Consider the following 115,343-nt stretch of genomic DNA (forward strand, 5'->3'; position numbering starts at 1 on the left):
ATTAACTCATTTTTAGTTCGCCAGTTTCCCACGCCTTCCACATAGCAATCATCATGAAACTGTTGTTTACGGACTTCACGATGGTGTGCCCAATGCGACTCCATACTTTTTGGTACTGGGCTATAACGTGGTTTTCCAGCACGGTGTACACCATGCAAAATATATTTGTGTGCTACCCATTCAAATGCATTCGCAACCGCAATTCCGGCAATAAACCCTTTTAACATCACCTAACTCCTTTTTCTTTTTATTCAGCATATAAAATTCGTTATGCTAGGTATTGACCAGAATTTATGGTTTCATTGACAAATCACGACAAGAAGAGGTGGTTAGGGATGCCACAATTAAAAAATTATACAGGCTCAGTGTATGGAGGACTGGGGCATCTTTTAAAGGCTTACTGTGAAGCCAATCAATTAGCTATTCCTGAACAATTAGAACAAATTCAAAATCTGGAACGCTTTGACTATGTGGTTTGGCGTGATCTATTAGAAGTGATTTATAAACTAGACCCAAAGCCGGGTTTAGGACTCGAAATTGCCAAATATGTGCAACCCAAACACTTAGGGATTATTGCTTACCTCGCGCTCTCTTGCGACAACTTAGGTGAAGCCTTAATTCGCTATCATGATTTTCACCGTCTGATTTATGACGGTAGCCCATTAGTGGTTGAGCTACAAGGAAGATATGGTTCTATTCGCTGGGAAGCGACTGAGCTACACCCTACCCAGCTTACCGATGAAATCGCGATTGCGTTGGTGATTCAGTTCTTACGTCTTTTTATGTCTCATGAAGACGTGCATTTACATGAAGTACGTTTCTTAAATGCTGCCCCTAAAAATATCAGAGTCTATGAACAATACTTTCAATGTCCCGTTCGTTTTAGCCAGCCACGTACAGAGTTACTCATTCCAATTACAGAAATTAATAAGCCACTTAGCAGCGCTGACCACACATTGCAGCAACTATTGGCTCAGCAAGCACAAGCGCTGTTAGAGCAATTACCAAATTCGACCCAACTTGATCAGCGTTTACAGCATTCAATTTTGACTGGGCTACAAAGGAATCAATATCAAATTGAACATATTGCCGCTCAATTAGGCCTATCAGTTCGACAACTCCAACGACACTTACAACAACAAGACACCACCTTTCAGGAACGCGTTCAGCAAGTGCGCTTTATGCTCGCAACCGAGTATTTAAAAGATCCGCATTTAAGCTTACAAGAGATCGCACTTTTACTTTGTTATTCAGAACAAAGTGCCTTTCAAAGAGCATTTAAACATTGGACCAATCAAACACCCCAGCAATGGAGGGATCAATTTTTAGACAAAGAATAACCAACCAAAACTTACAAATCTTTTCTTGATTAAAACAACACTGAAAACAAAAATTTCATATAGTCACATGCTTAATTTTTTGTGACATATTTCACACTAATTAAAAAATACATCAATAGATGAGTAATCACAATGAATAAATATTTTGCTGAATTCCTAGGTACGTTTTGGCTAGTCTTTGGTGGTTGTGGTAGCGCAGTTTTAGCCGCAGCTTTCCCTGAACTTGGTATTGGCTTTGCAGGTGTAGCCCTTGCCTTTGGTTTAACCGTACTCACAGGTGCTTATGCTCTAGGGCATATCTCAGGTGGACATTTTAATCCCGCGGTAAGTGTTGGCCTTTGGGTCGGTGGCCGCTTCGATGTTAAAGATTTAATTCCCTATATCGTTGCTCAAGTGGTCGGTGCGACTGCTGCTGCATTTGTTCTCTATATTATTGCTCAAGGCCAAACAGGCTTTAGCGGTGTTGGTGGTTTTGCTACCAACGGTTTTGGTGACTTATCACCAAACAAGTTTGGCTTAGGTTCTGCTTTCATTATTGAAGTGGTTCTTACAGCTTTCTTCTTAATCATTATTTTAGGTGCAACTGATCGCCGTGCGCCTGCTGGCTTCGCTCCTATTGCAATTGGTTTGGGCTTAACGCTCATTCACTTAATCAGTATTCCAGTGACGAACACTTCGGTAAACCCTGCACGTAGTACAGGTGTTGCGTTCTTTGCTGAAACGGCTGCGCTAAGTCAATTGTGGTTGTTCTGGGTGGCACCAATTTTAGGGGCGGTAATTGGGGCAATTATTTATAAGGTGGTAGCTGGCGATAAAGATTAACTCTTCTTAGACTCAATCTACTATCGCGGAAGGTGACATGGATGTCATCTGTTGAGCAGGGGTACATGGATGTACCCTCTGATCAACAAAGCCTTTTGTTTACTTTTGGGCTTTCAAAAGTAAAAAATGTCTATACACATTCAATAAAGTCTAACGTGGTATTAAAGACTGTATGGCAGCATGACCATACTAAATATCACGCATAGCATGCATAAATTATAAAAACGGATTATTAATTTCTTGTTCAGCTGGACGTTCAATTTTCTCAGGCAATTCTTCTTTTTCCAAAGCCGCAACGACATCATTTACAAAGCTCTGCAATGCCTTTGCCTGTTCTAACCCGACTTTGTCTTTGGTAATTTGCAAGTTGCCGTAAATGCTGACGCAATCGACATCATTTTCTAATGTTAAATCTTCAATTACTGAAGACTCTGTACCCTTTTCAAATGGTTTAAACATAGGTCTTATCTCGTTGTTATATCTTCACAGTGTAATACGATCAATTTAAAAAAAATCGATCAAAATTAAAAGAGCCGATAAAATTAAAAAAGCGCCCATCAAGATATTAAAATATTTCAAACGGTTGCCCTGATTGAGCACCACTGAAAATTTATCACCACAGAACCCCCAAAAGAACAAACATGCGTAGCAAGTGAAAAAATAAATAACGATAAAGATCGGCAACGACTGCGGGTTTTCAATGCTAGTAAACATGGTAATGCCTGATACACAAGCCAACCATGCTTTGGGGTTCAGCCATTGTAATAAGAACCCATCTTTAAAATTGGGAATAATCATTTGCTCTACAGGAACACTGGAAATAGAAATATTTGCGGCAGAAAGAATAATTTTAATCCCGATATAACAAACAAATAGCGTTCCACAAACTGCAAGAATTTTTAATACAACAGGAAACTGAGTTAATAAACTCTGAAGACCAAATGCCATGAAAATTAAAAGCAGGGTAAAACCAATTGTGGCACCGGAGATATAGGGAAGCGATCTTTTTAAACCGTGATTTAAACTGGTCGATAAAATGACAGTATTTACTGGCCCTGGGGTTATAGACATTGCAAATGAAAAAAGAAACATCGAGGCAAACATTGTTATTGTCCTTATTAAAATAGAATCCATAGACAGATCTGTCTATGGATTCTATTTTAATCAATTACGGTGTTGCAATAACAATCAAAAAAAGCTGCTTATTTCATGATTTGCAAGAAATAGTTCACTAAGGCTTCTACCAGTTGTTTCACAATCGCCTTTCTCGTTTCTTCGTCAATTGTTGGAACTTTTGCTTCCATTGGCTCCGAAGAACCAGTTTTTTGCTTTTTAAATTGGTCTTGTAGCGCTTGAATTTGGTCAGCGTTTAAGTCTTGCTCACACTGACTTTCGCCATCCCAGTGTAAATAGTCTAGCTTTTGATTTGGCTTAACTTGGCTCGCTGTTAAAGGTAGACGATAGACATTACGCTTTTGTTGCTCGGTTAACTGCGGGAACAGGTTGACGCCTAAACGCTCCTCAAGGTAGCAAACACTCACAACCTTCACTTGTAGAGAATTATTGTTAGGTGCGTAATAAGCGCCGATCGCGCCAGTTTTTGGCATATATACCGCTTTATAAACTGCGGTAGGAACAATGACACCCTGCCCAATCGTCTTAAGACGTTTGCCTTCAAAAACAGGACCTGTTACCACATAAACATCTTGTTTTTGTTTAGTGGCAATAGCACGGGTCGCTTCTTCGAGCTTACGCCAGACTTCTTGGTTATTTTTAGGCGCTTGCGGCACCATGTTACTGAGCGAGAAACTATCAGATTGGGATTCTTTATTTGGCATATCACCATTTGGCGCCATATGCCCACGGTCATAGCCTGAACCACGATAATCACTTAACAGTGCCCGATGTTTTTGATCAACGCGGGTTTCTTCATGGAAGTTATCTTCACGCTTAATTTTGACACTTAAACGTTCTGCATTTAAATGCTCTGCCGACCATAACGGCGTTTTAGAAATACCTGAATACAAAACGTTAAAGCCATTAAAGCACAGTGGATAACTGTCCTTTTTTAGGCTGTCTTTATTTAAAGCAGGTGGAACTTCACGATAGAACTGATTAAGACAAGTCGAGTTAGTCGTTAAAGGCGAAAACCACTGCGAAATCTTTTCACTACCAAAAGCAATCGCAAAACTTCCAGCCGCAATACAAGCAAGAATAATCTTGCCAAAATGCTGACTTATAGAGAATGAGTTTGTACCTTTACTACGTTTTTTACTTGCCATGTTTCTATCAATACCACTGTCCACACGCAGCTTAACAATCCTGCTTTTTTAAGTATATCTCTTATCTTTCAAATGGTTAAAACATGGTCATCTTTTTTGTAACTCTATTACCCATTACGTAACAATCTGTTGGAATTATGAGAGCCTTTGGCTATTGAATTGCGCCAATTGCGTATCTTTCGTTGAAAAAGACTGATCGCTTATGACATGGTTAGCTCCACAAATTTGGATAAAAATATAATCGGAGTCCACTTAATGATCCATTCAAAGATTATTGGTATTGGCGTAATCACGGGATTATGTAGTATGGCCGCTTTGGCTGAGCCAGCAGTGCAGCCAGGAGATACTTTAGAAAGTTTGTCTAAAGTAAAAGTAACCACAACCGTTAATGGCCAACCAGGCTCTATTAGCGATTTAGTCAATAGCGGACAAGTACAGCAAGTTTCTGCTGCACCAACAAATGCAGCGCCTACAGGTGCTCCTATTCCTGCGGACGTTCCACCAGCACCTCCAGCAGGCGGTGAAATGGCACCTCCTGCAGCACCAACTGATGCAGTGCCACCTGCACCGAACCAAGCGCCTCCAGCGCCACAAGATCCGAACACTCCACCGCCTCCGGCAGATCCAAGTCAGTCGGCAGACCCGATGGCAAAAGATGGTGCTTTACCAGCAGATGCACCTATGCAACAAGCTCAATAATCAGAGCCATAAAAAAACCAAGACTTATGTCTTGGTTTTTTTATTACATCAATTTTTATATTTCGATTTGACTACCTAACTCAACCACACGGTTGGTTGGAATCTGGTAGAAGTCACTCACCGGACTGGTATTACGCTGCATAGAGATAAACAGTTTTTCTCTCCATGGAGACATACCATCGCCCACCGAATGAACAATACGATCACGGGAAATAAAGAAGCTGATGTGCATCAAGTCATATTCAAGACCGAGCTGCTCATAGGCTTGCATCAGTGCTTTTGGTACATTCATTTCATCTTTAAAACCGTAGAAGATTTTAATACGGAAGAAATGTTCAGCTAAAGTTTCTGTCGTAATACGCTCTTCTGGCGCAACAAATGGTACATCTTCAATCACTACAGTGACCAAGATATTACGCTGATGCAGTACCTTGTTGTGCTTGATGTTATGCAGCATGGCATGTGGCACAACGTTCGGTGTACCTGTCATAAAGACTGCATCACCCGGCACCCAGTGCACGCTATTACCAATACTTTTCACAAACAAATCTAGAGCCAAAGTGTCATGTTCAAGCTTAGCAAAAGTAAGCTCACGACCACGTTTCCATGTCATTAAGATGGTCACAGCAATCGCACCAATGAGTAACGGCACCCAACCGCCAGACAAGATTTTAAGTGAAGTTGCACCGACCAATACCGACTCTAAAACAAAGAACGGAATAATCAGGAGCAGCACTTTTGGCAAGCTCCACTTCCAAGCCGAATAAATAAATACCGCAACCAAAATCGTGTCACAAAGCATCGTCAAGGTCACAGCTAAACCATACGCACTTGCCAAGTTCGAACTGCTTTTGAAGATCAAGATTAGGATAATAATTGCGATTAAAAGTAACCAGTTTAAGAAAGGAATATAAATCTGGCCTTCTTCAGATTCAGACGTATGTTTAATACTTAAACGTGGTAAATAACCCAATTGAATCGCTTGGCGTGCAAGAGAAAACACCCCAGAAATTACAGCTTGAGAGGCAATTACCGTTGCCATGGTCGCCATAATAATCATTGGGTAAAGTGCCCACTGCGGAACTAATAAATAGAACGGATTTTCAATTGCCGCTGGGTCTCTGAGCAATAATGCACCCTGTCCTGCGTAGTTTAAAACTAGGCACGGCAAAACCACAAAGAACCATGCCATACGAATTGGCACTGGTCCAAAATGCCCCATATCAGCATAAAGTGCTTCACCACCAGTCACTGTTAACACTACAGCACCCATCACAAAGAATGTCATGATTGGATGGTGATAGATAAACTGAATGGCCCAATGTGGACTGAACATGCCTAACACCACAGGAGTCTGAATGACGCTGTGAAGACCTAATAATCCTAAAGATAAGAACCATACCATCGTGATCGGGCCAAAAAACTTACCAACAAAGGCCGTACCGTGTTTTTGCACCAAAAACAAAGAGATGATAATGGTAATCGCAATTGGCATGATGAATGGGTCAAATACATCGGTGGCAATAGACAAGCCTTCAACGGCTGACAATACCGAAATAGCTGGGGTAATAATACCGTCACCAAAAAACAGCGATGCACCGATAAAACCAATTGCAATCATGTAGATTTTTTTGTTGTCGGCAATCTTGGCTTTACGTAAGTTCAATGCGAGTAAGGCCATGATCCCGCCTTCGCCGTTGTTGTCTGCACGCATGACAATGGCGACATACTTGATGCTGATGATCAGCATTAAGCACCAAAAAATAATAGATAAAATTCCTAATACGTTTTCAGGCTGAATTCCCAACCCATGCGCTGCATGGAAGGACTCTTTCAAGGCATAGAGCGGACTTGTTCCGATGTCTCCAAAGACCACTCCAAGAGCTGCCAAAGCCGTGGCAGGCAAGGTCGCTTTTTTGGCCGTATTTTGCATTGTGTAATTAAACCAATATGATTTTTAGCGCAATCTTATCACCTCTATTATTTTTTTTCTGTAATGCTCGTCTTAAATCTTGGCAGGACTCGTTTTTTTAGTTACTATCGCACGCCTTGGTGAGGTGTCCGAGTGGCTGAAGGAGCACGCCTGGAAAGTGTGTATACGTTTGCGCGTATCGAGGGTTCGAATCCCTCTCTCACCGCCAGAATTCAAAAAAGACCTAAATCGTTTTGATTTAGGTCTTTTTTATTTAACTTAAGTAAAATCAATTTAATCAACAATAAGTAACTTCGCACCATTCAAGCTAAAAGATTGGTGTGGCTCTGAATTGTCTCCGACTTGATAACTCATTCCCGAAGTTAAAGTAAATTTTCGCCCGTCTTTCAATCTGCTTCCTAGCTCGCCTTCTAGGCAAAATAATATATGCCCTTTTTCACACCAATGGTCTGCTAAGTAGTTTGCTGAGTACTCGACAAGCCTTACTCTTATTTTGTTCCCTTCTTCACCAAAATATTGGGTTTTCCAATAAGCTTTTCCAGTTTCACCGCTATATTCGGTGACTTCAATTTCTTCCCAGTTTGTAATTTGAAATGGAAAAGGCGCGATATTCATAGTTTTTCCAAAGACGTATTATTGTGTTTTCAACTTATAGACAAAATTGGTTTTTGCAAACTGTTTATTAAGATAATCATGAAAGTTACATCCATTAACAGCCAAATTATTTAAATATAAAACAGCTAATTTCATTATAAAATACTATCAAACAATACTCTAAAATTCCTTTTCCATATATAAAACCATTAATTAAACTTATTATTAGAAAAAGATATTTAAATTATTTCTTGTAATTAATACATTTATTTTGAAAGCAGATCACAGATCCGCTCTTTCAAATAATTTATTTTATAAATTGCTATATGAAGTAAAACCTACTGCTTCTGCCCCACTATTTTTATTTTTTAAATTTAGCTCTTTACAAACAATAGCATAGATCTTTCTATTAAATCCCCCTTTAAAATCCCACTCATCTGCTTCTTGTTTCATATGAACAATTCCTGAAATATGAGGATAGATCTCACCTAAATTATTGTCTGTTATATACTGAGATAATTCACTGCTATATTTGAAATTTTGATTGCGAGCCTCTTGTAACAGAGCAAGAAGCTCTTCTGCTTCAATAGATTTCAATTGATATTCAATAGCTAATCGAGATACTTCATTCATTTCTAATTCCTCTTAAAACATTAATATATTTTCGATAAAAAACTTTAATTTTTCATTTTACTTCAATATATTAAATTATCATATTCCCAGTAAAAACACACTAAAATGACTTTTTAATGTGTTCTTATGCTCTATTTTTATTAAATACTTTTTAATTAATATTCCACCCCCTAACTTACTCAGACAACGCGAATAACTTCTGAACGTACTCAATCGCATTATTTGCTACGTCTTGATGAGTCGGAACATCGTCATCTTCTGAAGGGTTAGTGTCTAAACCATAAAATGCATGAAGCGGTTGATAGTCCGCTTCAATATATAAAGCTGTTAGCTTAAATGGAGTAAAAATCTGCTCTAAAGAAAGCTTGTATTCACCATACTCTGAATAAACCTTTTCTTTCACACCAGCAGAGACAGCCAACATAAATTTCTTATTTTTAAGCTTATCGCCTGTTGAACCATAGGCCCAACCATAGGTCAAAACTTCATCAAGCCATTGTTTCAGAAGCGGCGGGCAGTTAAACCAATACACTGGAAATTGAAAGACTAAATTTTCGTGTTCTTCTACCAATGCTTGCTCTTTGGCAACATCAATCACCCCGTCTGGGTAGGCTTGATAAATTTGGTGAACCGTAAATTGGTCTGGGTGTTTTTCTAATTCCTCTACCCATCTTTTATTTACAACAGACTGGTCTATGTGAGGATGGGTAACAATAACTAATGTCTTTTTCATTATGAAAACACTCTTATCGAAAAGTAGATAAATCGATTATAGAAGTGTGCTTTCCTAAATATAAGTACGGTAATTTGTGTTATATACTATACTAAAAGATAGCGTAGATTTTAAAAATGACTGAATGCGTTCCATCACATACGCCATTAGAAGAGACAGGTTTCGGCTACACCCTTTCTTTGATTAATGGCAAATATAAAATGATTATTATGTATTGGCTGTATGAAAAAAATGTCATGCGTTTTAATGAGATGCAACGCTGCATTGGCAATATTTCATTTAGAACACTCAGCAATACACTTAAAGAATTAGAAAGAGACGAGCTAATTACTCGCAAGGAATATCCTCAAATTCCGCCTAAGGTTGAGTACCGTCTTTCAGAAAGAGGACAGTCTTTAATTCCTTTGTTAGATATGATGTGCGATTGGGGCGAGCGGAATATGAATTCTTAGTTTTATAGACTGAAAGTGATACTAAATATGAGAAATGAATTAAGAGAAATTTTTGTTAAGGGATGCGACGATAAAATTGAAAAGAAGGGAGACAATGTCGGTCTATCTTTTTATGCTTTTTTTAAAAATAAGAATGATAACCCTGAGTTACTGATGGAAGCAGCGCATTGGTGGATTATGGAGCATAAGCTAGATCACTTTGAGAAAGCTGTGAAGATTAAAAAGTTGGTTTTGAGTGAGCGGTAATTAGAGTTATTCGAAAAGGCTTAAATTTAAGCCTTTTCATTATTTTAAACTTAAAATTAATTACTTAACATAAGGCCAAACATCAGGATCTATATATTCTTCATCGATATGATAACCCTCAGCCTTAGCTTTTCTTTCTTCCTTTTCCCGATATTTTTTATTTTCAATTAATCTCTTTTTAAACGCTTGCTCGAATTCACTAGGTGTCATTTTATCAGAGTCAGGAATTGAATCTCTTTCATTGTATCGAACACTCTGAAAGCTAAATCTAAGCATATATTGTTCTTCATTCCGCTCATTCTTAGCTGTTCTTTTTAAACTGATATCTAAAATAACCCCATTAGCATACAACCTATAACCCAATGATTTTGTCGGGCTGTTGTTTATTATATTTTTCCACTCCTCAAAGCTAAAAATATAACTCGGGTCAATGACATCACGACTTTTCGATAGATGTTTAATATTATCTTCTTTAGCGATACGCGGAGCATCTGTGAAGAAATAGTTTTTCCAACCAGCCCGATTAATACGTTTCATTAAAGCTACATAGCTTTGATAAAGCTGCTCTGGGGTAGCAAATTCTTCTTTTGTGAGGCCAGCATCAATATCTAAAACTTGGATCCCTTCATTTTTGTCATATTGAGTACCCAATACAGAGAAAACATGCTCAATTAACAAACTGTTTGAGCCATTCTCTATAGTTAATTTTCCTAAGTTAGGAGGAGAAAATTGAAGTTCTCTAAAGCTAACGCCAGCTGGATGATTATCGACATTTCCATCACTGTACTTTGAAAAATCTTGAATACCTTTTTCACCCATATGCAAAGTGTAGGGCGGTTGATTCAAAGTCAAATTTTCATCATGTTTTGCGGTTGGCTGACAAGCGGAAAGTAGTAATCCAAAAATAAAAATTAAGAAATATTGTCTAAATTTTACCGTCATTACTAACTTATCTACTTTGCTATTTCCCGTGTCTGCGATAATTTTTAATTCTTTTTCTAAGTTTTTTTACATTAAATTTAAATAATTTAGCTAACCCATAGATTAATTTTAATCTTGGACGATAAAGCTATATGTCTTGTCAATTTCAGCATCACCGCCTGCATAGAAATCAGCTCTTATATGGATGATATATTTTCCTTTATTCTTTGGAGTACCTTTGATTTGTATGACATTGTAGCCATCTAAATCATCAACAGGTTTAATAGTTACCCCTAAGCCCTCTGGAATGTTTGTTTCTAATTCAGCATATTTATCAATAACTTTTCCACCAGAAATCTTAATAATTTGTTGGTATTCTTGATTAATATGAGCAACAGGCAAGTCCTCGGGAGTAATGGTATATTTTTTCCCACAACCTGTAAGTATAAGAATAATTGAAAAAATAAATATTAACTTGTGTTTCATTACAAACTTTCCTTTCAAGGAGAAAGCAAAATACTTTTACTTCTGTTCCAAAGATAGAATATAACTTTTAGAAAACAATAAGCTTTGATTAGTTATCAAACATGATAGATAAACCAGAACAGTATATTATGTTAGTTTATAAAAATTGAAAGAATAAACATGTTTATAAATACTTTATCTAGTTTTCTTGAAAAATTAGCCTCAAAAGAAGAATTGGATGAATGGTATTTATCTACTTTCATTGATGAGAATATTTATTCGCTATTACCAGCAGAAGCTTTTGAATTTTCTTCATATGTTATAAAGCTTATTAAAAATGACGCTCAGCCAGACTATACCTATGAATTACTAATAATTTTATTAGCACTCCAACATCAGTCTGGCACAACTCAGGTGCCTGAAATTCTAAAAAATAGTCCTACTTTTTTTGATGAAATTATTAAAAAAAATCCTGAAATATATATTCTAAATTTAGCTCATGAGTTGGCTCAAAATTATCTAATAAAAATTAAGACAGTAAAATTTTGCTCTTAAAAATTCATAAATTAAAAAACGGGCTTGAACCCGTTTTATTTTAATCATCAAAGTTTGCCCAGACATCATAGATCATATGTTTATTATTAAATTCAAATAGTAAACAAACAAGCAGCCTATATTTATCAATTTTTAATGCTTCATTCACTGCATCTTCTACTGCATCATAGACCTTCGCTAGATCAGGAATTTTTACATACACTCTATTAATAACGGTTTCAGTCTCGTCAACTTTACCGACGAATTCATCCTTATCATACAAATGAATAACATAACCTAAAAATTCTGCTGTATTCGGCAACCCTAGACGAAGTTTGGCCTCGTCTATTGTAACCCTCTCCCCATCTAGTTTAGTTTGATACGCTTGTGCTATTCGCTCTTCTAAAGAACCTCTTTGTTTAGCCTGCCCCAATTTAAATTCCCCTATTAATGAATTGTAGATATAGCCCCTTCCACATATTTTGGAAAATGCTTTTGTAAATGCTCAACTCCATCCATAACTTTAGCTTTATACTGAAGTTTATCTTGAAAGAACTGTAGTTTAGCTTTGCACTCATCAAATACTTCAGCCCAAGTTTTAACTAAAATTTCATAATTATCTTTTTTTGAGACTATTCCATTTTCAATGTCTACATAACGAGAATCTAAGCTCATATTTCTATCTAAACTGATAGCAATAAAAGTCCATTTAGCTTTCGTCTTACTGAATCTTGAATCTAATCTTATAGCATCAGCATAATCTTGTATTTGAGCAATCTCATCACGTCCTATTTTGACATTAGGACGCTTTAGCTCAATAACTATATGGTGTGCAGTATTGGGCTTATTATTTCTTGTAGTCTTTGTAAGCATTAAATCTACTATTCCCCTTTCTTTAGTCGGATGTTCAACTGCTTCTAAAATATCAACATCTTCACTTAAAAACTTCGAATGTTGTTTTAGACATTCAGTAAGGGATTGGTCATCTACAGACAAAGAAAACTCTTCACCAAAAACCCAACAGTTTTCAGCAAGCATTCGATGTAATTGTGTTCTTTCTTTTAAATTTTTCTTCCCTTCCTTGGTATTAATAACAGTTTCTAATCCATTAATAAATTTCAATCTATCAGTTACAATTTTGGAGGCACTTATAATTGATGAAAGAGATATATCTTTTAATAACTCAGCTAAATCATTTTGCTCCTCTGCTCTAAGATTAAGTACTTCATTAATAATAATCTGTAAACTTCTAGGATTTGTTTCTAGAGCTTGCTTTAATAATTTAAATTGAAACTTGCGATTTTCTTTACTTGTTTTTTCAAATTTATCAATATTATGTGATACTGTTGAAGCTACAATATCAAATACCTGACGCTCAACTCTTTCAACAATATCTATTGCGTCAGAAACATATGGATAAATATCTTCTTTCTTCCACTGCTCAACTAATGTTGCAGCTTTTTCAGCTTCTTGAGTTCTAAAATAGTTTTTTATTACATCACGAGCTAAACTCAAATTCTTTTGAATTGATCCGTTTAATTGAGCTAAATCTAATCCATGATTATTTACCATTTCAGTAATAGCTTCACTTTCAAGATATGCTGTATATTTTTTATTTGGATAACTCCAACCCATATCTATTATTAAATAAGGAATACCATGATTACAACATAAGTAAGTAGATGGTTTTTGTTTAGAAGACACCCACTCTGTTAATCTCAACTTACATGGGTAATCTTTTAATTCATAATTTATTAAATCTAAATTAAAGGATGTAACAGATCCTATTATCTTATTCGGATCTAATTTCTCCCCATCAATTTCTAAACTAATATTCTTATAGTCATATAAATAGCTTGCAAAAGTTTCTAATATTTTAGTCTTTGAAGCTTCGTTTAACTTCTTTATCTGCTTGGGTATATCAAATGCTTCTAAAATAATTCCAGTTTTTCTACTAAATTCATTTCTTATCGGATCTGAAATTTTCACATCAGAAGGATTATTTAAATGCATTTCGACATTATAAGTAAAAAAATCCTGTGTATTTTCATCTTTATAAGTAATAGTCCAAGTTATGGTAGCACCTAATGAAAATGCTTTTAAGCGTCCCTTACCCTCTTTTCCATGTAAAAAACGGCCATATACATCACTTTTCAACTTATTCTTTTTTCTAGAACCTCCCAAATTTTTGAAGATATTCATAGCTTCAGAAAATGGAATTCCAACCCCATCATCAATGATTTTTATAGAATTTAATGAATCTAATTTATTATCTTCAAAAACTACTCTAACATTTAAAGCATCAGCATCCAAAGAGTTCCATATTAACTCAATTAGTGCATCTACAAGACTCGTTTTCCCAAGTTTACTAATAAGATCATTTTGTATTGTTAATTGTACTGAATGAGCATATTTCATAAAATTTCATAATTAAATATAGTTTGTATTTGATTATAATTTATTATCATTCAAGATGCTTCATTATAATCATAAAAAAGTTTGACACAGCACTTTAGTGAAAAAGAGATTGTAGATTTAACGGCGAGTATTTCTTTAATGGGGGCATTAAATAGACTAAGAATTACCTTAGGCGATTAAGCCCCATACAAATTTTTAAGTTTAAAAAAGGTCTAAAGCTAGGCCTTTCCCCCCTCAAACCCTCTCTAAAAAATACTCAAGCAAAGCATCTCTTTCCCTTTCTTCATCTGAACTTAACAGCCCAAGAATTGTGCCATCAATCATAAATACAAAAATCTCCGCTTCTGAATAGGAAACTGTTTTTTTGGTTTCCATGAGCAAACAGAAAATTTCATTTTTAAGCCAGCGCCTATATCTGAGTGCGGTTTGGTACGCATTTGGATAAAGCTTTTTAATTTCAAAAATCGCCTTAAACAACAGGTAATACGCGCTTTTTAAGTCAGCATGTAAAAGATAAATTTGCCTGAGTTGATCGGACAAATCTGCATTTTGGTAAAACTCACTCACCACACTCACTTTTGCTTGTAACTGCTCTTTTTGCGTGACCAAACACCTTTCAATAAATCTTTCTTTGGAGTGAAAGTAGTTGTAAAACGTACCTTTATTTATTTGAGATTCGGCAATAATTTGGTCTACCCCGACCTTATTAAAGCCATATTGTTTAAATAAATCTGTTGCCGTATCAATCACGTGTAATGCTCTACGTGAAGCGTCTAAATTTTTCATGTATACCGCTTAAAATAATTTTTTGTTGTAAATAAATGAGATAGAAGTGCCATCACTCTTAAATTGAGCACTAAATACAGGCGTGTAAAAGCAGCACAAAAATGGTGTGCTCGCCTATCTCGGGTTTTATTGTTGCTATGATTTTTTAGTCGTAATGACCTATGGCTTAAAACCTAGAGTCGGTTAAACCGTTTTAAAGACCAGTTAGGTATAGAGTCAAAGATTTTGGCGAAGGTTGCCAATGAGAGAGATGAAATAGTACGCATGAGCGAACTCCTTGGGTAATTAAGAAGCTTCGCCACATCACTGCTAAATGATTATGGTGGCGAAACGAAAAGGGGTTAGCAGACTGATTTACCCAAAAATCAGCACATCCGAAGATGTCCCCCTCCCGTTCCGCCGCAGAGAGGGACACGTAGGGATGCCCACAAAAAAGAGAGACTTTTTCGTGTGCTTTGGGTAAATACGGCCTGCTAAAACCGACTGGCAATGTGGCCAGCAGGCAAAGGATAATCCGCGAGTTTTGGAGTGTCAATGTAAGGTTGAATGGAAATTGGTTAAATAATTATTGTTGTTTATTCAATTAGATATTTAAGCTAAAAAGACCTTCAACTTAAATTTAACGATGTAATGATAATAAAAATGTAGGATAGTGAACTATGATTGAGTTCATCATCTGAATAGGTAATTAATAATGATAATAAAAGGACCTCCCACCAGTTCAGAAGAATATCAAATTATCTTTCAGTGGCTTGATGATCGGTCCAATTATTCTATTGGGGCGATGGCCTTTCTTGCTCAAACACAAGCTACCAATGCCGAGTGGCAACTCTTACGTTTGTATAACTCACAAAACGCCGAGCAACTACTAGGAGTCGCGGTCATCGTTGCTGGCGGTACCTGTTTTTGGGTTCCCTCAGAGGCATCATCTGGTTCATTACTCTGCAAATCTATTTTAGAGCTTCAACCGCGTCGGATTGTAACCACCGCCATCGGACAAGACTTATTACATGCGGAGATCAAACAAAAAGGGCGTATTTTACGAGAATATGATCAATGGATCATGGTTTGCTCACGCCAATTTTCTGAAGCTCAAGGCCGCTTAGCTGAACTTTCGGACATTGCGCGCCTTAATGAATATCAGCATCAATACAATAAAGAGCGCTCAGTAAATGAAACACCTGATTGGGCATCTCTAATTCAACAACAAAAAATTATTGTGCTTGAAGCAGATCAACAGATCATTTCGGTTGTGCGTTTAGGCATAGAAACAGATCGACTCGTTTCTATTGGCGGCACATATACCTTCCCTGCTTATCGCCGAAAAGGTTTTGCCGAACGCATCTTAAAATTTGCAGTGAATCGGATTGTTGCAACTGGACGAGTTGCCCACTTAATTGTCGACGTTGATAACACTCCAGCGGTTACCCTTTATCGGCAAATGGGCTTCGAATGTGTAGAGTCTTCTTACATTGCCTACCCAGAGTATTTATAAAAATCATTCATTTTCAAAACTGTTTAAATGACCCGATTGATCGAGCTATAAATAAAAGCTACAGTAAATAAAGTTTGAATTTTATAACTTTAATTAAATTGATAACGCATGCAGGCAAAGACATGGAAACCATACATGATTTTTATCGCCGCTTTTCTTTAACCAGAGATAGCGATTACTCGGTTCCATCAACCTCGTTTGGACATTTTAACGTGTTCCAACGCGATGCCTGCTCGTTTCTCACGCCTTATAGCCGCCGCGATTATTATAAAATTTCACTGGTTTTAGGCACAGGCGAACTTCACTACGCTAATCGCTGGATACGAGTAGACCGCCCTGCTTTACTGTTTTCAAACCCAATGGTTCCTTACGCATGGGAAATTAATTCGCCCGAACAAGCAGGCTGGTTTTGTCTATTTACCGAAGAGTTTGTAAATCAAGAATCTAGACAAAGCTTTTTAAAAGACTCACCGCTATTTAAAGCCGATGGCGACCCGCTGTATTTTTTAAATGACCAACAAGTTGAAGAAATTTCGTTTATTTTCAAAAAGATGATGAATGATATAAATTCAGACTATATTCATAAATACAACGTTTTAAGAAACTATTTGCACCTACTTGTGCATGAAGCCATGAAAATGCAACCGACCCAACAGTTTGAAAAACATAGTAATGCTGCGGTTCGGATTTGCCATTTATTCTTTGAATTATTAGAGCGCCAGTTCCCGATCGACTCGCCACATTTTCAGCTTAAACTCAAAACTGCAAATGACTATGCCTATGGTCTGTCGGTACATGTGAACCATTTAAACCGAGCTGTAAAAGAAGCTACAGGTAAAACCACCTCTGACCATATTAGCTCGCGCATTACGCAAGAAGCCAAAGCGCTGCTACAACATACCAGTTGGAATATTTCCGAAATTGCCTATAGCTTAGGTTTTGAATATTCAGCATATTTCACCAACTTCTTTAAGAAAAATACAGGATTTTCACCTAAAAAGTTCCGTGAAGATTGTGTGGCCTAAAAACATATTGTTTGAATTTTATAATTATTGGTTTGAATGTTATACGTCAGTTTGAGCCAAAGCATTTTATAGTTTTTCTACTCAAGTGATTTTGCAAAAAAGAGTGTGAAAAATGAAATATAGAACTTTAGGACAAACAGGCGAAAAAGTATCAGCACTTGGTTTAGGTTGCATGGGAATGAGCTTTGCCTATGGTGCCTCAGACGACACACAAAGCATTGCCACTCTAGAAAAGGCATTAGACCTCGGCATTAACTTTTGGGACACTGCCGACATGTACGGCAACGGCGCAAACGAAGTTTTGCTCTCAAAAGTTTTAGAGAAAAACCGCGACAAAGTGTTCTTGGCGACCAAATTTGGCTTCCGTTATAAAGAAGACAACCTTAACCCGCAAAACTCTTTAGAGTCTTATATCGACGGCTCACCTGAGTGGATTAAAGTTGCGGTCGAAAATAGCTTAAAACGCTTAAATACAGACGTAATTGATTTGTATTATGCGCATCGCATTGATCCAAACATTCCAGTTGAAGACACCATTGGTGCAATGGCTGACTTGGTGCAACAAGGTAAAGTTCGTTATCTAGGACTTAGTGAAGCGTCGGCGGAAACTATTCGTAAAGCGCATGCAATTCACCCAATTGCAGCAGTTCAACACGAATATTCATTGCTTACTCGTGAGCTGGAAGATACGCACTTTCAAACCATTCGTGAGTTAGGGATTAGCCTTGTGCCGTATTCACCGCTGTCGCGTGGTTTAATCACCAATACGCTTGATGTGGGTAGCCTAGATGAAAACGATTTCCGTCGTCAGTTGCCACGCTACCAAGGCGATAACTGGAAAAATAACCAAAGCTTGGCACAAGCATTTAGTGACTTTGCCCAAAGCAAAAATGCGACAGCGGCTCAACTGGCTTTGGCTTGGATTTTGGCGCAAGGTGACGACATTATTCCAATTCCGGGTACGCGTAAAATCGAACGCCTTGTAGAAAATGCGGGTGCAGTAGACCTTCATTTAACAGCAGCAGATTTGGCAGAAATTCAAGCGATTATCGCGAGATACCCAAACATGGGCGCGCGCTATAACGCTCAGCAACTTGCTGCGGTCAACCACTAATATATAAGCCATAAAAAAAGTCCGACTCAGTGTCGGACTTTTTTAGTTTAGTCTTTGCTATATGTGCCTTGTTGGCGTCCACCGTCCCAGATCGCGTCTAAAGATTTATCTGAAATCGTTAGGCTTTCAGGGAAAATACTTAAACCCTTTTTAAATTTAGCTTCTGGCTTTAAACCAATACAGTCACCGTTTTTCCACCATGAGCCTTCGGCATATTGGTCTAACGCACCCACAGCAAGCATCCATTTAAACTTGCCATCTGGTTGAAGTAAAAGTTCCGAACCGACTTCCATCACGCCATTTAAATAATAGTGCCCACTCCACACCTCATCGGCTTTTTGGAATTTTACTTCTTTGCATGTGCTAGTTGGCTCTGCATAAATGTGAGCAGAAAAAATAACCGTTGAAAGAAGTATTAGAGGTGCAAATATATTTTTCATTATTGTGTTCCTATCGTTTTTATTTTCCAGACTCAACTTTTAAATAAGTTCCGTCTGCATATACGTTATGCCCAAAGCCACAGCCCGAGTTGCCTTCATTTTGTTTGACCTGAATATAATTTCCTAATTTCGCGTTAGATTTAAAATCGAGCTGAATACGGCAGTCTTCATTTTTATAGACCGTTTGCTTTTTATTGCTCGGCATTTTGGTGTCAAACTCACCCATGTTTGGGCCATAAATTAAGCTTCTAAGTCCCATATATAAACCGGCATAGCTGATTGCATATTGGCCCTGCTTACGACTTACCGTGATGTGATCCCACTCACCAAAACCTGAGTAACGTACATATTCACCTGACAAATCATTTGATGCTTTAGGTTGGGGTAACTGTTTAAGATTAAATTGGCTCGATTTTGATTTTTCATCAAGCATAAACCATGATCTTGCCCAAAGTGGCTGACCCAATTTGGCGTAGGCTAAGCCCACGTTATTGTTGGCAACTTCAATATCACGGTCAGTAAATTTAACTGTGTTTTCATCTTCATTGGCTTTACAAAAAGCAGTCCAAGAGGCTTGGTTTTGGAAGTTTTCGAGCGCTTTTTTATATTGTTTTTGGTCGTAGAATTTCTTACCTAAACTCGCGTATTGCTTCACTTTATTACAGCTTTGTTGTAGCTCTTGTTCATAAGAAAACTCTGCATGCGTGACCGCCAAAGCTGAAAGTGTAAGAACCGCGCAGCCTGTAATAATTGATTTAATCATTTTTAAAATTCTTTAATAATTAACTAATTATATAATATGAGCTGGCGCTCTAAATCACAATTATTTGAAACAAAAGTCTATAGAATGCCTTTAGTCTTGAGTAAGAATTTATTAAATCAATTCAAAATAAATCATTGAAAATATTAAGCGTTAATTGGTTATTTTTGTTGAATATTCATCCAAAAAATATTGTAGACTGCATGCGTAAAACTTAGGAAGAATTATAAGAGTGAATAATCTAATTATTGGAAGCATATTTGCGCTTTGTGCAGCTGCACTCAATGCCTCTATTGGTGTAATTAGTAAATTACTCATGCACAGTGGTTTAAACCCGCAAGACATTGCCTTTTTAAAAACCATTATCGCCTTTTTCTTTTTAAGTGTTTTTTTATTTAAAGTGCCTGTTAGCCAAAAGATTGCTTTTATTAGTAGCACGCCAAGTAAACTCAGCGTTTTTACTCAAATTGCCATATGTGCTTTTTTAGGGATTTTCTCTTTATTCTTTTTTGAGACCATTGCCTATAACCATGGTGCTGCGGCTAATGTTGTGGTGGTACTCATGGCTTCGGCTGCCATCTCTGCCCTATTTTTTGGTCGATTCATTTTAAAAGAAAGCATCTACATTCATTCGCTTATTGGAACATTATTGGCTGTTGCGGGGATTAGTATCATTTCATGGAAAGGTGAAAATAGCCTTTTAATGCTGATCAATGCTTCTATTGCCGGTACAGGTTATGGCCTATTTTCGGTTTTAGTGAAAAAGTTCAAATTAAACGGCGGGCTGTTTCTGACTAAATATTTATTGCTGTTTGGTAGCGTTTATCTTGCGGTTCCGTTTTTAATTAATTTTCACAGCATTAATTTTAATAATGACATTGTTTTAGGTTTGATTGGTTTAGCTGTTCTGCCAACCATACTCGGCTTTTTCTGTACCACTAAAGCATTGTCTTATATGAGTGCAGCCAAAGTACAAGTGACTGAGCTTTCAGAACCGATTTTTGCAGCACTTATGGCTTGGGGTTTCATTCACGAACAGCCGACTTTATCGTTTTTATATGGCGCGATTTTTATTATTTCAGGCATTTTTTTAATGAACAGAGCGCCGAAATCAAACTAGCTGATTTCATTTATTTCGTTGGCGTGGTGACAAGCCACTTGCACCACACTGGCAAAATTAATTGCCATTTGCGAAGGGGCATGTTTCTTATAAGCAAGCCCTAAACCCACCGTAGGGACAGGCGCTTTCAAAGAGCGATAAGCCACGCCTTGTATTTGCAATTGTTTGGTCGACTCTGGCACCAAAGACACACCTAAGTTTGCAGACACCAACGATAAAATCGACACAATTTGCGGGGCATTTTGTCCAATTTTCGGTTCAAAGCCACGCTCATGGCAGGCTTGTTTAATCGCATCAAAAAGCCCTGCACTAATGGAAGGTGGCGAGACAATAAAATCAAGCTCTCGCAGTGCCGTTAAATCAATTTCTGGTGATGCATCGTCGAGTTGAAAAGACTCTGAAGGTAAAGCCGCAATGAGTGGTTCTGCTAATAATTCTTGAAGAATGAGGCTGTCCGGCATATTACGTGGCGAACGAATAATCGCGACATCTAAACGGTCTTCAAGCAATAAATCGATGAGAAGTAAGGTGTTGGCTTCTTCAAGCTTTAAATCCACTTTAGGATATTGCTGCTGAAAATAGCGAACGCATTTAGGAATGAGAGGGTTCAACATTGAAGTGCCTGTAAAGCCTAATCGCAATTGGCCCACTTCGCCATTTGCCACTTGTTTAACTAAGCTTGCTGCATCTTCTACACGCTGCTGTACGGGCTGAATGGCATTTAAAAAGGCAAGCCCTGCTTCGGTCAGTTCTACCCCATGAGGTGATCGAATAAATAAATCTGCACCCAGCTCTTCTTCTAAGTCTCGTATTTGCATGCTTAAAGGCGGCTGGCTCATGTTTAAGCGTTGCGCAGCTTTGGTAAAGTTTTTTTCTTCTGCTACCGCTAAAAAGTAGCGTATATGTCTTAGTTCCATCGCTATATATAAAACATATCATGACCCATTGTTAAATATATTAGAAAAATACCATTCAAATTGCTAATTTTAATTTATCGAATTTTCTCGATGCAGCACGCCTTCAAGCACTGCACTTTCTTTCTGTCATGGTCATGATATGAGTTCTTCATCTACACCCAGTACTTTAAGTACTGAGGCAACTTCTGTTCTTTCCCGTGAGTGGATTCACAAAGGGACTAAAGCCTATAAACACGCAGGATTTGCTTTATTCCTCGTAGGTTTTGCCAGTTTCTCTCTGATTTATTGTGTACAGCCACTCTTACCTGCATTTAGCCAAAGCTTCCAGATTAGCCCTGCGAGTAGCTCTTTGGCACTGTCATTAACGACTGCTTTTTTAGCGATTTCGATTGTGCTATCAAGCGCGTTTTCACAAGCGATTGGCCGTCGTGGTGTAATCTTTACGTCCATGCTGTGTGCAGCAGTTCTTAATATTGTCTCAATGTTTACCCCAAACTGGCACAGTTTACTGATGGCACGCGCGTTAGAAGGTTTATTGCTTGGTGGTGTTCCCGCAGTGACAATGGCTTGGATTGCCGAAGAAATTGCACCTGAGCACCTAGGTAAAACTATGGGTTTATATATTGCAGGTACGGCTTTTGGTGGCATGATGGGCCGTGTCGGCATGGGTATTTTGGTTGAATATTTTTCTTGGCGAACTGCTTTAGGCTTACTTGGAGCAATCTGTTTTATTTGCTCGATTGCCTTTTTAAAACTACTGCCTGCTTCGCGTAATTTTGTGCAGAAAAAAGGGCTAAATTTAGATTTTCACATGCAAATGTGGCGTGCTCATTTAAGCAATACAAAATTATTACGCCTGTTTGCCATTGGGTTCTTGCTCACCAGTGTGTTTGTGACCCTGTTTAACTATGCCACTTTCCGTTTAAGTGGAGCGCCTTATTCACTCAGTCAGACACAAATTAGCCTTATTTTCTTGTCGTATAGCTTTGGCATGGTGTCTTCATCGTTGGCAGGAACGCTAGCCGAGCGTTTCGGTAAAAAAACCATGATGATGAGTGGCTTTGCGCTCATGATTGTGGGTAGCCTCATGACTCTACTCAGCTCTCTTTTCGGCATTATTATTGGTATTGCATTTATTACCACGGGTTTCTTTATTACCCACTCGCTTACGAGTAGTTCTGTAGGTGCTGAAAGTAAACAAGCTAAAGCCCACGCCAGTTCACTCTACTTACTTTTTTACTATATGGGTTCAAGTATTGTCGGCTCGGCGGGCGGTTGGTTTTGGCTACACGGCGGATGGAATGCGATTGTAGTTTTAACCGTCGTACTTTCATTGTTTGGAATATTTTTAGTAATTTATACAAAACACGCGAAAGCGCATTAATGTGTTGAAACCCTAACTTTTTCAGGCTAAACCCAATAAGAATTTAAAAATGATATGAAAAAATTTAAATGCTCATTTTTTGGCTTGTAATTTTTTTAAGAAACTGTAAAATTCTCACCAAATCGCCGGCATAGCTCAGTTGGTAGAGCAACTGACTTGTAATCAGTAGGTCCACAGTTCGAATCCGTGTGCCGGCACCATCATTAAACCTCATGAATATTTGATTTATGGGGTTTTTTGTTGTCTGTGGTTTTAGGCATAGTATATTCATACTGTTTTGAATAAAGGTATTTACCTAAAATTTTATTATAAACTCGAGCTTCAAAAATTTTTTTCTAAAACCAATTTATTCTTTTAATAGAAAAATATGCGTTCTTAATTTATTAAAAAATATAATTTTAAAACAAGAAATATGAAAAAGATAAGATTATAATGCGCCACCAAATAAGGTCATATAAATAAGACCTATTTTATAAATTTTAATTCATTAAGATACCAATACGGAAAAGTATGAAACTTCGTTTTATTTTACCTGCTTTATTTCTAGCATTCCCTTTAACAACATATGCTCAAGAAACTGCATCTCAACCTCAAATTCAAACCACTACAAATCCACCTATTTGCTTAATTGAAGGTACTCCTTCAGCAGAGCACTATAAATCTATTAAACGTATTAAAGCCGCAAAAGGAACCTATGGTGGCTTTGAAGAAGTAAAACCTAAATTAGCTAACGTTGCCCGTAAGTATGGTGCAGATGTGGTAATTAATTATCACCAAAGCCAAAGATTTGGTTTCTGGCCTTGGCGTATTGTTCGCCCAGTACTCACAGGTACTGCTGTGAAATGGAATACACCATTTAACTGTGCAGCCTTAGGCGGTAAAGAAATTCGTTAATAAGAAATGAAAAAAGCCCAACATCCTGTTGGGCTTTTTTCGTATTTCGTTACTAGGTACACTTCCTGTAATACCTCACGTCCTGATGCTTAAACTTATTATTGTTGTTTTACGTTTCGGAACTTCCTGTTCCTGATGAGTTCATCATAGGCAATTTATCACGTCATAAAAAGACGCCAATTTCCCGAATATATGTACGAAAAAGCGTACATGATTCTTTTAAATTTAAAACTTGATTTATCTATCATGGAAATAAAAATATGAATTTATAAACAAGTTCTGTTCGTCAATTAAATAAGAAAACGATATAATGAGTTTATTACTTTATTTCTAAAATAAATTTAAAAATAACAAGGAACGAGATGTTTACTTTGCCATCAAATCTTTTTCAACCTTTAGTGACCATACTTGCATGCCTTATTTTCATTGTAAGTAAAATGCCTCAGCTAAAATTTAGAAAAACCATATTATTTTTCGCCATTGTCAGCTTTACTTTAATCTGTACTTTGGCAATATTTGGCTTCTTTAATTAAGCCTTATTTCTTGCTCTTCTCTATCATTTTTTCAAAATGTTTAAGGTTTGGGTTCAACGTATCCCATGCATAGGCTTGGATCACAAACACCTCTGCTCTAGGCTGATAGAGACTCGGGTCATCCAAAGTACCTGCACGTATTGAAATCATTTCAGGCGCAATTTCAGGTAAGCCAAAAAGCTGAGAACCACATGTCGGGCAAAACGCTCTTTTAATAGCTCGGCCAGAAGATCCCAAAGTCTCAAAATATTTCAGCTCACCACTTACTTTCAATTCAGATTGGTGAAAAAAAGCAATTGGTGCATATGCTGAACCTGTGGCCTTTTGACAATCTCGACAGTGGCAATTAAAGCTATAACGTGGCTCTGCTTCACTTTGGTAGCTCACAGCTCCACATAAACACGATCCTTGATATTTGGCTGACATGGCTCATCCTATTTTTTTATTGCTGTGATTTGAATATAACGTACATATCCATTTTGGTAGAGTTGTTGGCATAACTTTGCAGTCATTTGAATTTTAAAATTTGCCAATCCTCGGCTTTGCTTTTGTCCTTGTTGATTTTGAATATATTGCGAAAAACCAAGTAATACTTGCTCAGATAAATCTTCAATTTGAATATCGACAAAACCTTGTTGTTCCAAGGTAGCTCTGAGCATTTTTTCATTTGGCACATTATCCCAAGCGACATTTGCTGCTTTGAGTAAATAACGATGCTTTTGTTCTTGTAGAGCGGTCATATTTTGACATGAGTCGGCACACATTAAGTAGTGAAAACCTAATCGGCCTTTTGAATTTAAAACTGGAGCGATGGAATCTAGAAATGAATTTAAATTGCTGTGATAAGCGGCATCAATACACATCACCACATCGAAGTATTGTTTAAATTCAAATTGTTTTAAATTTAAAAATGAACCGCAAAAAATCTGGCTTATTTCGGGAATAAGCTTTTGAATTTTATGGACACATTGGGCTTGTAAGTCAACTGCACTGAGGCTTTTAGGCTGATAATGCTGTAACCAGTGCAACAAACTTGCACCCTGTCCGCAGCCTAAATCTAAGAGATGATCTTTTGAATTTAAATTGACAGCTTGTGCCAAATGATCTGCCAATTGGCAACAAGCTTCACGGTAGTTTTGAGTGTTTTTCCAAAAACCCAAATTTGTCCAAGCAAGCTCTTGATCATCCCCTAAGCTTGATGCATCAATTGCATATTTATGAGGAATGAATCGCGAAAGAGCTGCTCGAACTTTGGTTTTCACAATTTTAATAGCCGAGTTCTGGGGCAACTTCCACCTTAGGTTTTAAACCTACAAATGGTAAAGGCGCACCTAAAATTTCAGCAATATGCATGGCAGAAGTAACTGCTGACTCTAAAATTGGCAAGCCATCGCACGACCATGAACCACAGTAAAATACTTTACGGCTTGGGTCTAAATGGCGTTGTTGCAATTCTTTGTTTAAAGCAACCGTTTGTGAATCTACAACCGCACGCGTTAAAGTCACTTTTGAAATAACTTTTTTAGGGTCAATATCGACCACTGGACGCCAAGTTTGGAATACAGGATTTTTACCTACGAGTGTTGGCTCAACCGCATTCATCCAAACTGTAAATTGCTGACGCGTAAACTTACGGTCCATCATGTAGCTCAACACTGACCAGTCTTTACGGCGTGGCGGCATGACTGTCGCATCGGTATGAATCACAAGATCGCCTTGTTCAAAGCGGAATTGCTTAAGCAAGTTCATATCTTCTGCAAACTGTTCAGGATTTAAAAACTCATCGATTTTAGACGTTGGCGTTGCAACAATCACTCGATCAAATAAGTTTTGTTCACCTTGGCTGTTTTCAACCAGTACTTTTTCGCCTTGTTGCTCAACTTTCTTAATTGCCGATCCGCTATGAATATCGATGCCTTTAATCAAGCTATCTACAAATGCTGGTGTGCCACCTTTCATGCGCAACAACATGTCGCCATCAGTTAAGTGACGTAAAAACTCAAGTAAGTTTTTTGCAGGCCAATCGCCAATTGTTTTTGGATTACACGTACAAATTGTATAAAGCACCGGCATGACCACACCATGCCAGAATACTTCCTCAATATCGTTCTGATTAATAAATTCAGCGAGGGTAATATCTTGATTTTTAGATTTGAAAAACTGGTGAATCGCAGTTTTTAATTGCAACATCCCTTTCACAAGGCGCCAGCCATATTGCTGGATGCCTTTACGGTTATTGATAATCGGGAAATTACCAATACGGCTACGAGAAGTCGTTAACCATGTTTCCGTACGATCTTCGAATAACCAGCTACATGACATATAAGTACGAACCGGGAAGGTTTTAATGCCTAAATGAGCAGCAAGGCTGAGTGTATTTTTCCACAAGTGAGGATTCATCACACGTAGCGGTGCATCAATAATTCCACCATCGAACTCAATGCTATGGCTATCCATTCCCCGGCCAGGAAGTGCTTCAAATATCGTGATCGTATGCCCTGCATCTTTCAGAATCCTTGCTGCCGCAAGACCTGCCATTCCACTGCCAATAATTGCGATATTCAAAATGATGTCCCATTTTTCGAGAATTTTTTTGATTATCACTCATACCCCAAAAAAACACCGTATTAAAAACTACCAGATTTTTATTTTTTGCATCAATTTATATAGAAAATATTTAGCTGCTAAGCAGATCAAGTTTTTATATTTTTTTACAAAATCAGAGAAGTCGATAAAACCTTATATTTTTTGAAAATTTAAAAAAAATCTTTTAAATAAAATAAGATAATTTAACTATTTTTATATCATTTGTTTTACAAGAATCTTTTTTTAATATATTATTAACTCATAATAATGAGAAGCAAATCACATAAAACAATGCCGCAACAACAATGAAAACCATCATAAAAACAGAATCTTTACAGCGAAAAAGCCCGCTATTCACACTTGATAGCGGGCTTTTTATTACTTTGTTTTTAGAGGTTATTCAAATGCAATTCGGCAATTTATGCTTCTTGCATGATTGAACCGAATTTTCCACGATTAAAATCATTAATCGCTTCCATAATCTCAGCTTTGGTATTCATTACGAATGGACCATAACCTTCGATTGGTTCATTGAGTGGTTGTCCAGTCAACACTAAGAATTTAGTGTCTTCTTCTGCATTTAAACTAAACTCAACACCCTCACGAGATAAAATCGCAACGGTTTTACCTTCCAGACGATTTGCATCATTAACCACAACCGCGCCATCTAATATCACAACAAGCGTGGTGTGACCTTCAGGTACATAGAGGGTATGTTTTTGGCCTTTAACCAATTTACCGTCCCATACATTTAATGGACTAAATGTAGTTGCAGCACCTTTTGCATCTGCATATTCACCTGCAATCACACGTAAATGACTACCGTGCTCGTCTAGTGCAATGTCTGGAATATCTTTCGCTTCAATCGCTTGGTATTTTCCAGACGTCATTTTTGAATGAGCAGGTAAATTTACCCACAATTGCACCATTTCAAAAAGACCACCATGCTCTGCAAATTCAGGAGAATGGAACTCTTCATGCAACACGCCTGCACCCGCAGTCATCCATTGCACATCACCAGTTTTAATGGTTCCGCCGCCGCCGCTTGAATCTTTATGAGTTACTTCACCTTGGTAGGCGATGGTCACTGTTTCAAAGCCACGGTGAGGATGCGAACCTACACCTTGCTGTTCAGTTGTTGGCGAGAATGTATAAGGCGCTGCATAATCGAGTAGCAAAAATGGGCTTAGGGTTTGGCCTAAACGGTCATAAGAGAATAGGTTATATACAGGGAAACCATCACCCACCCAATGCATGTGGTTATTTTGATATGCACCAAGAAATTTCTTCATCTGATCTCTCCTATATATGTAGGATTTTCTTGAACTGGTATTGATTTTACGCCTCAATAATTGCAGTTTATAGATCTGGATTAGCAACACATTATTTCATCTATGAGACAATCATAGAATTTAATGTGCTCTTTTTAAGATCGTCCTATTTTTAAAATTCTTAATCCTATTTTTTAGACTTAATCACGACATAAAACTCAACTAGCATAATTTTAGGCAATAACGACCTACTCAATAATTTTTGATTATTTATTTTGATAACACGAGGACATAAAAAATGGCTCAAGATTACGTGCGTTTAGACAAGGATAATGCTGCGGTTCTTTTAGTTGACCATCAAGCAGGTTTACTTTCTTTAGTTCGAGATATCGACCCAGATAAATTTAAAAACAACGTATTAGCGCTTGCAGATGCAGCAAAATATTTTAATTTACCCACTATTCTTACGACTAGTTTTGAAAATGGTCCAAACGGTCCTTTAGTTCCAGAACTAAAAGAACTTTTCCCAGATGCACCATTTATTCCACGTCCTGGTCAAATCAACGCTTGGGACAATGAAGACTTCGTAAAAGCAGTTAAAGCGACAGGTAAAAAACAACTGATTATTGCAGGTGTGGTGACTGAAGTTTGTGTGGCATTCCCTGCACTATCTGCACTCGCAGAAGGCTTTGAAGTGTTTGTGATTACTGATGCTTCTGGTACTTTCAACGAATTAACACGTGATGCTGCTTGGGATCGTATGTCAAAAGCAGGTGCTCAGCTGATGACTTGGTTTGGCATGGCTTGTGAATTACACCGCGACTGGCGTAATGATGTGGAAGGTTTAGGTGCGTTGTTCTCAAATCATATTCCTGATTACCGCAACCTGATGACAAGCTATAGCTTCAATACCTCACAAAAATAAGTTCTATTGACAAGATTAGAGTGCTTAAGCGCTCTAATCTTAAATTTAAATGGATTGATCGGACATTGATAAGCTCTTTTGATGATTTTTATTATTTCTATTTGGTCGTAAAACACGGCGGCTTTAGTGCGGCCAGTGATGCTGAAAATATTAGTAAATCTAAGCTCAGCCGACGCATTATTGACCTTGAAAATAAATTTAATGTCAGCCTGATTCAAAGAACAACACGCCATTTTAAAGTGACCGATTTAGGCCAAGAGTTTTATGAGGAATGCTGCAAAGTTATTACTCAAGTTGAATGTGCAGAAAACGTGTTATTAAAGCAAAAAAGTGAGCCTCAAGGTCTAGTAAAAGTAAGTTGCCCCCCTTTAATGATGCATTTTCAAATTAGAAAAATTTTAAATCAGTTTTTAAAAACCTACCCCAAAGTTGAAATCGCACTCGAGCTAACCAGCCGTCGAGTAGATATCTTGCATGATGACATCGACCTCGCGATTCGTACCAATTTTGAACCCAATGAAGATTCGAATTTAATTGTTCGTGATGTGATTAAAACCGATCATTGTCTGGTGGCTTCGCCTGAATTATTACAAGGCCGCACTATTGAGCATTATTCTGAATTACAGGACTTTCCGAGTATTAGCTTAGGTACTCAAAAACAAAATCCTATTTGGCATTTATGCAATATTCGTAATGGTGAATCGGTTGATGTACCTTATCAACCACGAATAAAAAGTAATGATTTGGCAGGCGTTTACTATGCTGTGATGGATGGTTTAGGCATTGCCGACCTTCCTTTTTTAACCGTCGAATCTGAAATTCGTAAAGGTACGCTTATCCATATTCTTCCTGACTGGAAGTCGAATATTGGTACGCTGCAATTGGTATATGTTTCAAGAAAAGGTCAGCGTCTGGTGGTTGAAAAACTCATTGAAACGCTGATTGATGAACTCAGGCGTTTGCCTGAAAGTCGTGATGGTTATCTATCGACTTAAAATAAAAAACCGGTCATGAATGGGCATGACCGGTTTTTTGTGAAACATCACATACAGCATAACTGTATGTTTTCGTTCAGAACAAAGCAAACTCGCTTTATTCCTTACTCAGATAAGTCTACGCAGAGGTATTTCATTTCGACATATTCTTCGATGCCGAATTTTGAACCTTCACGGCCTAGACCTGATTGTTTTACGCCACCAAACGGAGCAACTTCGTTTGAAATCGCGCCCGTGTTAATGCCGACCATACCGTATTCGAGTGCTTCACCTACTCGCCATTGACGAGCTGTGCTTTGCGTAAATAAATAAGCAGCTAAACCGAACTCAGTATCGTTCGCCATTGCCACTGCTTCATCTTCAGTTTTAAAGCGGAACAGTGGGGCAAGCGGACCAAAAGTTTCTTCTTTAGACACTTTCATGTCTTGCGTTACGCCTGTTAACACAGTCGGTTCAAAGAATGTACCGCCCAGTGCCGAGCGCTGACCACCAATACGAACTGTTGCCCCTTTCTCAGTTGCATCTGCAATATGAGACTGAACTTTTGCAATCGCGTCTTCATCAATTAAAGGCCCTTGAGTTGAACCTTCTTGACGGCCATCGCCAACTTTAAGCTTAGACACAGCTTCAACCAAACGCTCTGCCAATGCATCGTAAATACCGTCTTGAACATAAATACGGTTAGCACATACACAAGTTTGACCGCTGTTACGATATTTACTTGCCATGATGCCCTGAACTGCTTGCTCAAGGTTAGCATCGTCAAATACCACAACTGGTGCATTACCACCGAGTTCAAGTGAAAGCTTTTTAATGGTTGGCGCACATTGTTGCATCAAGATACGGCCAACTTGAGTTGAACCTGTGAAGCTTAACTTACGAACAATATCGCTTTCACATAGGGTTTTACCCACTTCAACCGCATCACCACTAATGTTAATTAAAACATCAGCTGGTAAACCTGCCTGTAAAGCCAATACCTCAAGTGCATAGGCGGTTAACGGCGTTTGTTCTGCTGGTTTAACCAACATTGAACAACCCGCAGCAATGGCTGGACCTGCTTTACGCGTAATCATGGCAGCAGGGAAGTTCCACGGCGTAATGGCAGCAGTAACTCCAATCGCTTGTTTAATCACGAGCAGACGTTGGTTTGGCAAGGTTGGCGTCAACACTTCACCATCAATACGGCGAGCTTGCTCGGCAAACCATCGTATAAAAGATGCTGCATAACCAATTTCACCACGTGCTTCTGCTAATGGCTTACCTTGCTCAGCTGTTAAGATTTGAGCCAGATTTTCTTTGTGCTCAAGCATGAGGTTGTACCATGCCAATAGCACATCAGCACGAGCCAAGGCAGTTTGCTTTTTCCAAGCAGCCTGCGCTTTTGCTGAACGGTTAATTGCGGCTTCAACTCCTGCACGGTCATAGGTTTTTACCCATGCCAAAGTTTCACCTGTAGCAGCATCATTAACTTCGATATAGTCATTTGATGCAGGTGCTTCTAATGAAATATCAGGATGTTTTAATAAATACTGCAAATTATTTTGAATCATGCAGATTGCTCCATTGCTTTTGCACTACCTGCTTTTAGAGTTGCAAAACCTTGTTTCAAGATATCAAGGCCTTGACGGAATTGTTCAGCAGGAATGGTTAATGGATATAAGAAACGAATTACATTACCGTATTTACCACAAGTAAGAAGTAACAACCCGTTTTCCATTGCATAGTTTTGTACAACTTTTGCTTGTTCAGCTGTTTCAAGCTCTACTGCAACCATTGAACCTAATGCACGAATATCAGTTACGACGTCGCCTGTTGCTTGCTGAATATCTTTAAGTGCGACAACTAACTCTGCACCTAATTCATTTGCACGGTCGCATAGGTTTTCTTCTTCAATCGCATCAATAACCGCGTGCGCAGCAGCAACCGCAATCGGACTACCTGCGTATGTACCGCCTAATCCACCTGGGTTTGGTGCATCCATCACTTCTGCACGGCCAACAACACCTGAAATAGGGAAACCACCGCCCAAGCTTTTCGCCATCGTAATGAGGTCTGCTTTAGTCTCGTAATAGTTCATTGCGAACAATTTACCAGTACGGGCAAAACCTGATTGCACTTCGTCAGCAACCAATAAAATACCGTGCTTGTCGCAAATTGAACGTAAACGTTTTAGGAACTCAGCTGGCACAACATTGAAACCGCCTTCACCTTGTACTGGCTCAAGTACGATTGCCGCAACATCATGTGGTGCAATATCTTCACTGAAAATATCTTCAACGCTTTCAATTGCCGCGTCTACTGAAATACCTTTAGCAGGCACTGGGTAACGCGCGTGGAACACACCCGCTGGCATTACACCGAAATCACGTTTGTAAGGAGCCGTTTTACCTGTCATTGCCATCGTCATAAATGAACGACCGTGGAAACCGTTACCAAAAGTGATAATGCCGTGACGACCTGTATAAGAACGAGCAATCTTCACCGCATTTTCAACTGCTTCTGCACCAGTTGTGAAAAAAGCTGACTTCGCAGGACCAGCAATTGGCGCGCGTTCATTAATACGCTCAGCTAAAGCGACATAGCTTTCATATGGTGTTACTTGATAGGCAGTATGCGTAAATTTAGTGAGTTGCTCAGTCACCGCTGCAATCACTTTAGGGTGGCGATGGCCTGTATTTAAAACCGCGATACCACCAGCAAAGTCGATAAATTGGTTGCCTTCCTTGTCCCAAAGCGTGGCATTTTCAGCTTTTTCCGCATACCACTGACACATCACGCCTACACCACGTGGAGTTGCTTGCTGTTTACGTGCGTTAAGTGCAGAATGTTGATTATCCATTTGATTCCCTCATATTTTCATCATCAGTTGCAGCTTTGGTTTTTTGCATCCTGTGCTTAATTTTCAGGGTGCTTTACAACGACTGCCTATGCATGTAATTTCGCTCGTCTGATGCCAACTGACGAGAGCCACTTTTTAACTGTAGGAGAGAGCCAATTGCGTAGTTTACTTGGAGATCATTTGCTGCAACGACTCCAACAGGACACTGAAGGGAAACTACATCAACGCCTTTTCCGTTGCCTGCGTGGTGCGATTATTGATGGAGTCATCCAGCCCAAGACTCGTCTACCTGCGTCACGCGACTTAGCCAGTGAAATTCATGTTTCAAGAAATACGGTGCTTAGTGCCTATGAACAGCTACAAGCTGAAGGCTACTTAGAAGCACGGACAGGACATGGCACATGGGTTGCCGAAAAATTACCAGAGAGTTTTTTAAATACACAAAACAAGAAAAAAGTGGTTTCTAGCCCGAAAGCTCAAAGCTCCTATGCACTATCGCAGCGTGGTTCCAACTTATTAGGCTATGCAGCAGCGTCGCCACACCAATGGGGCGCTTTTGTGCCGGGAGCACCGGATGTGACTGAGTTCCCACATCATATTTTTAGTCGTATTCAAGCACGCTTAAGCCGCGAACCCGATATTAATCGCCTGATTTATAGCAATGCAGGTGGATGTATTGAGCTTCGAAGTGCATTGGCAGATTACTTGCGTGTTGCGCGTTCAGTCCAGTGCGATGCAGACCAGATTATTATTACCGAAGGCATTCACCAAGCTATTGATTTAGTCTCACGTGCGCTCAGTGATATGGGAGATAAAATCTGGATTGAAGATCCAGCTTATTGGGGAATGCGTAATACGTTACGAATTAATGGCCTTGATATTCAACCAATGCCTGTCGATGCTGAAGGCATTATTCCCGAAGAAAATCCGGCCAAGCCGCCTAAACTCATTTTTGTTACACCTTCACACCAATATCCACTTGGCTCTCATTTAAGTCTAAACCGCCGACGTAAACTGATTGAGATTGCCCGTCAGCACAATAGCTGGATTGTAGAAGATGACTATGACAGTGAGTTCCGTTTCTCGGGGCAGCCTTACCCCTCTTTACAAGGTTTAGAAAATGATGCGCCTGTGCTGTACATGGGCACGTTTAGTAAAACCATTTATCCATCCTTAAGAATTGGCTATCTAGTGGTGCCTAAGCCGTTATTTTCCCCATTACGCATTGTGGCAGCCGAGCTTTATCGTGGTGGACACTTGCTTGAGCAAAAAGCTCTCGCTGAATTTATTCGTGAAGGCCATTATGAAGCGCATATTCGCCGTATGCGCCTGCTCTATGGTAAACGCCGTGACTACTTGGTGAGCTTAATTCAACGCTACCTTGGTCCCGAATTTATTCATGAATATGATGAAGCGGCAGGATTACATCTGGTTTTAAAACTACCGAACTCTTGCGATGATGTCGCCATTGCAGCCACAGCACTTGAACGTGGTGTTAAAGTTCGTCCTCTTTCGCAGTATTACATGCAGTCGCATGCACATGCCGAACGTGGACTGCTCATGGGCTTTGCCTGTGTAAATGAAAAAGATATGGTGATGGCTTTTGGCGTCTTGCTTCAATGCTTACGTGAAGCAGGCGTACCTACGCTAAATTAACTATTCTCTCGTATCAAAACAAACAAAAAGAGCCTCACAGTGAGGCTCTTTTCTATTTAAAAATTTAAACTAACTTTTCTTCATGACTATGAGTTAAATGGGTCGCTCTACGATCTTTACCCCAACCCAGTTTTTCAGACAACAATCCGAAGAACACAATAATGCCGAACAGAGCTGTGGTGTAAATCACTTCTTTAAAATAGGTGCCTTCAATCAACATGGTAAGAATTGCACCAATAATTGCAAAAATCACCACGTAAGTTAGATAAGGGAACATCCACATTTTAAAGTCAATTTTCACGCCTTCAGCTTCTAACTTTTTACGCATACGAAGCTGAGAATAAGCAATAGTCAGGTAAACATACAGTGTTGCCGCGCCTGTTGTTAACATGAAAAAGTCATAAACATTCATACTCTCGGTTGCAGTTAAAACTACCGCAATTACAGAGAAGAAGCATGACACAATCACGCCTACCCAAGGACTGCTTTTACTGTTTACAGAACCAAAACTTTTCGGTGCATCACCACGTTTAGCTAAAGAGAACAACATACGTGAACACGTATAAAGAGCTGAGTTAAAGCAACTACATACTGAGGTTAGAACCACAAAGTTTACGATATGGCGCGCCCCTGGAATGCCCAGTGCAGACAACGTTACGCTATAGGTTCCCCAAGTTGAATCTTTCAAAAGTTCATTGTTGTGAGGAATCAAACATACCGCAACGAACATAGAGCCTACGTAGAATAAAATAATTCGCCAAACCACCGAGTTTGATGCTTTACGAATTTCTTTCGATGGATTTGCCGACTCTGCTGCCGCTACCGTAACAATTTCAGCACCAATGTAGGCAAACATCACCCCAAGCAAAGCTGTGATAACAGATGAACCTCCATTTGGCATAAAGCCTTGAGAGGTTAAATTACTAATACCAGAAGCAGCCGGATTACCCCAAGGCCACAAATGCATGATGGCTAAACTACCAATCACAAGGAAAATAACAATCGCAATGACTTTGATGAGGGCGAACCAAAACTCAAATTCACCATAGTTTTTCACGTTTTGTAAATTAACAACAACCAGTGCGCCAATCACCACGACCATATAGACCCAGATCGGTATAAAGGGGAACCAATTGTTTAGAATTTTTCCTGCCACATAGGCTTCCCACCCCATGAGCATGGCCAGAGTACACCAGTACAACCAGCCAATTGAGAAACCTGCCCAACGGCCAATCGCACGGTCAGCATAAGTTGAAAAAGAGCCACTATCAGGGTTTAAAACGGCCATCTCGCCTAACATACGCATGATGAACCAAACGAGTAGACCACCTAAAGCGTAAGTTAAGAAAACTACAGGTCCGGTATTGTAAATAATACTGCCTGAGCCCACGAATAGAGAACCACCAATAACCCCTGCAATCGAGATCATAGTCAGGTGGCGTGATTTGAGTCCATGTTTTAAACTTTGGGAGTGATTGGCTTCAGAACCATTTTGATGAGCTGCCATATCATTTTCCTTAATATATGGAGGATATCGGCTAGTCTCGGAAATCCTCCGAAGCCAAAAAATATCCCCTAAAAATTTAGCCGTTCTGCCCAATTCCTAAAACAGAAAATTCACTGAGCTTATCCGGCGCTTCCGTATGCATACTTCCAATAGCTTTAATTTGTCGTTTCGGCACTCAAGAAACGAGAGCCATTTTTGTAATAAAAGAGAGAGCCAATTGCAAAATTTATACGCAAAATTGGCCCTTTTTGTAGGGGATGCTGATAAATGGCTTTTAGTTTTTATTTTAATCAGCTTCAAATTCTTTAATTTTGTTCAGAAATTAATAATGCTTTTGTACCAGTTTCTAATGCTCTAAATATATGTTTTTGATCAGCTGGATAACAAATATAGTCGCCAACACCAAGCTCAACAGCTTCATCAATTAAGCCCACCAAAGCTTTACCTTCAACCACAATAATATGCTCCACAGAACCAACTGGATGCGGTTCTGAAAGACGATCTTCGCCTGGTTCAACAATTAGTAAATAAACATCTCGGCGCGCATGTGGCGGACAAGTCGCTAACAAAATTGCTTTGTAATTGGCAATCTCAGAACTCACTGTTGGCCCATCGCCACAGCGAATGACTTGTACTTGATTACTTGGTTCTTCCATCAACCGTGCAAATGGAATATTGAGCGCAACACAAAGTGCCCATAAGGTTTCAATGCTAGGGTTACCTTGCCCTGCCTCTAATTGTGACAATGTAGATTTAGCAACACCTGCACGACGAGCAACCTCTGCCAATGAAAGCCCTGCTCTTTGACGTTCACGCGTTAAACCTTTGGCAATAATTTCAATTGGCTGAGACATTCACCACATCCGTTCTATAAAAAAAACGATCGTTCGTTTTGACAAAACGATCAGACTTATTCATTATAATGGAAAATCGTTCGTTATATCATGCTATGTCCACATACTCTCTGATTAAAAAACTAAGTAAAGACACTACCCGCTCGATTTTCTTTGTGTGCTTAGCGACGAGTGTCGTTGGTATGTCTTTAGGTTCACTTACTGCAAGTTATGGCTTAGCGCTCTGGATCCCGCTTTGCCTATCCGTGTTTGTGCTCGCAGGAACTGCCGAATTTATCTTTATTGGTTTCTTGGCTGTAGGTGGTAGCCCAATTGCAGCGGCCATTGCAGGACTACTCGTCAATTTAAGACATCTACCTTTTGGTATTGCAGTCAATGAACTAATCCGAGGCAAATTCTCTCGATATTTTGGGGCACATATCATGAACGATGAAAGCGTTTTGTTTGGTATGGCACAGCCCGATTTTGAGACGAAAAAAGCTGCTTACTGGTTATGTGGTATAGGCATTATGCTCAGTTGGCCACTTGGTGTAACGGCGGGGTATTTCATTGGAAGTGCTATTCCAGACCCAAAAACATTTGGCTTAGATGCCATTTTCCCAGCGATTTTAATTGCACTTACTTTTAATGCTTTAAAGAATAAATCTACTCGAAAAGCTGCATTTGCCGGATCAACTTTAGCGCTGATCACCACACCTTTTTTGGCCTCAGGACTTCCAATTCTGATTTCACTTTTTGGCTTGATATTTGGTAGAAAGAAATGAGTCAACAATTACTAATTATTTTAGGTATCGGCTTACTAGCACTTGGAACGTATGGGATTCGTTTCGCTGGTTTTCATTTGGGTGCCAAGTTCTCATTTTCTGAAAAATACCAAGTTTTACTCTCAAACGGTGCGACTGTTTTGCTCTGTGCGATTGCAGTGACGACAACATTTTTTGAAGGTCAACATTTTGCGGGGTTCGCGCGTATATTTGGTGTTGGCTTAGCACTGTTCTTGGTTTGGAAAAAAGTACCGCTGTTATTGGTGATTTGCTTGGCAGCTGCTGGCACGGCACTGATACGTTTGCTTGGCATTGAATAATAAAAAAGGCGAGATAAACTCGCCTTTTTTGCAACTTTGATTAGAACGGTAAATCGTCGTCTAAGTCAGCTGGTGCAGAAGCCGGTTGTTGTGGCGCTTTAGGAGCAAAACCACCCGCTTGAGGGTTGCTTCCACCATTACCGAAACCACCTTGGTTACCATAACCACCGCTGTTTTGGCCATAGCCGCCACCTTGGTTGTTATTATTTTGATAACCATTACCACCTTGTTGAGGTGCGTTAAAACGTGGTTGATTAAAATCATTACCGCCAGCGAAACCTTGTTCACCTTGTTGACGAGCATCTAACATTTGCATCTGGTCGCCACGAATTTCTGTAGTGTAACGCTCTTGGCCATTTTGGTCTGTCCACTGACGCGTACGTAGTGAACCTTCAATATAAACCTTAGAACCTTTACGCAAGAACTGCTGAGCAATTTCCCCTAAACGGTTATGCAAAACAATACGGTGCCATTCTGTTTGTTCTTTACGTTCACCGGTATTTTTATCAGTCCAAGCTTCACTTGTCGCGATTGAAAATTGGGTCAACGAGCCCCCATTTGGAAAAGTTTTTGTTTCAGGATCACGACCCAAAGTACCAACCAAAATAACCTTATTTACACCACGCATTAGCTGTCTTCATCCTATACATTTCTATGTTTTACTTTATAAGAGTTATGCTTAAATGGCTACCTCTTTACCGAACAACTGCGTTAAATCACGTCGCGCAGCATCATCTAGAGACTGTTTATCGACTTTAATATAAGCAACTTGCTGGTCAGGCATCACCACAACTTCTTCGATACCACGAATTGCCAATAGCTGTGTGGTCCACTCATTCACCTGTTGCACTTGCGGCAATGGCAACACAATTGATGACAAATACCGCGGCTGAGCTAAACCAAAACTAATTAGCAACCATATTATAGCAATCCCTGCTAAGACACTCCATCCAATCGCAGTATTATGTAACATCAATAATTGACCACCTAGTGTGCCACCAAAAAAAGCGCCTAAAAACTGACTACTGGCATTTACGCCCATAGCCGTTGCTTTTGACTGAATTGGAGCAGACTTCGACAGCCAAGAAGGCAATAAAGCCTCCATCACATTAAATGCAATAAAGAAAATACCTAGACCTGCAAGTAATACATATTTGGATTGATAACCAAATATGAGCAGCAGCAAACCTGCAATAATGCCTGTAATTGCTGTTAAGAAAATCCCGCGCATTTTACGATATTTTTCAGCAATGATGATGCTTGGAAATGCAAAGAACAGGCTAATGACTAACAGCGGCAAATACACCAAACCATGGCTCGCCAAAGGAATATGCGCAAACTCGATGAGCTGTGAAGGCACATAAATAAACATGGCTGTCAGCAATAAATGCAATGCAAAAACCGAAACGTGTAAACGGTTTAAATCACCCATTTGAATGACTTGCTTAAGCTGCGCCATGTAGCCTTGCTGATAATTACGATGATGACGAGTGACTTTAGGTACAAGCAATAACATCGCAATCGCAATCAAGCCCATAATGGTTGTCACAAAGAACAAACCAGAAATGCCCACAAGGCTTGTGAGCCAAGGCCCAAGGCTAAAAGCGACCACGAAAGACAGACCAATACTCATGCCCATCGCGGCCATGGCTTTAGTACGCTGCTCTTCACGTGTCACATCGGCTAAAAGCGCCATCACGACTGCTGAAACTGCACCAGCACCAGCGATGGCACGACCAATAATTACGCCATAAATCGTGTCAGATAAACCCGCAATTGCACCACCAATCGCAAACAGTAATAGACCAAAGACCACAAGTGGTTTACGGCTAAAACGGTCAGCCAGTAAGCTAAATGGAATTTGCAAAATCGCCTGACTTAAGCCGTAAACCCCTACAGCCAAACCAATGAGTGCTGGAGTCGCATATTGATATGACTGCCCAACTACAGAAAAGACAGGAATAATCATGAACAAGCCCAACATGCGTAGCGCAAAAATACTACTTAAGGCAAAAGTTGAGCGACGTTCCAAAGCATTCATCATATCAATACACGTTATCAAACTAGGTAAATTATAAGCCGATTCGTTTCTAAAAATACGGAACACCTTATTTAAAATAACGATTTGGGCTTAAAAAAATAAAGAGGCATTTAGCCTCTTCATTCTATCGAACTTTACTGAAAATTAGCTTAAGGCGATTGTTGCTCGCGCTTTGAATATTGAATTGAAGCAATAACCGCCCAAACAATAAACGCTACACCAATTAAACCAGTAACAACTTCAGGTACATGTACGCCTGTACCACTTGCAATCATAATGAATGCTAAAGCACCGATCGCATAATGCGCACCATGTTCTAAGAACACATAGGCATCTAGTGTGCCTTTTTCAACAAGGTAAACTGTCATTGAACGGACAAAAATAGCGCCGATCGCAAGGCCCAGCATAATCACGACAACATCGCTAGTAATTGCAAAAGCACCAATCACGCCATCAAAACTGAATGATGCATCTAATACTTCAAGATATAAGAAACCACCTATACCCGCTTTAACTACGCCAGAAGCCGCGCCCGATCCATCTTTCATAATAGCATTGCCATCTTCGTCAATTTCAGGCTCACCACCTAACATATGACTTAATACTTCAACGCCAATATAAACCACAATGCCCCAAATACCAGCCATAGTCACCACAAGGCGCTGCGACTCATCAACATTTGCTGCCATAATTAACATCGCAATTAGAGCAATAAAGACAGACATTGCCGGTACGCTTGCTAAACTAGAAAGTTTAGCTTCAAGCCATCTGAACCAATGGGTTTCTTTTTCTTCATCAAAGAAGAAGTTTAAGAACACCAGTAATAGGAATGTTCCACCAAAAGCCGAAATTTCAGCGTGATGTGCCATTAAACGTTCAGAATAGGTTTTCGGATCATTGAGTGCCAATTTAGCTACTTCAATCATTCCCATATCCGCAGTCACCGCAACAATCGCCACCGGGAAAATTAAACGCATACCAAAAACGGCGATTAAAATACCTACCGTTAAAAAGAGCATTTTCCAGAACGGATCCCAATTACGTAGAACCGATGCATTTACGACAGCATTGTCAAAAGATAAAGAGACCTCCATTACAGCTAAAATGGCTGTAATTGTTAAAGCTTTAAGCATGGTAGACACGCCCGCTTCAGGTCCATGGGTAAAACCCCAATACGCGGATAGTGCTAAACACACCACCGTAAAAAATATCGAAAATCGGAAATGCTTCATGGATCAGACCTATACCAAGAATAAATTTAATCTTTCTTAAAAACCGCCGCTATTATATCGATAATTAACCACAAAACGATGTTGTTTTGTGCCGTTATTCCCTTTACTTTATCTCTCTGTTTAATAAAGAAATTTATAATATTTAATTAACTCATTAATCGTATTAAATATTTTCTTTCGATATATCTATCATTATTATTTTTGTATTTTAAAATTGATTTAAAATCTGGTTCAGCTGTCTTAATTTAAATGGAATGTTTTTATGCTTTTTTCTCAAGAACTTTGGCAACGCAATTTAAATTTATATCAAAAAATTCTCGACCTGCCTTTTAATCAGGAACTTGCTAACGGTACTTTAGATAAAGAAGCTTTTTGTCATTATGTTATTCAAGATGCTCAATATTTAGTGGCCTATGGTCGTGTGCTTGCTGTTGCAGCAGCAAAGGCCTTTGAGGCTGACGATATTATGCAATTTTCAGATGCAGCTAAAATTGCGATTGTGGTGGAGCGTAGTTTGCATGATGACTTCATGAAAAACTTTGGAGTAACCAAAGAAGAATTTAAAAATACACCATTAACTTTGGCAGGCCACCACTACACTTCATTTTTAACAGCAACTGCTTGGTCTGAAAGCTACCCCGTTGTACTTGCTGCGCTTTTACCTTGCTTCTGGATTTATGCCGAAGTTGGCAAAGATATTGTAAATAAATCAATTCCGAATAACCCTTACCAAGCATGGATTGATACCTATGCAGGTGAAGAGTTCCATACAGCTGTTCGTAATGTGATTGCGACAGTAGATAAAGTTGCAGCACGTTGTGATGCAGATACTTTAGAAAAAATGCATGCAGCCTATACGATGGGTGCAAAACTTGAGTGGTTATTTTGGGATAGTGCCTATCACCAAAGACAGTGGTTAGGTTTAGACCATATTTAAAACTTCAAAAGAATCGGTCAGTGCACTTAATAGCCTGATCGATTTTCAATAAAATGCGAGACAGATATGTATATCGGCGAATTAGCGGCTTTGACTGGAGCCACTCCTAAGGCCATTCGGCATTATGAGAAATTAGGCTTACTGCCAGTCGCAAAAAGAAAAGGCAATTATCGTATTTATGAAGAGATTGATGTTCAATCGGTTAAGATGATTCGCCTTGCACAAGCTGTTGGATTTAGCCTTTCCGAGCTTTATGACCTGTCAGCTTTAAAATATAAAAATAATCGTTTTCCTGTAGAAATTGCACAACAGCTTATTCAAAAAAAGAACCAACAAATTATTGAGCAAAAAGAAGCTTTAAGCCGTTTGCAAAAAGATTTAAAACAACTAGAAGATGAGATTATTCAAACTTATATTACCAATAAGATTTCTGCTTAAAACAGTTTATTAAAATCTAAAAATAGCTTTCAAAATGAGTGCTTGACTCTGCCCTTAGGGACAAGGTTTATGGTAATAGCTTCTTTTATTACGGATAAATAAAATGAGCACTCACCTTTCTACATTTAAAAATTCAACAGCATTAATTACAGGCGCATCTTCAGGAATAGGCAAAGCCTATGCTCAAGAACTTGCGTCTTTAGGAATTCATCTCATTTTAACGGCACGCTCCGAACAGAAGCTGAATGATTTAGCCGATGGACTTAAAAAAAAATATAACGTGAATGTTGAGGTGATCGTCTTAGATTTAGCTCAACCCAATTCAGCTCAAAACTTATTTGATGAAGTGCAAGCTAGAAAATTATCGGTAGAGATTTTAATTAATAACGCAGGATTTGGTAAATGGACTAAATTTCTAGATCAATCTGTATCTATTTATCAAGAAATGATTACGCTAAATATCAGCAGTGTAACGTCTTTATGTTATTTATTTTTGCCCCACATGCTTGCGAACAAAAAAGGCATCATGATTAATATTTCATCTACAGGTGCGTTTCAACCTCTGCCTTATATTGCTGTGTATGGGGCAACTAAATCTTATGTATTGCAATTTACTGAGGCTCTTGCAGGAGAATACGGCTCTTCAGGAGTTAAATTTCTGACGGTTTGTCCGGGCAATACCGAAACCAATTTTACTCAGGTCGCAAATGCCCATACGAGTGGTATGAAAAGCTCTACAGTTGAGGACGTTGTGTCTGCAACGGTTAAAGCATTAGATAAGAATAAAGCAACAGTTGTGGTGGGATGTAGCAACTATTTGACGTCTCAATTGCCCCGAATTCTTTCTCGCCAAAAGATGATTAATTTAGTTGAAGGTATGCTCAAAACCCGTGTTGTTGAGCATTCATAAAAATAGTTCAATTTAAAAGATTAAGGGATTTCTCTTAATCTTTTAATGTTGAAATAGCTGCCAGCCATAAATTAAACCTGCCGCAGCTACGACCCAACATAGAGTTGCTAATCCTAGACACGACCACATCGACATGCGTGTTGCCAGTACATAAACGGCAACTAAATAAATAGCATAAGGAATAAGTGACCATAGACCAAACAGAGCCGTTTTTTGTAATGCCTCGGCTCCTTTTTGCTGATAAACAATCACGTGAGCAATCAAAGCAAAGGTAGGAAAAAGTGGGACTAAACCTGCAATATAAAATGCCTTACTTTTCGATAAAATCGAAATAATGAGGACAACCCCAGCCCCCAACATACATTTTAAAAATAACGCCCACATGCGCTGATCCTATCTGGTTATTTCCATTTCAAAACGCTGTATTTTGCGCTTTTTAAAGAAAATTAACAGCGACCAAAGCAATTAAAGCAGGAACTGCTTGAATATAAATAATCTTTTTGCTGGCAGTCAGACCGCCATAAATACCTGCAATCAGTACACAGCCTAAAAAGAAATTAGCAATTGATGTTGCAAATGGTGCATCAGCCAATAAAGCCCAAAATAACCCCGCCGCTAAAAAGCCATTATAAAGACCTTGGTTCTGTGCCATGACTTTGGTGAGTTTTGCTTTTTCGGCATTATTTCCAAAGGCTTTCATGCCATAGGGTTTGTCCCACAAAAACATCTCTAACACTAAAATATAGACATGTAATATTGCGATAAGTGCAATTAAAATTTGTCCGATCATACGATTTTCCTTTTTATTTTAAAGATATGAAAAAAGATCAGTCTCTCGACTGATCTTTTAGTGTTTTACGGCTTTAGTAATACTTTGCCTTGACGAGCGCCTTGCGTTGCTCTTTGAGCAGCAGTTTTAATCTCATCAAAACTAAATACACCTTCTACAGGCAGAATTAATTTTTTCTGAGTCGCTAGTGTTAGCAGCTCAACGATCAGTTCCTTTTTACGAGCTGCTGGCATTTCTTTATTGACCACACTCGCCCAGAAACCTTTTACTGTCGCTTGTTTGAAAATCAAATCACCCGATGAAATCTGCATGGTTTCGCCAGTCATACTGCCAAACGAAACGAGTAGGCTATTTTCACTGAGTAAATTCAGCATTTCGCCACTTGCTGTTCCTCCAATCGAGTCCACACCAGCAATAAGAGGTTGGTCGCCGTGAATCTGTTTAACTTGCTCTTTCCAGTTAGGCTGATCAGTCGCAACAACATGCTGAATACCTAATGCTTGCATCTCTGCAATCGCATCAGTACGACGAACTAAATTAATTACAGGTAAGCCACGTGCCTGAGCAATCATCGCAACTGTTTTACCGACTGCACCATTTGCCGTGTTTTGAATGAGCCATTGACCCAGTTGAACATTTACAAAGTCGAGTAGCATGAGAGCACTGATTGGCATACCAATCAGCTGTGCTGCAGTTTCATCATCAATTTCATTATTGAGTGGAATAAGTCCTTGCGCTGGTGCAATAAAGTATTCAGCCCAACTGCCATGCACAGCCGCAACTGCAATACGTTGCCCTACCTGTACATGAGTAACGCCTTCGCCCAACGCATCAACAATACCAACTGCCTCACTGCCACCAATCGCAGGTAAGGTTGGTTTATAACCATAACTTCCGCGTACTGTCCATACATCATGATTATGAATTGGAGACATGATAGTTTTAATACGCACTTCGCCTGCTTTTGGTTCTGGCTTAGGCATATCCGCCTGCTCTAAAACGTCTACAGGCTCGCCAAAATTACCATGGATAATACTTCGCATTCTTTACTCCTCTATCGGTTTTATGAGTTGTTGGGTCGTTTCTAAAGCTAGATGTAGATGTGCTTTGTCTTGCGACAATTTTGTGAGTAAAGCAGCACCTAACCATAACTGATACATGACTTGCGCAGTTTTTAAAGGCTCAATATGTTTTGGAATTGATCCTTCTTGTTGCCCTTCTTTGAGTAGCAAAGCCAAACGTTGCGTTAGTTTGTGCACGCCATCATTGAGAATTTGACGCATGTCTTCTGACAAGTCAGAAACCTCTGCCGCCAACTTCACAATCAGACAGTTTTCAGCCCAACTACCGTTTACGGGATCATCAATCCATGCCTGCCATAGGGCCATTAAACGGGCATGGGCACTTCGCTCACTGTGCTGCCAGAGTTGTTCCATACGAACTTTATAATCAGCCATATATTGCTCGAGCAACGCACAGCCGAACGCCTCTTTCGAAGCAAAGTAGTGATAGAACGAACCTTTGGGTACGTCACAAGCCTTTAAGATTTCTTGCAAACCAACACCGACAAAACCTTTACGTAGTACCAGCTCAAAACTGGTATCTAGAATGTGTTGTCGTGTGGTTTCACTTTTATTTAATCGTTTCATGCAAACATCATAAACAACTATTAGACCAGTCGTCTAGTAAAGTTATGTTGCTGGTTAAAATTTGCTTAGAGTAGAAATCTGAAGTAAGGAATGTTAAAAATACAACCTGCTTAATTAAACAAATTTTGTCGATTGTCGTTTAACCGTCACAATTTGTCGCTTTAAATCATTTTGTACCACTTGAACAATTTTAAATCGTTATCATATATAGGGTCTGTTGTTTATAACCAGTCACACCTCTCTGTGACTGAGCAATCAACACCTAAATTTTCATCAATACATAATTGAGATGTTTTATGAGCCAAAGTCATATCCGTATTCGAGGCGCACGTACCCATAATTTAAAAAATGTGTCTCTCGATATTCCACGCGACAAATTTGTGGTAATTACGGGGTTATCAGGTTCAGGAAAATCTTCTCTTGCCTTCGATACCTTGTACGCCGAAGGACAGCGCCGTTACGTCGAATCACTTTCGGCCTATGCCCGTCAGTTTTTATCGCAAATGGAAAAACCTGAAGTTGACTCGATTGAAGGTTTATCACCAGCGATTGCCATTGAGCAAAAATCTACCAGTCATAACCCACGTTCAACCGTTGGTACGATTACCGAAATTTATGACTATTTGCGTTTGCTTTATGCACGTGTCGGTACACCTTATTGTCCTGAACATGACTTACCAATGGTTGCGCAAACTGTTTCTGAAATGGTCGATGCGGTAAAAACGCTTGAGGAAGGCACAGCACTCATGTTGCTTGCTCCTGTCGTTCGTGAGCGTAAAGGTGAGTACAGCAACCTGTTCGAACAACTACAAGGTCAAGGTTTTGTTCGTGCTCGTGTGGATGGTGAAATCATTGATATTGATACACCACCAGAACTCGACAAAAAGAAAAAACATACCATCGAAGTTGTAGTCGACCGCTTCAAAGTACGTGAAGACTTAGGTAACCGTATTGCCGAATCATTTGAAACCGCACTACGTTTAGGTGGCGATATTGCTGTTTTATCGTGGATGAATGGTGAACATCCTGATCGTGTTTTTTCTGCAAAGCACTCGTGTCCTGAATGTGATCGCGCTGTCGCAGAGCTTGAGCCACGTTTGTTTTCATTTAACAACCCATTTGGTGCCTGCCCTGTTTGTGATGGTTTAGGTACACGCAGTCATTTTAGTTCTGAAAAGCTCATTCCAAATCCTGACCTTGCGATTAGTGAAGGTGCAATCCGTGGTTGGGATCGTCAGCGTCCATATTATTATTCGATGCTGCAAAAAGTTGCCGATCATTTTGGTTTTCAACTTGATACGCCTTGGAATCAGCTAGATAAAGATACTCAAAAGAAATTCTTACAAGGTACGGGCAAAGAAAAAGTTGATTTAAGCTATATCGACGAACGTGGCCGCAAACACACTCGCGTGCAACCATTTGAAGGAATTTTGCCGCACCTTGAACGTCGTTACCGTGAAACTGAAAGTAACTATGTACGTGATGATTTAGCTCAGTACCTTTCTAATGCAGCGTGTGATGCATGTGATGGTTCACGTCTTAATGAAATTTCACGTCATGTTCGTGTGAAAGACAAAACCATTGCTGACATTACCCGCATGTCGATTGGTGATGCTGAAAGCTACTATCAAGGCTTAAACCTTGAAGGTGCTAAAGGCGAAATCGCAGATAAAATCTTTAAAGAGATTCGAGAGCGTTTACATTTCTTGGTGAGTGTTGGACTGAATTATTTAAGTCTGGCTCGCTCTGCAGAAACCTTATCTGGTGGTGAAGCGCAGCGTATCCGTCTAGCTTCGCAGATTGGTGCAGGTTTAATGGGCGTCATGTATGTGCTCGATGAACCTTCAATTGGTCTACATCAACGCGATAATGATCGTTTATTGCAAACGCTCATTCGCTTACGTGATTTAGGTAACACGGTATTAGTCGTTGAACACGATGAAGATGCAATCCGTGCTGCTGACCATATTATTGATATCGGTCCAGGTGCCGGTGTACACGGCGGTGTAATTATTGCTGAAGGTACTTATGATGAGTTGGCTAAACATGCCGACTCACTTACAGGACAATATCTTTCTGGCAAACTCAAAATTGAAGTGCCAAAAAAACGTACTGAATCACCACGTCCAGATGAAGTCATCAAACTTTCAGGTGCAGCAGGTCATAACTTAAAAAATGTCGATTTAACCATCCCACTCGGAATTATGACTTGTGTCACGGGTGTTTCAGGTTCAGGTAAGTCAACCCTGATTAACCGTACTTTGCTTCCATTAGCAGCTACACAGCTCAATGGTGCAACAACCTTAACCGCTGAAAAGTTTGACTCGATTGATGGGCTTCAACATCTAGATAAAGTTGTTGATATTGACCAAAGCCCAATTGGACGTACACCACGCTCTAATCCCGCAACGTACACAGGTCTATTTACACCAATCCGTGAGTTATTTGCACAAACACCAGAGGCAAAAGCCCGCGGTTATAGTGCTGGTCGTTTCTCTTTTAACGTAAAAGGCGGACGCTGTGAAGCCTGTGAAGGCGACGGCATGATTAAAGTCGCAATGCACTTCTTACCAGATATGTACGTGCCATGCGATGCGTGTCATGGTAAACGTTATAACCGTGAAACGCTTGAAGTTGGCTATAAAGGCAAAAATATTTCTGATGTTTTAGAAATGACTGTTGAAGATGCTGCTGAGTTCTTTAGTGCCATTCCAGTCATCCACCGCCGCTTAGAAACCTTAACTCAGGTGGGCTTAGGCTATATTCGTTTAGGTCAAGCTGCTACCACTCTCTCTGGTGGTGAGGCACAACGTGTAAAACTCGCACGTGAGTTAGCAAAACGAGATACGGGTAAAACTTTATATATCTTGGATGAACCAACAACAGGTCTACATTTCCATGATATTGCCAAGTTACTCGATATTTTGCATGAGCTACGTAACAAGGGTAATACCATTGTGGTAATTGAACATAACCTTGATGTGATTAAAACAGCCGACTGGGTTGTGGACTTAGGCCCTGAAGGTGGCTCAGGCGGTGGTATGATCATTGCCGAAGGTACACCTGAACAAGTAGCTGAGGTTGAGATTTCCCACACAGGTCGTTTCTTAAAACCGATGTTGAAGTGATTCATTAAATAAAAAGCCGGAATTTATTTCCGGCTTTTTTATCCCTCAACTGCATTTCGTCCTCGGGCTTTTGCTCTTAATAGCGAACGGTCAGCTTTCTCTAAAAGATCTATCCAATTCGCCGCTCCGATGGCAAAGCCAATACTGACAGAGACATGCAATTTTTCATCTGAACCAGATAAATCAATCTCTTCTAAAGAAATTGCAATACGAATTTTCTCTGCTAAAAGGCGAGCATCTATAAATTGTACCTGTTCTAATAATATTAAAAACTCATCTCCCCCATAACGAACAATTAAATCCGAACTACGAATATTTTGCTTTAATTGCTCGGCAATACTGACAATGACGCGATCACCTACAATATGGCCGTATTGGTCGTTCACCTGTTTAAAACGATCAATATCAATAATCATTAAACAGGTTTGCGTAAATTTTTGAGGGTAACTTTCAACAATTTTTAAATATTCAGATAAAGCTAAACGATTGGAGACTCCGGTGAGTGGATCAGTATTGGCAATATTCTTTAACTGAAATTCAAAAGCGTCCCGTTGTTGCAACATACGTTGTAATCGGTCAATTGCTTCGAATAAGGAAAAAAATTCACCTTTGGTGGCGACATTCATCTCATCTTTACAATGATCAGAACTATGCGATAAATCTAAAATTAAAGTTCTCGCTTTAATTAAAGGCGAAAATACTCGTCTTTGCGCATATATCAGAGTAAGTAATGCAGTGGCCAAAGAAATTAGAGAAATAAATAAAGTTAAAAAGAAACCATTTCGAGCAATTGCATTTTCCTGAGTGGCAATGACTACACTCTCATTAAGAATATAACTCTGCAAATCAACCACAGTGGTAAATTTACCTACAATTGCTTCGGTTAACTGTGTACCACTTAAAAAATATGGTTCGCTCTTTTGGCTTTCTTCTAATAGCCTTTCTACAATCGGAATACCCTGATCTATAAACTCCGTTTTCACTCTAGAATATAACCGACGGTATTCTGGAGTTTTTGCCTGTTCAGGCTGTAAGGTATCGACCAAAATCCATAAATATCTAGCTTGATGTTGAGTTTGTAATGAACGTGCACGATTATTACTTGGAATCTCTTCATTAAAACTGACGGGAGCAATAATGTTAGATGCCATACGTCCAGCCTGATCGCGCATATCAGTCAGCACAATAATAAGCGTAAAATAATTAGAGATACGGCTATCTTTACTTTTTAACTGCAACATTAGTTTTTGCAGTATTTCCCTACAATTATCCCATGCGCCAAACATCCCTAAAATGGCATTATCCAGTTGAACAGAAGTTCTTGCTGTATATGGAGTTTCACCGTAATAATCAACCACATGTCGGGCTTGTCTAAGATTTTCTTTAAAATTAGTTTGCAGCTCATTGGCTAAGGAAACATAACCAGCTTGTTTTAAAATTAAAATGCTTGTATCAATTTGCGCATCAACGATTAAACGAAACTTTTTTAGTTCTTGCTGATTTTTTACTAAATCATGAGGACCACTCGACATCATTTTATTGGCAGGAGCACGTTCCTTAGAAACTTTATAGGCAATATCGGCTACTGCTCTTAAACTTTTTATTTCAGCTAGGGCTTGTCTAGTTTTTATATAATCCTGATAGCTTCCTACAATAAGAGGTACTGCCATGAATAATAAGGATAAAATAATAACCAGCATAAAAAGGAACAGTCGATTACTAATATGCTCTGAACGTAATCCTGACATTTCTAGCTGGTACTCCGTAAATGTCCTGCCATTTTTAATACGATATAAATTAGGCTTAAATCCATCCTAGCATTCTAATAACTAAAATTTCATTATTAACCCCTTCATTTCTTTTTTAATAATTATACGATCTCTAAATTTTGTCAGCTTAAATAACAAAATGAATCGAAAAATTGAATGCTTTTTATAAAAAAACTCTATTTTACAGATTAAAGATTTTTAATCATGATAGTAAAAACAGTATTTACTTGTCCTCTTGGATGCCTCTCCCAGCATCCACTGCCCAGCTTTAAGCTGGGCTCTTTTTGGCCTCTTATTTTTTCAACAAAATTCACATAACTCTTATTATAATTTTTAGATTTTCTTACAGATAAAAAAAAGCTCAACCTTGGGGAAAGCTGAGCTCGTAAAATCTGATGTGTTCTACACATCGTATCTGGGCAAGCACTTTAAATCCTAAAAACGTTAGGCAGTGAACTTTGCAATCGAATTATGTGATTTACTTCTACCTTTGTAAAGTTGATTAAATTAATCAGGATTAAAATTTTAATCGTTTTTTCAACTTAAAATAGAGATTTCTTTTATTTTATTCACTTATATAATAATTAAGAATAGTTAAATTTTTTAGTTAAACTAATCCAAATATTGTTAACTATTCCTCAAAATAAAACGAATTTGACAATAAAATGGCGATTTTTTACACGCATTGTAAACATAGCTATATTTTTGTTAATGTTAAAACCGATTAACACAATCTATTTTTCCAATCACAATTGTAATATCTTTTTAACATTTACTTCTTAATTCCTGATGAAATATAATTATTAGCTTATTGTAAATGTTCATTTTTTTATCAGGTTGACAAATTACTTTTCATTTGACTAGTTTTTCACCAATTTTAACATAAGTGTCAAATATCTTTAACATTACCTTTTCTAGATTATTGACTTCATAAATTGTTACAATACAATGACCCCAGCTTTATCTCTTGTTAATGCTGGAAATGATTATGAAAAAACTTGGTTTAGCCACTGCTGTATTATTAGCCATGACCGGTGCTCATGCTTATCAATTTGAAGTTCAAGGTCAATCTGAATATGTTGACACAACTGCAAACGATAAAAACTTCACTGGTGACGTTGCTGGTACATTCTATTTAAAAAATGTTGATACCGCTAAGGGTCCTTTAGCTGAAGCAGCTTTCTTGAACCAAGCTTCTAGCGTATCTTTAGGTTATAGCTACCAACAGTATGACCAAAATAACGGTTTAAACTACCACGTTGGTACATACGGCGTTAAAGGTGAGGCTTACGTTCCTACTCCTTACCTTCCTGTATACGCTAGCGCAACTTATAACCACACTGATGTTGATGGTAAAAACGCTATCTCTCGTGATGACAACGGTGACCGTTATGCATTAGAAGTTGGTGCTATGTTGTTACCTAACTTCTTAATGACTGTTGGTTATACAAGCGTTGCAAACCAATTCGCTTTAGATAACTTCGGTATCATCAGCAACGGTATCTACACTGCTGCGAACCAAACTGCTGCGATTCAAGACGACCAAGATGCTGTTACAGCTCGTGCTAAATATGTAGGTCCAATCGATGGAACTAACATGGCAATTGGTTTTGAAGCTGCTGGTGCTTTCGGTCAAGAAAACCAATACGGTTTGAAAACTGACCTTTACTTAACTCCTAAGTTAAGCGTTGGCGCTTCTTTCGTTGGTAACGATGGTTCAGCTGACATCAAAGGCAATGACCTTGGTGAATTCCGTCAAGCTTGGGGTGGTAACGTAAACTACTTCATTACTCCATCTGTAGCAGTTGGTGCATCGTACATGAAAGCTGACGTTAAAAAGTCTAGCTACGATACACAAACTATCGGCTTAAATGCTAAATTCCGTTTCTAATTTAATTTAGAAATCGAATTAAAAAAGGACTCAAATGAGTCCTTTTTTTACAACTAAATTTAGCTTCGTACAATATTTAAGAAATATAGATGACGTTCATACTGATCGATAATGTCTTGAATTAAATCTTCTTGAGTCCAATCCATTACATCATAGTTCTGTCCACCTTCTCTTAAAAACACTTCAGCTTGGAAATATTGCCCATCTTCGGCTTCAGTACGTCCAATTAAAAAACTTGGTGGCACTGTTTCACGTGAAACAACTTTATAAATAAAATTAATTTCATTGTGATGATCGACTCGAAGTTGCATCCCATCCTCAAGTTGAGTAATTGAAACTTCTAAATGACGGCGTCTAAATTCATGTTTGATATTTTCAAACGCACGATCCACTTGTTTTTCGATATATTCTCTAACCTCTTCTTCACTATGAGGATAGTGCATGATTAAACCTAGCCGCTGTTGCCAGCTTCTTGGATTATGAATGGCACGTGGGGTAATTCGAGCTTCCTGAATTGCTTGCATTTTCGTGACATCAAGATGCAATGCTTTTATTAATCCCCAACTCATGAACAGCATAACCACAGTAAACGGCAATGCGCTCATAATGATGGAAGATTGAAGCGCAGCCAAACCACCGACTAACAATAAAATAATGGCGAGTACAGCCATCAGTACTGTCCAGAACAAACGCTGCCAAGTTGGTGAATTTTCAGTTTTTGCAGTTAAGTAGTCTGTTACCAATGCTCCCGAGTCAGCAGAGGTCACAAAGAATAAAACAACTAAAACGGTAGCCAAAATATTCATGACACCTGACCACGGTAAGTGTCCTAAAAACTCAAATAGAGCTACTGATGAGTCTTGCTGAACAGCCTGAATAAGAGTGTTTTGATGTTCATGAATAATGCTAAATAATGCAGCGTTTCCTAAAAAGCCCATCCAGATAATGGTAAAGCCTGTCGGGATGAGGAGAACCCCTACAATAAATTCTCGAATGGTACGACCACGTGAAACCCTTGCGATAAACATACCCACAAATGGCGACCAAGAAATCCACCAAGCCCAATATAAAATTGTCCAACCACCAATCCATCCATTCGGCTGATAAGCGTATAAATTGAATGTCATGGTAAAAAGGTTAGAGATATATTGCCCAGTGTTTTGAATAGTAGTCTGGAGTAAATAAATACTAGGACCAGCGATAAAAACAAAAACTAATAATATTAAGGCTAAGACTAAGTTTAGCTCTGATAAGCGTTTAACCCCTTTATCTAGACCTAAGAACACAGACAAGGAAGCTAAAATGCTCACAAAAATAATCAGTAATACTTGAATATGGGTGCTTTGCTCGACACCGAACAAATAATGTAAACCCGAGTTAATCTGGGTAACGCCAAACCCTAGAGAAGTTGCTACACCAAATACCGTACCAATGGTCGCGAATATATCGATGCTGTCGCCCCAAGGCCCATAAATCTTCTTACCAATGAGAGGATAAAGGGCTGAACGGGTCTTTAACGGTAAATTATGTCGATAAGCAAAATAAGCCAATGCCAATCCGACCACTGCGTAAATAGCCCACGCATGCAAGCCCCAGTGGAAGAAGGTCACCCTTAATGCTTGCTGTGCTGCCTCAATAGTCTGAGCATCTCCACTTGGTGGATTAACATAATGCATGACAGGTTCGGCAACCCCGAAGAACATGAGACCGATACCCATCCCTGCTGTAAACAGCATGGCAAACCAAGACCCATTATTATATTCAGGCTGACTATGGTCAGGTCCTAATTTAATTCGACCTATTGATGAACAGGCGATATAAATCAATAAAATGAGAAAGAAGGCTACAGATAAAACATAAAACCAGCTAAATGAATCGGTGATCCATTGTTTTAATTGCTGCGTTAGAAGTTCAAAAGAACTCGGGGCGATCACCACAACTGCCAAGAACAAAGCAATGATAATGACCGTACCAAAAAATACGTTAGGATTAACGTTTGCGAACCAACCTGGTTGTTTGGAAGGCATAACTCCTCCATGTTATTTTAATGAAAAGTGACAGGCATAAAGCCAATAAAGACATTCACAGAATGAACAAAGTTAAATCTTTCAATAGAGAAAGCCGATAATACTTTAAATAAACTTAAATAATATTGCAGTTACAAAGGTGTAAAAAATTAAAACACCTTCTCCTTTATTTGTCAGAATCCTTTTTTGTTGGATGGGCAATGTACTGTAGAGCAATTAAACGTGTGACAATCAAAGCGAGATACATCACGCCACAAAACATTTGTAGCATGGCTAAAACGCGTGCTGGTGGACTAAGCGGCATTAAATCAGATAAACCTGTTGCTGACTGTAAGCTAAAGCTCAGGAACAGTAGATCTAACCAAGTCTGCAAATGATGAACATTGTTTGGATTTTGGAAGCTAGCAGGAATCAATAGCTGACAAATGTTGTAGAGGAATGCAAAGCCCCAAGCAAGCAAAGTAAAAACCGCGGCGGCTGCAAATAATTCATCTCTTGTTAAATATCGATCAGCAAACATATAACGAAATAAACCGTAAGCAGCCGAAAAGTAAGCCAGCGCTTCACAACTATGGGCAAAAATCTGAATCGTTAAATTGTTATAGCCTAATAAAATAAAGACGGAGGATATAATCGCTCCACTGACAAAAGTTAATCCCAGAAAAGTAAACATTGGGGTTTGACGAATGACCTTAGCAATAATAAGTAGGGCAAGCACTCCTAAAGCCCACGTTAGGGTCCGGTAAAATACATCATGAAAAGTGAGCATGGCCAAAATGAGTAGGATAAATTGCACAAGCAGCAACCATGCAGAAGGTAGCAGTCGAAAGCTCGCCCAGAAGTCCATGATAGATCGCATTTAATTATTTTCCTTTTTCATTATGTTTTGAATTATAGGAAATCATACTGTACAAAAAATAGGACAAACAAGTTGTTCTTTATTAAAGAGCTTCTTTCACTTTAATGTCTCCGATCAACAAAAAAAGCCCCGCAAGGCTTTTAATGAGATAGATATTTAATCCATTTTGATTTTAGTGATCTGATGCACCAGAAGCACCAATACCTGTCATTGAACGAACATATTGGGCATCGAATGCAGCACGCTCTTTTTTAGCACGTGCAGAGTTGTCAGTCACCGAGAAGAACCAACAGCAAAGGAATGACAATGGCATAGCAAATAATGCAGGACCATTGAATGGGTTAACTGGTGTATCAGAGATTTTTAAAGTATCTACCCAAACCGCTTTAGACAGAACAATAAGGACTACCGCTGTTACAAGACCAACCACACCACCGATAACTGCACCACGAGTAGTTAAACCTTTCCAGAACATTGAAAGAACAAGAATTGGGAAGTTTGCACAACATGCCACAGAGAACGCTAAGCCCACCATGAATGCTACGTTTTGCTTTTCAAACAAGATACCCAAAATCATGGCAAAGATTGCTAAACCAAGTGTCGCAATTTTTGACATACGAAGTTCTGAAGCTGGAGTCGTTTGACCTTTCTTGAATACGTTAGCGTATAAGTCATGTGAGATTGCAGATGCACCTGAAAGTGTTAAACCAGCAACAACAGCAAGAATCGTTGCGAACGCTACTGCTGAAATGAAGCCCATGAATAAGTCACCGCCTAAAGCATCACTTAAATGCACGGCTGCCATGTTGTTACCACCAACAAGTTCAAGCTTGCCTGATACTGCCATTTTTGCAACATCAAGGAATTGAGGGTTGTTTGATACGAAAAGGATCGCACCGAAACCAATAATGAAAGTTAGAAGATAGAAGTAACCAATGAAACCTGTCGCAACCACAACTGATTTACGCGCTTCTTTTGCATCTTTTACAGTGAAGAAACGCATAAGAATGTGTGGAAGACCCGCTGTACCAAACATGAGTGCCAAGCCAAGAGACAATGCATCAATCGGGTTTGCGGCAAGTTTACCCGGACCCATAATTTTTGCAGCTTCTTCAAAGCTTACGCTGTGAACTTTACTGAATACTTCAATTGATTGAGTGAACATGTTGCTGAAGCTGAAACCAACCGCTTTCATCACCATGAATGCCATGAAAGTCGCACCACTAAGCAACATAACCGCTTTAATGATCTGTACCCATGTCGTTGCCAACATGCCACCAAAAATTACGTATGCCATCATTAATAGACCAACGATGACAACAGCGATGTTATAGTTCAAACCAAATAGTAATTTGATGAGCTGGCCCGCGCCTACCATTTGAGCGATCAAGTAGAATGCCACAACCACAAGCGAGCTTAAGGCAGCTAAAGTACGGACCGGTTTTTCTTCGAGACGGAATGACACTACATCTGAAAGGTTGTATTTACCGAGGTTACGTAAACGCTCTGCAACCAAGAATAAAACGATTGGCCAACCTACCATAAACCCAAGAGAATAAAGTAAGCCATCAAAACCCGAACTAAACACCATCGCGGAAATACCAAGGAAAGATGCTGCTGACATATAGTCACCGGCAATTGCCAATCCGTTTTGAAAACCGCTGATTCCGCCCCCTGCGGTATAGAAATCTTGTGCTGATTGAGTTTGTTTTGCAGCCCACTTAGTAATAAACAAAGTGAAACCAACAAAGATGACAAACATGATGATAGCGTGCCAGTTAGTGGCTTGCTGTTCGGCTTCACCCAAATCTGGACCAGCCATAGCAACAGTTGAATATAGCGATGCTGCTGCCAATAAGGCTTTCGCTTTTAATGAATTCCATTTCATATTAGTGTAATCCTTTCTCATGCGTGATGGCTTCAACTTCCTTCAACGCTTCTTCACTCAACTGGTCAAGGGTATTGTTTGCGATATAGGAATACACGCCACACAGTAGGAAAGATAAAACAATAATTCCTAAGCCTAGTGGAATACCCCATGTCGTTACACCACCACTAAATGAACTCATTAAAAATTCTTTGTTGTAGCCAACAAGTAGCATAAAGCCCACATAAAGCACTAACATAATGATTGTGAGCGTCCAGCTTAATGCACTTTTTTTCTTGACCATCTTTTGAAACTTTGGATTGCGTAGAATCTGTTCTACTTGGCTCTGATCCATAACCAAACTCCTTGCCTGTGCCCAACCTTGGTCACTTTTTTAATAGTAGTTTCTCATTATTAAAATTAGCAAAATAACGTGTAATTCGTAACTTAGACTTTGGTCGTTAAAATTTAATCAATTTATAGCTTTGTTTCTGCTTGCGGTATGATAGGCGCAAGGTTTTAATCATGTAGGTCATATGAACAGCTGGCTGATTATTGGGGTACTCACTCTTTATATAGCACTCTTATTTATTTGTGCTTTTTTTGGCGAGAAGCATGCTAGCCGCCTGAGTACACGTGGCCGGATGTTCTTGTTTAGTTTGACCTTAGGTGTTTACTGTTCATCTTGGACATTCTATGGTGCAACCGGAGCTGCCGTCCGAGAAGGCGTCATTTTCTTACCTATTTATTTAGGTCCACTCCTATTTGTCTGGTTTGGTTATGACATCTGGCGACGTTTAGGCCGAGTACGTCAGCATCATGCAATTTCTTCAATTGCCGATTTTGTTGCTGCACGTTATGGCAAAAGCGGTGTATTGGCATCGCTGGTTACGATCTTGGCAGTCATTGCGATTATTCCCTACCTGGCCCTACAGTTACGTGCAATTGCCTTAAGTACATCAGTCATATTGGAGCAAAATGCTCATATTCATACGACTACCAATAGCGTTTTGCTTTTAACTAGTGTCCTTGCGATCTTGGCCATGATTTTTGGTACAAGGCAGATCGCGAATACCGAACAGCATGGTGGCCTCATGTTAGCGGTGGCATTTGAATCTTTTGTAAAATTATTCGCCCTAATCTGTGTCGCTTTATTTTTTATTTTTGAAGCACCCGCGAACTTAGTACAAGTCTCAGCCGACGTAAACCAAACCTTTCAAGAAGTTCAGTTATTTGGGGTGCCTGAAACTTTCTGGATTCAGACATTATTGGCAGGGCTGGCAATTATCTGTTTACCCCGTCAGTTTCATGTGGCTGTTGTCGAATTACGCGATGAAAAGCACATTCGCGGTGCACGTAAATGGTTTGCGGCTTATCTCATTTTAACGATTTTAGCTATTATCCCGATTGCAAGCTGGGCTTTGCATGCAGCGCCAAAATTCCTAACTGTGCCTGATGTGGCAGTACTCTCATTACCATTGAGTTATAACCAAGAATGGTTAGCCCTACTGGCCTTTTTAGGTGGGTTCTCTGCCTCAACAGGCATGTTACTGGTGTCATCAGTTGCATTATCTATCATGCTCAGTAACGACTTGATTATGCCCGCACTATGGCGTTTTAAGCTGCTATCACGTCACGATAAACATTTACCTAAAGTTCTTAAATTCAGCCGTCGTATTAGTATTGTCGCGGTGATGTTACTTGGCTTTTTATTCTTCCATTTCTTTAATGATATTAACCAGCTTTCAGTATTTGGTTTATTGGCATTTAGTGCGGTTGCTCAATTCGCTCCTGCACTAATTGGAGGATTGTATTGGCGAGGTGGAAGTCGCCAAGGCGTTTATGCAGGTCTTATTGTTGGCTTTTTAATGTGGAGTTACACATTACTATTTCCAACCATCTTACGTAGTTTGCCGGAAGCCTATCAAGAAACAGCCCAGAGTATTTTGCTTTTTGGCCCTTTTGGAATTAATGCATTACGTCCAGAATCACTTTTTGGCTTTGAATCATTTGCTCCACTTACACACGGCGTTATTTGGTCACTCGGTTTAAATATTGTTTTATATATTTGGATTTCTAAACTTTACCGCCCAAGTGTGGCAGAACAAATTCAGGCAGAAAGCTTTTTCTACTATGAAACTAAGCCCCTGCCATCACCGCACACTTCTACCGACTTAACTTATTTACCGCACGATGCTGCACGTTTAAAAGTAGGCGATTTGTTCGCTCTTGCTAAAAGAATTACAGGTGAGCAACCCACAACACAAGCGTTCGAGAACTTTTGTGAACAAAATCATCTCACGCTCAACCCAAATAGTATCGCCAATGGCATGTGGTGGCGGTTCACTGAACAATATCTAGCTGGAATTATCGGCGCAGCCTCTGCACGTACGTTGCTCACTACAGCAATGATTAACAATGGTTTGGCATTAGGCCAAGTCGCCAATATTTTAGACCAAGCCTCGCAATGGCAACGTTTCAATCAAAACTTGCTGATGACCATGATTGACCACATGACCCAAGGGGTAAGTGTGGTTGATAAAAACATGTGTTTGGTGGCTTGGAATAACCAATATTTAAAACTATTTGGCTACCCTAAAGATTTAGTTTATGTGGGTTGTCCAATTGCCGATCTGATTCGTTATAACGCTGAACGCGGCGAATGTGGCCCCGGTTCAGTCGAAGAACATGTTCGTAAACGCTTACACTGGATGAAAGTCGGAAGTGCGCATGAATTTGAACGAATTCGTAAAGACGGACGCGTTATTCAAATGCGTGGTAATCCTATTTCAGGTGGAGGCTTTGTGACTACGTTCGCTGACATTACTGCTTTCCGTGCGAATGAGGCAATACTCGAAGCCCGCGTAAAAGACCGAACCCAACAACTTGCCGATGCTTTAACTGAGCAACAGCTTGCACGCGAACAAGCCGATATGGCCAATATGTCAAAAAGCCGATTTATTGCAGCGGCCAGTCATGACTTATTACAACCTATGCATGCTGCCCGTCTGTTTAGTACAGTTCTTGAACAAAGCATTGCGACCGAAGAAGACCGTCAAACTCTACAACAACTTGACCGCGCTCTGTATGGCGCAGAAAGTATGCTCTCTGCTCTACTCGATATTGCGCGTTTGGAAGGTGGCACCATACAACCCAAAAGACAGCCTTATCCTCTGCACGATTTATTAAGCGATCTTGAACTCCAGTTTAAATCGATTGCTGCTCAGCGAAATATTTCACTCAAAGTTCACGATGTATCGTTCTGGATTGACACAGATCCACAGTGGATACGACGTATTATCCAAAACTTTGTAAGTAATGCACTGCGTTATACCGCCAAAGGCAGAGTGATTGTCGGTGTATTACGTTCGGCTCAAAAACCTGGTCATATTCGAATTGGTGTTTGGGATACAGGTCCCGGAATTGCCGAAGAGCAACGTATTAAACTATTTCAAGAATTCGAACGCTGTGGGCATTTATCACCTTGGGGTGAGCAAGGTTTAGGTTTGGGTCTTGCTATTGTGCAGCGTATGACTGGTTTGTTGAATTATCCAGTCCATGTCTATTCGCAACTCGATAAAGGCTCCTGCTTTATGATTGAGGTTCCGGTGGTAGAAGCTCCAAAACTGATAGCCCCAACCGTACAAGCAGTGCCTTTAAAAACTAAGGCTTACCGAATTTTATGTTTAGACAATGATGAAACAATTCTTGAGGGCATGAGTAGCTTATTAGGTCGATGGGGCTACGAAGTTTTTAAAGCCACTGAACCAGAACAAGCATTTGAGATTATTCAAAAAGAGAATATTCAAGTCTGGCTTATCGATCAGCATTTAAACAATAACCAACTCGGTGTCGATTTTATTTTGCAAAATCGTCAACATGATGTTCCGGTTGCTCTGATTACAGCCGACTCTCATCCTGAGTTACCTCAACAATTGAAAGAACTGAATATTGTTTTACTCAAAAAACCGCTTAAACCAGCTTCTCTAAGAGCATGGCTATCGGGTCTTAAAATTGCCAGTGAGACAGATTAATTTTTTTCTCTCCCAAACCTTTTAATAAGTTTGGGAGAGATTTTTGGCAAAAATTATTGGTCTAATTTAAGCCAATAGGCAGAACTGCTCAAAAAGTCTACTTTTGTTGATTAAATAATTGGCCAAACTTTCCATTAGGCCTTTTTCTATGGCAAAGCTCACCTTTTTTGTAAGTGAACACTTGTACACTTAGTTACAATTTCATAAGCTCCTGTTTTTTAAAATTATAATTAGACAAAAACAACCATATACGACTTTAGTCGTATTCTACTTGCATTCTTCATGACACATAAATATTCAAAACCAATTTATTCTATGTACAGCTATTTTTATAACCCATTTCCATATTAAGCACCCCTGCTCACGAATTAATGCAAAGGACAATTGCCATGAATATTTCTGATAACAGCCCACAAGGCCAACTTTCGTCTCAACAGTTTTATCGTCAATACAGTGCCAATGCTTTACTTCCTGAATTAGATTGGCAAAGTATTTTCCCTCACAGCAAGCTCAATGAAGCAAACATTAAAGCGTTAAATACAATTTATCAGTGCGCCGTCCCCCTCGCACTTAATGTATTTCATGATCTAAATTTTGATGTATTTGCACCTGCGGCTTATCATCCGCAAGGTTTAGGTTTATTTGATAAATTGGCACAACAAGAAGAAAATTTCTTAAAAGTTCTTAGCGCTGAAAGTGAAAATCTTGACCATGACACACGTCATCAAATCTGGAGCATGCTACTCCGTGGCGGTGCTGTACTCGTTTTCAAAGCTTGGCTTGGTCATGTCAAACTCGGCGAGAATCAGTTAGATATGACTCAGTTTGATGAATTATCGGATTTACTCTTTATTAAAACGCATCCAGATCAACTTGCTGAACGACTCCATGTTGATGAAAAAGCAAAACTCGACCATATCTTCTTGATGTATGGCAATGATATTTTCCTTGATCGATTCAACAGCCTAGAAACAGCTGCACTTTTTGTTGATTTAGGCGTTTATGATGCAGCCTTCTTAAGCCTACGCGATGACCGCGTAGCTGAATATTTAAAAATGAAAGGCTATGTGACTCAAGATCAAATTGATGATTTGCAATGTGCACTCAATCCTTTGTACTGCGACAGCCTAACACCTAAGCAAGATTGCCTTGCTTAAGTGACATCTATAAAAAAAGACCTCAATCGAGGTCTTTTTTCTTTTTAAATTTTCTTATCTTCAATATTGAGTGCGCTAATGGCCAATACGGCTTGTGTACGGGTTTGCACACCTAATTTTCTAAATATAGCCGTTACGTGAGCTTTAATCGTTGCTTCTGAAACATCAAGCTCATATGCGATTTGTTTATTTAACAAACCTTCCGCAACCATCATCAAAACACGGAATTGCTGAGGTGTTAGAGATTGAATACGTTCAGCTAAAGCAGTTTCATCTGCTGCTCTTGGGTCAAGGTTAAGATTAGATGGCAAATTAGGTGGCAACCAGATATCACCTTCTAAGACTTGACGAATCGCTTCGCCAATATGGCTTGGATGAGCCGACTTAGGAATATAACCCATCGCACCATGTGCAATTGCACGCTGAATAATTGAAGTTTCTTCATGTGCAGAAACCACAATAATCGGAATAGATGGATACTGTGCTCTTACATAAACCAGAGCCGAAAAGCCTGAAGCACCCGGTAAATTTAAATCGAGTAATACCAGATCAGGTTCTGCCCCATTTTCCAAACGCTCATAAAACTCATCAACCGAGGCTGTTTCATGAATTTGTGCCTGTGGCAGGCTATAACGTACTGCTTGAATTAAAGCATGACGAAACAAAGGATGATCATCAACGATTAAAATATTCATAAGCGATTAAAGTAATCTTGAGCATAAGTATGGCCTATTGTAACCCTACTATTTAGATGAAAGATACGTTCATCTTATCCATTTTTATGCAAAATGTTGATAAATGCAGAACTTAGCCAAGATTTTGAGATGTTTTTTAACTTTTAATCAAAATTAATCTGTTTTTTATATAAGCTTCCTTTTTATTATAAAAAATATATCACCTATAATTATATAAAATAAAAACAGCAACTTAATAGAAAAACAAAGTATAAAAATCCACTATTTATCTTTTATATTTAAAACTGATAAGGTTGACCAATTTCGTTATTTTACAGTTTACCGTCGTTGTTGATTAATAAGTCCAATCTCTTGTTTTAGGCTTAGGAACCAAATTATGACTGGTATCACATCACCAAAACCTTTAAATATTGTTGCTGTTTCTGGTGGCTTAAATACCCCATCTAAAACGGAAAGTCTGGTTCAAGCCATTCTTGATGAATTATCAGAAGCAATCGATATTAAAGTTCACTTCATTAAATTAAGCGAAATCGGGCCTCTATTAGGCGGCGCATTTTATCGCAATCAACTTCCACAGCGCGTACAAGATGACCTTGCCGCAGTTGAAGCAGCAGATGCTTTAATTGTAGGTACACCCGTTTACCGTGCTTCTTTTACAGGTCTTTTCAAACATTTCTTCGATTTTGTTGAACAGACTGCTTTAGTCGATGTGCCTGTACTTTTAGCAGCATCGGGCGGTAGTGATCGTCATGCACTCGTACTTGAACATCAACTTCGTCCATTATTTAGCTTCTTCCAAGCACAAACTTTACCAATTGGCGTATATGCGACCGATCGTGACTTTACTCCTGAATATACGGTCAAAAGCGAGCAATTATCAGATCGTATTACGTTAGCAGTGGCACGCGCATTACCAATTTTAGAATGGGCGCCAGCGAAAGGTAAACGTGCTGAAGTGGTTAAATCTAAATCACAGCAAGCAAATCAAGAGCTTGGTATTAACAAGCAAATTGAACAAGAAGAAGTATTACCTTCAGCGGCTGTACCAGACCTTGATGCGGCAGAATCTCGTTTGCATCACAAGTCTGGCAAATCATTAACGCATGTTGCCTAAGCGCAATATCGCTAAATAAAAAGAACGAATGGGGAGAGCGAACCATGACGCAATTACAACAACCAATTAAATTTGCTTATTGGGTACCAAACGTAAGCGGTGGCCTTGTAGTGAGTAACATCGAACAGCGTACAGACTGGAGTTATGACTACAATGTTCGACTTGCACAGGCTGCCGAAAACAATGGTTTTGAATATGCGCTCACCCAAATTCGTTTTACGGCGGGGGACGGGGCAGAAAACCAACATGAATCGGTAAGTTTCAGTCATGCATTACTAGCAAAAACTGAAAAATTAAAGGTCATTGCGGCTATTCTGCCCGGCCCTTGGAAACCGGCACTTGCCGCTAAACAACTTGCAACGATTGATTATTTAACTCAAGGCCGTATTGCTATTAATGTTGTTAGTGGCTGGTTCAGAGGCGAGTTTGATGCCATTGGTGAAGAGTGGCCTGAGCATGATGAACGTTATGTTCGCTCTGAAGAATTTATTCGCACTCTAAAAGGAATCTGGACCACCGACAACTATAGTTTCAATGGTAAATACTACCAGTTCCAAAACTACACGCTTAAACCAAAACCTTTGCAAAAGCCTTATATCGAAGTTTTCCAAGGCGGTAGCTCACGTGCTGCACGTGACATGGCTTCTCGCGTGTCCGACTGGTATTTCACTAACGGTAATACAGTAGAAGAAATTCAAAAACAAGTTGAAGATATTCGTACTAAAGCAAAAGCCAATAACCATCATGTCAAAATTGGGGTAAATGCATTCATCATTGCCAGAGATACCGAAGAAGAAGCAAAAGCAGTACTTCAAGAAATTATTGATCAAGCCAATATTGAAGCGGTAAATGCATTTGGAGATGCTACACGTGAAGCAGGTGCTGCTTCACCAGAGCAACAAGGTAACTGGGCAAAATCAAGTTTTGAAGACTTAGTGCAATACAACGATGGCTTTAAAACCAATTTAATTGGTACGCCGCAGCAAATTGCAGAGCGTATTGTGGCACTCAAAAATGTAGGTGTTGATTTGATTCTTTCCGGATTTTTACACTTTATTGAAGAGGTGGAATATTTCGGAGAAAAAGTTCTGCCGCTCGTTCGTCAGTTAGAACTTCAACAGGAAAAGGAGGTAGAAATCCAAGCTAAATCAGCCTAAAAAACCCCAGTTAAAACAGCGCAAGATAATAAAAACAATAAATTAAAAATAAAGAATTTATTGGCTCCAAGACTCGGCTTGGAGCCTTTGTTTTTTAAGATTTTTCGACTTCTCGAATCACAGTTTCAACTGAGTAACGGCACCATTTTGAAAGTTTTTCGATAAATTCATTTAAGGCAGCGGGTTCAAAATGGCTGACAATCATATAGCAAGCATTGCCCATGACTTTAAAGCATTCATCGATTTGTTCATATTGCTTAACCAAATTTTCAATTTCTTCAAATGCGCGTTGTTCATTTAAATGCAAATGAATAAATTGCTTATGCGAATATTGCACGGCAATGGTGTAGTTTTTGATAACACCTGCATCCATTAACTGAGCAATTCGAGCACCCACCGCCTGTCCTGTTCGATGGACGCGCTGCCCAATGTCTTTATTTGTCAGACGAGAATCTTGTTTGAGTAATGCAATAATTTTTAGATCAATCGGGTCTAATTCAATATTCATTTTTCATGGTGAAAGAAAACTGGCGGTAATGCTTTCATCTGACTATAGCCGATTTTTCAAGCAGAGAATAATCTTGTTTTATCTCATATCAACAAGAGTAATCTCATGAAACAAGCATTATTAGTTATCGATGTACAAAATGATTATTTTAAAAATGGCAAAATGGAATTGGTTGGACCAGATCAAGCACTAGAAAAAATAAAGCAGCTCGAACAATATTTTAACGAGAAAAACTTGCCCATCATTTATGTGCAGCATATTAACCCGCCACAAGCGAGTTTCTTCCAAGAAAATACAGATGGGGTTTTACTTCATCCTGAACTCAGTGCTGGCAGTGATTCATTAATCGTAACAAAGCATTATCCAAACAGTTTTTTAGAAACTAATTTAGACGAGCTTTTAAAAGCACATCAAATTGAGCAACTCGTGATTACAGGCATGATGACGCATATGTGTATTGATTCAGGTACACGTGCAGCCAAAGAACTTGACTATCAACCCATCTTAATTGCAGATGCAACCGCAACTCGCGATTTAAGCCATGACGGAAAAACTGTAAAAGCTGAAGACGTACAAACTGCTTTTTTAACTGCGCTAAGTATGTTTGCAAATGTACAAAATACTGCTGACTTTTTAGCAAGCTCTTAGTAGAAAGCAATAAAAAAGCCCCAGATGGGGCTTTTTTAAAATTAGTTCTGCTTATCAGGATAAACCGTTGTAATTAACTGATCTACCACTGCAGGCTCAGCCAAGGTTGAGGTATCACCTAAACTATCTAGCTCATTCGCTGCAATTTTTCTTAAAATACGGCGCATGATTTTACCGGAACGCGTTTTAGGTAACGCTGGTGCCCAATGTAGTGCATCAGGTGAAGCCACAGGTCCAAGCACTTTACGTACCCAGTTGATTAACTCTTTACGCAGCTCTTCCGATTCTGCAACACCTGCCTGTAAGGTCACGAAAGTACAAATACCTTGTCCTTTAATATCATGAGGCATGCCCACCACTGCTGCTTCTGCGACTGATTCATGCGAAACAAGAGCACTTTCAATTTCAGCTGTGCCCAGACGATGACCTGAAACGTTTAAGACATCGTCAACACGACCTGTGATCCAGTAATAGCCATCTTCATCACGGCGAGCACCATCACCCGTAAAATAAGTATTTTTAAAGGTCGAGAAGTAAGCCTCAATAAAGCGGTCTGGGTCACCCCAAATGGTACGCATCTGGCCTGGCCATGAATCTTTAATCACAAGGTTACCTTCAACCGCACCTTCTAGCTCATTACCCTCACCATCCACAATGGCGGGGTGAATCCCAAATAATGGGCGTGTTGCTGAACCTGGTTTTAAAGCTGTTGCACCCGGCAATGGAGCAATCAAAATACCGCCTGTTTCGGTTTGCCACCATGTATCAACAATCGGGCAGCGGCCTTCACCAACAACATTGTAGTACCAATTCCAAGCCTCAGGGTTAATTGGTTCACCAACCGAACCAAGTAAACGCAGGCTGCTACGGTTACTTTCACGTACAAACGAATCACCCTCTCGCATCATGGCGCGAATTGCGGTTGGTGCTGTATATAAAATAGAAACTTTATGTTTATCGACCACATGACCAAGACGTGCCCATGTTGGATATTGAGGTACACCTTCAAACATTAAGGTGGTCGTACCATTTGCCAGCGGCCCATAAATTAGATAACTATGCCCTGTAATCCAACCGATATCGGCTGTACACCAATACACATCATCTTGTTTTAAATCGAAGACCTCTTTAAAGGTACTGGTTACATAAACTAAGTAACCGCCTGTCGTATGCAACACACCTTTCGGTTTACCTGTCGAGCCCGATGTATAAAGAATAAATAAAGGGTCTTCTGCCTTCATCGGCTCTGGAGGGCAGTTTGCATCAACCTCCATAATAATGAGGTGATACCACAAATCACGACCAGGCTTCATTTCAATCGGGTTTGCATTACGGTAAACCACAATCACATTTTCAACACACTCAGTACCCGGCAATGCTAAAGCCAAATCAACATTTTCTTTGAGTGGTAATAGTTTTCCGGCACGTAGACTTGAGTCTGCGGTAATCACCAGTTTCGCTTGGCTATCTTCAATACGACTTGCTAAAGAATCTGGCGAGAACCCACCAAATACCACACAGTGAACAGCACCAATACGGGCACAAGCTAACATGGCAATTGCAGCTTCTGTCACCATTGGCATATACAGTACAACGCGGTCACCTTTACCAATGCCATATTTCTTTAAAACGTTGGCAAAACGGCAGACTTCGTCGTGTAATTCTTTATAAGAGACAATCTTATGACGAGAAGGATGGTCACCTTCCCAAATAATTGCAGGTTTATGTGGATGTTCTTTAAGATGCCTGTCTAGGCAGTTTGCTGACACGTTCAACTCACCATCAGCAAACCATTCAATTTTGAAATTGTCTTTGTCAAAACTGGTATTTTTAACTTGGGTAAATGGCTTTATCCAATCGACAATTTTAGCTTGCTCTGCCCAGAATTCATCTGGGTTCTCGATAGAGTGTTGATAACGTTTAAAGTAGTCTGCTTCAACAGTACGAGCTGTTTTTTTAAATTCCTCTGGTACTGGATAGATCTCATTCATACGCAACTTCCTTGATCTTGTGCATCCCATCTCGAGACTGTGGCTATTATTTTACTGGATCTTATTTGCATGCCTTTGCAGTATGATGACTCTTTCAAAGCCTAGACAATGCGACTTTGGTCATATATTAACCACTTACTCAAGCATACGAAATTATGAACATTTTTATAAAATTAAGTTGATTTAAAACATTTGTCTATAGCTTTTACTTTTATAATTTTTTCAATATTTGATGGTTTTGATCATCAACAAAGATTATTTTGTCTCTCATATGCAACCTAGGAATAAAATAATATGTTTGCCCAAACAACTTCCTCACGCCCACCACAGCTGCCTTTAAAAGATAGCCCTTTTTCAATTCATGGCCGTTTTAACCGTATGAGTTATTTAGGTGGATATGGACTGATTTATTTAGTCACAATCGTGGGTTATTTTATTCTGGCCTCCTTTCTTGGGAGTTTTCAGCTTTCAAGTAATTTATTTAATTTTGAGTTTTATAGCTCTCTTTCTGGCCTCAGTGCTTTGGTAGTCTGGGCTTTTTGGCTATTCCTGATTTATTTAAATGTTGTTCTCGTCGTGCGACGTTTGCATGATCTAAATAAAAGTGGTTGGATGGGATTACTACTATTCATTCCAGTTGTTCAGTTCTTTTTTATGATTTATTTACTGCTTGCCTCAGGTACAGCAGGTCCAAATCAATATGGTCCAGCTCGACCATCAACGTTTATAGAAAAGTTAATGGCTTGGTTTATTTTATTGGCTATTTTAATTAGCCTTATTTCTACCGCAGGCTTTTTTTACTACTTCTCTGGCACCGATACTATTCAAACCCCGTCACAAATCTTACAAAAAGGAACGGAATACTTTTAATTAAAAAACACTTTATTATTCAGATGAACTCATTATAGTAGGCGCACATTTTATCTCCTACTATAATGAAGGCCGATCATCGCTTTCATAACTTTTTAAAATAGAGACTTGTCGTGGCTGATGAACAAAAATCCTTAACGGATGTTGCAAAAAATACAGGCGAACTTTTGCAAGAAGCAGGTACTAAAACCACTCAAACGGTTTTAGCCCATACCGAAAAGTATCATGATGCCTATACCACTATTGATAAAATCGTGGATAGCTTCTGGGAACGTGTGCCTTATATTTGTATTGCGATTATCGTTTTTATTATTTTTTGGCTACTCACCAAATTATTTAAGTTCTTTGTTCGTAAAACCTTAGAAAATCGTTCTTATACGCGCCAAAACCTAGTGTTGGTTCTAAACCGTGTAGGAAGTACGACAATTTTATTTTTTGGATTCTTAATTGCACTTGTCATCATGATCCCAGGTTTTACACCAGGACAACTCATGAGTGCGTTAGGAATCGGTTCGGTTGCCATTGGTTTCGCATTTAAAGATATTTTTCAGAACCTGCTGTCAGGTATTTTGATTTTATTGAGCGAACCGTTCCGTATTGGCGATTCCATCGTGGTCAATTCACTTGAAGGAACTGTTGAAGATATTCAAATTCGTGCAACATTCTTACGTTCACCAGATGGCCGTCGCATTGTTATTCCAAATGCTACTGTTTATACGAGTGCTTTAACTGTAAATACGGCTTATCAGCAACGACGTTGTGAGTTTGTAGTCGGAATTGGATATGACGACGATGAACAAAAAGCTAAACAGATTATTTTAGATATTCTTAATAATGACCGAAATGTACTCAGTCAGCCAGCTTTCTCGGTTAATGTTACAGCTTTGGCAGATTTCTCGGTTAACCTGACTGTACGTTGGTGGGTTGATACTACTGAAACTGATATGTCCTCATCTACAAGCACAATCCAAGCTCAAGTAAAACAAGCTTTCAATGAGAACGGAATTAATATTCCTTACCCAATTCAGGAATTAAAAATGGCTTCAAATCAGCCACTTTTAAACCCAGAAGCATCAACTAAAGAGACGACCTAAAATATAAGAAATAGACGTTTCAGTTCTTAAAATACGGTTGCCTAAGCTCACAGCTTGGCAGCCGTTTTTTGTGAGCAAATCAATTTCATAGGGAATAAAGCCGCCTTCGGGTCCAACGACTACACTGCACGCATGCGGAATATTAACTGGCATGCTCTGCTCGGCATACGGATGAGCCACATAGGCGGGACTTTCCTTTAAAATTAAGTTTGGTAGAATATCTTCAACAAAAGGTTTAAAGCGTTTATATAATTGAATTTCAGGAGCAATGGTGTCGCCTGCTTGCTCAAGCCCTAAAGTCACATAGTTATCAAGTTGTTGCAAAAATGGAGTTTGCCAATAGCTTTTATCTACGCGGTAACTATGAATCAAACTAATTCTTTCAACACCTAGAGTCACACTATCCATAATTAAACGGCGTAAAACTTTGGGCCTTGGTAACGCTACGATTAAATGTACTGGAAGTTTTGCAGGTACAACTTCTTCAGTGATAGGCCGTATACAAACTTCTTGCTCATTCATCGAAACAATTTCAGTGGTATAGCGTGCGCCATTACGAACACCAACTTTTAGATTTTGGCCCACCGTAATATCAAGATGTTCACGTAAATGCTGTAATTGGCGCTTTGAGCGAATTAACCATAACTCTGACTGAACATCATCAGATTCTAACAAAACGATATTCATGGTTTTTCGGCCAAATACCGATTAATTACGCCAATATGTTTTTGTAATGAACCTTGGTTACGCTGCAAAACTTTATGCGCCTGCTCAACCACCTGCTTTGCTTCTTCAGGCTCGGCTAAACATGCCATCCAGATTGCTACAACTTGCTCAGCGTCTTGAGCAATGAGCACACCATTTTCATCAATAAATTCATCAACAATGGTTTGGAAATTAAAGTAACGAGGTCCAATTACGGTCGGTACATTTAAAACCATAGGCTCTAAAATATTATGCCCACCACCTGGTTCATTAAGTGATCCCCCCACAAAACACACCTGACTTAAGGCATACCATAGCCAAAGCTCACCCATACTATCCGCCAGATAAACCTGTGTACTGGCGTGAATACTATGATTCATACTTCTACGATGAGTAATTAAATCTAGGTTTTGGCAAATTTCAAATACTTCATCAAAACGTTCAGGATGTCGAGGCACGACAATACAAACTAAATCTGGATCTGTCTTTAGATAAGGTGCAAGTGCCTGCAAAATTTGTTGTTCTTCTGGCGCATGTGTACTGGCAATTGTTAGGACTTTACGCTGCCCCAAATACCATTGTTGTTGTAATTGCTCAGCCTGATTTATAAAAGCCTCAGGTGCATGGATATCAAACTTAATATTTCCAACTACCTGACTTTTTTGTTGATCTAAACCAAGTTCTACATAACGTTGTCGAGTCGCATTATCTTGTGCCAGCACCCAGTCAATTTGTTTCAGCATTCCTGCTGTTAGCCCTGAAACGCGGCTATAACCTTTTGCTGATTTTTCTGATAATCGCGCATTTAATAATAAACAAGGAACCTGCTGTAGCTTGGCTTGATCAATTAAATTTGGCCAAAGCTCAGTCTCAACCAATGCTAAAAGCTTTGGCTGATATAACTCAAAAAATTGTTTTAAAAGATGCTTTTGATCAACAGGCAAATAAACTGCTTGAAATAGATCTAAATAAGGTGCTTTTAAAAATAATGATTTGGCACGCGCCTGCCCCGTCTTTGTTGTATTCGTAACTAATACAGGTTGACCGAGTTTAAGATAATGCTCGATTAAAGGCTGCGCAGCATTGGTTTCTCCAACCGAAACAGCGTGGAACCAAATTGCTCTTACATTTTTCGGAGACTCAAACGGCCCAAATCTTTCAAGACATTCCTGATTATATAATTCCTGGCTTTCTGCACGTCTTTTTATCCGCCATTGGTAAAAAGGTTTTAATAAATGGAGTGCGGTGTTGTACCAAAAAGGGGTCGCCAAGCGGTTTGCCTCAAATAGTCAAAGTTTAAAACTGGGGAAAATATAACATAGATAGAAAAAATGGCAGAGTTTCGATACCTAAACTCTACCATTACAAGAAAAGCGATTTATTGAGCCCATAAATTAAAGAGGTCAGTAAATCATCTGTTCAAAAAATTACGAAGCTTCTAGTGCTGGATAGTCTGTATAACCTTCAGCACCTTTAGCATATAAAGTTGTTGGTTGAAGTTCATTTAATGGCAAGTCTTTTTCTAAACGCTGTAAAAGATCTGGGTTAGCAATATATGCTTTACCAAAAGATACAGCATCTGCCTGACCTTCACGCAAGATACGTTTTGCTGATTCTGGTGTTAGATTCTCATTGGCAATCCATACACCATTAAATTTTTCGCGAAGTTTAGGACTAATACTATCAGCAGCTTCATATTCACGAGAGAAAATGAAAGCAACATTACGTTGGTTAAGTTGTTCAACTACATAACCAAAAGTTGCTAATGGGTTTTCATCTCCCATATCGTGTGAATCACCACGCGGTGCAATATGTACACCTACTCGGCCTGCGCCCCACACTTCAATAAATGCATCAACGACTTCTAATAATAAGCGTGCACGGTTTTCAACAGGACCACCGTATTCGTCATCACGTTGATTGGTATTACTTTGAAGGAACTGGTCAATTAAATAACCATTCGCTGCGTGTAATTCAACACCATCAAAACCTGCTGCTTTAGCCAGTTCTGCTGAATGTTTGTATTGAGCAATAACTTCTTGAATCTCTTCAACTGAAAGTGCACGCGGTGTTACATAAGGACGTTTAGGACGTAATAAACTCACTTCACCCGCAGGTTGAATTGCACTTGGTGCAACAGGAATATCGCCATCTAAAAGTTCAGGATGCGAAATACGACCTACATGCCAAAGTTGAGCTACAATTTTTGAACCTTGAGCATGGACTGCCTCAATAATTTTATTCCAAGCTTGTGCCTGCTCTTGTGACCATAACCCTGGGGTGTCTGCATAACCCACAGTTTTTGAACCAATCACTGTTGCTTCAGTCAAAATTAGACCAGCATTTGCACGTTGTTGATAGTATTCAACCATTAAATCATTAGGCACTCGGCTTTCACCACTACGCGCACGCGTTAATGGAGCCATGACCAATCGATTTTTGATTTCAAAATCACCAACCGTTAAAGGAGTATTGAGTTCAGCCATAATCGCCTCGACTTACACTTTTAATAATTTAAAGTGTTTGTTTTAAATGTTCGATATATTGCTGAATCAAAGCTTCGTTACGTGAAAAATAAGACCATTGACCATATTTTTGGACCTGAATAAGCCCCGCCTGTTGTAACACAGACAAATGATTAGACATCGTAGACTGAGCTACTTTACCCAAACGTTCAATATGACCTGCACAAACACCCTTCTCAAAACTACCACCACATTCTTCCACCGGTAAATAATGTGCAGGTTCTTTTAACCATTGCAAAATTTGCCGACGTAGAGGGTTGGAAAGGGCTTTGCTAATTGCATCAATATCCATAGGCTCAACACGTCTTTTAAACGAACAAAGCTTTGTTCAGCATTTCGAAAACATAATATCGCATTTTTTCGATATTCATATCTATTTTTTTCGATATTAATATCGCATTTTTTCGATTAACATTCGAAGGCTGAACTGCTTTGCCGTTTTAATCGCTAAAAATCCAAGAGTTCTACATATTCATAGATGAACTGTATTTAAACTAAAAGTTCAGCAGACTCTTATAAACCTTGTTTTAAACTCGCTTCGATAAAACGATCAAGGTCACCATCAAGAACAGCACCTGTATTAGAGTTTTCAACACCCGTACGTAAATCTTTAATACGAGAATCATCTAATACATATGAACGAATTTGGCTTCCCCAACCAATATCAGACTTCGAGTCTTCTAGAGCTTGAGCTGCTTCATTACGTTTTTGCATTTCTAATTCATATAAACGCGCACGTAACTGTTTCCATGCGTGGTCACGGTTAGCATGTTGCGAACGCTGGTTCTGACATGCCACCACAATACCTGTTGGGATGTGAGTCAAACGTACAGCCGAGTCAGTTTTGTTAATATGCTGACCACCTGCACCAGATGCACGGTACGTATCGGTACGAACATCAGAAGGATTGATATCAATTTCAATATTGTCATCAACTTCTGGGGAAATAAATACCGCAGAGAATGAAGTGTGACGACGGTTGCCACTGTCAAATGGTGATTTACGAACTAAACGGTGTACACCTGACTCTGTGCGTAACCAACCGTAGGCATATTCACCTTCCACACGTATAGTTGCTGATTTAATACCGGCTACGTCACCGTCAGACACTTCCATAAGTTCTGCTTTAAAACCATGACGTTCAATCCAGCGCATATACATACGTAAAAGCATAGACGCCCAATCTTGTGCTTCTGTACCACCTGAACCTGATTGAATCTCAACATAGCAAGGATTCGGGTCCATCGGGTTGCTAAACATACGACGGAATTCAAGTTTAGCCAGTTCGTCTTCGGCAGCACCAAGCTCAGACTGAACATCTTCAAGCAGGCTTTCATCGTCGGCTTCTACAGCCAAATCTAACATCGCTTTTGCATCTTCAAGCTGTGTAGATAAGCCATCCAATACATTAATAACGTTTTCTAGTTCGCCCTTTTCTTTCGCCATCGCCTGAGCGCGGCTTTGATCATTCCAGATCGCCGGGTCTTCTAACTCACGTAAAACTTCTTCTAAACGTTCTTTTTTCAGATCGTAGTCAAAGATACCCCCGTAGTGTTTGGCTACGATCAGTTAAGTCTTTCAATTGGTTTAGATAAGGATTAATTTCCACGCGAGTGTTCCCATAAGAGCAGATAAACAGTCAATTATTTTAGCATAGCTGCGGTTATCTACGAACCCGCTTTGTATTTCTCATCATATTTCATCAATTTAATTTATAAATTTTCTTCAGTTCAAATTAAGATTAATTGGTAACATCCTCATACAAAATTGGGTACTTTTACAGCATTTTTTATGATCTACACAAAATCTCCTCAATTTTAATAAAATAAAACATTATGTTTTTATATTTTAAAATCAATATCTTAAATTAAATTACTTTACATAAATATCACACGGTTACAGTACGGTTACTTGCGCAAGATTGACGACAAAGCTTTTTCGTCTAGACTAAAAGTTGTAACAAAACATTTATAAAATCGCTTTTTAGAGGGGAGAGATTCCATGAAAAAACTAGCAATTGCATCAGCTCTTTTATCTGCACTCGCAGTGAGTGGCGCAGCAAACGCTTACCAAGCTGAAGTTGGTGGTTCTTACAATTATCTTGATCCAGACAACGGTAGCAGCGTAAGTAAATTCGGTGTTGACGGGACTTATTACTTTAATCCTGTTCAAACTCGTAACGCTCCACTTGCTGAAGCAGCTTTCTTAAGCCGTGCAAGTAACGTTAACGCCCTTATCAACTATGGCGATAACAGCGGTACAAAAGATACTCAATATGGCGTAGGTGTTGAATATTACGTTCCTAACTCAGATTTCTACCTTAGCGGTGATGTAGGTCGAAATGAGCGTGAAGTCGACAACACCAATATTGACAGCAAAGTAACTACTTATGCAGCTGAAGTAGGTTATTTACCAGCTCCAGGTTTATTACTTGCTTTAGGTGTTAAAGGCTACGACGAAAAAGACGGTAAAGACGGCGCTGATCCAACAGTTCGTGCTAAATACGTAACTCAAGTAGGCCAACATGACGTAAACCTTGAAGCGTTCGGTGCGTTTGGTGACCTAGACGAATATAAAGTTCGTGGTGACTACTACATCGACAAAACTTTAAGTGTTGGTGCTGATTACTACAACAACGACTTAACTGATAAAGATGAATTTGGTATCAATGCTAAAAAATTCTTAAATCAGCAAGTAAGTGTTGAAGGCCGTGTTGGATTTGGTGATAACGACAACACTTATGGTGTTCGTGCAGCATACCGCTTCTAATCAAGCCTAAAGTCATAAAAAATCCGCTCAATTGAGCGGATTTTTTTATTGGTTTAAATGTACGATGCGTAATTGTAAATTCACATTGCCATTAAATGCATTACGATCTATTTCATAGACCAAATGTACATGATCACGCATTGGGTCAAACTCAAAACGGCCCACTGCATTAAAAGCAATTGCATCAAAACTGTATTGGTCTAATGCTAATTTAAGCTTCAAATGCGTTTCTTTAAGCCAGCGATAATCAACAACTTTAAAATGTCCCTCAAACTGAGGAAAAGGGAATTTTTGTCCCCACGGTCCTAACTGTTCTATCCAGTCTAAAGTGTCGAGTTGTAAGGCAGAAGCAGGGAGTTCTCCATCTGTCCATAACGTTGCTTGAAACAGAGATTCGTCCATGGTTGCAATACAGCCAACAAAAACAGTTTTAAAAGCTTCAAAGTTTTCTTTACGTATAGTTAAACCCGCTGCTGCTGCATGACCACCAAAATGGCTCACCAATTCTGGATGTTGTTCAGCAACCTGTTCAATCGTATCTCGAATATGCACCCCATCAATTGAACGTGCAGATCCTTTTATATGAATACCATCTTCATCAGGTGCAAATACAATAGTGGGACGATGAAACTGCTCTTTTAAACGCCCCGCTACAATTCCAATCACACCTTGATGCCAGTTTTCTTCGAAGAGTATAAGAGCTGGAGGAACGTCTTCCTTTGAGAGCTGCAAGCTATCTAAAGCAGACAAGGCTTGTTGCTTCATCTCCCCTTCGATTTGACGGCGCTCTATATTTAATTGATTTAACTGTCTCGCGATCGGATAGGCAGATTCCATAGTGTCAGCTAATAAACATTCAATGCCTATACGCATGCTCTCCATGCGTCCAGCAGCGTTAATACGCGGACCTAAAACAAAACCTAAATCTTGTGCACGCAAAGATGAAGCCTCACGGCCAGCAATATCTAGCAACGCCAATATTCCGACTCGGCATTGATGTTGTTGAATACGTTTTACACCTGCATCAACCAAAATACGGTTGTTATAATCTAGAACAGCAACATCCGCATACGTTCCCAAAGCAACCAAGTCTAGATATTGAGTGACTTTACTTGTACTTTTGTTTTGCTTGTTACGTAAACTTGCTAAATTGGCCAGCACATAAAATGCAACTCCAACACCTGCAAGCGCCTTACTTGGGAACTCACAACCTAACTGATTTGGGTTTACAACTGCTTCTGCAAGCGGTGTTTCTTTAGTCGTTAAATGGTGATCTGTAATAACCACTTGCATGCCCAGCGCGTGTGCTGCATCAACTCCAGCATGGCTGGAAATTCCATTATCGACTGTAATTAATAAATCGGGTTGATAAGTTTGATGTGCAAGCTCTGCAATTGCGGGGGTAAGCCCATAACCGTATTTAAATCGGTCTGGAACCAAATAGTCGACTTGTGCCCCCATATCGCGAAGCACCAATACCATTAAAGCTGTGCTAGTTGCACCATCGGCATCATAATCACCGACAATAACAATTTTTTTCTGCTCATCAATAGCTTGATCTATTAATGCCACAGCAGTTTCTAATCCCTTGAGCTGTGGAGCTAATAAATTCTTAAGCTTTAATTCTAATTCCTGTTCAGATTGTACCCCACGCCTTGCCAAAATTTCGGCAATAAACGGAGGCACGCCCTGAAACTGTTCAGGGCGTGTCAATAAAGGTCTTTGTTTGATTTGTATTTTTGTCATTTAAGGCATCAATCGGTGCAACGTCCATTGACCGTCGATTTTTTCATAACTCAAGCGGTCATGTAAACGATTTGGTCGTCCTTGCCAGAATTCATAATAATCTGGCTGCAAACGATAGCCTCCCCAGAACTCTGGCTTATCAAGCACTTCACGACTTGTAACTTGCTGTTGTAAGTCTTGAAAACGTTGCTGTAACAGCTCTCGGCTTTCAATCTTACCACTTTGCGGAGTACTGATATGCGCTGCAATCTGGCTATCACGTGGTCGTTTACGATAGTAATCTGTAGACTCTTGCTCAGCAATTTTGACTACATGACCACCAACTCGCACCTGACGCTCTAGACTTGGCCAGTAAAATAATAATTCGGCATATGGATTTTCTGCCAAATCGATACCTTTTTGACTATCGTAATTAGTATAAAAATCATACCCAGCTTCTGTAGCCCCACGTAACAAAACTGTTCGAACATGAGGTCTGCCATTCGCACTTGCTGTCGCTAATGACATTGCATAGGGTTCATGCAAATTGGCTGCTAGAGCATGGTTAAACCAACCAAGAAACTGCTGATGAGGACTAGATTCAACTTGCCCCTCATGCAATTCTCCTTGCTCGTAGCTTAAGCGTAATTCACTTAAATCTTTAATGACATCACTCATGTCATGCACCTTATGCGACTTGTGCTTGTGAACGAACTGAATCGGCTAAATGCTGAGCTAAAGCATTCACTTCTTGCTCATCATCACCTTCGACCATAACTCGGATCACAGGCTCTGTACCTGACTTACGAATCAAGATTCGTCCACGTCCTTTGAGCTGTGCTTCTGCTTTATCAAACTCGGCAACCAATGCAGGGATAGAATACGGATCAAGCATTTGTTCTAAACGTACATTCACAAGAATTTGTGGGAATAGTTTAAAGTCTTGAACCAGTTCATGAAGAGCCTTATTTTGCTCGACCATCACGGTTAAAACTTGAAGTGCTGCAATAATCGCATCACCTGTCGTACTCTTGTCTAAAGTTAGAATATGGCCAGATGGTTCCCCACCAGTAACCCAACCATTTTCTTCTAGGGCTTGTAATACATAACGGTCACCAACCTTAGCACGAACAAAACCAACATTCGCTTTTTCAAGTGCGACTTCGAGTGCCATGTTACTCATGACAGTACCCACTACGCCTGCTGGCTTATTTTGAGCCTGAGTCGCTAAAATATATAAGATATGGTCGCCATCAATTAAGTTACCAAACTTATCTACCATCACGACACGGTCAGCATCACCATCAAAGGCAATCCCTAAATCTGCTTCGTGCTCAACTACAGCTTTTTGTAGTTTTTCAGGATGTGTTGAACCACAACCTTCATTAATATTTAAACCATCTGGCTCATTATATAAAGCAACTACTTTTGCACCTAACTCACGGAAAACCGAAGGACCAACGCTATACGCCGCACCATGAGCACAGTCCAACACAATCTTTAAATTATTTAAGTCAAAGTGGTATGGGAAAGTAGATTTACAAAATTCGATATAGCGACCATTCGCATCATTTACACGAACACTTTTACCTAAGTTTGCCGTGTCCTCAATAAACAAATCTTTTTCTAATTCGAGGTTAATTTCTTCTTGTAGAGCATCTGGTAATTTTTTACCTTCGCTTGAGAAAAATTTAATACCATTATCAAAATATGGGTTATGTGATGCAGAAATCACGATACCTGCATGCGCATGTAAAGCACGAGTAAGGTGCGCAATTGCCGGGGTTGGTAATGGGCCAAGTAAATGAACATATACGCCAGCAGCGTTCAAACCTGCCTGCAAAGCAGACTCTAAAATATAACCAGATAAACGAGTGTCTTTTCCTAATACAACAAGTGGCTTATTTTTTGGACTCGTTCGTTTTAATACCTTCCCTGCAGCAAAACCGAGTTTTAAAGCAAACTCTGGAGTAATAGGCATTTGCCCAAATTTTCCACGAATACCATCCGTTCCAAAATAACTCATAGCTTATCTCATTTTTACGCCACTTCAGCCGTGGCTTACTTCATATATGGCAATTCCGCCATATCTCTTTTCGTCAGATTTACTTTACACCAAAAACAAAAAGCCGTCAGTGTAATGACGGCTTTCTTCATTGTTTTGGTTACGAAAATCTAACCAACACGATAGTTTGGAGCTTCTTTAGTAATCGTTACATCATGAACATGTGACTCAGACATGCCTGCTGAAGTAATTTTCACAAATTTCGCATTTTGGCGAAGATCTTCAATCACAGCTGAACCTGTATAACCCATCGATGAACGTAAACCACCCATCATTTGATGAACGATATTACCCATTGGGCCTTTATAAGGAACACGGCCTTCGATTCCTTCTGGTACTAATTTCTCAGCACCCGCTTTTGAATCTTGGAAATAACGGTCAGCAGAACCAGTTGCTCCCGCCATTGCACCTAATGACCCCATACCACGATATGCTTTGTAGTAACGACCTTGGAAAAACTCAACTTCGCCCGGCGCTTCTTCAGTACCTGCAAGTAATGAACCAACCATGATCGTACTTGCACCCGCACCGATCGCTTTTGCCATATCGCCAGAGAAGCGGATACCGCCATCTGCAATTAAAGGAATTTGATCTTTTAGTGCACTAGCAACGCTGTCAATCGCAGAAATTTGTGGCATACCGATACCAGCCACAATACGTGTTGTACAGATAGAACCAGGGCCAATACCTACTTTTACAGCATCTGCACCTGCATCTAATAATGCTAATGCAGCATCACCAGTTGCAATGTTGCCACCAATCACTTGTACTTGAGGGAAGTTTTGTTTCACCCAACGTACACGTTCAATTACACCAGCAGAGTGGCCATGTGCTGTATCAACAACAATTACGTCAACACCAGCTTCAACCAATGCTTCCACACGACTTGGTGTATCAGCACCTGTACCTACCGCAGCACCAACACGTAAACGACCAAGATCATCTTTACAACTGTTTGGATAGCTCTCAGCTTTGCGGAAGTCAGTTACTGTAATTAAGCCTTTAAGTTCGTTGCTCTCACCAACGACCAAGACTTTTTCAATACGGTGTTTTTGCAATAATGCTTGAATATTTTCTTTAGACTCGCCTTCACGTACAGTGACTAAACGATCTTGGCCTGTCATGATGTTGCTAACAGGTTGTTCTAAATTGGTTTCAAAACGCGTATCACGGCCTGTCACAATACCAACAACCTTGCCGTCTTTAACAACAGGTACACCACTAATGTTATTAGCGCTGGTGATTGCGATGAGTTCACGTACTGTAGTTTCAGGCGTTACAGTGATAGGATCTTTCACCATACCCGCTTCGAATTTTTTCACACGGCGTACTTCTGCAGCTTGAGCAGCAATATCCATGTTTTTGTGCAAAATCCCGATACCACCATTTTGTGACATAGCAATCGCCATACGTGACTCAGTCACTGTATCCATTGCAGCTGAAACTAATGGGATATTTAAATGAATGCCGCGAGTTAAACGTGTCTTTAAAGAGACATCTTTTGGGAGAACAGTAGAGTAGGCAGGAAGTAATAAGACATCATCGAAGGTTAGCGCTTCTTGAACGATGGTCAGCATAACAATCTCACTGGTAAATTCCGTGAGCTATTATAAACAAATTTCAATGCAATTTTCATATTATCTTTGCCTTTTTCAGCAATAGATATAGAGCTTCTCCAAATAATTCCCACTTATTATAGTTTTAACGTTATTTTTTAATCGAGGTTTTTGCAACCCAGAATTTTATCTGGGTTGATCATTAGGCATAATATTTAGCTAGGGCAGCTAAATATTTGCTCAGTCATTAAATCTACGCCGCATGGCAAGGTCTCAATCCAGTCCAAAAACTGATTGACCATTTCTTTACCAATAAATGGACTACCATGCTGAGGCACAATCATTTCAATATCCATCTGGCGCACCATATTGACCCACAAACGGATAACTTTATTGGAACACATATAGCGTTGGTGAAAAGCCTTCATTTTCATGACGTGCGTATCGAAATCTTTTAAAGGCTGATTAGCATCTTCAACAATCGAGGCACCCATATCGCCAGAAAACAGAATCTTAGCAACTGGATCATAAAACTGAAAATTACCCACCGAATGTAAGAAGTGAGCGGGAACTACCACAAGCTTGGATTCTCCTAGAGTAATCACTTGGCCGCGGTCAGGTAATTCAATAAGACGATCTTCCCAATTCCCTTTCATACGCTCACTCATAAATGAGGAATTTAGGTGCGGTAAAAAACGTGCCCATAATTTTGATGCAACGACTTTAGCATCGGTATAAACCAGCCAGCGTGGCATTGAAGTAATAATGTCCGGATCTTGATGCGAGGCCATCACATAGTCTAGATTTTTCAAACGTGTATATTTATTTAATTCCATCGTTAATGGAACATAGGTCAAATCGCCACCCGGATCGATTACAGCAGCGCGTTCATGGTCAATAATTAAAAATTGATTGGCTTGGATGCCTTCCCCTTTAACCAAACTGGTAAAACTAATACATTTATGTACGCCATTATCAAATAATATCTGCGATGTTGTTTTTTCAAACCCCATACAATTCCCCAAAAAAACTTTAAATATTAGATATTTTTATATCCATACTAAAATAAAGGGATTCAGTAACTCTTGCAATAAACTACTTTATTTTTCTAATAATATTTTAAAATTGATTTTGCTTTTCTTATTTTATAAATGAATCATAATGTTATTTAAAATTAACCCACAATAAATTAAAATAATTCTCATTATCAAATTTACTTTTTGTGCTGCTTAGGCCTCCCATGAATCAACCCTTCCGTTTTTCAACATCAAAAACATTGTTAGCAGTTGCTATTTTTACTTCGATGACAGCAAGTCACGCTGAAGAAATAACAGAACAACAAAATTCGACCAGTGTTCTCCCCACGATTTCTGTTAAAGCGCAAAAAGAAAGCACTTCACCTTATGTCGCAACGAAAGCAAACTCTGCCTTAAAATCAGATGCACCCTTATTTAAAACTGCTCAGTCGGTTTCGGTAGTAACCCGCGAGCAACTTGACCAAAAACAAGCAAAGACACTTACAGATGCACTTGAAGGTGTTGCTGGTGTTGGAGCTGGGAAACTTGGTCGTCGTGGTTGGGATGATTTCATTATTCGAGGACAAACTTCTTCTGATTCAGTTTATGTCGATGGTTTAAGAATTGGTCAAAGCTCTCCAACCCCATCTGTAGCAGCTGAAATATCAGGTATGGATCAGGTACAAGTTTTAAAAGGGCCTGCATCTATTAATTTTGGTTTGGTTGCTCCAGGAGGTATGGTCAACTTAGTGACTAAACGCCCTCAAGCTGAAAGCTTTGCTCGGGCCACTATGACTTATGGCAGCTACAACCTTAAAGAAGGTACGTTCGATTTAAACTATAGTCCTAATAATAGTGAAAAAGGTGCTTTCCGTTTAAATGGCCGTATCTCTGACCAAGACGATCCAACAGATTATGTATATTTTAAAAATTACTACATCTCCCCCTCTTATAACTTTGACTTAGGGGATAACACTGATCTATCTGTCATCGCAAGCTATCAGCATCGCGAATACATTCGTCAACAAGGTTTACCTGTCATTGGTACATTAAAAGATAACCCTAACGGCGCTATAGACCGAAGTTTATATATTGGCGATCCTAATTTTGGTAAATATGAAGCAGATGTTTACCGCACAGGTTATACCTTTAAACACGCTTTTGATAATGGTTGGAACTTTAATCAGAACTTTGCCGTACAAAAAACTGAAATGGATGGCACTGCTGTCTTTGCTCGCACAGGTAACAACTTTTGGGTAAAAAACAAACAAGGTGAAATCGACTACACAACCATTAGCCGTAAAACTAATAGCCGCCATCAAATTATTGATAATTTAAGCTTTGCCATTGATAACCGTCTAAATAAACAGTTTGATTTATATGGCATGCAACACGACCTTAATATTGGGGTAGATGCTTTTCAGGAAAAAAGTGATTACACCAATGATAAATACGATATTGGCGATTTAAATATCTATGACCCCGTTTACGGTCAAAATGTAAAATTGACTCAAAATGTTCGTGATATCAACCGTCTCAAATATTTAGGGCTTTATTTACGTGACCGCATTCAGCTTAATGACCAATTACTTTTAAGCTTATCTGGTCGCCAAGACTGGGCACAAACTCAAACTACAAGTTTGGTTAATAGCAATACGAGTAAACAATCAGATAATGCATTTACGGGCAGCGCCTCTGTCATGTATACCCTTAATGATATTGTGGCTCCTTATGTCAGCTATGCCACTTCATTTACCCCAAATAGCGGTACTGATGTAAATAACAATCCATTCAAACCTGAAGAAGGGAAACAGGTTGAAGTCGGAATGAAATTACAAAGCCCAGATCAACGAGTTCAAGGTGCTATCGCCTGGTATGATTTAAAACGTCAGAATGTTGTAGTTAATGATCCAATCAATACAAGTGAGAAAGTTCAGCGTGGCGAACAATTAACTCGTGGTATCGAGACTGAGCTCAGCGCAGAAATTTTAGAAGGTTTAAAATTAACAGCTGCCTATACCTACAAAATTGATGCTGAAATTAGTAAAGATGCAAACACAAGCAATGTAGGAAAAGCACTCGACAATATTCCTGAGCATGCTTATAGCTTATCAGCTCGTTATAAATTTGACCCTGCCTCAAAACTTGGTTGGTATATTGGCGGTGGATTCCGTGGTGAAACCTATAAAACTATGGATAAGCTAGATGTCCATATTCCAGGCTATACCGTATTTGATACAGAAGCTGGCTATGATGCAGGACATTGGGGTGCTCAACTTGCGATCCGTAATCTATTTGATAAAGATTACTATGCAGGCGCCTTAAATGAAAATTTGGTGACTTTGGGTAATCCACGTCAAATTAACTTTACTGTGAAATTTAACTATTAAAATTACCTATAAAAAACGCACTCGAATTGAGTGCGTTTTTTGGTAGCTTTAAATGCGTTAGAAGAAGTAATACTGTACTAAAGTAGAGATACCTACAATTAAGAAAATAGCAGCACCAATTTTATGAATGAGCGAGATAGATAAACGTTCAGCCAATTTATTACCAATAAATACAGCAGGTGCATTAGCAATCATCATTCCTAAGGTTGTACCTAACATCACCCAAAAAATGCTGTCATAACGTGCAGCTAAAGCGACTGTTGCTATTTGGGTTTTGTCACCAATTTCTGCTAAGAAAAACAGGATAAAGGTTGCACCAAAAACACCAAATTTTTGCCATCTGTTAATACTATCCGTTTCATCATCGAGCTTATCTGGAATAAGCATCCAGAATGCCATACCAATGAAGCCAGCGGCAAGGACCCAGACTAAAATTTCGGGGCTCAGCACGGTTGTAATCCACTGTCCAAGTACAGCAGAAATACCATGATTAATTAGAGTCGCTAAAAGAATAGCAATAAGAATAGGGATTGGCTTACGAAAACGTGCAGACAGTAAAAGGGCCAATAATTGGGTTTTATCGCCCATTTCAGCGAGGGCAACAATTGAAGTAGAAATCAGAAATTCTTGCATGTCGTTTCTCTGGCTAGCATAAATGCCCATGACCTACCCCTCCTGCTAGCCAAATATCTGCAGAGTGGTAAATCAAAGGTCTTGCCAACTCGGAAACGATGAGACGTTTAAGCTATGATGACCATGTTCTGTTGAACAATTATGTTGATCATCACCTATTCATTTAGAAATGAATAGCGGCTACTCCCCAATGAAGTATGCGTTTATTATATTCGAGTAGTTCTATTTTTCAAACATTCAGGCGAAAAATTTTATCCACGCCCAAACTAACAATCGTCCTAGACCCAATAATAAAGCTAAACAAATACTTAAGTTAATAAATCCAAAATGATTAATGCCAGTTACGTGCTGAGATTGAAATTCAAATGGCAAAATAAGCATTGCTACAAATACTTCCAAGCCCATTGCAACGTAAGTCATCCATTCCCAAGGAAAGTGTAAAACACTCACCCACAACCCCATTAATAAAAATACAATTAATAGAATCGGCACCACGATTTTTAAAAATCCTACCATTTATTCTTTCTCCTTTACCGACTAACGAGAAATTTCTCCTCTCTCGACACTTCATTTTTCGTCTTTAGATTAACTTAAAACCAATTAAATTAAATATCAAAATAAAACCCCGCCGAAGCGAGGTTTTAATGATTCATTTAAAAATATTAGATTAATAAAGTACGAATATCTTTAAGAAGTTTCGTAAGTTTATTTGTAAAGCGAGCTGCATCTGCACCATTAATTACACGGTGGTCATAAGACAATGACAACGGCAACATTAAACGCGGATCAAAGTCTTTACCATTCCATACTGGCTGCATTGTTGCAGGTGAAATACCTAAAATTGCAACTTGTGGCCAGTTCACAAGAGGTGTAAATGCTGTACCACCAATTGCGCCTAAACTTGAAATGGTGAAATTCGCACCTTGCAAATCTTTCGGTGTTAATTTCTTATCACGCGCTTTTTGACCTAACACACCCAATTCAACTGCAATTTGCTTAATTGATTTTTGGTCTGGGTTACGAAGTACTGGCACAGTTAAACCATCAGGTGTTGCTACCGCAATTCCCATATGGATTTCATTGCGCAAGAGCACTGATTTACCGTCATCAGATAGATGACCTGCAAACTCACGCTCTTCTTTTAACAAGTACGCAACCGCTTTGATAATGAATGCCATAATTGTCAGGCTGATACCTTCTTTTTTGAAGTTGCCTTTCAGTTCATTACGCCAATCTTCTAACTCAGTAATATCAGCCAAATCAAACTGGGTGACTTGCGGAATAAAGTTGTTCAACGACAATTGCGGAATTGATACTTGCTGCAAACGCGTCAGTACTTTTTCTTCCACACCACCAAACGCAGTAAAGTCAGGAAGCTTTGGCAAACCCGAAACCGCTGGTGCAGCCGCAGCAACTGGCGCCGCTTGCGGTGCAGTTAAACGACTCTTCACATAAGCAAAGATATCTTCTTTAACAACACGGCCATGCTCACCAGAAGTTTTAACTTGTGACAAAATCACGCCAAGTTCACGAGCAAGCTTACGAACGGCAGGGCCTGCATATACTTTAGCATTTTCAGCTTCTTGCTCTTTCGTTAACTTATCAGCACCAGATGTTGACGCTACAGGCGCAGACTGAGTCGCAGCAGGAGCTGCTGCTTTAGGCGCTGCTGCCTGCGGAGCTGGAGCTGATTCTGCTTTCGCCGCTGGTGCAGCAGCAGATGCTTGGCCTTCAGCTTCAATTGTTGCCAGCAATACACCTTGTGAAACTTGTTGGCCTGCTTGCAAGTGAATTGCTTTCACAACACCAGCAACAGTACTTGGAACTTCCACAGTTGCTTTATCTGACTCAACAACAACAAGGCTTTGGTCTACATCAACTTTGTCACCAACCTGAACCAAGATTTCAGCAACAACTGCTTTATCTACACCCAAATCAGGAACGTTAATATCAACCGGTCCAGATTGAGTAGCAGTCGATGCTACAGTTTGAGCTGGTGCAGGTGCTGCCGCTGGAGCTGCTGTTGTAGAAGCAGGTGCCTCAGCTGGTGCACTAGATGCAGACGTTGTTTTTACTTTAATGAGCACAACACCTTCTTTAACTGTATCGCCTTCTTTAACTTGAATGCTTTCTACAGTACCTGCAACACTGCTTGGTACTTCTACAGTTGCTTTGTCAGACTCAACCACAACGATGCTTTGTTCAACATCGATCTGCTCGCCAACTTTTACTAAAATTTCACCAACTAGTGCTTTTTCAACACCAATATCGGGAACTTGAACTTCAACCACTTGGCTAGTTGTTGCCGTTGCTGGTTGAGCAGCAGTTGAAGGCTGTTGAGCCGCTGCCGGTGCTGCTGTTTGTTCAGCTGCTGGTGCAGCTTTTGGAGCTTCTTCTGCTTGAGCTACTGGTGCAGCACCCTCAGCTTCAAGTTCAAGCAATACCGTACCTTCAGTTACGCTATCACCTTCTTTGATTAAGATGCTTTTTACCACCCCTGCTGAAGTGCTAGGCACTTCAACAGAGGCTTTATCTGACTCAAGCAAAACAAGGCTGTCATTTTCTGCAATGCTGTCGCCAACTTTTACTAAAATTTCCGCAACAACTGCTTTATCTACACCAATATCAGGGGTCTTAATTTGCATGCTTAGTTCCCCTCACCTGTTTGCGTTTCATTATATTCAGCAACTGCCTGAACCTCTGGATGCGCTTGAGGAGCCCATGCCACTGGACGGTCAGTATCTAACTCAAAGTTAGAAATTGCGTCTTTAACTAAACGTGCGTCCACTTCACCTTCGTCAGCTAATTTTTTCAAAGTAGCAACAACGATATGTGCAGCATCAACACCAAAGAAACTACGTAAATTAGCACGTGTATCTGAACGACCGTATCCATCTGTACCTAATGCAACAAATGGGCGACCATCTGGAAGATAAGCACGGATTTGTTCGCTGTAAGCACGCATATGGTCTGTTGCTGAAACAACGATACCTTCTGTGCCACGTAACTGTTTAGATACCCAAGACTCTTTCACTTCTTCAGAAAGTGGGTGTAAACGGTTGTATTCTTCACATGCCATACCATCACGTGACAACTCATTGAAGCTTGTTACACTCCAAACGTTTGAGTGGATTTGATATTCATCACGTAAGATTTTCGCAGCTTTGATTACTTCACGAAGAATTACACCTGAACCAAGTAATTGGACAGTTGCTTTTTCATCTTTTTCGAACAAGTACATACCACGTTTAATGCCTTCCTCAGCGCCTTCAGGCATTGCAGGATGCTCGTAGTTTTCGTTCATTACAGTTAAGTAGTAGAACACACGCTCTTGGTTCACATACATACGTTGTAAACCGTCATGTACGATTACAGCTAATTCATAACCAAAACATGGATCATAAGATACACAGTTTGGAATCGTGTTCGCCAAGATATGTGAATGACCATCTTGGTGCTGTAGACCTTCACCGTTCAATGTTGTACGACCAGCAGTTGCACCTAACAAGAAACCTTGAGCTTGCGCATCACCAGCTGCCCACGCAATATCACCAATACGTTGGAAACCGAACATTGAGTAGTACATATACATTGGAATCATTGGCAAGTTATTCGTTGAATAACTTGTTGCCAACGCAGCCCATGCACTCATCGCACCAGCTTCGTTAATCCCTTCTTGAAGCATGTGACCGTCACTTGCTTCACGGTAATGCATTAATTGTTCTTGGTCTTCTGGGGTATATTTTTGACCGTGAGCAGCATAGATACCGAGCTGACGGAACATACCTTCCAGACCAAAAGTACGTGCTTCATCTGGAACGATTGGTACTACGCGGTCTTTAATCGCTTTTTCTTTGAGTAAAGAAGCAATTAAACGAACCATGACCATAGTGGTAGATTGTTCTTTACCACCTGAACCATTCAAGACAGCATCAAATACAGATAATTCAGGAATCGCTAAAATTTCACTCTCTTTACGACGTGCAGGTAGGTAACCACCTAACGCTTCACGACGCGCCTTCATGTACTTCATTTCTGGAGAGTTTTCACTTGGGCGATAGAATGGAAGCTCTTCTAACTTATCGTCTGTAAATGGAAGATTGAAACGGTCACGTACATATTTCAAAGAGTCGATCTGCATTTTTTTGATTTGGTGAGTTTTGTTCACCGCTTCAATTTCTTCAGACAAACCGTAACCTTTAACAGTTTTCGCAAGAATAACTGTTGGTTGACCTTTAGCTTTCATTGCTTCTGCATAGGCAGCAAACACTTTGTAAGGGTCGTGACCACCACGGTTGAGATTATCGATGTCTTCATCGCTTAAATCTTTTACAAGTTCCGCAGCTTCTGGGTACTTGCCAAAGAATTTCTCACGTGTATATGCACCACCTTTCACTTGATAGCGTTGGTATTCACCATCAACTGTCTCTTCCATTACCGCTTTTAAAGCGCCTGTGCTGTCTTTTGCAAGTAGTGGGTCCCAATGACGGCCCCATACCACTTTAATAACACGCCAGCCCGCACCACGGAATAAAGATTCTAGTTCTTGAATGATTTTACCGTTACCACGTACAGGACCATCTAAACGCTGTAAGTTACAGTTAACAACCCAGATAAGGTTATCAAGCTTTTCACGACCAGCAAGTGAAATAGCACCAGTACTTTCTGGCTCATCCATCTCGCCATCGCCAAGATAAGCCCAAACTTTACGATCTTCTTCTTTGATCAAGCCACGGTTCATCAAATATTTTTGAATATGTGCTTGATAAATCGACATGATTGGACCAAGGCCCATTGATACGGTTGGGAATTGCCAATAGTCAGGCATTAAATATGGATGCGGATAGCTTGGTAAACCGTTACCGCCAACTTCACGGCGGAAATTACTTAACTGTTCTTCAGTTAAACGTCCTTCAAGGAATGAACGTGCATAAATACCAGGAGCACAGTGCCCTTGGTAATAAATCATATCTCCGCCAAAGCTATTGCTGTTTGCGCGGAAGAAATGGTTAAAACCTACGTCATATAATGTTGCACTTGATGCGAAGCTCGCCAAGTGTCCACCTAAATCATCACCTGTTTTATTCGCGCGAAGTACCATTGCTAAGGCATTCCAACGAATCAATGCACGAATACGGCGTTCCATATCTTGGTCGCCTGGCATTGCAGGTTGTTCTTCAACAGAAATTGTATTTAAGTAAGGTGTATTGAGACGTTGAATTGGAACATGCTTAGCAATTGCTTGTTGGTAAAGTTTTTCCAACAAGAATGCCGCTCGTTCAGTTCCCATATGTTGTAAAACTGAATCGAATGCATCTTGCCATTCTTGGGTTTCTTGTGCGTCGGAGTCACCGTAAAACGCCATAATTCACCTGTTCCTTGTTCTCTAATCTACTTTGTATTTTTACCACGTTTTACCCCTTTCAAGTTATTGCCTCGGGTGAATGTGGGGGGGCCCTATTATTTTCTGAATGAATAGTCATTGACCGAGCAGTAAACAAAATAACAAAAAAACGCCAATAATGGCGTTTTTTTATACAATCTTTGCGTTAAAAAAGGTTTAGCTTAGTTTTAGATTCATAAATTTAATAACCTTACTTTTTTAACTATGCTTTTATGGAAGCATCGCCAAGTAAGTAGTTGGGTTTTTACGTTGACCGTCTTTTACTACTTCATAATGCAAATGTGGACCAGTACAGCGACCTGTACACCCTACATTAGCAATATGTTCACCTGCAGATACTTGGTCGCCTACACGCACCATTAGACGTGAAGCATGAGCATAACGCGTTAAATAACCATTGCCGTGGTTAATTTCAACATATTGACCATAACCAGTGCCCCAGCCAGATTTGGTTACAATACCAGGGCCTGTAGCATAGATTGGTGTGCCACTCGGAGCAGCCATATCTAAACCACCATGATGTTCTGCACGACCGCCCATAGTGCGGCCACCAAAGTTTGAAGAAACTCGTACAGTATCAGGAAGAGGGTGAGAAACCAACCAAGAGTAAGAATTTGAAGAAGAAGCATTAAAAGAATTTTTTGCGGTTGTGTTACCGTACTTCTTTGCGAGCGACTCATTGTTGAGTTCAACTGTTTTTTGGCGTAAGGTCACTGAAACTTTCGCACTCGCCGGAAGATCTAAATCATCGGGATGAGTATATGAACCTTGAGATAATGTTTTTGATAGCTGTTCCAATCGATCTGAGTCAGTAGATTGGTTAATTGTTTGATAATCTGCAAAAGCAACTGATGCTGCCGAAGCGGCAAGTGAAAACGCTAATAAAATACGACGCGTGTGCATAAAAACCTCTTGAAACTGTTCTTACTCAAGTTCCTTATGATCTCTTCCTTGATATCGATTGAAATGAACGCTTAAGATTAAGACAAGAATCCATCCGAGAATGACCATGTCTAAACCCGATAACGTTTTTCAACAAACCGGAAAACACATAAAAACAGGAAACCTTACGTTTCTAACAACGCAAGTCGCGCAATGGCAAAGACTTACGAAAATTATCCAACCCTTATTGCCCCAACCGGAACAATGGCAGGTCGTGTGTTATCAAAATGGCTCTTTAATCATTACTGGTGAAAATCAAGCGATGATTAGTCAACTCAGTTATTTACAGAACCAATATGTATCTAAATTATCTCAGCTTGAAGGGTTAAAAGACTTACACCGAATTCAGGTCCGATTGAGAAATAAAAATATTCCAAATGCACCCTCATCTGAGCCATCTAAACCCATTCCCCCGGAAACACAAGAAATGTTACGTAGTGCAGCCGACTTCGTGAGCGACCCTAAGCTTAGCCAAGCTTTACTACGTTTGGCAAGCAATAAAAAATGACGAGCTTTCTATTTCTTAATTAGAATCATTATTATTATGTGATTATAATCACACTTTTTAATGTTACATTATAACGTAGCCAAGCAAAGACAAGGACTTATGTCACGCTCACATATGGAATTGGACATTGACTCTCGTCATCAAATGTTACAATTTCATAATTACTCGGATCACTTTGAACATTGCGTAACAACTGATTATTTAAAGCATGTCCTGATTTATAGCCATCAAACTTGGCAATAATTTGATGACCAAGCAAATACAAATCACCAACTGCATCTAAAATCTTATGTCTAACAAATTCATCGGCGAAACGTAAGCCTTCTTCGTTGACGACCCCTGTATCATCTACACCAATTGCATTATCTAAACTTGCACCTAGTGCTAAATTATTTGCCTTCAGGTAATCCAGATCTTTCATGAAACCAAAAGTACGTGCCTCACTGACTTCATAAACAAAAGTTTCGGTCGAAAAGTCGATCGTGGCAGATTGATATTCTTTAGCAAATGCCGGATGGTCAAAATCAATCGTGAAATTTAATTGAAAACCATTGTGAGGGCTAAAAATTGCTTTCTTATCATCGATGAGTGCTTCAACTGGTTTTAATATTCTTATGAATTTTTTTGGTGCATCCAGTTCTCGTAATCCACCTTGCATTAAAAGGTAAATAAATGGACCAGCACTACCATCCATAATTGGAACTTCAGAAGCAGATACCTCAACAATCAGGTTATCAATTCCTAAACCGGCAATCGCACTCATTACATGCTCAATTGTGCCTACTTTTATATCTCCGGTTACCAAGTTGGAGCACATAAAAGCTTCTTGGATGAGCAATGCATTAGCAGGGATATCGACTGGCGGATCCAAATCGATACGGCGAAATACAATACCTCCATCCACGGTATGTGGAATGAAATTGATCATCACTTTTTGACCGCTATGAAGACCTATTCCACTCGCTTTTACCACACGATTGAGAGTACGCTGTTTCACCATGCTTTGTAACTTCTTTTTTAAAACCGCTATACGTTAGCATATTTAGTCATTGATCAAAAATAAAAAAAGGCAGTGTTTAAACACTGCCCTTCATTAAATCTAATGATAATTTACTTACGTTGCTGATTTTTCAAGTAATCTTGAATACTCATTGGAGAAGAACGCGGAGTAGAACTTGCTGTGCTACTGACTTCATTATCGGCGTTTTGACGCTTATTAATTGCAGGAACGTCATCTTCATCAACAGATTGAGCTGATTGAGACGATGCATGGCTTACCGTATTACGTTTTCTTGGTTCAGCATCAGCTGCATTACGAGTTAAACCAGTTGCAATCACTGTTACGCGTAATTCATCACGTGCATCTGGATCAAATACTGTACCGTAGAAGATTTCACCTTCATCAAGGTCAACAATCTGGTTCACAACGTCAGTAATGATTTCAGTCTCACGTAGCGTAATATCATCACCACCCGTAATATTAATTAACACGCCTTTGGCATTAATAATATTTACGTTATCAAGTAATGGACTACGGATCGCTTGTTCAGCAGCTTGACGCGCACGATCTTCACCACGACCTAAACCAGCACCCATCATTGCATAACCGCGAGTACTCATTGCAGTTTTCAAATCGGCGAAGTCAAGGTTAATGTGACCACGGTTAACAACCAAGTCAAAGATACTACGTACAGCGTTTAACAATACATCATCAGCTTTTTTATAAGCATCTTTCATTGAAATATCGCCATATACGCTCAATAAGCGTTGGTTAGGGATAATAATCAATGAATCAACATGTGCTTCAAGTGCTTCAATACCGCGTTCAGCAGATTTTAAACGACGACGGCCTTCAAAGTTAAATGGAGTTGTAACTACGCCAACGGTCAAAATACCCATTTCTTTAGCAACTTCAGCCACAACAGGCGCTGCACCAGTACCTGTACCACCACCCATACCAGCGGTAACGAAAACCATATCGGTACCTTCAAGGTGGTGACGAATGATTTCACGGCTTTCTTCTGCTGCAACTTGCCCTACTTCAGGGTTAGCACCAGCACCTAGACCACGTGTACTTTGCTCGCCTAACTGAATTTTGAAAGGTGCATTCATACAGTCCAGTGCTTGTTTGTCTGTATTGGCACAAACGAATTTAACACCTTGAATATCAGACTGCACCATATGTTGAACGGCATTACCGCCACCACCACCTACACCAAATACAGTGAAACGGGCTTGACCGTTGCCATCGTTTAGTTCATCTTCTATAAATTCAAATGAGGCCATGACCTTTAGGGTTCCTAATACATTATGGCAGTCACTTCAGCCCGTATACTGCCTTGATTTTCAAAAATAACTAATTTTAAGAATGCTGTGCAATACCAACCTTGTCAAGTACAGCGGTTTTCTCTTACAACTTCCTAACAATTCTACCAATAAATACATACATCCTAAAAAATGGCTTTTAACTTGCTATTAAACGCATTCCAGCCATTTACCATTCGTTCCCATACCGAACGGTCATTTGCCTCTTCAGGCTCTTCAACAGCATCTTGCAACTCACTTTGGCTAAACATGAGCAAACCAGCTGCTGTTGCATACATAGAACGACGTAAGGCTGCTTGATGTTGATCATCAGCATAAACCTGTAACGGCGGATTACCCAAATGTGCAGATACACCCAACATACGACGAGCTAAACTCACCATACCTTCTATTTGACAAGCATCCCCTGTCAATACTACCCCATGGTATAAACCATGAATTGCACCGCTTTGTTCGAGTTCATCGCGAATCTGGCTAAAGATCTCTTCATAACGGGCAATAATAATTTCTGACAACTCAATTCGGCTAATTGTTTGAGGGCCATCAATTCCTTCTACCTGAATCATGTGATCTGGCTTAACAGCACTTAAATCGACACAACCATGCAAAATTTTAATTCGTTCAGCTTCTTCTGTCGTGGTTTGCAATACAGCAGCAATATCACGTGTAACGTGTTCACCACCGCGTTGCAATGTACGTGCTAGAGCCAAACGACCATCTAGATAAACAGCAAGATTGGTAATGCCTGCGCCAATATCAACCAGACAGACACCATACTCTTTTTCATCTTTCAGCAAGCTTGCCTCAGCGGTTGCCAGACAAGACACCACCATTTTTTCAACCCCGATATTTGCACCTTTCATGGCACGATCAAGGTTTTGCATAGTCGCTATAGGCATCATCATTAACTGATAATGTCCAGTCATACTATGGGCAGTCATATTAATTGGATTCTGCACCCATTCAGCAGAATCACCCAACTCAAAGCCTAACGGCACTGCACTTGCTAAATAGTAATCAGAAGTCACATGACTTGCTTTTGCCAATTCTAACGCGCGCACGACTTCATTTGTTGTAATCACATGTGCTGGATTAGATACTGGTGTGCGACCAGAGGCATAAAAACTTTGCAACTCGGTACTCGGAATAGATACCCATGCGCTATGAATGCGACATTCGGCCATATTTTCCGCTTCAGCAACAGCATTTTTAATCGCAGCAATGACTTTATCGAGGCTTACAATTTTTCCTTTATTCATGCCTCGATTGCGAGCAGTTGCCATACCGATAACTTGAATGTTATCCGGCGCATGAATTTTTCCAATCAAAACTGAAACTTTATGCGTCCCAATGTCAATCGCAACAACTGAGGGAACAGCTTCACTCATCACTCATACCATTTCTTTGTTGTTTAATACCAGGCAAATTGCCTATTTTAAAGCCACGTATTATGGCTTTGCTTTTGTTCCACCTGCAATGCTTGTGTCATCACTCGTTACAACAAACTGACCATTCACAATTTTAGGTGGTGTTGCGTTCTTCCATTGAATAGATAATCCATTACGATATCGCAAATCAATGGCTGAGATTTTCGACCACACCGGTTTTAAGTCAGATTGTGCCAGATGACTTAAACGTTGCAACTTATTCATTGTTTGATCTTGGTCAACAATAATACGTAAACCAGAATCAAATTGCATAAACCAAGTCATTCGCTCAGTCAGATATAACTCTTTTAAGCGTAAATTAACAGGATGGAATAATTGATTAATTTCATTATAGCGTCGCATCATCATTTTTGACTGACTTACCGGCCCATGAAGCAATGGAAGTTCAGGATGAATTGTCGGCTCCGCCTCACTAAATACATCGCCTCCATCGCTTAACAAGCGACCTGTTCCCCAACGGGCGATAGCATGTCGAGGCATGACACGAACACGAATACCATTGGGCCAAGCACGAGATACAACAACTCGGTCTACCCATGAAATTTCTAATGTTTTGTCACGAATCTGTTCTAAATCAGATGTGAAATAATTCGCTTTTATAATTGGAGCAACATGTTGCATCACTTGTTGGGTTTCAACAGAAGATGCTGAACCTACAACTTCTAGTTTTGCAACTGTTGCATCTGTAATAACTTTATATAACCCATAAATTCCGACTGCCAGCACTACAAAAGCAATAACCAACAGCACCCATCCACCAGCATTCGCAAGCTTCTGCTTACGCGTAGGCGGTTTATCATGAATAGAGGTGATGGCCGCACGTTTACGGCGCATGGAAGCCGGAAGTTGTGCCATATTTAAGCCGTACCTTCCAATGTTTGCTCAAGAATCGCAACACACAATTCATCAAAGCTATAACCAACAGCTTTAGCAGCTTTTGGAACTAAAGAGTGGCTGGTCATACCTGGAACAGTGTTTACTTCTAAAAGCCAGAAATTGCCTTGCTCATCCTGCATCGCATCAATACGGCCCCAGCCTTCTGCACCCACAGCCTGAAAAGCACGTAAACACAATGCTTGTAGGTTTTTCTCTTCAGCCTCACTCAGACCACAAGGGATACCATACTCTACATCGTTACGTTGATATTTCGCTTCATAGTCATAGAAAGCAACATCTGCTGGTGGTTGCAAACGAATAACCGGCAAAGGCTGTCCATTGAGGAATGAAATTGTGAATTCACGACCAGTGATCCATTTTTCTGCCATCACCACAGCATCGTGCTGAGTCGCCTTTTCAATTGCAGCAGCAAAGTCTTCTGCTTTCTCAACCTTACTCATGCCGACACTCGAGCCTTCATGTACAGGTTTGATAATGACAGGTAAGCCTAAATCAGCAATCACCGCATCTAAATCTGTTTCTTTAGTAATAATGCGATATGGCGCTGTAGGTAAATCGCTACCTTGCCAGATTTGCTTGGTTTTAACTTTATCCATGCCAATAGCAGAACCTTGCACGCCTGTTCCTGTATAAGGCAGATTTAACCATTCAAGCACACCTTGAATCTGGCCATCTTCACCGCCGCGACCATGCAATACAATAAATGCACGATCATAATTTACAAGTTCAGTCACACTGCGGTCTTGTGGATCAAATGCTTCAGCCTGAACACCTGAACGTAACAAAGCGTCCAAAACTGCCTGACCACTATCCAAAGACACAGCACGCTCAGCCGATTTCCCACCAAACAACACGGCAACTTTGCCGAATTTTGTAGCATTTGACACGTTTAAATCCTTAACCCGATTATTCAATACTTTTTGTTTATTTCACATACAAATGGTGTTGTGCAAGTTCTACTGAAATTGCTCCCACGTTACCCGCACCTTGTGTTAATAACAAGTCATTTGGTTGTAACACATTTTGCATGATGTTTTGCAAATTACCTTCAACCGGATCGACCAAAATCGGTTCTACTTGTCCGCGTAAACGAATACTACGCGCTAAAGTGCGGCTATCTGCACCCACAATAGGTTTTTCACCAGCAGGGTAAACTTCCAACAATAATAATTGATCGACTTGAGAGAGCACTTCAATGAAGTCATCAAAACAATCGCGAGTACGAGAGTAACGGTGTGGCTGGAACAACATAACCAAACGACGGTCCGGATGGCTTTGACGTGCAGCTTTAATAGTTGCTTCTACTTCTTTCGGATGGTGTCCATAGTCATCAACTAACTTAACGTTGCCATCAGCAAGTTCAAATTCACCTTGCACTTGGAAGCGACGGCCAACACCACTAAACCCTTCTAATGCACGGCTAATTGCATCATCAGAAACACCTTCATCTGTTGCAACACCAATTGCTGCTAAGGCATTTAAAACATTATGTAAGCCTGGCTGATTAATTGTTAAACGCAATGGTTCACGGCCTTTACGCAATACAGTGAAGTGCGATTGCATACCATCTTGTTCAATATCAACTGCACGAATGTCATTATCTTCATTAAAACCATAAGTAATGACTGGACGGCCTACACGCGGCAGAATTTCACGAATGTTTGCATCATCACCACAAACTACAGCCAAGCCATAAAATGGTAAGTTATGAAGGAACTGTACAAAAGTATCTTTTAATTTATCAAAGCTACCTTCATAGGTATCCATATGGTCAGCATCGATATTGGTTACAATCGCTGCCATTGGTTGCAAATAAAGGAAAGATGCATCTGATTCATCAGCTTCAGCCACGATGAAACGGCTTTCACCTAACGCCGCATTTACGCCTGTACTGTTAAGTAAGCCACCAATAACATAAGTTGGATCAAGGTTTTCTTCAGCCAACATCGTCGTCAAAAGACTTGTAGTTGTGGTTTTACCATGTGTACCAGCCACAGCAATACCGTGACGGTAACGCATAAGCTCGCCTAGCATTTCTGCACGACGTACAATTGGAACACGCTGCTCAATCGCAGCTTTAATTTCCGGATTTTCCGGATCAATTGCTGTAGAAACTACAAGCACATTGGCATTTTTAATATTTTCCGGTTGATGGCCAATATAAACTTTGATGCCATTTTTCTCTAATTGTTCTGTAGTTTTAGACGCTTTAATGTCTGAACCGGAAATTTTATAGCCTTGGTTACCCAAAACCTCTGCAATGCCACACATCCCAGCGCCACCGATCCCCACAAAATGAATGTGTTTGATACGGCGCATTTCAGGCACTTTAATCAGTTTTTTTGCTTGGTTCGCAGCTGTTGATGGAGACATAGTAAATCCGATTACATTTTTTGGATAAGATCAACCACATGCTGAGTCGCATTTGGTTGGGCATGTTGACGCGCTTTCACTGCCATTTCAGTAAGTAATTGGCGGTTCATCAGCGAAGTGAACAATTCATTTAAAACATCTGGTGTCATGGTCGATTGCTGGCAAATTTTCGCAGCACCGACATCCGCCAGAAATTTGGCATTTGCAGTTTGATGGTCATCAACTGCTATAGGGAGTGGTACAAAAACTGCGGCCACACCTGCTGTTGCAACTTCTGTTACCGTGAGTGCTCCAGCTCGGCAAATAATTAAATCTGCCTCACTATAAGCTTTTGCCATATCTTCAATAAACGGCAAAACGTGTACAGTTAAATTAGCTGGTGCATCTGCATAAAGTGCTTGAGTTGCCTCAACTTGTTGCTGACCACACTGGTGAAAAATATTGAGTGGAACTTGTAATTGTTTTAATGCAGGAGGTAAGCGCTCATTGAGTGCTTTGGCACCTAAAGACCCGCCCACAATTAAAATATTTAAAGGCTTGCCCGCTTGCTCACGCTCATCATAGCGCCACTTTGGGCTTAAAATATCCGTGATTTCACGACGCACAGGGTTTCCTGTGGTTACAACTTTTCCACCAGCAGGAAAGGTATTTGGAAATGCTTCACACACCACTTTAGCAACACGAGATAACTGTGCATTGGTAAAACCTGCAACTGCATTTTGCTCGTGAATAAGTACAGGAATACCTAACAAACGGGCGGCTAAACCACCTGGACCAGCGACATAACCACCAAAGCCTGCAACCGCATCAACTTTAAGTTGTTTCATATAGCGCATTGCACTAAAAGTGGCTTTTAAAATTTTAAAAGGTGCAGCAACTTTACGGACTAATCCATTGCCACGAACACCTTGGATATCAATTTGATATATTGGAATATTTTGATCTTTTAATAACCGATTTTCCATACCTGTTGGCGTGGCTAACCATGAAACCTGACAACCTTGTTGTTGAAGTTGTTTGGCTACGGCGAGGGCTGGAAAAACATGTCCACCTGTACCGGCAGCCATCATCATGACATGTTTGGGTTTGCTTTGCTGTGAATCGGTCACGGTCTAATTCTTCAACTCAAAAAAACAATGGAAATTGTCATCTATTTTTGTAGCCGTTTATTTTAATCCTAAAGCTTCATTAACGAAAAGCTAATTTCACTCGTTTATAACAGAAAGATGTGCTTTTTTGAAAATATGCCTACAAAGCTGTGGTGTATTTAGTATTGTTATTTTATTAATTCATATATTTTCAGGTGATTTCCAATAAATACCGCTGAAAATCACCTGAAATAAATAATTAAGCTGTACGGCCAGCTTCTAATACATCAAATAAATCATCGGCAATTGATGTACCAAATTGAGCATCAATTTCGCGTATACAGGTTGGACTAGTGACATTAATTTCAGTGACATAATTACCAATCACATCTAAGCCTACAAAAACTAAACCTTTTTCGCGTAAGAAAGGGCCAATTTTAGCTGCGATCAATTTATCGTTTTCCGTAAGCGGACGCGCTTGGCCTAAACCGCCTGCCGCCAAGTTACCACGTACTTCACCATTTTGTGGAATACGAGCTAGACAGTAAGGAATTGGTTCACCATTTACCATTAAAATACGCTTATCCCCTTCTACAATTTCAGGAATGTAGCGCTGAGCCATAATTGGACGAGTACCTAACTCTGTAAGCATTTCTAGGGTAGAACCAATATTTACACCGTCTTGATATAAACGGAAAATTCCCATGCCACCCATACCATCAAGTGGCTTAACGATTACATCGCCATGATCTTTAATAAATTCACGAATTAAACTTTGTTGCGATGTCACAAGTGTAGGCACTTGTAGTTCTGGAAACTGCGTTGCAAAGAGTTTTTCATTACAATCACGCAGTGACTGAGGCTTGTTAATAATCCATGAACCTTCGCGCTCAGCTTGCTCAAGCACATAAGTCGTGTAGACAAAATTCATGTCAAACGGCGGATCTTTACGCATGAGCACAACATCGTAAGCCGCGATAGACTCCTTTTTCTTTTCGCCCAGCTCATAGTAATGGTTGTAATCTTCGAACACCTTTAACGGTGAAATGAGGCCGTAAGCTTTGCCTTGATCGATATATAAATCTTGTTGTAATGCATAACCTAATTCATGTCCACGACGGCTCGCCGCCCACAACATTGCCATGGTTGAATCCTTTTTAAGGTTTACGGTTTCAATCGGATCCATGACGACAAGTACACGCATGCTCAAGCTCTTCTTAAAATTTAAATTAGCATGAGTATAACTGAGATTTTTCACTGGTTTTTCTTAATTTCAGTAAAACCTTATCGGTTATTTCTTTATCTTGAATTAAGGTAAATTCAGTTAAACTATGATCATAAAATATTATTTTTAAAGGCTAAACATGAAACTTTATCGCTATTTAACTGGCCCCGATGACTCTGCTTTTTGTGCGCGAGTAACTAAAGCTCTGAATCATGGTTGGGAGTTATATGAAGCACCCACTATGACCTTTAACGGCACGCATGTCATTGTGGGACAAGCAATTTGCAAAACAATTGATGAAAATTATGATCCAGAAATGGATATTTTAGATGTTCTCAAAAATAACGCGTAATTCCAGAAGGGTGCTTTTAATCGATGAAAAGTCCCCTTTAAAACCCAATTAACAAGAAAAACTAATAAGCCAACTCATACAATTCGTTTAATTTGCTAATTAACTTATTAGAAATCAGTTATTAAAAAATAAATATGTCATTTTTTAAGGTAATAGTTCTTTTATTCTAAACAATTAAATGATTATAATTATCATTTATGCTTTTATTTTTGTTAATTGATTTTATTTTTATGTTAAGAATTTCTATACCATCTCCCCAAATGAAGCGTCTTTTCCCGCTGAGCTTACTCAGTTTAATGATCTTGAATATTCAAGGTGCCTACGCAGAGGAACCGACTGATTCAGCCGCAAAAGTGGCAGCTACCATGCCCACCATAAAAATTGAGGCAATGAGTGAGCTCGACCCAATTAAAAGTTATATCGACTATGATAAAGCCAATGTCACACGTAATGGTTTAGACAAAAAAGATATTCCTCAAACCGTTGATACGATTGATGTTCAGAAATATAAAATTTATGGATCAAATGATTTAAGCGTTATGCTGCAAGGCACCCCTGGCGTATCAACCAGTTACGATATGCGCGGTGATGGGATCACGATTCGTGGTTTTGGTGCTGATACAGGTGATATTTACCGTGATGGCATACGTGAAAGCGGACAAGTACGACGTAGTACAGCAAATATCGAACGTATTGAAATTTTAAAAGGCCCCGCCTCTGTTTTATATGGCCGTAGTGCTGGCGGCGGGGTTGTGAATATGGTGAGTAAATTCGCCAATTTTGACTCTAAAAGTTCAGTTGGTGCGTACGCTGGTTCATATGATAACTACGGAACAACGGCTGACATCAACCAAGTACTTAATGACAATCTAGCAGTACGTTTAACTGGAGAATATGGCGAGTCAGGCAGCTTCCGCTCTGGCATTGAAAATAAAATTGAAATGTTTTCACCAAGTTTTACTTATAAAAATGATGATGGAACACTCACTTGGACCACACAATACACCTATGACAAATTAGGTCGTGTACCTGATCGCGGACCATCACGTGACATTCTGCCTGCAGGGACTTCAATCAAAATGGGATTTGCCCAAGACGGCGATTATGTTGATGATATTTTGCAAGTTGTCCGCACCGATGTGAATTATCAATATGCGCCTGATTGGAACTTTCACTGGGCAGCAAGTTACCGACAAGCAGAACAGAACTTTGACCACTTTTATTTTGGAACTTATTGTGGTTTAGATGGTAAAAACTCAAAGAATGAGTCTTGTACTAAAAAAGGTTACGTCGACCAAATTTACTACTGGCAACAAACCAGCAATAAGACCACCACCAATACCTTTGATATTAAGGGCAAGTTCAAAACAGGCTCGCTTGAACACCAAATTATGGTGGGTACAGACTGGACTTATGAACAACGAGAGCCACGTCTAGCGAACGCTACCAAAGATGGATCTATTTACGGCTACGTCAATCCGATCACAGGGGAACGAGAGTATAGTCGTGGCAGTGGCCCACTAGTGATGAAACAGCACAACTATAATGAAGGCACAACTTACGGCGTATTTATTCAAGATTTAATTGGTCTAAATGACCAACTTAAACTCATGATGGGTGTGCGCTACGATTACTTTGACTTTTCAACCACCAACAAGCTGACAAAAGAACACCGTAATGTAAAAGATAGCAGCTTTAGCCCAAATGTTGGTTTGGTATGGCAACCGCTTCCTGAACATAGCTTTTATACGTCTTACTCTAAAAGCTTTGCTCCATTTGGCGGACAAATGGGTGTTAACCAAGTTACTGGAAACACCGATGTCACAAAAATGGATAAAGAACCTCAATATAACGAGCAATATGAAGTTGGGGTAAAAAGCGAATGGTTAGATAATCGTTTAAATACTCAATTTTCTGTCTTTGATATTCGTAAAAATAATATCCGCTATAAACCAAAGCCTAATGAAGAACCAGAAGTATGGGCAACTGCTGGTCAGCATCAATCTCGTGGTCTTGAATTTAGCTTTATTGGCCGCGTACTTGATAATGTCTTTGTGCGCGGTGGTTATGGCTACACAGATGCAAAAGTAAAAGAAGATAAACAAAAACCTGAACAAGAAGGCAACTATTTAGCCAACACATCTAAAAACACGGGTAATTTATTTGTTCGCTATTTACCAACTGAACAGTGGTATACCGAAGCGGGCGTGACCTATGTCGGGTCTTATTATCCAAATATTAATAATCAAGTAAAAATGGAAGGCTTTAACCGTGTCGATGCAGCGATTGGCTATAGTGCAGATCCATGGAATGTCACACTTGCGGTGAATAATCTAACCAATAAAGAGTACTGGCGTTCAGACAGTATGCCAGGCACACCACGTAATGTGTTATTGCGTTTGAATTATCAGTTCTAAAAAAAATATTAAAAAGGCATACCCCTATTTAGAGGTATGCCTTTTTCTTTTTAGATACCGTATTTTTCGCGATAAGCTTGCATGTTTGCTAGCGCTTCTTTTTCACCTTTGGGATGACTGAACAAGGATACAAAGAGAAATTAGGCATGATGCTAGAGTGTAAAAAGTATGATGAGAAAGATTTCGTAGATTCGCTATTATGTTAAATGAACTATTAAATAAGGCTAAACTCTAGATAGCTCAGCACGGTACTTTTTAAAATTAAAAGTCATATACCAATTGGCATTTGCTGTGATTTCTCACCAACCCTTCAGTTTGTCGTTTAGTTACTTCAACTTCTATCCATGAAAATTTAAATCATCAATACCTGATAATTCTATAGTTATTGATGATTTAATTAGACCATTTCATAGTCCAAGAACTATGATTATAGCTATTTTTTAAATGGCCACAACAACTGCTTGAAATATCGATTCGATATAGGGGTACGAATGCCCAAACTATCTGCGGAAACTGCTTTTTCTTCGTAGTGAAAAGTGCCAAAAATATGATCCCAAATCACAAAAACCTCGGCAAAATTTTTACTGCCAAAGCCCTGTTTATGGTGCCAACGATGTACTTCAGCAACAGCAAATACATGTTTTAATGGCCCTGCCCGATAGTCTAAGTTGGCGTGTTGAAAACTTAAATGTACCGCAGTAAAGGTTAGCCAACAACCTATCAGCAAGGTTGGTGCCCCTAATATCGTTAACACCAATAAACTAGGTGTTGCTAGTGCAATCGCACTTAATGGATGACGTTTTTCACCATTTAACCAATATAAGCGTTTAGGTTGATGATGAATGGCATGTAATTTCCACAACCAGCGCCGACGATGACTCAGTTTATGCATATACCATAAACCAAAATCGATAATTATCCCCACCAGTAAAAATTGTACCCATATTGGCCATTGAATAGGCCATAATTTAGAAAAAAACTCGAATTTAAGGATAAATTGTAAAATTGTTGCGGTTATTAGAATAAGTACTACATTAAAAATCGCATGAAAAATGTCAGTGAATGTATCCTCTTGATCATGTAACCATTTTTGTTGATATGGCAAAAAGCGCTCTAACATTGCAACCATAGCGCTAATGGATACAATGCATACTAGTGCGGATGGCCAATAGGGTATTTTTTGATAAGCCATCAATAATACTATTGCTAAGGTCGTAACAGATAAAATCGGATAACTCAAATAACGTATTAAAAAATGACTATACTTTAGCATGATGATGTCCTCTATTTAGATTGATCACTACCATGCAGGATTGTTTGATGTTTAAATTGAATAAAACGGCTATATTTTATTTAAAAAGTGAATTTACTTAAGATTCAGGCAACAAGATCATCTTGTTTTGAATGTTTTTGATAGCCGAAGGTTGTATGCCAAACATTTGCATACAGGTTCTAGAAAAATGTGCTTGATCGGTAAAGCCACTCTGATACGCTGCCGCAGTTAAATTATTTTCTTCATGTAGATTTTTAAGTGCAATAATCAAGCGTAACCACTTGCGATAACTACGTAATGAAATACCAAAATGGGAATTGAACCAATGTGCTAGACGACTTTCAGATAAGTGATGTAACGCTGCCAGCTCCTGACGTGAAGGAACATAATTATATAATAGATGTTGATAGATATAACCATTCATTAATTGAGCACGTTCACTAGCTACCATACAATCAAAATAGCACTGTAATTGAGCAAAGGCTTTGGTAATATTATTAGTATGCAAAAAATAAAGCTGCAATTGCTCCAGAAGCGTTGTTGGCAGTATTTGTATCTGAGAAGTTGAGGCAAAAAATTGATGTATAGCCTGCCCTAAATAATAATTTCCATCCAAATAAATCGAGCAATACTTGCCTTTCTGTAACTGATGCACGGTATTTGCTGGAATAAAAAAACCCCTACCCGTATATAACTGCTCGTATCCAATAATCTGCATAGATTCTAGTGGATCGAGGGGAAAAGTGATCTGATGCGCAAGATGTCGATGTGGTCTGTTATCTCCTGCTTGTCCACAAAAATAACCGTAACCCAAACCAATAGCCATCTGACCTTGCCAATTTGATAGCTGCTCTTTTTTTATCATGTTTATATTTTACAAAACTAACGCTAAAATTGAATGCTTCATAAAGATATTTAAATAATTCAGTTATATTAGTATTGAGATGGAATATATAAAATTTAAGAGTCCTCAAAAATAAAAACTTGATTTCTTTTAATTTAAGAAATTCTAGAGTTAACATAATGCAGTCATAATAAATTCTTTTTAAATCAATTTCTTATTTCACTTACTAAAACCCAGTCAACTCGATCGGGCTTTTTCATGATTTTTCACGTTCCACGACTATGATTCAACCCATTTTTTTCAAATTTAATAAGATCTACTCAACAATTTAATCCTCTGATAAATGAAAAAGGAAGCCATCGCTTCCTTTTTTCAATTCAATATAGACTTAGATACCATATTTTTCACGATAAGCTTGCATATTTGCTAACGCTTCTTTTTCGCCTTTCGCTTCCAAATAATCCATTAAATCTTTCATGGTAATCAGTGCATGCACAGGGATTTCTAATTCTTTTTGAACTTCTTGAATTGCGGAAAGTTCACCTTGACCACGTTCTTGACGATCTAGCGCAACCAACACACCCGCAATAGTTGCACCAGCATTTTTCAAAATCGTTACGACTTCACGAATCGCTGTACCTGCGGTAATTACGTCGTCAATAATCCAAACTTTTTTACCTTCAACCGCAGCACCAACCAAAACACCGCCTTCACCATGATCTTTTGCTTCTTTACGGTTAAAGCCCCATGGCACGCTCTTGTTATGTGTTTGCGACAAAGCAACAGCAGTCGCTGCTACAAACGGAATACCTTTGTAAGCTGGTCCAAAAATCACATCAACATTTTCACATTGTGTTAATTTATCAGCATAGCCTTGCGCTAAAAGAGATAAAGCTTCACCATCGTTGAGTAGGCCTGCATTAAAAAAATAAGGACTCACGCGTCCAGATTTTAAAGTAAACTCACCAAATTTAAGCACACCGCGTGATAATGCGAGTTCGATAAATGCTTGCGGGTGAAATGACACAGGCGTTGTCATGAGGTGCTCCAAATTCACAATTGAGGTTAAATTTTCGCATGATACCAAAGGATCAGTATCCAAGTGATGTAAAAATTCTTCGAGTCGTTTCCATTAACGTAAATGGCTTACGTTCTTCAGTAACGAAAGGCTTACTTGAATGGTTAGAACAATCAGATGCCGATGTCGTATGCATGCAGGAAAGCCGCATTACCCATGAACAATGGACTGAAAAATTCAGACCCGAAGGATGGCATACCCATCTCTTTCCAGCAGAGCGTGCAGGTTACGCGGGGACTGCGATATATAGCCGCCTACCCTTCGTCTCTGTTAAAGATGGATTAGGGTTTGAGCTGGCTGACAGTCAAGGCCGCTTTATTTCTGCGGAATTCGATTTAGGTTTGTCACATCCGGTACATATTGCATCATTATACTTACCTTCGGGCTCAAGTGGTGAAGAAGCGCAAGCACGTAAAGATTTATTTTTAGGTGAATACGCAAAAATCTTGAAACAATGGCGTGATGAAAACAAGTCAGTCATCATTTGTGGTGACTACAACATTGTTCATAAACGAATTGATATCAAAAACTGGTCAGGTAACCAAAAATCATCGGGTTGCTTACCACATGAGCGTGCATGGCTTGACCATATTTATGATGAACTGGGCTATGTCGATACTTTCCGTGTAGTTCGCACAGAAGCGGAACTTTATTCATGGTGGTCAAATCGCGGTCAAGCGCGTGCAAAAAATGTAGGGTGGCGTATTGACTACCATGCATGCTCGCCAGACTGGAAAGCACGTACAACTAACGCATGGGTTTATAAAGATCAATGGTTTAGCGACCATGCACCCGTTATTATCGACTATAAAATTCAAGAATAAGTGAACACTCGTTCACTTACATTGTCGTTTTCGCTTACAGCATATGTCGTTTTTGAGTATTTTTCTTACACAGCTTTAACGGCATTATAGCCCCACGGCACAGGGAAGCAGTCAGGATGACGCAAAAGGATAGGACGCCGTAGGAAGATAAAATAAACTTATGATAAGTTTATTTGCAAGGATGTGACATTGGACGTTGAAATGAGACCCGCATGATCAGGATGATTAAATGCGGGTTTTCTCTTTTTAAGTCTCTTATTTTGCGCTAAGTTCTTTTAGTTTTAACTTCTTCTTATTAAGCTCATTATTACCTTGTCTTATGACAATAACATGACATTTCTCTTTCGATTAATCATTAATTTTCATTTGTTTTAAAAGTATCGGTATAAAGTAGTGCTCAAAAGCATTTTGGGTTAGGCTGTGTGCTCTCTCTTTTTGACATGGTCCGATAAAATGTTAAAAATTTATGGAATTAAAAACTGTAACTCAATGAAAAAAGCATTTGATGCCTTACAGTCTAAAGGGCTTAACTATGATTTTCATGATTATAAAAAACAAGGCATTGATGCAGATACTTTAAAAATATGGTTAAAAGAAATTGGAAAAGATACCGTTCTCAACAAAAAAGGAACGACTTGGCGCAAGCTTTCAGAAGAAGAACAAAATCGTGCTCTAAGCAGTGAAGATCACCTGATTGAAGCACTTATTGCTCAACCAAGTTTGATTAAAAGACCTGTTTTAAAAACTTCACAAGGTTTCATTGTAGGTTTTGATGAAACCACCTATCAAAATATTCAAGCCTAAAAAAACGAGCCATTTGGCTCGTTTTTTATTAAAACTTTTAGTTCGCGCGAATCCACGTTTGGTTACGACCAAGTGCAGAAACGCCAATATAACCACGTAATTTAAGCTTTTTGCCGCCATCAGTTAACTCACCTTTCAGTTTGTAAGTTTTACCTGATTTTGGGTCTAAAATCGTACCGTTTTCATAACTGTTACCACCTACATTTTTTAAATTATGTACAATGGTGACACCTTTAAGCGGTTTGTTTTTGTACGGGCCTTCACATTTTGTACAAGCGTTTTCTTCACCCGGTGTCAAAATGTTCTGAATGGTTGCAGTTAAGGTTCCGTCCTTCTGTTCCGTAAATTTCACTACGGCTTTTGGCTTGTTGGTCTGATCATCAATCGTTTTCCATACCGTTCCATTGAGTGAATCAGCCGCATTGGCAAATGCAGCCATACCAATGAGTCCTAAAGCTAAAGCAATCTTTTTCATTTTTGTAATATCCTTGGGTCTTTCAAGATTTTTAGTATTCAGAAGTCGCAAAGATATTGCAATTTTTGAATGTGACTGTTTCGTGTAACCTTGTAATCTTGCAAAATAAAATTTACAAGAAAACAAGAAACTAGCATAAAAATGGATGCTATATGAATATATCAAATGTTTGGAAATATTATTTTACAGAAACTTTTCTTAAAACAACAATTCGCAAGCCAAGCCAGCTAAATTTGCCGGCTACTGCCTTACGCCCTGTGCTAGATCAGATGTGTCGTGCTTTTCCACGACAAAAAAATGTTTCTGTGCGCCCGATTCGACTAGCAGGCATTAAAGGTGAAGAAATCAAACCGCAAGATTCTGCGACTCAGCTGATTTTTCACATTCACGGTGGTGCTTTTTTCCTTGGTAGTGTTAAAACACATCATGCTTTTATGACGGATTTAGCTGCCCGTACTCAAATGCAGATTATTCATGTGGACTATCCGCTTGCACCTGAACATCCATACCCTGAGGCAACCGAAGCTCTATATGACATCTATCAGTCTTTGGTGGTGCAAGGTATTCAGCCGAAAGATATTATTTTATCGGGTGATTCATGCGGAGCAAATTTAGCGTTAGCACTTTGCTTACGTTTAAAAGAACAACCCGAACTCATGCCGAGTGGCCTGATCTTGTTGTCTCCATTTTTGGATTTAACACTCACGAGTGAGTCCCTTCGGTTTAACAAAAAGCATGATGCTTTATTATCAATTGAGGCACTACAAACAGGCACTCAGTACTATATAGGCAATCACATCGCAGCCGACGACCCACGTGTTTCCCCTATCTTCGATGACTTACATGGCCTACCGCCAACTTTGGTTCAAGTGGGTTCTAAAGAAATCTTATTAGACGATGCCAAGCGTTTTAGAGAAAAAGCTGAAGATGCTGGTGTTAAAGTTCAATTCAAACTTTATACGGGCATGTGGCATAACTTCCAGATGTTTAATGCTTGGTTTGATGAGGCTAAACAAGCATTGGCAGATATTGCTGAATTTGCACACGAACTCGATAAAACTTAATTTATTATAAATGATGTGAATAGGCCTCAAAACTTTTCACATCATTTTCTTTATAAAAAGTCATCATATATAAATTGAAAATCATGTTATGTTTAAAATATAAATTATTGAAACAATCCAATTTTAGGATGGTCTAACAAAGAGGCATCTATATTTAGGAGCCCTTATTTATTATGAAAAATCGTTTAATCACTTATCCCGTAAATAAAATAAAACAGGTGATAATCGATTTCATCCACAATAATCACATCATCAACTGGACTCCTTTACAAAAAAGTGCACTGATGCTCACACTTGCTTGCGCAATGAATTTCAGTTGGATTTTATGGAAAGGCTATATTTTAATTACACCAAGTGTTTGGCAATGGGCAAATCTGCCTTTAGTAGAATCACAAATTTGGCTCAATTTATTTACCTTATTTTTATTAGTCCTTTTGATTATTCCCTGTTACCGCTACAAAAATGATGAATGGGCTCAAAAAGTTATTCCTTTCATTAGCGTGCAGTTCTTTGCACTTATGCTATGTCATGATGGATATTTAATTGGCAGTATCAGCCCTGCCACTATGGTCGGTTATGTGGGTACGATTGGGGTGGGTTTGGTGTTATTTGACCGTAAAATTGTTTATAGCGCCCTTGTACCTGCCACAATTATTTTAACTGTTTGTACATATTTAAGTATGACAGGTGCTTTAGCGTATGCACCTCTATTTAATTTTAGAGCCATGGATCATGCACAAACCAATTCTTTCTGGTTAGGAAGTATGGCTTTTTTTATTATGCCTATTTTATTGGCCTGTTTTGTTTTATTTGAAATATTACTCACCCAATGGCGTCAGCGAGAAACTTATATTCAACGTTTAAGCCAAATCGACCCATTAACTAATGTATTAAATAGACGTAGTTTAAACATGCATTTGGAGTCGCTACACCAACAACAATTTGATTATGCTGTGGTACTTCTTGATATCGATCATTTTAAAAAAATTAATGATATATACGGCCACCATCAAGGTGATCAGGTCTTAATTGAAATTGCTCAATGTCTTTCTGAGAATTTGCGTAGCGAGGATATTATTGGTCGATTTGGTGGAGAAGAATTTATTTTATTACTCCCTCACACCGATATTATTCAAGCAGAGAAAATTGCTGAGCGTTGTCGCCAAGCCTTGCAAGAATTACCTGTTTTTACCGCTCAAAATAATCCTATTCACATTAGTGCGAGTTTTGGAATAAGCAGTTCAGCTTTTGCACAAGATCCTTATCTGGTTATTCGGCAGGCTGACCAAGCACTCTATGCAGTAAAAGCTTCGGGACGTAATCAGGTACGTACATTTCATCAGACCGAAACTATTGATACTTTATGATTCTTTGAATTTTGCCAAACTCGCGAGTTGCAGCAAAAGCTCTTGCTGACTAAAAGCGCCCGTTAAACGTAAAGCACGAATCTCTTTTTGCTCTGGGCTTAAAAATAAATAGGTCGGTGGTCCTAAAATATTCCACTGCTTGAGTAGCGCTTCATGCGACTGGTCATAATGACTCAAATCAAGCTTAATTAAATAATAAGGTGCAAGAGCAGATTGAACCTCTGGTGCTTTTAAAATACGGTGCTCAATCGGTTGGCAGGCAACACACCAATCTGCGTAGATATCAACCACAATAGCTCGGTCAGTAGGTGCTGCCGCTAAAATTTTCTCAAAGTCCGCTGCTGTAGTTGCAATATGCCACTCGGCCATGTGGGCAGAACTTTGCAAAGTTCGATTTTGAATATGTTGATATTGGTTATAGGCTACAAAAGGTGTAACGATTAATAATAAAATCGCGTAAAGCCATTGTAGTTGCCCTTTTTTCCAGAAAAACTGATAAACAGCATAGCCTATAAAAGCCAGGCCTAATACGAGGCTAAGCACTTGCATGCCCAAATCTGGCAGCAAAGGACGAATAAAATAAAGACTTAATCCCAACATCAGAAAAGCAAAAATTACTTTAATCTGATGCATCCAGTCGCCCGCTTTAGGCAAGAATTTTGCCCCTAAAATACTTGCGAGTAACAATGGAATTCCCATTCCAAAGCCTAGGCAGAATAAAAGCAAAGCACCTTGCCACTGATTTTGCGTTTGAGAAATAAATAATAAAGTTCCAGCGAGAGGTGCGGTCATACAAGGCCCCACCAAAAGCGCAGAAACGACACCCATAACCCCAGCACCGACCAAAGTACCGCCTTGTTGCATTGACTGAATACGGTCAAGTCGGTTTAACCATGTCTGAGGTAAACGAAGCTCAAACAAACCAAATAAGTTCAGAGCAAAAACAATAAACAGCAAACTAAAAGCAATTAAAGTTGCTGGCTGTTGTAACCAGCGTTGGAAATTTAAGCCTGCCGAAGAAGCAATTAAACCCAAGCCTGCATAAACCAATGCCATACTACACACAAAAGTAAGCGCAATGGTCCAAGCCTTTAAACCTTTATGTTCGCGAATGATCAGTGAAGTTAAAATAGGAAGCATCGGTAAAGAACATGGCGTAAATGCGAGCAACATGCCTAAACCTAAAAATAATAAAACTCCATACCAAAGCGAGTGTTCAATTAACTTGGCTGACCAGATCTGATCTTGTGCAATTTGAGGTGTAGTCGTATCAGCTGCTGTCTCTGTACTCTGCTCTTTTTCTAAAGATTCTGAACCCGAGGAAGTGTCGGATTGTGTATTCGCTAAATCTAATAATCTTTTTGGCGCTGTTCCTGCTTGGTTTTGCACACCCACCAAGCCATCTGCATCGGTTTGAAACTCAATGGTTTGAGGTGGATAACAAATACGGTCTTTGGCACAGCCCTGCCAAGTCACACTATAGTGCTCTGAAGGCTTAGTCTTAATTTGGAAATTAACTTGATGGTAGTAAACCTGACTTTGCCCATAATTTTCATCATATTGGGCAACCGCTTTAGGTAACTTTAAAGTTAAAGGTTGAGTACCTTGTTGTACGGAAAATTTATGCTGATAAAGATAATAATTTGGCTGAATCTGCCAAGACAAACTCGCAGTATGCGGCTCAGAAGATTCAACCGAAAATGAAAAAGCTTGTTCGGGTGAGAGTAGCTTATCTTGTGCAGAAACCAGCTGGCTAAACACACAAAAAGCAATTGCTAGAAAATAAAGAATTCCCTGATGAATAAGCTTTTTCATTAACATAAATTTAAGTTGCTTCGATTAGAACAAGAATGCCACGCCTAAGCCACCGTTGTAGCTCTTGTCTTGACCCTCTAAATCAACCCCGATACTTGCATCGAGCTGAGTACGATCATTTACGGCGTAGACTAAACCTGTCCCTAAACCATATTCGTAGTCTTGGCTTTCAGCTTTACGGTAAATGAACTCAGAATAACCTGACAGCTTACCTGCGATTTTATAATCAATCGTTGGAATTGCAGTTACTGCCCAGTTACTATTTTGTACTTCGTAGCGCATGGTAATTGATGTGCCGACTAAGTCATTATATTTATAAGCGACTGCTGAACTTAAGCTATAAATATCGTCATGTGCAGTAAATTCATCA

General features: G+C 39.4%; 107 protein-coding genes, 2 tRNA genes, 2 pseudogenes and 1 riboswitch (2 of these 112 running past the window's edge). Of the genes and pseudogenes, 42 read left to right on the plus strand and 69 right to left on the minus strand.

Features of this window, described 5'->3' with window-relative positions; genetic code table 11:
- Nucleotides 1-227, minus strand: the beginning of a protein-coding gene (locus J580_RS16240; protein WP_032004925.1) for a hypothetical protein. Its footprint begins 412 nt before the window's first position; only the first 227 of its 639 coding nucleotides appear in the window; its start codon is at nt 225-227; its stop codon lies beyond the left edge, outside the window.
- A gap of 108 nt (nt 228-335) precedes the next feature.
- On the opposite strand from J580_RS16240, the gene J580_RS16245 reads away from it, so the two are divergent.
- From J580_RS16245 to J580_RS23240, 3 genes are all read left to right on the plus strand, one after another.
- Complete coding sequence (locus J580_RS16245; RefSeq protein WP_032004926.1) at nt 336-1,340, plus strand: AraC family transcriptional regulator; 1,005 nt, start codon at nt 336-338, stop codon at nt 1,338-1,340.
- A gap of 132 nt (nt 1,341-1,472) precedes the next feature.
- On the plus strand, nt 1,473-2,162 hold the full coding sequence (gene aqpZ / locus J580_RS16250) for an aquaporin Z (RefSeq protein ID WP_032004928.1): 690 nt from the start codon (nt 1,473-1,475) through the stop codon (nt 2,160-2,162).
- A 41-nt stretch (nt 2,163-2,203) separates the two neighbouring features.
- Nucleotides 2,204-2,368, plus strand: coding sequence for a hypothetical protein (locus J580_RS23240; RefSeq protein WP_081310127.1), 165 nt, complete (start codon nt 2,204-2,206; stop codon nt 2,366-2,368).
- A gap of 10 nt (nt 2,369-2,378) precedes the next feature.
- Here the strand turns inward: J580_RS23240 and J580_RS16255 are convergent, their stop codons facing one another.
- From J580_RS16255 to J580_RS16265, 3 genes are all read right to left on the minus strand, one after another.
- Nucleotides 2,379-2,621, minus strand: a complete 243-nt coding sequence (locus J580_RS16255; protein WP_032004929.1) for a hypothetical protein — start codon at nt 2,619-2,621, stop codon at nt 2,379-2,381.
- Nucleotides 2,622-2,666: 45 nt separating this feature from the next.
- On the minus strand, nt 2,667-3,266 hold the full coding sequence (locus J580_RS16260) for a LysE family translocator (protein WP_002116994.1): 600 nt from the start codon (nt 3,264-3,266) through the stop codon (nt 2,667-2,669).
- Nucleotides 3,267-3,364: 98 nt separating this feature from the next.
- On the minus strand, nt 3,365-4,444 hold the full coding sequence (locus tag J580_RS16265) for a DNA/RNA non-specific endonuclease (protein ID WP_032004931.1): 1,080 nt from the start codon (nt 4,442-4,444) through the stop codon (nt 3,365-3,367).
- A gap of 255 nt (nt 4,445-4,699) precedes the next feature.
- On the opposite strand from J580_RS16265, the gene J580_RS16270 reads away from it, so the two are divergent.
- On the plus strand, nt 4,700-5,143 hold the full coding sequence (locus J580_RS16270) for a hypothetical protein (protein ID WP_005066985.1): 444 nt from the start codon (nt 4,700-4,702) through the stop codon (nt 5,141-5,143).
- A 55-nt stretch (nt 5,144-5,198) separates the two neighbouring features.
- Here the strand turns inward: J580_RS16270 and J580_RS16275 are convergent, their stop codons facing one another.
- Nucleotides 5,199-7,076, minus strand: coding sequence for a potassium transporter Kup (locus J580_RS16275; RefSeq protein ID WP_002117080.1), 1,878 nt, complete (start codon nt 7,074-7,076; stop codon nt 5,199-5,201).
- 118 nt (nt 7,077-7,194) lie between these two features.
- On the opposite strand from J580_RS16275, the gene J580_RS16280 reads away from it, so the two are divergent.
- Nucleotides 7,195-7,284 (plus strand) — tRNA-Ser (locus tag J580_RS16280).
- Between the two features lie 65 nt (nt 7,285-7,349).
- Here J580_RS16280 and J580_RS16285 read toward each other — a convergent pair.
- The 3 genes from J580_RS16285 to J580_RS16295 form a co-directional block, all read right to left on the minus strand.
- Nucleotides 7,350-7,691, minus strand: coding sequence for a DHCW motif cupin fold protein (locus J580_RS16285; protein WP_032004932.1), 342 nt, complete (start codon nt 7,689-7,691; stop codon nt 7,350-7,352).
- Nucleotides 7,692-7,982: 291 nt separating this feature from the next.
- Nucleotides 7,983-8,303: a hypothetical protein gene (locus J580_RS16290; RefSeq protein WP_032004933.1), complete on the minus strand. Its 321-nt coding sequence runs from the start codon at nt 8,301-8,303 to the stop codon at nt 7,983-7,985.
- Between the two features lie 175 nt (nt 8,304-8,478).
- Nucleotides 8,479-9,036 (minus strand): NAD(P)H-dependent oxidoreductase, encoded by a 558-nt coding sequence (locus J580_RS16295; RefSeq protein ID WP_032004934.1) that lies wholly within the window; start codon nt 9,034-9,036, stop codon nt 8,479-8,481.
- A 116-nt stretch (nt 9,037-9,152) separates the two neighbouring features.
- Between J580_RS16295 and J580_RS0104360 the strand changes: the two genes are divergently transcribed.
- Entirely contained in the window at nt 9,153-9,488 is a 336-nt protein-coding gene (locus J580_RS0104360; protein WP_016803011.1) for a winged helix-turn-helix transcriptional regulator, read from the plus strand.
- Between the two features lie 27 nt (nt 9,489-9,515).
- The gene (locus J580_RS16300) at nt 9,516-9,734 is read left to right on the plus strand and encodes a DUF6500 family protein (protein WP_032004936.1); all 219 of its coding nucleotides are present in this window, start codon (nt 9,516-9,518) and stop codon (nt 9,732-9,734) included.
- A gap of 60 nt (nt 9,735-9,794) precedes the next feature.
- Here the strand turns inward: J580_RS16300 and J580_RS16305 are convergent, their stop codons facing one another.
- Both J580_RS16305 and J580_RS16310 read right to left on the minus strand, forming a co-directional pair.
- Nucleotides 9,795-10,676, minus strand: coding sequence for a hypothetical protein (locus tag J580_RS16305; protein ID WP_032004937.1), 882 nt, complete (start codon nt 10,674-10,676; stop codon nt 9,795-9,797).
- 108 nt (nt 10,677-10,784) lie between these two features.
- On the minus strand, nt 10,785-11,141 hold the full coding sequence (locus J580_RS16310; protein WP_032004938.1) for a hypothetical protein: 357 nt from the start codon (nt 11,139-11,141) through the stop codon (nt 10,785-10,787).
- Nucleotides 11,142-11,300: 159 nt separating this feature from the next.
- On the opposite strand from J580_RS16310, the gene J580_RS16315 reads away from it, so the two are divergent.
- Nucleotides 11,301-11,675, plus strand: a complete 375-nt coding sequence (locus J580_RS16315) for a hypothetical protein (RefSeq protein ID WP_032004939.1) — start codon at nt 11,301-11,303, stop codon at nt 11,673-11,675.
- Between the two features lie 40 nt (nt 11,676-11,715).
- Here the strand turns inward: J580_RS16315 and J580_RS16320 are convergent, their stop codons facing one another.
- On the minus strand, nt 11,716-12,087 hold the full coding sequence (locus J580_RS16320; RefSeq protein ID WP_032004941.1) for a hypothetical protein: 372 nt from the start codon (nt 12,085-12,087) through the stop codon (nt 11,716-11,718).
- 14 nt (nt 12,088-12,101) lie between these two features.
- Entirely contained in the window at nt 12,102-14,072 is a 1,971-nt protein-coding gene (locus J580_RS16325; RefSeq protein ID WP_032004942.1) for an ATP-binding protein, read from the minus strand.
- 81 nt (nt 14,073-14,153) lie between these two features.
- Between J580_RS16325 and J580_RS23855 the strand changes: the two are divergent.
- Nucleotides 14,154-14,252 (plus strand): annotated as a pseudogene (locus J580_RS23855) (carboxymuconolactone decarboxylase family protein); the annotation flags it as partial.
- A 54-nt stretch (nt 14,253-14,306) separates the two neighbouring features.
- On the opposite strand, the gene J580_RS16330 reads toward J580_RS23855, so the two are convergent.
- Nucleotides 14,307-14,858 carry a TetR/AcrR family transcriptional regulator gene (locus tag J580_RS16330; protein ID WP_032004943.1) on the minus strand — a complete coding sequence of 184 codons (552 nt, stop codon included), beginning with the start codon at nt 14,856-14,858 and terminating at the stop codon, nt 14,307-14,309.
- 694 nt (nt 14,859-15,552) lie between these two features.
- Between J580_RS16330 and J580_RS16335 the strand changes: the two genes are divergently transcribed.
- The 3 genes from J580_RS16335 (at nt 15,553) to J580_RS16345 (ending at nt 18,492) form a co-directional block, all read left to right on the plus strand.
- Nucleotides 15,553-16,353, plus strand: a complete 801-nt coding sequence (locus tag J580_RS16335; protein WP_032004945.1) for a GNAT family N-acetyltransferase — start codon at nt 15,553-15,555, stop codon at nt 16,351-16,353.
- Between the two features lie 122 nt (nt 16,354-16,475).
- Nucleotides 16,476-17,378, plus strand: coding sequence for a helix-turn-helix domain-containing protein (locus J580_RS16340; protein ID WP_032004947.1), 903 nt, complete (start codon nt 16,476-16,478; stop codon nt 17,376-17,378).
- Nucleotides 17,379-17,490: 112 nt separating this feature from the next.
- Complete coding sequence (locus tag J580_RS16345) at nt 17,491-18,492, plus strand: aldo/keto reductase (RefSeq protein ID WP_032004948.1); 1,002 nt, start codon at nt 17,491-17,493, stop codon at nt 18,490-18,492.
- Between the two features lie 47 nt (nt 18,493-18,539).
- On the opposite strand, the gene J580_RS16350 is transcribed toward J580_RS16345, so the two are convergent.
- A complete protein-coding gene (locus J580_RS16350; protein ID WP_032004949.1) occupies nt 18,540-18,932 on the minus strand; it encodes a hypothetical protein in 393 nt (130 codons plus the stop codon).
- 19 nt (nt 18,933-18,951) lie between these two features.
- A complete protein-coding gene (locus tag J580_RS16355; RefSeq protein ID WP_032004951.1) occupies nt 18,952-19,695 on the minus strand; it encodes a hypothetical protein in 744 nt (247 codons plus the stop codon).
- A 229-nt stretch (nt 19,696-19,924) separates the two neighbouring features.
- Here J580_RS16355 and J580_RS16360 point away from each other — a divergent pair, with 229 nt between their 5' ends.
- Nucleotides 19,925-20,812 (plus strand): DMT family transporter, encoded by an 888-nt coding sequence (locus J580_RS16360; protein ID WP_032004952.1) that lies wholly within the window; start codon nt 19,925-19,927, stop codon nt 20,810-20,812.
- On the opposite strand, the gene sxtR is transcribed toward J580_RS16360, so the two are convergent.
- On the minus strand, nt 20,809-21,729 hold the full coding sequence (gene sxtR / locus J580_RS16365) for a multidrug efflux pump transcriptional activator SxtR (protein WP_032004954.1): 921 nt from the start codon (nt 21,727-21,729) through the stop codon (nt 20,809-20,811). The two genes, J580_RS16360 and sxtR, sit on opposite strands and share 4 nt — an antisense overlap.
- Before the next feature lie 139 nt (nt 21,730-21,868).
- On the opposite strand from sxtR, the gene sxtP reads away from it, so the two are divergent.
- Together sxtP and J580_RS16375 are read left to right on the plus strand one after the other, a co-directional pair.
- Nucleotides 21,869-23,113, plus strand: coding sequence for a multidrug efflux MFS transporter SxtP (gene sxtP, locus J580_RS16370; RefSeq protein WP_032004955.1), 1,245 nt, complete (start codon nt 21,869-21,871; stop codon nt 23,111-23,113).
- Nucleotides 23,114-23,237: 124 nt separating this feature from the next.
- Nucleotides 23,238-23,313, plus strand: a tRNA-Thr gene (locus J580_RS16375).
- A 3-nt stretch (nt 23,314-23,316) separates the two neighbouring features.
- Here J580_RS16375 and J580_RS23570 read toward each other — a convergent pair.
- Nucleotides 23,317-23,458, minus strand: a pseudogene (locus tag J580_RS23570) (hypothetical protein).
- Between the two features lie 165 nt (nt 23,459-23,623).
- On the opposite strand from J580_RS23570, the gene J580_RS16380 reads away from it, so the two are divergent.
- Complete coding sequence (locus J580_RS16380; protein WP_005078582.1) at nt 23,624-24,007, plus strand: hypothetical protein; 384 nt, start codon at nt 23,624-23,626, stop codon at nt 24,005-24,007.
- Between the two features lie 536 nt (nt 24,008-24,543).
- On the opposite strand, the gene J580_RS16385 is transcribed toward J580_RS16380, so the two are convergent.
- From J580_RS16385 to J580_RS16400, 4 genes are all read right to left on the minus strand, one after another.
- Nucleotides 24,544-24,966: a GFA family protein gene (locus J580_RS16385; RefSeq protein ID WP_032004957.1), complete on the minus strand. Its 423-nt coding sequence runs from the start codon at nt 24,964-24,966 to the stop codon at nt 24,544-24,546.
- A gap of 8 nt (nt 24,967-24,974) precedes the next feature.
- On the minus strand, nt 24,975-25,802 hold the full coding sequence (locus J580_RS16390; protein WP_032004958.1) for an SAM-dependent methyltransferase: 828 nt from the start codon (nt 25,800-25,802) through the stop codon (nt 24,975-24,977).
- 4 nt (nt 25,803-25,806) lie between these two features.
- Nucleotides 25,807-27,105 carry an FAD-dependent oxidoreductase gene (locus J580_RS16395; RefSeq protein WP_005066911.1) on the minus strand — a complete coding sequence of 433 codons (1,299 nt, stop codon included), beginning with the start codon at nt 27,103-27,105 and terminating at the stop codon, nt 25,807-25,809.
- Between the two features lie 440 nt (nt 27,106-27,545).
- Nucleotides 27,546-28,418 (minus strand): pirin family protein, encoded by an 873-nt coding sequence (locus J580_RS16400; RefSeq protein WP_032004959.1) that lies wholly within the window; start codon nt 28,416-28,418, stop codon nt 27,546-27,548.
- Between the two features lie 277 nt (nt 28,419-28,695).
- Here J580_RS16400 and ycaC point away from each other — a divergent pair, with 277 nt between their 5' ends.
- A complete protein-coding gene (gene ycaC / locus J580_RS16405; RefSeq protein ID WP_002052204.1) occupies nt 28,696-29,322 on the plus strand; it encodes an isochorismate family cysteine hydrolase YcaC in 627 nt (208 codons plus the stop codon).
- A 20-nt stretch (nt 29,323-29,342) separates the two neighbouring features.
- A complete protein-coding gene (locus tag J580_RS16410; protein ID WP_032004961.1) occupies nt 29,343-30,317 on the plus strand; it encodes a LysR substrate-binding domain-containing protein in 975 nt (324 codons plus the stop codon).
- 104 nt (nt 30,318-30,421) lie between these two features.
- Here the strand turns inward: J580_RS16410 and J580_RS16415 are convergent, their stop codons facing one another.
- Nucleotides 30,422-31,870, minus strand: a complete 1,449-nt coding sequence (locus tag J580_RS16415; RefSeq protein WP_000615686.1) for an NAD-dependent succinate-semialdehyde dehydrogenase — start codon at nt 31,868-31,870, stop codon at nt 30,422-30,424.
- Nucleotides 31,867-33,159 (minus strand): 4-aminobutyrate--2-oxoglutarate transaminase, encoded by a 1,293-nt coding sequence (gene gabT / locus J580_RS16420; RefSeq protein WP_032004962.1) that lies wholly within the window; start codon nt 33,157-33,159, stop codon nt 31,867-31,869. The genes J580_RS16415 and gabT overlap by 4 nt, the downstream gene beginning before the upstream one ends.
- Before the next feature lie 156 nt (nt 33,160-33,315).
- Here gabT and J580_RS16425 point away from each other — a divergent pair, with 156 nt between their 5' ends.
- A complete protein-coding gene (locus tag J580_RS16425) occupies nt 33,316-34,815 on the plus strand; it encodes a PLP-dependent aminotransferase family protein (protein WP_032004963.1) in 1,500 nt (499 codons plus the stop codon).
- Nucleotides 34,816-34,879: 64 nt separating this feature from the next.
- Here J580_RS16425 and J580_RS16430 read toward each other — a convergent pair whose 3' ends face one another.
- Together J580_RS16430 and J580_RS16435 are read right to left on the minus strand one after the other, a co-directional pair.
- Nucleotides 34,880-36,322: an amino acid permease gene (locus J580_RS16430; protein ID WP_002117418.1), complete on the minus strand. Its 1,443-nt coding sequence runs from the start codon at nt 36,320-36,322 to the stop codon at nt 34,880-34,882.
- A gap of 305 nt (nt 36,323-36,627) precedes the next feature.
- Nucleotides 36,628-37,176: a helix-turn-helix domain-containing protein gene (locus J580_RS16435; protein WP_002117406.1), complete on the minus strand. Its 549-nt coding sequence runs from the start codon at nt 37,174-37,176 to the stop codon at nt 36,628-36,630.
- A 68-nt stretch (nt 37,177-37,244) separates the two neighbouring features.
- Between J580_RS16435 and J580_RS16440 the strand changes: the two genes are divergently transcribed.
- On the plus strand, nt 37,245-37,940 hold the full coding sequence (locus J580_RS16440) for an AzlC family ABC transporter permease (protein ID WP_032004965.1): 696 nt from the start codon (nt 37,245-37,247) through the stop codon (nt 37,938-37,940).
- Nucleotides 37,937-38,260 (plus strand): AzlD domain-containing protein, encoded by a 324-nt coding sequence (locus tag J580_RS16445; protein WP_002117414.1) that lies wholly within the window; start codon nt 37,937-37,939, stop codon nt 38,258-38,260. The genes J580_RS16440 and J580_RS16445 overlap by 4 nt, the downstream gene beginning before the upstream one ends.
- A gap of 40 nt (nt 38,261-38,300) precedes the next feature.
- Here the strand turns inward: J580_RS16445 and ssb are convergent, their stop codons facing one another.
- The 3 genes from ssb to J580_RS16460 form a co-directional block, all read right to left on the minus strand.
- Nucleotides 38,301-38,888: a single-stranded DNA-binding protein gene (ssb, locus tag J580_RS16450; RefSeq protein ID WP_005066890.1), complete on the minus strand. Its 588-nt coding sequence runs from the start codon at nt 38,886-38,888 to the stop codon at nt 38,301-38,303.
- Nucleotides 38,889-38,939: 51 nt separating this feature from the next.
- A complete protein-coding gene (locus tag J580_RS16455; protein ID WP_005078603.1) occupies nt 38,940-40,304 on the minus strand; it encodes an MFS transporter in 1,365 nt (454 codons plus the stop codon).
- A 146-nt stretch (nt 40,305-40,450) separates the two neighbouring features.
- On the minus strand, nt 40,451-41,533 hold the full coding sequence (locus tag J580_RS16460) for a DUF475 domain-containing protein (RefSeq protein WP_005066886.1): 1,083 nt from the start codon (nt 41,531-41,533) through the stop codon (nt 40,451-40,453).
- Between the two features lie 262 nt (nt 41,534-41,795).
- On the opposite strand from J580_RS16460, the gene tenA reads away from it, so the two are divergent.
- From tenA to J580_RS16475, 3 genes are all read left to right on the plus strand, one after another.
- Complete coding sequence (gene tenA / locus J580_RS16465; protein ID WP_005066884.1) at nt 41,796-42,470, plus strand: thiaminase II; 675 nt, start codon at nt 41,796-41,798, stop codon at nt 42,468-42,470.
- 66 nt (nt 42,471-42,536) lie between these two features.
- Nucleotides 42,537-42,908, plus strand: a complete 372-nt coding sequence (locus J580_RS16470) for a MerR family transcriptional regulator (RefSeq protein WP_005078608.1) — start codon at nt 42,537-42,539, stop codon at nt 42,906-42,908.
- Nucleotides 42,909-43,011: 103 nt separating this feature from the next.
- Complete coding sequence (locus J580_RS16475) at nt 43,012-43,818, plus strand: SDR family NAD(P)-dependent oxidoreductase (protein WP_032004966.1); 807 nt, start codon at nt 43,012-43,014, stop codon at nt 43,816-43,818.
- A gap of 42 nt (nt 43,819-43,860) precedes the next feature.
- On the opposite strand, the gene J580_RS16480 is transcribed toward J580_RS16475, so the two are convergent.
- The 4 genes from J580_RS16480 to J580_RS16495 all read right to left on the minus strand — a co-directional run bounded on the left by J580_RS16480 (nt 43,861) and on the right by J580_RS16495 (nt 46,257).
- Nucleotides 43,861-44,202 (minus strand): GlpM family protein, encoded by a 342-nt coding sequence (locus J580_RS16480; protein WP_004789991.1) that lies wholly within the window; start codon nt 44,200-44,202, stop codon nt 43,861-43,863.
- Nucleotides 44,203-44,254: 52 nt separating this feature from the next.
- Entirely contained in the window at nt 44,255-44,608 is a 354-nt protein-coding gene (locus tag J580_RS16485; RefSeq protein ID WP_002122000.1) for a DUF1304 domain-containing protein, read from the minus strand.
- A gap of 65 nt (nt 44,609-44,673) precedes the next feature.
- Nucleotides 44,674-45,651 (minus strand): zinc-binding dehydrogenase, encoded by a 978-nt coding sequence (locus tag J580_RS16490; protein WP_032004967.1) that lies wholly within the window; start codon nt 45,649-45,651, stop codon nt 44,674-44,676.
- 3 nt (nt 45,652-45,654) lie between these two features.
- On the minus strand, nt 45,655-46,257 hold the full coding sequence (locus J580_RS16495) for a TetR/AcrR family transcriptional regulator (protein ID WP_032004968.1): 603 nt from the start codon (nt 46,255-46,257) through the stop codon (nt 45,655-45,657).
- Between the two features lie 296 nt (nt 46,258-46,553).
- On the opposite strand from J580_RS16495, the gene uvrA reads away from it, so the two are divergent.
- On the plus strand, nt 46,554-49,385 hold the full coding sequence (uvrA, locus tag J580_RS16500; protein ID WP_032004969.1) for an excinuclease ABC subunit UvrA: 2,832 nt from the start codon (nt 46,554-46,556) through the stop codon (nt 49,383-49,385).
- Nucleotides 49,386-49,423: 38 nt separating this feature from the next.
- On the opposite strand, the gene J580_RS16505 is transcribed toward uvrA, so the two are convergent.
- Nucleotides 49,424-51,133: a GGDEF domain-containing protein gene (locus J580_RS16505; protein ID WP_032004971.1), complete on the minus strand. Its 1,710-nt coding sequence runs from the start codon at nt 51,131-51,133 to the stop codon at nt 49,424-49,426.
- Nucleotides 51,134-52,142: 1,009 nt separating this feature from the next.
- Between J580_RS16505 and omp33-36 the strand changes: the two genes are divergently transcribed.
- Nucleotides 52,143-53,045, plus strand: a complete 903-nt coding sequence (gene omp33-36, locus J580_RS16510) for a porin Omp33-36 (protein WP_032004972.1) — start codon at nt 52,143-52,145, stop codon at nt 53,043-53,045.
- A 59-nt stretch (nt 53,046-53,104) separates the two neighbouring features.
- On the opposite strand, the gene J580_RS16515 is transcribed toward omp33-36, so the two are convergent.
- The 4 genes from J580_RS16515 to J580_RS16530 form a co-directional block, all read right to left on the minus strand.
- Nucleotides 53,105-55,072: a BCCT family transporter gene (locus J580_RS16515; protein ID WP_032004973.1), complete on the minus strand. Its 1,968-nt coding sequence runs from the start codon at nt 55,070-55,072 to the stop codon at nt 53,105-53,107.
- 166 nt (nt 55,073-55,238) lie between these two features.
- Nucleotides 55,239-55,931 carry an ion channel gene (locus J580_RS16520; RefSeq protein WP_032004975.1) on the minus strand — a complete coding sequence of 231 codons (693 nt, stop codon included), beginning with the start codon at nt 55,929-55,931 and terminating at the stop codon, nt 55,239-55,241.
- A gap of 172 nt (nt 55,932-56,103) precedes the next feature.
- Nucleotides 56,104-57,819, minus strand: coding sequence for a cation acetate symporter (locus J580_RS16525; RefSeq protein WP_032004976.1), 1,716 nt, complete (start codon nt 57,817-57,819; stop codon nt 56,104-56,106).
- 1 nt (nt 57,820) lies between these two features.
- A complete protein-coding gene (locus tag J580_RS16530) occupies nt 57,821-58,153 on the minus strand; it encodes a DUF485 domain-containing protein (protein WP_000372818.1) in 333 nt (110 codons plus the stop codon).
- A gap of 181 nt (nt 58,154-58,334) precedes the next feature.
- Between J580_RS16530 and J580_RS16535 the strand changes: the two genes are divergently transcribed.
- Nucleotides 58,335-61,832 (plus strand): PAS domain-containing hybrid sensor histidine kinase/response regulator, encoded by a 3,498-nt coding sequence (locus J580_RS16535; RefSeq protein WP_032004977.1) that lies wholly within the window; start codon nt 58,335-58,337, stop codon nt 61,830-61,832.
- Nucleotides 61,833-62,221: 389 nt separating this feature from the next.
- Nucleotides 62,222-62,989 (plus strand): hypothetical protein, encoded by a 768-nt coding sequence (locus J580_RS16540; RefSeq protein WP_017387555.1) that lies wholly within the window; start codon nt 62,222-62,224, stop codon nt 62,987-62,989.
- A gap of 44 nt (nt 62,990-63,033) precedes the next feature.
- Here J580_RS16540 and J580_RS16545 read toward each other — a convergent pair whose 3' ends face one another.
- A complete protein-coding gene (locus J580_RS16545; RefSeq protein WP_032004979.1) occupies nt 63,034-63,684 on the minus strand; it encodes a response regulator in 651 nt (216 codons plus the stop codon).
- A gap of 376 nt (nt 63,685-64,060) precedes the next feature.
- On the opposite strand from J580_RS16545, the gene msuE reads away from it, so the two are divergent.
- Complete coding sequence (gene msuE, locus J580_RS16550; protein ID WP_005066848.1) at nt 64,061-64,798, plus strand: FMN reductase; 738 nt, start codon at nt 64,061-64,063, stop codon at nt 64,796-64,798.
- A 44-nt stretch (nt 64,799-64,842) separates the two neighbouring features.
- Complete coding sequence (gene sfnG / locus J580_RS16555) at nt 64,843-65,955, plus strand: dimethylsulfone monooxygenase SfnG (RefSeq protein WP_032004980.1); 1,113 nt, start codon at nt 64,843-64,845, stop codon at nt 65,953-65,955.
- 94 nt (nt 65,956-66,049) lie between these two features.
- Here the strand turns inward: sfnG and J580_RS16560 are convergent, their stop codons facing one another.
- Nucleotides 66,050-66,463: an Lrp/AsnC family transcriptional regulator gene (locus tag J580_RS16560; protein ID WP_014207916.1), complete on the minus strand. Its 414-nt coding sequence runs from the start codon at nt 66,461-66,463 to the stop codon at nt 66,050-66,052.
- A gap of 105 nt (nt 66,464-66,568) precedes the next feature.
- On the opposite strand from J580_RS16560, the gene J580_RS16565 reads away from it, so the two are divergent.
- Nucleotides 66,569-67,111: a cysteine hydrolase family protein gene (locus J580_RS16565; RefSeq protein WP_032004981.1), complete on the plus strand. Its 543-nt coding sequence runs from the start codon at nt 66,569-66,571 to the stop codon at nt 67,109-67,111.
- Between the two features lie 41 nt (nt 67,112-67,152).
- Here J580_RS16565 and acs read toward each other — a convergent pair whose 3' ends face one another.
- Entirely contained in the window at nt 67,153-69,102 is a 1,950-nt protein-coding gene (gene acs, locus J580_RS16570; RefSeq protein ID WP_032004982.1) for an acetate--CoA ligase, read from the minus strand.
- A gap of 294 nt (nt 69,103-69,396) precedes the next feature.
- On the opposite strand from acs, the gene J580_RS16575 reads away from it, so the two are divergent.
- Nucleotides 69,397-69,972 carry a DUF805 domain-containing protein gene (locus J580_RS16575; RefSeq protein WP_032004983.1) on the plus strand — a complete coding sequence of 192 codons (576 nt, stop codon included), beginning with the start codon at nt 69,397-69,399 and terminating at the stop codon, nt 69,970-69,972.
- A gap of 113 nt (nt 69,973-70,085) precedes the next feature.
- Nucleotides 70,086-71,066, plus strand: coding sequence for a mechanosensitive ion channel family protein (locus J580_RS16580; RefSeq protein ID WP_002121934.1), 981 nt, complete (start codon nt 70,086-70,088; stop codon nt 71,064-71,066).
- Here the strand turns inward: J580_RS16580 and J580_RS16585 are convergent.
- The 5 genes from J580_RS16585 to prfB form a co-directional block, all read right to left on the minus strand.
- Entirely contained in the window at nt 71,046-71,753 is a 708-nt protein-coding gene (locus J580_RS16585) for a 16S rRNA (uracil(1498)-N(3))-methyltransferase (protein WP_032004984.1), read from the minus strand. The genes J580_RS16580 and J580_RS16585 overlap by 21 nt on opposite strands.
- Nucleotides 71,750-73,042, minus strand: a complete 1,293-nt coding sequence (locus tag J580_RS16590; RefSeq protein ID WP_032004985.1) for a 3-deoxy-D-manno-octulosonic acid transferase — start codon at nt 73,040-73,042, stop codon at nt 71,750-71,752. Before J580_RS16590 ends, J580_RS16585 begins: the two co-directional genes overlap by 4 nt.
- 156 nt (nt 73,043-73,198) lie before the next feature.
- The gene (locus tag J580_RS16595) at nt 73,199-74,257 is read right to left on the minus strand and encodes an alkene reductase (RefSeq protein ID WP_032004986.1); all 1,059 of its coding nucleotides are present in this window, start codon (nt 74,255-74,257) and stop codon (nt 73,199-73,201) included.
- Nucleotides 74,258-74,285: 28 nt separating this feature from the next.
- Nucleotides 74,286-74,588: an ArsR/SmtB family transcription factor gene (locus tag J580_RS16600; protein ID WP_002121891.1), complete on the minus strand. Its 303-nt coding sequence runs from the start codon at nt 74,586-74,588 to the stop codon at nt 74,286-74,288.
- Between the two features lie 221 nt (nt 74,589-74,809).
- Nucleotides 74,810-75,905, minus strand: a protein-coding gene (gene prfB / locus J580_RS16605; protein WP_099475557.1) for a peptide chain release factor 2 whose coding sequence is annotated in 2 segments (ribosomal slippage) — nt 74,810-75,832 and nt 75,834-75,905 — 1,095 coding nt in all. Because the reading frame shifts where the segments join, the coding sequence is not laid out codon by codon here.
- Nucleotides 75,906-76,297: 392 nt separating this feature from the next.
- Between prfB and J580_RS16610 the strand changes: the two genes are divergently transcribed.
- The gene (locus J580_RS16610; RefSeq protein WP_005078653.1) at nt 76,298-77,065 is read left to right on the plus strand and encodes a putative porin; all 768 of its coding nucleotides are present in this window, start codon (nt 76,298-76,300) and stop codon (nt 77,063-77,065) included.
- 45 nt (nt 77,066-77,110) lie between these two features.
- On the opposite strand, the gene recJ is transcribed toward J580_RS16610, so the two are convergent.
- The 5 genes from recJ to J580_RS16635 form a co-directional block, all read right to left on the minus strand.
- Nucleotides 77,111-78,811 (minus strand): single-stranded-DNA-specific exonuclease RecJ, encoded by a 1,701-nt coding sequence (gene recJ / locus J580_RS16615; RefSeq protein ID WP_032004987.1) that lies wholly within the window; start codon nt 78,809-78,811, stop codon nt 77,111-77,113.
- Complete coding sequence (gene pdxH, locus J580_RS16620; RefSeq protein ID WP_032004988.1) at nt 78,812-79,468, minus strand: pyridoxamine 5'-phosphate oxidase; 657 nt, start codon at nt 79,466-79,468, stop codon at nt 78,812-78,814. It abuts the gene before it with no gap.
- 10 nt (nt 79,469-79,478) lie between these two features.
- Complete coding sequence (gene glmM / locus J580_RS16625) at nt 79,479-80,816, minus strand: phosphoglucosamine mutase (RefSeq protein WP_032004989.1); 1,338 nt, start codon at nt 80,814-80,816, stop codon at nt 79,479-79,481.
- Nucleotides 80,817-80,965: 149 nt separating this feature from the next.
- On the minus strand, nt 80,966-82,432 hold the full coding sequence (gene guaB / locus J580_RS16630) for an IMP dehydrogenase (RefSeq protein WP_002121951.1): 1,467 nt from the start codon (nt 82,430-82,432) through the stop codon (nt 80,966-80,968).
- A gap of 194 nt (nt 82,433-82,626) precedes the next feature.
- Nucleotides 82,627-83,424 (minus strand): MBL fold metallo-hydrolase, encoded by a 798-nt coding sequence (locus J580_RS16635; protein WP_017399839.1) that lies wholly within the window; start codon nt 83,422-83,424, stop codon nt 82,627-82,629.
- A gap of 227 nt (nt 83,425-83,651) precedes the next feature.
- Here J580_RS16635 and J580_RS16640 point away from each other — a divergent pair, with 227 nt between their 5' ends.
- Nucleotides 83,652-85,817 carry a TonB-dependent siderophore receptor gene (locus J580_RS16640; protein WP_032004990.1) on the plus strand — a complete coding sequence of 722 codons (2,166 nt, stop codon included), beginning with the start codon at nt 83,652-83,654 and terminating at the stop codon, nt 85,815-85,817.
- A gap of 57 nt (nt 85,818-85,874) precedes the next feature.
- Here J580_RS16640 and J580_RS16645 read toward each other — a convergent pair whose 3' ends face one another.
- The 5 genes from J580_RS16645 to J580_RS16665 all read right to left on the minus strand — a co-directional run bounded on the left by J580_RS16645 (nt 85,875) and on the right by J580_RS16665 (nt 92,757).
- The gene (locus J580_RS16645; RefSeq protein WP_032004991.1) at nt 85,875-86,450 is read right to left on the minus strand and encodes a TMEM165/GDT1 family protein; all 576 of its coding nucleotides are present in this window, start codon (nt 86,448-86,450) and stop codon (nt 85,875-85,877) included.
- 15 nt (nt 86,451-86,465) lie between these two features.
- Nucleotides 86,466-86,651, minus strand: a riboswitch (yybP-ykoY riboswitch).
- A 36-nt stretch (nt 86,652-86,687) separates the two neighbouring features.
- The gene (locus tag J580_RS16650) at nt 86,688-86,966 is read right to left on the minus strand and encodes a hypothetical protein (protein WP_032004992.1); all 279 of its coding nucleotides are present in this window, start codon (nt 86,964-86,966) and stop codon (nt 86,688-86,690) included.
- A gap of 146 nt (nt 86,967-87,112) precedes the next feature.
- Nucleotides 87,113-89,095: a 2-oxo acid dehydrogenase subunit E2 gene (locus J580_RS16655; protein WP_032004993.1), complete on the minus strand. Its 1,983-nt coding sequence runs from the start codon at nt 89,093-89,095 to the stop codon at nt 87,113-87,115.
- Between the two features lie 2 nt (nt 89,096-89,097).
- Nucleotides 89,098-91,815, minus strand: a complete 2,718-nt coding sequence (gene aceE / locus J580_RS16660) for a pyruvate dehydrogenase (acetyl-transferring), homodimeric type (protein ID WP_002121885.1) — start codon at nt 91,813-91,815, stop codon at nt 89,098-89,100.
- A 249-nt stretch (nt 91,816-92,064) separates the two neighbouring features.
- Nucleotides 92,065-92,757: a M23 family metallopeptidase gene (locus tag J580_RS16665; protein WP_002121983.1), complete on the minus strand. Its 693-nt coding sequence runs from the start codon at nt 92,755-92,757 to the stop codon at nt 92,065-92,067.
- 100 nt (nt 92,758-92,857) lie between these two features.
- Here J580_RS16665 and J580_RS16670 point away from each other — a divergent pair, with 100 nt between their 5' ends.
- Nucleotides 92,858-93,304: a DciA family protein gene (locus J580_RS16670; protein ID WP_081403686.1), complete on the plus strand. Its 447-nt coding sequence runs from the start codon at nt 92,858-92,860 to the stop codon at nt 93,302-93,304.
- A 97-nt stretch (nt 93,305-93,401) separates the two neighbouring features.
- On the opposite strand, the gene lpxC is transcribed toward J580_RS16670, so the two are convergent.
- The 8 genes from lpxC to gshB form a co-directional block, all read right to left on the minus strand.
- Nucleotides 93,402-94,304, minus strand: a complete 903-nt coding sequence (lpxC, locus tag J580_RS16675; RefSeq protein WP_002121967.1) for a UDP-3-O-acyl-N-acetylglucosamine deacetylase — start codon at nt 94,302-94,304, stop codon at nt 93,402-93,404.
- Nucleotides 94,305-94,414: 110 nt separating this feature from the next.
- Nucleotides 94,415-95,590 carry a cell division protein FtsZ gene (ftsZ, locus tag J580_RS16680; protein WP_002121912.1) on the minus strand — a complete coding sequence of 392 codons (1,176 nt, stop codon included), beginning with the start codon at nt 95,588-95,590 and terminating at the stop codon, nt 94,415-94,417.
- A 164-nt stretch (nt 95,591-95,754) separates the two neighbouring features.
- Nucleotides 95,755-97,017, minus strand: coding sequence for a cell division protein FtsA (gene ftsA / locus J580_RS16685; RefSeq protein WP_002122057.1), 1,263 nt, complete (start codon nt 97,015-97,017; stop codon nt 95,755-95,757).
- Between the two features lie 60 nt (nt 97,018-97,077).
- Nucleotides 97,078-97,932: a cell division protein FtsQ/DivIB gene (locus tag J580_RS16690; RefSeq protein ID WP_014207933.1), complete on the minus strand. Its 855-nt coding sequence runs from the start codon at nt 97,930-97,932 to the stop codon at nt 97,078-97,080.
- A gap of 2 nt (nt 97,933-97,934) precedes the next feature.
- Nucleotides 97,935-98,861: a D-alanine--D-alanine ligase gene (locus J580_RS16695; RefSeq protein WP_005066802.1), complete on the minus strand. Its 927-nt coding sequence runs from the start codon at nt 98,859-98,861 to the stop codon at nt 97,935-97,937.
- Between the two features lie 37 nt (nt 98,862-98,898).
- Nucleotides 98,899-100,347, minus strand: a complete 1,449-nt coding sequence (murC, locus tag J580_RS16700) for a UDP-N-acetylmuramate--L-alanine ligase (protein WP_002122011.1) — start codon at nt 100,345-100,347, stop codon at nt 98,899-98,901.
- A gap of 11 nt (nt 100,348-100,358) precedes the next feature.
- Nucleotides 100,359-101,456, minus strand: coding sequence for an undecaprenyldiphospho-muramoylpentapeptide beta-N-acetylglucosaminyltransferase (gene murG / locus J580_RS16705; protein WP_005078668.1), 1,098 nt, complete (start codon nt 101,454-101,456; stop codon nt 100,359-100,361).
- A gap of 238 nt (nt 101,457-101,694) precedes the next feature.
- Entirely contained in the window at nt 101,695-102,639 is a 945-nt protein-coding gene (gene gshB, locus J580_RS16710; RefSeq protein WP_032004995.1) for a glutathione synthase, read from the minus strand.
- 160 nt (nt 102,640-102,799) lie between these two features.
- Between gshB and J580_RS16715 the strand changes: the two genes are divergently transcribed.
- Nucleotides 102,800-103,012: a DUF1737 domain-containing protein gene (locus J580_RS16715; protein ID WP_002122004.1), complete on the plus strand. Its 213-nt coding sequence runs from the start codon at nt 102,800-102,802 to the stop codon at nt 103,010-103,012.
- 230 nt (nt 103,013-103,242) lie between these two features.
- On the plus strand, nt 103,243-105,429 hold the full coding sequence (locus tag J580_RS16720; RefSeq protein ID WP_032004996.1) for a TonB-dependent receptor: 2,187 nt from the start codon (nt 103,243-103,245) through the stop codon (nt 105,427-105,429).
- Nucleotides 105,430-105,862: 433 nt separating this feature from the next.
- On the opposite strand, the gene J580_RS16725 is transcribed toward J580_RS16720, so the two are convergent.
- The 3 genes from J580_RS16725 to pyrE all read right to left on the minus strand — a co-directional run bounded on the left by J580_RS16725 (nt 105,863) and on the right by pyrE (nt 108,585).
- Nucleotides 105,863-106,702, minus strand: coding sequence for a sterol desaturase family protein (locus tag J580_RS16725; RefSeq protein ID WP_032004997.1), 840 nt, complete (start codon nt 106,700-106,702; stop codon nt 105,863-105,865).
- A 97-nt stretch (nt 106,703-106,799) separates the two neighbouring features.
- Nucleotides 106,800-107,567, minus strand: a complete 768-nt coding sequence (locus J580_RS16730; protein WP_032004998.1) for a helix-turn-helix domain-containing protein — start codon at nt 107,565-107,567, stop codon at nt 106,800-106,802.
- Between the two features lie 367 nt (nt 107,568-107,934).
- Nucleotides 107,935-108,585, minus strand: a complete 651-nt coding sequence (gene pyrE, locus J580_RS16735; protein WP_000211303.1) for an orotate phosphoribosyltransferase — start codon at nt 108,583-108,585, stop codon at nt 107,935-107,937.
- Between the two features lie 38 nt (nt 108,586-108,623).
- Here pyrE and J580_RS16740 point away from each other — a divergent pair, with 38 nt between their 5' ends.
- On the plus strand, nt 108,624-109,448 hold the full coding sequence (locus J580_RS16740; protein WP_032004999.1) for an exodeoxyribonuclease III: 825 nt from the start codon (nt 108,624-108,626) through the stop codon (nt 109,446-109,448).
- Between the two features lie 453 nt (nt 109,449-109,901).
- A complete protein-coding gene (locus J580_RS16745; RefSeq protein ID WP_032005000.1) occupies nt 109,902-110,252 on the plus strand; it encodes an arsenate reductase in 351 nt (116 codons plus the stop codon).
- Between the two features lie 37 nt (nt 110,253-110,289).
- Here the strand turns inward: J580_RS16745 and J580_RS16750 are convergent, their stop codons facing one another.
- A complete protein-coding gene (locus J580_RS16750; RefSeq protein ID WP_002121971.1) occupies nt 110,290-110,727 on the minus strand; it encodes a DUF2147 domain-containing protein in 438 nt (145 codons plus the stop codon).
- A gap of 152 nt (nt 110,728-110,879) precedes the next feature.
- On the opposite strand from J580_RS16750, the gene J580_RS16755 reads away from it, so the two are divergent.
- Nucleotides 110,880-111,791, plus strand: coding sequence for an alpha/beta hydrolase (locus J580_RS16755; protein ID WP_004790086.1), 912 nt, complete (start codon nt 110,880-110,882; stop codon nt 111,789-111,791).
- A 173-nt stretch (nt 111,792-111,964) separates the two neighbouring features.
- Entirely contained in the window at nt 111,965-113,158 is a 1,194-nt protein-coding gene (locus J580_RS16760) for a GGDEF domain-containing protein (RefSeq protein ID WP_032005001.1), read from the plus strand.
- Here the strand turns inward: J580_RS16760 and dsbD are convergent.
- Both dsbD and J580_RS16770 read right to left on the minus strand, forming a co-directional pair.
- Nucleotides 113,153-114,979, minus strand: a complete 1,827-nt coding sequence (gene dsbD, locus J580_RS16765; protein WP_032005002.1) for a protein-disulfide reductase DsbD — start codon at nt 114,977-114,979, stop codon at nt 113,153-113,155. The two genes, J580_RS16760 and dsbD, sit on opposite strands and share 6 nt — an antisense overlap.
- Before the next feature lie 18 nt (nt 114,980-114,997).
- Nucleotides 114,998-115,343 carry the final stretch of a transporter gene (locus J580_RS16770; protein ID WP_014207941.1) on the minus strand. 422 nt of this gene lie beyond the right edge of the window, so only the last 346 of its 768 coding nucleotides appear in the window; its start codon lies off the right edge, out of view — the gene reads right to left on this strand; the stop codon is at nt 114,998-115,000.

The organism is Acinetobacter sp. 1542444, from assembly GCF_000581835.1.
GTDB lineage: Bacteria > Pseudomonadota > Gammaproteobacteria > Pseudomonadales > Moraxellaceae > Acinetobacter > Acinetobacter pittii.

Coding starts and splice junctions, on each gene's coding strand:
- J580_RS16665 (WP_002121983.1), bottom strand. CDS start 92,757: ATGCACACGCGTCGTATTTTATTAGCGTTTTCACTTGCCGCTTCGGCA.
- msuE (WP_005066848.1), top strand. CDS start 64,061: ATGACTGGTATCACATCACCAAAACCTTTAAATATTGTTGCTGTTTCT.
- J580_RS16560 (WP_014207916.1), bottom strand. CDS start 66,463: ATGAATATTGAATTAGACCCGATTGATCTAAAAATTATTGCATTACTC.
- J580_RS16540 (WP_017387555.1), top strand. CDS start 62,222: ATGAATATTTCTGATAACAGCCCACAAGGCCAACTTTCGTCTCAACAG.
- J580_RS16430 (WP_002117418.1), bottom strand. CDS start 36,322: ATGGCAGCTCATCAAAATGGTTCTGAAGCCAATCACTCCCAAAGTTTA.
- J580_RS16335 (WP_032004945.1), top strand. CDS start 15,553: ATGATAATAAAAGGACCTCCCACCAGTTCAGAAGAATATCAAATTATC.
- J580_RS16535 (WP_032004977.1), top strand. CDS start 58,335: ATGAACAGCTGGCTGATTATTGGGGTACTCACTCTTTATATAGCACTC.
- J580_RS16275 (WP_002117080.1), bottom strand. CDS start 7,076: ATGCAAAATACGGCCAAAAAAGCGACCTTGCCTGCCACGGCTTTGGCA.
- ycaC (WP_002052204.1), top strand. CDS start 28,696: ATGGCTCAAGATTACGTGCGTTTAGACAAGGATAATGCTGCGGTTCTT.
- J580_RS16575 (WP_032004983.1), top strand. CDS start 69,397: ATGTTTGCCCAAACAACTTCCTCACGCCCACCACAGCTGCCTTTAAAA.
- J580_RS16690 (WP_014207933.1), bottom strand. CDS start 97,932: ATGGCACAACTTCCGGCTTCCATGCGCCGTAAACGTGCGGCCATCACC.
- J580_RS16475 (WP_032004966.1), top strand. CDS start 43,012: ATGAGCACTCACCTTTCTACATTTAAAAATTCAACAGCATTAATTACA.
- J580_RS16255 (WP_032004929.1), bottom strand. CDS start 2,621: ATGTTTAAACCATTTGAAAAGGGTACAGAGTCTTCAGTAATTGAAGAT.
- J580_RS16345 (WP_032004948.1), top strand. CDS start 17,491: ATGAAATATAGAACTTTAGGACAAACAGGCGAAAAAGTATCAGCACTT.
- pdxH (WP_032004988.1), bottom strand. CDS start 79,468: ATGAGTGATGTCATTAAAGATTTAAGTGAATTACGCTTAAGCTACGAG.
- J580_RS16455 (WP_005078603.1), bottom strand. CDS start 40,304: ATGATGAATGCTTTGGAACGTCGCTCAACTTTTGCCTTAAGTAGTATT.
- gshB (WP_032004995.1), bottom strand. CDS start 102,639: ATGCGTGTACTTGTCGTCATGGATCCGATTGAAACCGTAAACCTTAAA.
- J580_RS16440 (WP_032004965.1), top strand. CDS start 37,245: ATGGAAAATCGTTCGTTATATCATGCTATGTCCACATACTCTCTGATT.
- ftsZ (WP_002121912.1), bottom strand. CDS start 95,590: ATGGCCTCATTTGAATTTATAGAAGATGAACTAAACGATGGCAACGGT.
- J580_RS16745 (WP_032005000.1), top strand. CDS start 109,902: ATGTTAAAAATTTATGGAATTAAAAACTGTAACTCAATGAAAAAAGCA.
- glmM (WP_032004989.1), bottom strand. CDS start 80,816: ATGAGTTATTTTGGAACGGATGGTATTCGTGGAAAATTTGGGCAAATG.
- J580_RS16755 (WP_004790086.1), top strand. CDS start 110,880: ATGAATATATCAAATGTTTGGAAATATTATTTTACAGAAACTTTTCTT.
- acs (WP_032004982.1), bottom strand. CDS start 69,102: ATGAATGAGATCTATCCAGTACCAGAGGAATTTAAAAAAACAGCTCGT.
- gabT (WP_032004962.1), bottom strand. CDS start 33,159: ATGGATAATCAACATTCTGCACTTAACGCACGTAAACAGCAAGCAACT.
- J580_RS16445 (WP_002117414.1), top strand. CDS start 37,937: ATGAGTCAACAATTACTAATTATTTTAGGTATCGGCTTACTAGCACTT.
- J580_RS16565 (WP_032004981.1), top strand. CDS start 66,569: ATGAAACAAGCATTATTAGTTATCGATGTACAAAATGATTATTTTAAA.
- uvrA (WP_032004969.1), top strand. CDS start 46,554: ATGAGCCAAAGTCATATCCGTATTCGAGGCGCACGTACCCATAATTTA.
- J580_RS16635 (WP_017399839.1), bottom strand. CDS start 83,424: ATGGGGTTTGAAAAAACAACATCGCAGATATTATTTGATAATGGCGTA.
- J580_RS23240 (WP_081310127.1), top strand. CDS start 2,204: ATGTCATCTGTTGAGCAGGGGTACATGGATGTACCCTCTGATCAACAA.
- guaB (WP_002121951.1), bottom strand. CDS start 82,432: ATGCTGACCATCGTTCAAGAAGCGCTAACCTTCGATGATGTCTTATTA.
- J580_RS16595 (WP_032004986.1), bottom strand. CDS start 74,257: ATGGCTGAACTCAATACTCCTTTAACGGTTGGTGATTTTGAAATCAAA.
- J580_RS16740 (WP_032004999.1), top strand. CDS start 108,624: ATGATACCAAAGGATCAGTATCCAAGTGATGTAAAAATTCTTCGAGTC.
- J580_RS16545 (WP_032004979.1), bottom strand. CDS start 63,684: ATGAATATTTTAATCGTTGATGATCATCCTTTGTTTCGTCATGCTTTA.
- J580_RS0104360 (WP_016803011.1), top strand. CDS start 9,153: ATGACTGAATGCGTTCCATCACATACGCCATTAGAAGAGACAGGTTTC.
- J580_RS16265 (WP_032004931.1), bottom strand. CDS start 4,444: ATGGCAAGTAAAAAACGTAGTAAAGGTACAAACTCATTCTCTATAAGT.
- J580_RS16725 (WP_032004997.1), bottom strand. CDS start 106,702: ATGCTAAAGTATAGTCATTTTTTAATACGTTATTTGAGTTATCCGATT.
- J580_RS16435 (WP_002117406.1), bottom strand. CDS start 37,176: ATGTCTCAGCCAATTGAAATTATTGCCAAAGGTTTAACGCGTGAACGT.
- J580_RS16300 (WP_032004936.1), top strand. CDS start 9,516: ATGAGAAATGAATTAAGAGAAATTTTTGTTAAGGGATGCGACGATAAA.
- murC (WP_002122011.1), bottom strand. CDS start 100,347: ATGTCTCCATCAACAGCTGCGAACCAAGCAAAAAAACTGATTAAAGTG.
- pyrE (WP_000211303.1), bottom strand. CDS start 108,585: ATGACAACGCCTGTGTCATTTCACCCGCAAGCATTTATCGAACTCGCA.
- J580_RS16715 (WP_002122004.1), top strand. CDS start 102,800: ATGAAACTTTATCGCTATTTAACTGGCCCCGATGACTCTGCTTTTTGT.
- J580_RS16505 (WP_032004971.1), bottom strand. CDS start 51,133: ATGTCAGGATTACGTTCAGAGCATATTAGTAATCGACTGTTCCTTTTT.
- J580_RS16310 (WP_032004938.1), bottom strand. CDS start 11,141: ATGAAACACAAGTTAATATTTATTTTTTCAATTATTCTTATACTTACA.
- J580_RS16585 (WP_032004984.1), bottom strand. CDS start 71,753: ATGAATATCGTTTTGTTAGAATCTGATGATGTTCAGTCAGAGTTATGG.
- J580_RS16260 (WP_002116994.1), bottom strand. CDS start 3,266: ATGTTTGCCTCGATGTTTCTTTTTTCATTTGCAATGTCTATAACCCCA.
- J580_RS16750 (WP_002121971.1), bottom strand. CDS start 110,727: ATGAAAAAGATTGCTTTAGCTTTAGGACTCATTGGTATGGCTGCATTT.
- sxtP (WP_032004955.1), top strand. CDS start 21,869: ATGAGTTCTTCATCTACACCCAGTACTTTAAGTACTGAGGCAACTTCT.
- J580_RS16350 (WP_032004949.1), bottom strand. CDS start 18,932: ATGAAAAATATATTTGCACCTCTAATACTTCTTTCAACGGTTATTTTT.
- recJ (WP_032004987.1), bottom strand. CDS start 78,811: ATGACAAAAATACAAATCAAACAAAGACCTTTATTGACACGCCCTGAA.
- lpxC (WP_002121967.1), bottom strand. CDS start 94,304: ATGGTGAAACAGCGTACTCTCAATCGTGTGGTAAAAGCGAGTGGAATA.
- J580_RS16650 (WP_032004992.1), bottom strand. CDS start 86,966: ATGGTAGGATTTTTAAAAATCGTGGTGCCGATTCTATTAATTGTATTT.
- ftsA (WP_002122057.1), bottom strand. CDS start 97,017: ATGAGTGAAGCTGTTCCCTCAGTTGTTGCGATTGACATTGGGACGCAT.
- J580_RS16285 (WP_032004932.1), bottom strand. CDS start 7,691: ATGAATATCGCGCCTTTTCCATTTCAAATTACAAACTGGGAAGAAATT.
- sxtR (WP_032004954.1), bottom strand. CDS start 21,729: ATGGAACTAAGACATATACGCTACTTTTTAGCGGTAGCAGAAGAAAAA.
- J580_RS16530 (WP_000372818.1), bottom strand. CDS start 58,153: ATGGATCAGAGCCAAGTAGAACAGATTCTACGCAATCCAAAGTTTCAA.
- tenA (WP_005066884.1), top strand. CDS start 41,796: ATGCTTTTTTCTCAAGAACTTTGGCAACGCAATTTAAATTTATATCAA.
- J580_RS16720 (WP_032004996.1), top strand. CDS start 103,243: ATGTTAAGAATTTCTATACCATCTCCCCAAATGAAGCGTCTTTTCCCG.
- J580_RS16490 (WP_032004967.1), bottom strand. CDS start 45,651: ATGCGAAGTATTATCCATGGTAATTTTGGCGAGCCTGTAGACGTTTTA.
- dsbD (WP_032005002.1), bottom strand. CDS start 114,979: ATGTTAATGAAAAAGCTTATTCATCAGGGAATTCTTTATTTTCTAGCA.
- J580_RS16610 (WP_005078653.1), top strand. CDS start 76,298: ATGAAAAAACTAGCAATTGCATCAGCTCTTTTATCTGCACTCGCAGTG.
- J580_RS16520 (WP_032004975.1), bottom strand. CDS start 55,931: ATGCGATCTATCATGGACTTCTGGGCGAGCTTTCGACTGCTACCTTCT.
- J580_RS16295 (WP_032004934.1), bottom strand. CDS start 9,036: ATGAAAAAGACATTAGTTATTGTTACCCATCCTCACATAGACCAGTCT.
- J580_RS16355 (WP_032004951.1), bottom strand. CDS start 19,695: ATGATTAAATCAATTATTACAGGCTGCGCGGTTCTTACACTTTCAGCT.
- omp33-36 (WP_032004972.1), top strand. CDS start 52,143: ATGAAAAAACTTGGTTTAGCCACTGCTGTATTATTAGCCATGACCGGT.
- J580_RS16385 (WP_032004957.1), bottom strand. CDS start 24,966: ATGTCAGCCAAATATCAAGGATCGTGTTTATGTGGAGCTGTGAGCTAC.
- J580_RS16245 (WP_032004926.1), top strand. CDS start 336: ATGCCACAATTAAAAAATTATACAGGCTCAGTGTATGGAGGACTGGGG.
- J580_RS16515 (WP_032004973.1), bottom strand. CDS start 55,072: ATGCCTTCCAAACAACCAGGTTGGTTCGCAAACGTTAATCCTAACGTA.
- J580_RS16480 (WP_004789991.1), bottom strand. CDS start 44,202: ATGTGGGCGTTATTTTTAAAATGTATGTTGGGGGCTGGGGTTGTCCTC.
- J580_RS16325 (WP_032004942.1), bottom strand. CDS start 14,072: ATGAAATATGCTCATTCAGTACAATTAACAATACAAAATGATCTTATT.
- J580_RS16525 (WP_032004976.1), bottom strand. CDS start 57,819: ATGAAATGGAATTCATTAAAAGCGAAAGCCTTATTGGCAGCAGCATCG.
- J580_RS16730 (WP_032004998.1), bottom strand. CDS start 107,567: ATGATAAAAAAAGAGCAGCTATCAAATTGGCAAGGTCAGATGGCTATT.
- ssb (WP_005066890.1), bottom strand. CDS start 38,888: ATGCGTGGTGTAAATAAGGTTATTTTGGTTGGTACTTTGGGTCGTGAT.
- aqpZ (WP_032004928.1), top strand. CDS start 1,473: ATGAATAAATATTTTGCTGAATTCCTAGGTACGTTTTGGCTAGTCTTT.
- J580_RS16760 (WP_032005001.1), top strand. CDS start 111,965: ATGAAAAATCGTTTAATCACTTATCCCGTAAATAAAATAAAACAGGTG.
- J580_RS16655 (WP_032004993.1), bottom strand. CDS start 89,095: ATGCAAATTAAGACCCCTGATATTGGTGTAGATAAAGCAGTTGTTGCG.
- J580_RS16670 (WP_081403686.1), top strand. CDS start 92,858: ATGACCATGTCTAAACCCGATAACGTTTTTCAACAAACCGGAAAACAC.
- J580_RS16645 (WP_032004991.1), bottom strand. CDS start 86,450: ATGCAAGAATTTCTGATTTCTACTTCAATTGTTGCCCTCGCTGAAATG.
- sfnG (WP_032004980.1), top strand. CDS start 64,843: ATGACGCAATTACAACAACCAATTAAATTTGCTTATTGGGTACCAAAC.
- J580_RS16305 (WP_032004937.1), bottom strand. CDS start 10,676: ATGACGGTAAAATTTAGACAATATTTCTTAATTTTTATTTTTGGATTA.
- J580_RS16270 (WP_005066985.1), top strand. CDS start 4,700: ATGATCCATTCAAAGATTATTGGTATTGGCGTAATCACGGGATTATGT.
- J580_RS16400 (WP_032004959.1), bottom strand. CDS start 28,418: ATGAAGAAATTTCTTGGTGCATATCAAAATAACCACATGCATTGGGTG.
- J580_RS16315 (WP_032004939.1), top strand. CDS start 11,301: ATGTTTATAAATACTTTATCTAGTTTTCTTGAAAAATTAGCCTCAAAA.
- J580_RS16470 (WP_005078608.1), top strand. CDS start 42,537: ATGTATATCGGCGAATTAGCGGCTTTGACTGGAGCCACTCCTAAGGCC.
- J580_RS16330 (WP_032004943.1), bottom strand. CDS start 14,858: ATGAAAAATTTAGACGCTTCACGTAGAGCATTACACGTGATTGATACG.
- J580_RS16600 (WP_002121891.1), bottom strand. CDS start 74,588: ATGGATATTGATGCAATTAGCAAAGCCCTTTCCAACCCTCTACGTCGG.
- J580_RS16340 (WP_032004947.1), top strand. CDS start 16,476: ATGGAAACCATACATGATTTTTATCGCCGCTTTTCTTTAACCAGAGAT.
- J580_RS16460 (WP_005066886.1), bottom strand. CDS start 41,533: ATGAAGCATTTCCGATTTTCGATATTTTTTACGGTGGTGTGTTTAGCA.
- J580_RS16485 (WP_002122000.1), bottom strand. CDS start 44,608: ATGATCGGACAAATTTTAATTGCACTTATCGCAATATTACATGTCTAT.
- J580_RS16380 (WP_005078582.1), top strand. CDS start 23,624: ATGAAACTTCGTTTTATTTTACCTGCTTTATTTCTAGCATTCCCTTTA.
- J580_RS16290 (WP_032004933.1), bottom strand. CDS start 8,303: ATGAATGAAGTATCTCGATTAGCTATTGAATATCAATTGAAATCTATT.
- J580_RS16415 (WP_000615686.1), bottom strand. CDS start 31,870: ATGATTCAAAATAATTTGCAGTATTTATTAAAACATCCTGATATTTCA.
- J580_RS16640 (WP_032004990.1), top strand. CDS start 83,652: ATGAATCAACCCTTCCGTTTTTCAACATCAAAAACATTGTTAGCAGTT.
- J580_RS16495 (WP_032004968.1), bottom strand. CDS start 46,257: ATGAAACGATTAAATAAAAGTGAAACCACACGACAACACATTCTAGAT.
- aceE (WP_002121885.1), bottom strand. CDS start 91,815: ATGGCGTTTTACGGTGACTCCGACGCACAAGAAACCCAAGAATGGCAA.